General features: G+C 63.6%; 84 protein-coding genes, 1 tRNA gene and 2 pseudogenes. 39 read left to right on the forward strand and 48 right to left on the reverse strand.

The genetic code is table 11. From position 1 onward, the window contains the following. Window positions 1–48 precede the first annotated feature (48 nt). From IE126_RS18685 to IE126_RS18755, 15 genes are all read right to left on the reverse strand, one after another. Window positions 49–1,086, reverse strand: coding sequence for a DUF7146 domain-containing protein (locus tag IE126_RS18685; RefSeq protein ID WP_030540754.1), 1,038 nt, complete (start codon window positions 1,084–1,086; stop codon window positions 49–51). Continuing rightward, window positions 1,086–5,408 (reverse strand): strawberry notch family protein, encoded by a 4,323-nt coding sequence (locus tag IE126_RS18690; protein ID WP_030540755.1) that lies wholly within the window; start codon window positions 5,406–5,408, stop codon window positions 1,086–1,088. The genes IE126_RS18685 and IE126_RS18690 overlap by 1 nt, the downstream gene beginning before the upstream one ends. Before the next feature lie 150 nt (window positions 5,409–5,558). Further along, on the reverse strand, window positions 5,559–6,203 hold the full coding sequence (locus tag IE126_RS18695; RefSeq protein ID WP_103023845.1) for an antitoxin of toxin-antitoxin stability system: 645 nt from the start codon (window positions 6,201–6,203) through the stop codon (window positions 5,559–5,561). Next, complete coding sequence (locus IE126_RS18700; protein WP_030540757.1) at window positions 6,196–6,612, reverse strand: hypothetical protein; 417 nt, start codon at window positions 6,610–6,612, stop codon at window positions 6,196–6,198. The genes IE126_RS18695 and IE126_RS18700 overlap by 8 nt, the downstream gene beginning before the upstream one ends. A gap of 64 nt (window positions 6,613–6,676) precedes the next feature. Beyond that, window positions 6,677–7,096 (reverse strand): DUF6915 family protein, encoded by a 420-nt coding sequence (locus IE126_RS18705; RefSeq protein WP_030540758.1) that lies wholly within the window; start codon window positions 7,094–7,096, stop codon window positions 6,677–6,679. A gap of 11 nt (window positions 7,097–7,107) precedes the next feature. After that, on the reverse strand, window positions 7,108–7,587 hold the full coding sequence (locus IE126_RS18710; RefSeq protein WP_030540759.1) for a DUF6878 family protein: 480 nt from the start codon (window positions 7,585–7,587) through the stop codon (window positions 7,108–7,110). Window positions 7,588–7,654: 67 nt separating this feature from the next. Continuing rightward, window positions 7,655–8,203: a hypothetical protein gene (locus IE126_RS18715; protein WP_030540760.1), complete on the reverse strand. Its 549-nt coding sequence runs from the start codon at window positions 8,201–8,203 to the stop codon at window positions 7,655–7,657. A gap of 201 nt (window positions 8,204–8,404) precedes the next feature. After that, the gene (locus IE126_RS18720; RefSeq protein ID WP_173830039.1) at window positions 8,405–8,569 is read right to left on the reverse strand and encodes a hypothetical protein; all 165 of its coding nucleotides are present in this window, start codon (window positions 8,567–8,569) and stop codon (window positions 8,405–8,407) included. 392 nt (window positions 8,570–8,961) lie between these two features. Further along, a complete protein-coding gene (locus tag IE126_RS18725) occupies window positions 8,962–9,267 on the reverse strand; it encodes a hypothetical protein (protein WP_030540761.1) in 306 nt (101 codons plus the stop codon). Window positions 9,268–9,364: 97 nt separating this feature from the next. Continuing rightward, window positions 9,365–11,476, reverse strand: a complete 2,112-nt coding sequence (locus tag IE126_RS18730) for a ParB/RepB/Spo0J family partition protein (protein WP_189381844.1) — start codon at window positions 11,474–11,476, stop codon at window positions 9,365–9,367. A gap of 126 nt (window positions 11,477–11,602) precedes the next feature. Continuing rightward, window positions 11,603–11,998, reverse strand: coding sequence for a DUF2958 domain-containing protein (locus IE126_RS18735; RefSeq protein ID WP_030540763.1), 396 nt, complete (start codon window positions 11,996–11,998; stop codon window positions 11,603–11,605). After that, complete coding sequence (locus IE126_RS18740; protein ID WP_103023847.1) at window positions 11,995–12,957, reverse strand: ArdC family protein; 963 nt, start codon at window positions 12,955–12,957, stop codon at window positions 11,995–11,997. The genes IE126_RS18735 and IE126_RS18740 overlap by 4 nt, the downstream gene beginning before the upstream one ends. A gap of 205 nt (window positions 12,958–13,162) precedes the next feature. Further along, window positions 13,163–13,762 carry a PIN domain-containing protein gene (locus tag IE126_RS18745; RefSeq protein WP_308429995.1) on the reverse strand — a complete coding sequence of 200 codons (600 nt, stop codon included), beginning with the start codon at window positions 13,760–13,762 and terminating at the stop codon, window positions 13,163–13,165. After that, window positions 13,728–14,174 carry a MerR family transcriptional regulator gene (locus IE126_RS18750; RefSeq protein ID WP_030540684.1) on the reverse strand — a complete coding sequence of 149 codons (447 nt, stop codon included), beginning with the start codon at window positions 14,172–14,174 and terminating at the stop codon, window positions 13,728–13,730. Before IE126_RS18750 ends, IE126_RS18745 begins: the two co-directional genes overlap by 35 nt. Before the next feature lie 67 nt (window positions 14,175–14,241). Next, complete coding sequence (locus tag IE126_RS18755; protein ID WP_030540685.1) at window positions 14,242–15,594, reverse strand: tyrosine-type recombinase/integrase; 1,353 nt, start codon at window positions 15,592–15,594, stop codon at window positions 14,242–14,244. An 828-nt stretch (window positions 15,595–16,422) separates the two neighbouring features. Here IE126_RS18755 and dcm point away from each other — a divergent pair. The 3 genes from dcm to IE126_RS18770 are packed head-to-tail and all read left to right on the forward strand — an operon-like array spanning window position 16,423 to window position 19,563. After that, window positions 16,423–17,727, forward strand: a complete 1,305-nt coding sequence (gene dcm, locus IE126_RS18760; protein ID WP_229825659.1) for a DNA (cytosine-5-)-methyltransferase — start codon at window positions 16,423–16,425, stop codon at window positions 17,725–17,727. Window positions 17,728–17,758: 31 nt separating this feature from the next. After that, on the forward strand, window positions 17,759–18,196 hold the full coding sequence (locus IE126_RS18765) for a very short patch repair endonuclease (RefSeq protein WP_277878234.1): 438 nt from the start codon (window positions 17,759–17,761) through the stop codon (window positions 18,194–18,196). Between the two features lie 2 nt (window positions 18,197–18,198). Then, complete coding sequence (locus tag IE126_RS18770) at window positions 18,199–19,563, forward strand: type II restriction endonuclease (RefSeq protein WP_229825665.1); 1,365 nt, start codon at window positions 18,199–18,201, stop codon at window positions 19,561–19,563. 298 nt (window positions 19,564–19,861) lie between these two features. Here IE126_RS18770 and IE126_RS18775 read toward each other — a convergent pair whose 3' ends face one another. The 3 genes and pseudogenes from IE126_RS18775 to bioB all read right to left on the reverse strand — a co-directional run. After that, complete coding sequence (locus IE126_RS18775) at window positions 19,862–20,479, reverse strand: plasmid pRiA4b ORF-3 family protein (RefSeq protein WP_189381846.1); 618 nt, start codon at window positions 20,477–20,479, stop codon at window positions 19,862–19,864. A gap of 14 nt (window positions 20,480–20,493) precedes the next feature. Continuing rightward, entirely contained in the window at window positions 20,494–20,859 is a 366-nt protein-coding gene (locus IE126_RS18780; RefSeq protein ID WP_229825660.1) for an H-NS histone family protein, read from the reverse strand. A 137-nt stretch (window positions 20,860–20,996) separates the two neighbouring features. Continuing rightward, window positions 20,997–21,545, reverse strand: a pseudogene (gene bioB / locus IE126_RS18785) (biotin synthase BioB); the annotation flags it as partial. Between bioB and IE126_RS18790 the strand changes: the two are divergent. From IE126_RS18790 to IE126_RS18800, 3 genes and pseudogenes are all read left to right on the forward strand, one after another. After that, window positions 21,452–21,805, forward strand: a pseudogene (locus IE126_RS18790) (strawberry notch C-terminal domain-containing protein); the annotation flags it as partial. The pseudogenes bioB and IE126_RS18790 overlap by 94 nt on opposite strands. An 89-nt stretch (window positions 21,806–21,894) precedes the next feature. Further along, on the forward strand, window positions 21,895–22,275 hold the full coding sequence (locus IE126_RS26555) for a replication initiation protein (RefSeq protein ID WP_456071385.1): 381 nt from the start codon (window positions 21,895–21,897) through the stop codon (window positions 22,273–22,275). Next, on the forward strand, window positions 22,194–22,388 hold the full coding sequence (locus IE126_RS18800) for a hypothetical protein (protein ID WP_229825661.1): 195 nt from the start codon (window positions 22,194–22,196) through the stop codon (window positions 22,386–22,388). The genes IE126_RS26555 and IE126_RS18800 overlap by 82 nt, the downstream gene beginning before the upstream one ends. 24 nt (window positions 22,389–22,412) lie before the next feature. Here IE126_RS18800 and IE126_RS18805 read toward each other — a convergent pair whose 3' ends face one another. Beyond that, window positions 22,413–23,108 carry a type 1 glutamine amidotransferase gene (locus IE126_RS18805; RefSeq protein WP_189381848.1) on the reverse strand — a complete coding sequence of 232 codons (696 nt, stop codon included), beginning with the start codon at window positions 23,106–23,108 and terminating at the stop codon, window positions 22,413–22,415. Window positions 23,109–23,429: 321 nt separating this feature from the next. Here IE126_RS18805 and guaB point away from each other — a divergent pair, with 321 nt between their 5' ends. The 4 genes from guaB to IE126_RS18825 all read left to right on the forward strand — a co-directional run bounded on the left by guaB (window position 23,430) and on the right by IE126_RS18825 (window position 29,226). Further along, window positions 23,430–24,878: an IMP dehydrogenase gene (gene guaB / locus IE126_RS18810; protein WP_189381849.1), complete on the forward strand. Its 1,449-nt coding sequence runs from the start codon at window positions 23,430–23,432 to the stop codon at window positions 24,876–24,878. After that, window positions 24,878–25,663, forward strand: a complete 786-nt coding sequence (locus IE126_RS18815) for an MBL fold metallo-hydrolase (protein WP_189381850.1) — start codon at window positions 24,878–24,880, stop codon at window positions 25,661–25,663. Before guaB ends, IE126_RS18815 begins: the two co-directional genes overlap by 1 nt. Next, window positions 25,660–26,808 carry an RsmB/NOP family class I SAM-dependent RNA methyltransferase gene (locus IE126_RS18820; RefSeq protein WP_189381851.1) on the forward strand — a complete coding sequence of 383 codons (1,149 nt, stop codon included), beginning with the start codon at window positions 25,660–25,662 and terminating at the stop codon, window positions 26,806–26,808. Before IE126_RS18815 ends, IE126_RS18820 begins: the two co-directional genes overlap by 4 nt. Before the next feature lie 96 nt (window positions 26,809–26,904). Then, window positions 26,905–29,226, forward strand: coding sequence for an ATP-binding protein (locus IE126_RS18825; protein WP_054303641.1), 2,322 nt, complete (start codon window positions 26,905–26,907; stop codon window positions 29,224–29,226). A 12-nt stretch (window positions 29,227–29,238) separates the two neighbouring features. On the opposite strand, the gene IE126_RS18830 is transcribed toward IE126_RS18825, so the two are convergent. Next, window positions 29,239–29,838 carry a hypothetical protein gene (locus IE126_RS18830; protein WP_189381852.1) on the reverse strand — a complete coding sequence of 200 codons (600 nt, stop codon included), beginning with the start codon at window positions 29,836–29,838 and terminating at the stop codon, window positions 29,239–29,241. A 204-nt stretch (window positions 29,839–30,042) separates the two neighbouring features. On the opposite strand from IE126_RS18830, the gene recA reads away from it, so the two are divergent. The 3 genes from recA to IE126_RS18845 all read left to right on the forward strand — a co-directional run bounded on the left by recA (window position 30,043) and on the right by IE126_RS18845 (window position 34,236). After that, entirely contained in the window at window positions 30,043–31,113 is a 1,071-nt protein-coding gene (gene recA, locus IE126_RS18835; protein ID WP_054303639.1) for a recombinase RecA, read from the forward strand. A gap of 173 nt (window positions 31,114–31,286) precedes the next feature. After that, on the forward strand, window positions 31,287–33,941 hold the full coding sequence (gene alaS / locus IE126_RS18840; protein ID WP_189381853.1) for an alanine--tRNA ligase: 2,655 nt from the start codon (window positions 31,287–31,289) through the stop codon (window positions 33,939–33,941). Window positions 33,942–33,945: 4 nt separating this feature from the next. Beyond that, window positions 33,946–34,236 carry a DUF1330 domain-containing protein gene (locus IE126_RS18845; protein WP_054303637.1) on the forward strand — a complete coding sequence of 97 codons (291 nt, stop codon included), beginning with the start codon at window positions 33,946–33,948 and terminating at the stop codon, window positions 34,234–34,236. A 19-nt stretch (window positions 34,237–34,255) separates the two neighbouring features. Here the strand turns inward: IE126_RS18845 and IE126_RS18850 are convergent, their stop codons facing one another. Continuing rightward, window positions 34,256–34,714: an Lrp/AsnC family transcriptional regulator gene (locus IE126_RS18850; RefSeq protein WP_054303723.1), complete on the reverse strand. Its 459-nt coding sequence runs from the start codon at window positions 34,712–34,714 to the stop codon at window positions 34,256–34,258. Between the two features lie 151 nt (window positions 34,715–34,865). On the opposite strand from IE126_RS18850, the gene IE126_RS18855 reads away from it, so the two are divergent. Then, a complete protein-coding gene (locus IE126_RS18855) occupies window positions 34,866–35,660 on the forward strand; it encodes a class II glutamine amidotransferase (protein ID WP_189381854.1) in 795 nt (264 codons plus the stop codon). A 127-nt stretch (window positions 35,661–35,787) separates the two neighbouring features. Here IE126_RS18855 and typA read toward each other — a convergent pair whose 3' ends face one another. From typA to IE126_RS18870, 3 genes are all read right to left on the reverse strand, one after another. After that, window positions 35,788–37,605: a translational GTPase TypA gene (typA, locus tag IE126_RS18860; RefSeq protein ID WP_108129513.1), complete on the reverse strand. Its 1,818-nt coding sequence runs from the start codon at window positions 37,603–37,605 to the stop codon at window positions 35,788–35,790. 88 nt (window positions 37,606–37,693) lie between these two features. After that, a complete protein-coding gene (locus IE126_RS18865) occupies window positions 37,694–38,308 on the reverse strand; it encodes a YitT family protein (protein WP_189381855.1) in 615 nt (204 codons plus the stop codon). An 88-nt stretch (window positions 38,309–38,396) separates the two neighbouring features. Beyond that, a complete protein-coding gene (locus IE126_RS18870; protein WP_189381856.1) occupies window positions 38,397–38,999 on the reverse strand; it encodes a YitT family protein in 603 nt (200 codons plus the stop codon). 394 nt (window positions 39,000–39,393) lie between these two features. Between IE126_RS18870 and IE126_RS18875 the strand changes: the two genes are divergently transcribed. Continuing rightward, entirely contained in the window at window positions 39,394–39,618 is a 225-nt protein-coding gene (locus tag IE126_RS18875; RefSeq protein WP_054303632.1) for a hypothetical protein, read from the forward strand. 39 nt (window positions 39,619–39,657) lie between these two features. On the opposite strand, the gene IE126_RS18880 is transcribed toward IE126_RS18875, so the two are convergent. Beyond that, window positions 39,658–40,872 carry an NADP-dependent isocitrate dehydrogenase gene (locus IE126_RS18880; protein ID WP_108129517.1) on the reverse strand — a complete coding sequence of 405 codons (1,215 nt, stop codon included), beginning with the start codon at window positions 40,870–40,872 and terminating at the stop codon, window positions 39,658–39,660. Between the two features lie 130 nt (window positions 40,873–41,002). Here IE126_RS18880 and IE126_RS18885 point away from each other — a divergent pair, with 130 nt between their 5' ends. After that, entirely contained in the window at window positions 41,003–41,668 is a 666-nt protein-coding gene (locus IE126_RS18885) for a hypothetical protein (protein ID WP_189381857.1), read from the forward strand. Here IE126_RS18885 and IE126_RS18890 read toward each other — a convergent pair whose 3' ends face one another. The 3 genes from IE126_RS18890 to IE126_RS18900 are packed head-to-tail and all read right to left on the reverse strand — an operon-like array spanning window position 41,669 to window position 43,708. Beyond that, window positions 41,669–42,820, reverse strand: coding sequence for an HD domain-containing protein (locus tag IE126_RS18890; RefSeq protein ID WP_189381858.1), 1,152 nt, complete (start codon window positions 42,818–42,820; stop codon window positions 41,669–41,671). Then, complete coding sequence (locus IE126_RS18895; protein ID WP_054303628.1) at window positions 42,817–43,047, reverse strand: hypothetical protein; 231 nt, start codon at window positions 43,045–43,047, stop codon at window positions 42,817–42,819. Before IE126_RS18895 ends, IE126_RS18890 begins: the two co-directional genes overlap by 4 nt. Before the next feature lies 1 nt (window position 43,048). Then, entirely contained in the window at window positions 43,049–43,708 is a 660-nt protein-coding gene (locus tag IE126_RS18900) for an alpha/beta hydrolase (RefSeq protein WP_054303627.1), read from the reverse strand. 142 nt (window positions 43,709–43,850) lie between these two features. Here IE126_RS18900 and iscR point away from each other — a divergent pair, with 142 nt between their 5' ends. The 3 genes from iscR to IE126_RS18915 are packed head-to-tail and all read left to right on the forward strand — an operon-like array spanning window position 43,851 to window position 46,699. Then, window positions 43,851–44,312 carry a Fe-S cluster assembly transcriptional regulator IscR gene (gene iscR, locus IE126_RS18905; protein WP_054303626.1) on the forward strand — a complete coding sequence of 154 codons (462 nt, stop codon included), beginning with the start codon at window positions 43,851–43,853 and terminating at the stop codon, window positions 44,310–44,312. Beyond that, window positions 44,313–45,950, forward strand: coding sequence for a citramalate synthase (gene cimA / locus IE126_RS18910; RefSeq protein WP_229825662.1), 1,638 nt, complete (start codon window positions 44,313–44,315; stop codon window positions 45,948–45,950). Then, window positions 45,947–46,699, forward strand: coding sequence for a phytoene/squalene synthase family protein (locus tag IE126_RS18915; RefSeq protein WP_189381859.1), 753 nt, complete (start codon window positions 45,947–45,949; stop codon window positions 46,697–46,699). Before cimA ends, IE126_RS18915 begins: the two co-directional genes overlap by 4 nt. A 103-nt stretch (window positions 46,700–46,802) precedes the next feature. Here IE126_RS18915 and IE126_RS18920 read toward each other — a convergent pair whose 3' ends face one another. Together IE126_RS18920 and IE126_RS18925 are read right to left on the reverse strand one after the other, a co-directional pair. Next, window positions 46,803–47,459 carry an alpha/beta hydrolase gene (locus tag IE126_RS18920; protein ID WP_108129521.1) on the reverse strand — a complete coding sequence of 219 codons (657 nt, stop codon included), beginning with the start codon at window positions 47,457–47,459 and terminating at the stop codon, window positions 46,803–46,805. Next, complete coding sequence (locus IE126_RS18925; protein ID WP_054303623.1) at window positions 47,456–48,085, reverse strand: DNA-3-methyladenine glycosylase family protein; 630 nt, start codon at window positions 48,083–48,085, stop codon at window positions 47,456–47,458. The genes IE126_RS18920 and IE126_RS18925 overlap by 4 nt, the downstream gene beginning before the upstream one ends. Window positions 48,086–48,161: 76 nt before the next feature. Here IE126_RS18925 and IE126_RS18930 point away from each other — a divergent pair, with 76 nt between their 5' ends. The 5 genes from IE126_RS18930 (at window position 48,162) to pgi (ending at window position 54,031) form a co-directional block, all read left to right on the forward strand. Further along, window positions 48,162–49,379 (forward strand): MFS transporter, encoded by a 1,218-nt coding sequence (locus IE126_RS18930; RefSeq protein ID WP_189381860.1) that lies wholly within the window; start codon window positions 48,162–48,164, stop codon window positions 49,377–49,379. A gap of 170 nt (window positions 49,380–49,549) precedes the next feature. Continuing rightward, window positions 49,550–50,134 (forward strand): HNH endonuclease, encoded by a 585-nt coding sequence (locus tag IE126_RS18935; protein WP_054303621.1) that lies wholly within the window; start codon window positions 49,550–49,552, stop codon window positions 50,132–50,134. Between the two features lie 142 nt (window positions 50,135–50,276). Beyond that, window positions 50,277–51,731 carry a glucose-6-phosphate dehydrogenase gene (gene zwf / locus IE126_RS18940; RefSeq protein ID WP_108129524.1) on the forward strand — a complete coding sequence of 485 codons (1,455 nt, stop codon included), beginning with the start codon at window positions 50,277–50,279 and terminating at the stop codon, window positions 51,729–51,731. Then, complete coding sequence (pgl, locus tag IE126_RS18945) at window positions 51,728–52,399, forward strand: 6-phosphogluconolactonase (RefSeq protein WP_189381861.1); 672 nt, start codon at window positions 51,728–51,730, stop codon at window positions 52,397–52,399. Before zwf ends, pgl begins: the two co-directional genes overlap by 4 nt. 30 nt (window positions 52,400–52,429) lie before the next feature. Next, window positions 52,430–54,031 (forward strand): glucose-6-phosphate isomerase, encoded by a 1,602-nt coding sequence (gene pgi / locus IE126_RS18950; protein ID WP_189381862.1) that lies wholly within the window; start codon window positions 52,430–52,432, stop codon window positions 54,029–54,031. A 34-nt stretch (window positions 54,032–54,065) separates the two neighbouring features. Here pgi and IE126_RS18955 read toward each other — a convergent pair whose 3' ends face one another. Further along, a complete protein-coding gene (locus IE126_RS18955) occupies window positions 54,066–54,419 on the reverse strand; it encodes a RidA family protein (RefSeq protein WP_054303617.1) in 354 nt (117 codons plus the stop codon). 205 nt (window positions 54,420–54,624) lie between these two features. Here IE126_RS18955 and IE126_RS18960 point away from each other — a divergent pair, with 205 nt between their 5' ends. Beyond that, window positions 54,625–55,227, forward strand: coding sequence for a CHAP domain-containing protein (locus IE126_RS18960; protein ID WP_108129527.1), 603 nt, complete (start codon window positions 54,625–54,627; stop codon window positions 55,225–55,227). Window positions 55,228–55,493: 266 nt separating this feature from the next. Here the strand turns inward: IE126_RS18960 and IE126_RS18965 are convergent. The 10 genes from IE126_RS18965 to IE126_RS19010 form a co-directional block, all read right to left on the reverse strand. Further along, window positions 55,494–55,567 (reverse strand) — tRNA-Gly (locus IE126_RS18965). Window positions 55,568–55,712: 145 nt separating this feature from the next. Next, window positions 55,713–56,258 (reverse strand): fasciclin domain-containing protein, encoded by a 546-nt coding sequence (locus IE126_RS18970; protein WP_054303615.1) that lies wholly within the window; start codon window positions 56,256–56,258, stop codon window positions 55,713–55,715. A 95-nt stretch (window positions 56,259–56,353) separates the two neighbouring features. Then, window positions 56,354–56,983 carry an anti-sigma factor gene (locus IE126_RS18975; RefSeq protein WP_189381863.1) on the reverse strand — a complete coding sequence of 210 codons (630 nt, stop codon included), beginning with the start codon at window positions 56,981–56,983 and terminating at the stop codon, window positions 56,354–56,356. Then, window positions 56,980–57,522 (reverse strand): sigma-70 family RNA polymerase sigma factor, encoded by a 543-nt coding sequence (locus IE126_RS18980; RefSeq protein ID WP_189381864.1) that lies wholly within the window; start codon window positions 57,520–57,522, stop codon window positions 56,980–56,982. Before IE126_RS18980 ends, IE126_RS18975 begins: the two co-directional genes overlap by 4 nt. A 45-nt stretch (window positions 57,523–57,567) precedes the next feature. Continuing rightward, a complete protein-coding gene (locus IE126_RS18985) occupies window positions 57,568–59,598 on the reverse strand; it encodes an ASKHA domain-containing protein (protein ID WP_189381865.1) in 2,031 nt (676 codons plus the stop codon). A 15-nt stretch (window positions 59,599–59,613) separates the two neighbouring features. Next, window positions 59,614–60,039, reverse strand: coding sequence for a cupin domain-containing protein (locus IE126_RS18990; protein WP_054303611.1), 426 nt, complete (start codon window positions 60,037–60,039; stop codon window positions 59,614–59,616). A 96-nt stretch (window positions 60,040–60,135) separates the two neighbouring features. Next, window positions 60,136–62,583 carry a calcium-binding protein gene (locus tag IE126_RS18995; protein ID WP_189381866.1) on the reverse strand — a complete coding sequence of 816 codons (2,448 nt, stop codon included), beginning with the start codon at window positions 62,581–62,583 and terminating at the stop codon, window positions 60,136–60,138. Window positions 62,584–62,725: 142 nt separating this feature from the next. Further along, window positions 62,726–63,706, reverse strand: a complete 981-nt coding sequence (locus IE126_RS19000) for a methyltetrahydrofolate cobalamin methyltransferase (protein ID WP_054303609.1) — start codon at window positions 63,704–63,706, stop codon at window positions 62,726–62,728. Between the two features lie 9 nt (window positions 63,707–63,715). Next, window positions 63,716–64,639: a methylenetetrahydrofolate reductase gene (locus IE126_RS19005; protein ID WP_054303608.1), complete on the reverse strand. Its 924-nt coding sequence runs from the start codon at window positions 64,637–64,639 to the stop codon at window positions 63,716–63,718. Window positions 64,640–64,670: 31 nt separating this feature from the next. Then, window positions 64,671–64,967 carry a virulence factor gene (locus IE126_RS19010; protein ID WP_054303607.1) on the reverse strand — a complete coding sequence of 99 codons (297 nt, stop codon included), beginning with the start codon at window positions 64,965–64,967 and terminating at the stop codon, window positions 64,671–64,673. A gap of 227 nt (window positions 64,968–65,194) precedes the next feature. Here IE126_RS19010 and IE126_RS19015 point away from each other — a divergent pair, with 227 nt between their 5' ends. Beyond that, window positions 65,195–66,334: a Ppx/GppA phosphatase family protein gene (locus IE126_RS19015; protein ID WP_054303606.1), complete on the forward strand. Its 1,140-nt coding sequence runs from the start codon at window positions 65,195–65,197 to the stop codon at window positions 66,332–66,334. Continuing rightward, complete coding sequence (locus IE126_RS19020; RefSeq protein ID WP_189381867.1) at window positions 66,331–67,077, forward strand: RlmE family RNA methyltransferase; 747 nt, start codon at window positions 66,331–66,333, stop codon at window positions 67,075–67,077. Before IE126_RS19015 ends, IE126_RS19020 begins: the two co-directional genes overlap by 4 nt. A gap of 49 nt (window positions 67,078–67,126) precedes the next feature. Here the strand turns inward: IE126_RS19020 and IE126_RS19025 are convergent, their stop codons facing one another. Next, window positions 67,127–67,696: a YcbK family protein gene (locus IE126_RS19025; protein ID WP_054303604.1), complete on the reverse strand. Its 570-nt coding sequence runs from the start codon at window positions 67,694–67,696 to the stop codon at window positions 67,127–67,129. A gap of 325 nt (window positions 67,697–68,021) precedes the next feature. Between IE126_RS19025 and IE126_RS19030 the strand changes: the two genes are divergently transcribed. The 4 genes from IE126_RS19030 to IE126_RS19045 are packed head-to-tail and all read left to right on the forward strand — an operon-like array spanning window position 68,022 to window position 72,250. Continuing rightward, on the forward strand, window positions 68,022–69,617 hold the full coding sequence (locus tag IE126_RS19030) for a L,D-transpeptidase family protein (RefSeq protein ID WP_189381868.1): 1,596 nt from the start codon (window positions 68,022–68,024) through the stop codon (window positions 69,615–69,617). 41 nt (window positions 69,618–69,658) lie between these two features. Further along, window positions 69,659–70,738 carry a UDP-3-O-(3-hydroxymyristoyl)glucosamine N-acyltransferase gene (locus IE126_RS19035; protein WP_189381869.1) on the forward strand — a complete coding sequence of 360 codons (1,080 nt, stop codon included), beginning with the start codon at window positions 69,659–69,661 and terminating at the stop codon, window positions 70,736–70,738. 37 nt (window positions 70,739–70,775) lie between these two features. Next, window positions 70,776–71,042: an acyl carrier protein gene (locus tag IE126_RS19040; protein ID WP_054303602.1), complete on the forward strand. Its 267-nt coding sequence runs from the start codon at window positions 70,776–70,778 to the stop codon at window positions 71,040–71,042. After that, the gene (locus IE126_RS19045) at window positions 71,039–72,250 is read left to right on the forward strand and encodes a beta-ketoacyl-[acyl-carrier-protein] synthase family protein (protein ID WP_189381870.1); all 1,212 of its coding nucleotides are present in this window, start codon (window positions 71,039–71,041) and stop codon (window positions 72,248–72,250) included. The genes IE126_RS19040 and IE126_RS19045 overlap by 4 nt, the downstream gene beginning before the upstream one ends. 47 nt (window positions 72,251–72,297) lie before the next feature. Here the strand turns inward: IE126_RS19045 and IE126_RS19050 are convergent, their stop codons facing one another. Further along, entirely contained in the window at window positions 72,298–72,963 is a 666-nt protein-coding gene (locus IE126_RS19050; RefSeq protein WP_108130769.1) for an invasion associated locus B family protein, read from the reverse strand. A 506-nt stretch (window positions 72,964–73,469) separates the two neighbouring features. Between IE126_RS19050 and IE126_RS19055 the strand changes: the two genes are divergently transcribed. Together IE126_RS19055 and IE126_RS19060 are read left to right on the forward strand one after the other, a co-directional pair. Beyond that, window positions 73,470–75,044, forward strand: coding sequence for a helicase HerA-like domain-containing protein (locus IE126_RS19055; protein WP_054303599.1), 1,575 nt, complete (start codon window positions 73,470–73,472; stop codon window positions 75,042–75,044). 94 nt (window positions 75,045–75,138) lie between these two features. Continuing rightward, entirely contained in the window at window positions 75,139–76,521 is a 1,383-nt protein-coding gene (locus IE126_RS19060; RefSeq protein WP_189381871.1) for a CAP domain-containing protein, read from the forward strand. A gap of 33 nt (window positions 76,522–76,554) precedes the next feature. Here IE126_RS19060 and IE126_RS19065 read toward each other — a convergent pair whose 3' ends face one another. Genes IE126_RS19065 through IE126_RS26285 form a run of 4 tightly spaced genes read right to left on the reverse strand, consistent with a single transcriptional unit; the run spans window position 76,555 to window position 80,552 of the window. Then, window positions 76,555–77,880 carry an HlyC/CorC family transporter gene (locus IE126_RS19065; protein WP_108130772.1) on the reverse strand — a complete coding sequence of 442 codons (1,326 nt, stop codon included), beginning with the start codon at window positions 77,878–77,880 and terminating at the stop codon, window positions 76,555–76,557. Continuing rightward, entirely contained in the window at window positions 77,877–78,827 is a 951-nt protein-coding gene (locus IE126_RS19070) for a site-specific tyrosine recombinase XerD (RefSeq protein WP_054303596.1), read from the reverse strand. Before IE126_RS19070 ends, IE126_RS19065 begins: the two co-directional genes overlap by 4 nt. Beyond that, window positions 78,824–80,428, reverse strand: a complete 1,605-nt coding sequence (locus IE126_RS19075; protein ID WP_108130774.1) for a hypothetical protein — start codon at window positions 80,426–80,428, stop codon at window positions 78,824–78,826. Before IE126_RS19075 ends, IE126_RS19070 begins: the two co-directional genes overlap by 4 nt. Then, entirely contained in the window at window positions 80,418–80,552 is a 135-nt protein-coding gene (locus tag IE126_RS26285) for a hypothetical protein (RefSeq protein WP_255349802.1), read from the reverse strand. The genes IE126_RS19075 and IE126_RS26285 overlap by 11 nt, the downstream gene beginning before the upstream one ends. Window positions 80,553–80,700: 148 nt before the next feature. Here IE126_RS26285 and IE126_RS19080 point away from each other — a divergent pair, with 148 nt between their 5' ends. Then, on the forward strand, window positions 80,701–81,273 hold the full coding sequence (locus IE126_RS19080; RefSeq protein WP_082401024.1) for a shikimate kinase: 573 nt from the start codon (window positions 80,701–80,703) through the stop codon (window positions 81,271–81,273). Further along, window positions 81,270–82,391 (forward strand): 3-dehydroquinate synthase, encoded by a 1,122-nt coding sequence (gene aroB, locus IE126_RS19085; RefSeq protein WP_054303594.1) that lies wholly within the window; start codon window positions 81,270–81,272, stop codon window positions 82,389–82,391. Before IE126_RS19080 ends, aroB begins: the two co-directional genes overlap by 4 nt. Before the next feature lie 665 nt (window positions 82,392–83,056). Here the strand turns inward: aroB and IE126_RS19090 are convergent. Then, window positions 83,057–83,671 carry a hypothetical protein gene (locus IE126_RS19090; protein ID WP_145693508.1) on the reverse strand — a complete coding sequence of 205 codons (615 nt, stop codon included), beginning with the start codon at window positions 83,669–83,671 and terminating at the stop codon, window positions 83,057–83,059. Window positions 83,672–83,820: 149 nt separating this feature from the next. On the opposite strand from IE126_RS19090, the gene IE126_RS19095 reads away from it, so the two are divergent. The 4 genes from IE126_RS19095 to IE126_RS19110 all read left to right on the forward strand — a co-directional run bounded on the left by IE126_RS19095 (window position 83,821) and on the right by IE126_RS19110 (window position 87,469). Beyond that, window positions 83,821–83,988, forward strand: a complete 168-nt coding sequence (locus IE126_RS19095; protein WP_158640432.1) for a hypothetical protein — start codon at window positions 83,821–83,823, stop codon at window positions 83,986–83,988. After that, on the forward strand, window positions 83,975–84,181 hold the full coding sequence (locus IE126_RS19100; protein ID WP_229825663.1) for a hypothetical protein: 207 nt from the start codon (window positions 83,975–83,977) through the stop codon (window positions 84,179–84,181). Before IE126_RS19095 ends, IE126_RS19100 begins: the two co-directional genes overlap by 14 nt. A gap of 69 nt (window positions 84,182–84,250) precedes the next feature. Further along, window positions 84,251–85,051: a DUF6538 domain-containing protein gene (locus tag IE126_RS19105; RefSeq protein WP_108126725.1), complete on the forward strand. Its 801-nt coding sequence runs from the start codon at window positions 84,251–84,253 to the stop codon at window positions 85,049–85,051. Between the two features lie 69 nt (window positions 85,052–85,120). After that, window positions 85,121–87,469 (forward strand): hypothetical protein, encoded by a 2,349-nt coding sequence (locus tag IE126_RS19110; RefSeq protein ID WP_189381872.1) that lies wholly within the window; start codon window positions 85,121–85,123, stop codon window positions 87,467–87,469. The last annotated feature ends 275 nt before the right edge of the window (window positions 87,470–87,744 follow it).

Below are 87,744 nucleotides of genomic sequence, written 5' to 3' on the forward strand. Positions count from 1 at the left end.
AATGCGCATGAAAGGATCGGAACGCCCCGATCACGGCCCCCGTACCGGCTATGCTATCGAGGCCATGAAGCGGCTGACGTCCTCGGGAGCGATTTGCACCCGGATCTTTGCCCGAACGGCATCCAGCCCATGAGTTGCGAGATCTTCGTTGAAGTCCCCCATCATGGGCGAGAGCGTGATGGCCTCGATCCCGACCTCGTGCGCCCGGCCCACCAGGCTATCGCAGGCGCTGTCACCTGCCGGATCGTTATCGCGGACGATATAGAGCCTGCGCAGTTGTGGCGGGAACAGGATGGCAGCGAGGTGTCCGGCAGAGAGTGCGGAAACCATCGGCATGGTGGGCAGAGTCTGACGCAGCGACAGGATGGTTTCGATGCCTTCCCCCGCTGCCATGACATCCTGCGCATCACCGAAACGAACCGCATGCCCGAGCAGGTCGCCCATTGCCTTCCTCGGCGGATCGACAGGTGCCTTGCCGGAACCGTCCGGGGCCAACCATGTGCGGTGTGCGCCGGTAATCCTGCCATCGAGGCCGGTGACGGCGGCGATCATGGCGGGCCATGTCTCGGTCGGGCCATCGTCCTCAGGCCGCCAGTAGCAGTTGGGATGGAAGCGCAGATTTGCGGTTTGGCGTAAATCCGTAATGCCGCGTCCGCGTAAATACGCCTCTGCGGTACTGCCGATGAGCGGTTGCGTCATGCGCCAGAGGCGACGTGCCGCTTCGGACGATCCCGATGGTGCTGGCGTTCGAGACTGGCGGGATGACGGATCAGGGTCAGCATGCGGCAGGCTGAGGAAGCGCCGGGCCTCTTCGGCAACATCTGCGAAGTCGATCAGGCCGAGCGAGTCCCGGATCACGTCGAGCAGATCGCCATGTTCACCCGTGGCCGAGTCCTGCCATTTTCCGGCAATGCCTTTCACGCTGTCGTGCAACCGGACGAACATGGAGCGTCCAGCCGTGTTTCGGACATTGCCAACCTGCCAGTAATTGCCCTGTTTACGACCATTCGACAGATAGTGGCGGCACACCGCCTCGGCCTGTCGGCCGAGACGCTGGGCCAGTTCGGAAGCGTTGAGACGCGCCATTATGCGGCCTCCCGCTCACCGATGCGCTCAACCGGGAAGCGGTCAAGCAGTTTGCCGGTGATCTCCGGTCCCGTTGCATCGACGGGCACGAAGAAACGCAGCTTCCACGAGATGATCTCGCTGAAGAGGCCATAGGCCCGCAGCCGGTCGCGCATCGCGTCAGTAAAGCCGGTCAGTTCGATCCGGTTGGCGCCCATGACCCGGACGCGGCGCAGTTGCAGCCCCTCGGCGAGATCAAGGATCGTGCGACCTTCGATCAGCGCGGCATAGGCGGCATCCGGTGTCAGGCTGCTGGTGACGCCACTGGTCGAGGCATTGGCGGCCCATGCCGGCGAGACCCGGCGACCAATGATGCGTTCGCCCTCGTCGGTCTGGAGGCGATAGACGCGGGAGGATTCCTGCGGCAGGCGTTTCCAGATCGGCAGAAGCAGCCCTGTCACCATATGCAGGATGCTGTCGGTGAACTCCGGCACCTCGGCCAGTTCCGCAGTCCAGGCTGCGCTGAAGGCGACACGATCGGCCTCGATCCAGTGGGTTTCGCCCATCGCCCGCACCGGAATATTTATCGCCTCCATCGGCCGGATCAGCCGCACGCGCCGTTCGATCTCGCCATCATCCAGCATAACGCTGGTGGTCGGAATCTGCACGGCGGCACGTCCCGACCGCTCGTTGATGAGCAATCTTGCGCGGGGATCATCCAGTTCAGCCAGCGTGGCATCGAGCGTGACCGGCTGATTGCGTTTGCGCTCGGTGAGCGTCAGGAGCCGGGTTTCCGCCCCTGTGCCCGGATGGATGTGGATCACCTGCCGGTCGGTGACGATGAAGCTTTCCGCCTTCAGCGTTTCCAGCCCCATGTCATAGGTGCCGGATGCAATGGCCCCGTCGATCCGGGCCTGCAGAAGCTGCTCGAAGGCCGAGAACAGAATACCCTGCAATTCGATGGTCAGCGCCAGCAGACGGTTGAGGAAGGTGGTGATCGGCGGCAGGTCGTCCTTCACACCATTGCTGTCCATCAGCTTCAGGCCGGTGGCGGATTCAAACCGTTCGAGCGAGCATCCCTCGACCTTGCCGCGCACGATCAGCAGATAGAGCTGGCGAAGCGCGTCGCGGGCATAGCCGGATTCCAGATTGTCCTCGGGGCGGAACAGCCCTTGTCCGCCGGTCTGGCGCTGGCCGCGTGTGATCGCGCCCAGCGTGTCGAGGCGGCGGGCGATGGTCGAGAGGAAGCGCTTCTCGGCTTTGACATCCGTGGCAATCGGCCGGAACAGAGGCGGCTGCGCCTGATTGGTCCGGTTGGTGCGCCCCAGCCCCTGAATGGCGGCATCGGCCTTCCAGCCCGGTTCCAGCAGATAATGGACTCGCAGCCGCTGGTTTCGTGCCGAGAGTTCTGCGTGATAGCTGCGCCCGGTGCCACCGGCATCCGAGAAGACCAGAATGCGCTTGTGGTCATCCATGAAGGCCGAAGTCTCGGCAAGGTTGGCGGACGGCGCACGGTTCTCGACCGCAAGGCGTGCCGATGCTCCGTCGCTCTTGCGCACGATCCGGCGCGAGCGGCCCGTGACCTCGGCCACCACATCCGTGCCGAAACGCTGGACGATCTGGTCAAGCGCACCGGGTACAGGTGGAAGCGAACCCAGCTGCTCCAGCATCTCGTCGCGCCGCGCCACGGCTTCGCGGCATTCCACCGGCTGACCGTCGCGGAAGACGGGGCGTGACGACAGGTTGCCCTCGCCATCGCTGAAGGGTTCATAGAGCTGTACCGGGAAGGAATGCTGCAAATACGAGCCGACATACTCCCTCGGCGTGATATCGACGGAAATATCGTTCCATTCCTCGGTCGGGATCTCGGCCAGTCGCCGTTCCATCAGGGCTTCGCCGGTCGAGACAATCTGAATGACGGCGGCATGGCCTGCTTCAAGATCTGCCTCGATGGACCGGATCAGGGTCGGGGTTTTCATGGAGGTCAGCAGATGGCCGAAGAAGCGCTGCTTGGTGCTCTCGAAGGCGGAACGCGCGGCGGATTTGGCCTGCCGGTTTAGAGTGCCCTCGCTGCCGGTGATATTGGCCGCTTCCATCGCCGCGTCCAGGTTTCCATGGATCACGGCAAATGCGGCCGCGTAAGCATCGTAGATGCGGCGTTGCTCGCCGGTCAGCGGGTGCTCGACCAGTTCATATTCAACGCCATCATAGGAGAGCGACCGCGCGGTATAGAGACCAAGAGAGCGGAGATCGCGGGCCAGAACCTCCATCGCCGCTACGCCGCCGGCCTCGATCGCCTCGACGAATTCGGCGCGGGTCTGAAACGGGAAATCCTCGCCGCCCCAGAGGCCGAGCCGCTGCGCATAGGCGAGATTGTGGACGGTGGTGGCGCCCGTCGCCGACACATAGACCACGCGGGCATCCGGCAGAGCGTGCTGGAGCCGCAGGCCCGCGCGTCCTTGCTGCGAGGCGGCGACATCGCCGCGTTCTCCCTTACCGCCACCGGCATTCTGCATGGCATGGCTCTCGTCGAATATGATGACTCCATCGAAATCGGAGCCCAACCAATCGACGATCTGACGCACGCGCGAAACCTTTTCGCCCCGGTCATCGGAGCGCAGCGTGGCATAGGTGGTAAACAGGATGCCTTCCGTCAGCGTGATCGGCTTGCCCTGCGGGAAGCGCGACAGAGGTGTGACTAGCAGTCGCTCCATGCCGAGCGCCGACCAGTCGCGCTGAGCGTCCTCGATCAGCTTGTCGGATTTCGAAATCCAAACCGCCTTGCGCCGTCCGCGCAGCCAATTGTCGAGGATGATCCCGGCCGATTGGCGACCCTTGCCCGCGCCGGTCCCGTCGCCCAGCATGAAGCCTCGGCGAAAGCGGACAGCGCCGGCTGCATCCTCGAGTGCGGCGCTCACATTGTCGAAATGCTCATCCACCATCCAGGCGCCAGCGAGATGATCAGCATGGGCTTCTCCTGCATAGATCAGGGTCTCCAACTGCGCATCCGACAGGCGGGTACGGATGTCGGCGGGAAGCATGGGCCGGTAAGAAGGCTTGGGCGGCGCGATCGAGGCCATGGCGGCCGATTGCACCAGCTTGGTCGGATGTGGCTCGGCGAGGGGGATGCGCAGCGATTGCAGCGCATATTCCTCATAGATCGCGTCCGACAGCCGCGCGCCTTCCGGCGGCGCCCAGTCCACTGGCTCATAGGCGAGTTCCATGCCCTCGGGATCGTTGGCCGGAGCAGCAACGGGGCGGGAGGATGCGGCGCGGGCAAGATAACCGCGCACCGTCTTCGGAGCCTCGGCGGGCAATGCGATAGCGGCTTTCGGCAAGGAGACCGGCAGGCGTGGCGGAACCTGGCTCTCGATCCAGCCGATCAGCGTGGCGACGTCGGGCGCAATCCCAGGTGAGACCGGGAAGATGGCAGGGTCGTCGGCGGGCGCCTTGTCGATCACCGTCAACCGTGTGTCGATGCTGGTGCCGTGCTTGGCATAGACCGCCCCGCCGATGGCGGCGGTGAACACCACGCGGCCACGTGCCTGCAAGCGGATGAAGGCATCGCGCCAGGCCGGGGCCTCGGGATTGAAATTCGCGCCGGTAATCGTGACTAGCCGCCCGCCGGGGGCCAGCCGGGCGAGCGCGGAAGCGACATGCCGACATGCGGCATCCGCTACGCGTCCGGTGACGTTCGCCATGACCGAGAATGGCGGGTTCATCATCACGACGGACGGCACGGCATCCGGGGCCAGATGATCGTCGATCTGGGCGGCATCCAACCGGGTGACGGGAAAGGCCGGAAAGAGAGAAGAGAGAAGATCGGCGCGGATTTCGGCCAGTTCGTTGAGGATCAGCGAACCACCGAGGGTTTGTGCCAGGATGGCCACAAGACCAGTGCCCGTCGAGGGTTCGAGCACTATATCGTCCGGGGTGATCGATGCCGCGGTCAGCGCGGCGAGGCCGAGCGGCAAAGGCGTGCTGAATTGCTGGAAGCTCTGGCTTTCTTCGGAACGGCGGGTTTGCGTCGGCAGCAGGCCGGCGATCTTCGCCAGCGGATCGAGCCGGGAAAGCGGAGACGCGGCTTTACGGAAAAGCGCCTTTCCGTATTTTCGCAGGAACAGAACCGTGGCGACCTCGCAGGCTTCATACGCCAGTTTCCAGTCCCAGGCGCCGCTGGCGTCGGACGCACCGAAGGCGGTTTCCATCGCGCCGCGCAGGATCGCGACATCGACGCGCTGGCCGCGTTCGAGATAGGGAAGGATGAGATTGGCGGCGGCCAGGATGGAAGGCGCAGCCGCCAGCGGCGCGACCGGCTCGGCCGCGGGAGACGAAATGTTCATTACGGAAAACCTCAGGAGAGCGGGAACGGGAAAGCCCGGAGGGCGCTCTCTCTCGACCACCCGGACTCAACCCGTCCCGGCACCTCTCTGCCTCTTGAGATGATGACAGTGGAAAAGCGCCCCGCCGTGACGGCGGGGCGCTTATCAGGATCAGCCGAAGCGGCGTCCCGTGTCGGTGAAGGTGTAGTCATTGGCGATGATGGTCTCATCAACTGCTTCGTCTGAGGACAGATAGTCGTATTCGCGCTCAAGCTGGCGATAGAGCCAGCGGGCGAGGTCACGCAGCGCCTCAATGACGGTTTCCTCGGCGTCGTCCGTCATGTCCTGCCAGGCCGGGCTATCGCGCTCGACGGAGATCGCCATGCAATACTCATGATAGTAATGACCGCGATGGGTGGCTTCGGCGCGAAGCTGATAGAAGTTTCGGCGCTGGATCGTGTGAAAGGCATCGGCGATGCGGTGCAGTTCGGTGTCCTGCGGGGCATATTCCCTGATACGGCGCGGCGCGGCCTTTCGATAGGAATACCGCGTTTCAAAGCAAGCCCCGTCGCCCTGCGACCAGAATCCCCGAAACCAGATGCGGGGCTCCTGCCGTGTGCTGCCGCCCATGAGCCGGACGGGCCGTGTCTTGAGGTCCAGGCCCAAGATTTCCGCGATGCGCTGGAAATCTTCATAGACGGCATCGTACCATTCGTAGTCGAATCCGCCCTCGCGATACCAGGCGCGAGCCTTGTCCTTGGCCGCATCGGACAGCTCGTCGAGCCTGTAGACCGTGGTTTCGATGATCTCAGGCATGAGGGTCGCCTCCCTCCAGCACGATGGACAGCCAGCCATCGGTATAGATCCAGTCCACAGTCTCGCCGGTGGCGAGATCGAGGACATGGGCGCCGCCGCCGAACCCATCGACGCGGGGTTTGGAACAGGTGTTGGCGTATTGCATGCCCCATAATCCGGTCAGGCCGAACTCGGCCGCGCAGCGTTTGACGAACTGGATGACATGCTCGGGATCGCCCGTGCCGTCATCGCGCATCCAGAGATGCGAGCCCCCATGTTCGGGCTGGATCGAGAGCAGAAATCCGTCCGAAGGCGGATCTTCCGCGGCGTTATCATCCGAGAGCGCATTATAGAGGTCGAGCGCGCGGGCAGCGTTTTCGGGGGTGCCCACTTCAAGCAGGCAGGAGAAATGGGTGAAATAGTCGGCCATGTCAGGCTCCTGAAACGAAAGCGCCCGGCGCGAGGCCGGGCGGAATTGGGAGGAAAGGCGGCGGTCAGCGTGCCGATGGATCGGGAACCGGATGCGGCGAGCCGCCGGTGTTCGGTTCGGTCTCCGCGGTCGCGGCGAAGGGATCGACCAGCTTGTGTATCGGCTGGGCGCGGCCCATCCATGGCTGGGGACGGATCGCGCGCACCCAATCGGCGAAGCTAGGTATGAAGCCGAAATCCTCCAGCACATGCTGTTCGCCGATCAACCGCACGGGCACGACGCGGCCGGTCGAGATGGTGATGGTGGCGCCGAACGTCCGCTCCAGTTCGAATATGCCCTGGGCATGATGGCGGAGCGCCCTATGCCGGAAATCCGCGATGATCTCCTTGGACTCGTCGAACCATTGGTGCAGCGGCAGATAGTCTTCCGCCGCGCCACCCCATTTGCGCGCCGAGGACAGCGCGTGATGATAACAATGTCCCATCATCGCCTCCCTCAGAAACTGTGCATGTAGTTTTCGGAGGCGGTGTAACGCTCGTTGTAGTCGAGCGTGATCTCCCGCTTTGCGACGTCGAATATGACCTCACCATAGGCGCCGTCATTATTCTCCCAGCCGCCATGCGTTCGTTCGAGGACGTCATAGGCGAGATTCTCGACAGCCGTGGCGATGGTGACGGTCGAGCGCTCCGGCTCCGACTGGCCCCAGACGGTTTTGGCGAATGCGATCATGGCCCCCGGCATGGCGATGTTATCGTCGCCGGCCTTGACCTCGACGTCCTCGATCTGGCCGGAATCGCCATATCCGTCGAAGGTGACGATGATGGTGGTAACGCCGGTGAAGACCAGCGCATCGAACAATGTCGCCTTGTTGATGGCGAACAGATCGGCCTCGAGCCGGGATTGAAGGGCGGCCTGCGCTTCCCAGTCGGAGAACGGCGGGCGCGGTTCGGATGCGGTTTTGCTGTTGTCGGCCATATCAGGCTCCTGAAATGAAAAACCCGGCGGATGGCCGGGCGAAGTGGATGGGAAGGTTGGCGTGAGGTCAGGCCGCCTGAGGCAGGCGGAGCAGCTCGGTGGTGGTCTCGCGCCAGAACGGATCGACCAGCCGGGCTTCCAGCGTGGCGGCGCGGTAGCGATACTCGCGAGCCTCGTCGGGATCGGGCGACCGGAAGGCCATGCCGCGCAACCGGCTGGCCTCGGAGACGATCCGGCGCGCCTCGGGGTCCGAGGCAACGGGCTGCTGCCAGAGAATGACACCGGCACGGATTTCACCGGCGAGGACCAGGCGATGCTCGCAATCCTCGATGACCATGATCCGTGGGCGGAAGTGTGGGAAGCTGTCGGGGCCGGTGCAGATATTGCTCTGGGACAGGCGCAGGCAGGCAAAGCGCATGGCCTCTTCGGGTGATTGGCATTCCCCAAGCGGAATGGTGCGGTCGAACCGGTCGGCCTTGTCATTACCGTCATCGCTGGCGATGCCGAGGCACGAGATGCGCAGCGGCAGCCTCCGGGCGCGAAAGAGCGCGGGCATCACCTCGGTTGCGAGAATCTGGCCGATGGGCCGGAAAGTATCGGATCGGAAATGGGTCATCGGGATCACTCCATGACGGGCGCCGGCGAGCCTCTCTCTCCGGCAACCAACCCGTCACGGCCGAACGGCCCGCACTCTTCCTCTCTGGCCGGGGCGCGTCCCCGGTTGCGCTGCCGGCGATAGGCGGTCATCGCAGGACCGGACGCCCGGTCGCGGGATAAGCCGCGATCCGGGCGGAGGGAATGAGGCGCGTGTCGCGCCTCAGGCCCATGGGTCCAGTTCCAGCTTCACCATGTCGTTGTCGCCGTCGAATTCGGCGGCGGGGCAAGCACCGTGGGTTCCGTCCCCGGCCTGGAACACGACGATCTCGACCATCAGCGTGTCGGCGAGGCTGGCGGCGAAGGCGGTGGCATCTGCGTAGGACATCGGGATCGGCTCCTGTCTCTGGAGGCGGGGGACCATCCCCCGCGCGACAGGCGCCCGAAGTGTCTGACTGGATCTGCAATCACTCTCGTGCGTTCGGGCATGTGTCCCGAATCCGCGAGAGCGGCACGCGCGCGTAGGCCGACCCCTTGCGGGTTGACTGCAAAGAGACGGATCAGACCAAGGTTTGCGAATGGAAGCGGGGGTGGTGTTTTGCCTCTGACAGGATGCCGAAGACCCGTCGCAGATGTTTCTCCGCGCCAGCCTTGCCCTCATGCGGCATCAGGATCGTGTTCCAGGCCGGGGATGGAACCCGTTGCCCAGACCGGATCATCGGAATCATGATGAAGCTGGTATCGGGACCATTGAGGCCGGTACCGGGTCCGTGACGACCTTCAATCCCAAAGTCCGTCAGCGATCTCGCGCGCGATCATGGCTTGCGCCTTCATCATCACGTCATCGCCGCAAGTGTCGATGTGATCGTAGAACCGGGCATCATTGCCCTGCGCGGTCCAATCCGCGTAGCGGCAATATTGGCGCATATCGAGACGAAAGGCGCGCATGTCGTCGGCCCAATGGGGCTTTGGCTCCACTACGACGGTAATGCCATCGCGGGTTTCCTCCCACGGCAGCGAGCGTTCCGAAGGAGGGGTGGCGCTGTCCTCGCGAAAGATCTGGTCAATGTCGATATTTGCGGGCATCGGATATCTCCAAAGAAAAAGCCCGGTCACGAGGACCGGGCGAAGTGTGGAAACGGAACGGAGGAGACGGAGCAGCGGAAGCCGCCCCGCCTGAGGATCATTCGGCAGCGACCATCGACTGCGCGTCCTCCTCCTCGGTGGCTTCTTCATCCTCGCCATCGTCGACAAGGAACTCGGGCAGATCGTCCGCGTCCGTATCGACCTTGGCATCACGGTCCACCATGCGCAGCGGCTCCGGCAGCCAGCCGGTTTCGGCCAGCAGGCGCTCGGCTTCTTTCGCCATGTCGCCTTTCTTCAGATGATCGATGAGCTGCGCCGCCCAGTCGCCGGCGCCCTCGCGCACCGCCTCGATGATCCGCGGTTTGGTCACGCGGCCGAGATAGTTCCCGACCGTGGGCCGCCAGCCCACCGCCACCATGTCGAGTCCGGTCGCCCGAGCGAGCCGGTCTGCCTGCGACAGGCGCACGTCGAGACCATGCTGGCTGACGCCCATGCCGCTATAGGGGTTGGGTTTCTCGTGCAGGGCGTTGACGCCGAAGCTAACGCAATGGGCGAGCAACTCCATCCGGGTGTCGTCGTCCTGATCGGCCAGCCAGTCCCAGAGCGCGGCATCGTTGGCCGGGATGTGATCGCCCCAGCGTTCATGCCGATCCTGGATGGACTTTGCCGAGGCGCTTTCGCCCAGATCCTCTGCCTGCGCCGGGAAGTGAACCTCCCGGACCTGGGCCTCGAGGCAGCCCCTGGCGGAATGAGGCAGGAAGCAATCCGTGACCAACCGGTGCAGCAACGCCGTCATCGCCACATGCGGGTTGGTCGCCACGGCATCCCGAAGCGCCAAGGTGCGATGCGCAGTCAACTCGCTGACGAGGCGATCGGGCAGCGGCCGGATGGTCTCGACCTCTTCGTCCTCCTCGGTTTCCGGCGCTGCACCGCCCACGGTGATGACGGCGCGCTGGACACTGCCGGGCTCGCCGCCTTCAACAGATGCATCTTGGGCGCCATCGCCCTCCTGGCCTTCCACCACCTCGTCTTCGGAGCGGACATAACCGCGCTCGACGGCGAGCTGACCGTCGTGACGGATGCTGACGAAAACACCGGCACGGGCCATCTGGTCGGCGGCATAGATCATCGGCCGGGATTCGAGGGCATCCAGCGCTTCCTCGATCTCGCCGAGCCGCGCATCCACCTCGTCGGGCAATTCGTCGGCCTCGGCATATTCCGCCTCCAGCGCGTCGAACTCGTCGCGGAGCTTCTCGCGTTCGGCACGCTCCTCGTCAGTCAAGTCGATGGTGGCGCCGGCCAGACGGCGCATCCCGCTGGTGTGGCCATAGGGGAAGTCCACCGCGATCTCGATCCATTTCCAGCCTTCCTCAGCGATGGTTTCCGCGTCGGCCTTCAGCTTTTCCCCGACAAGCCTGTCGAGCAGCACCGGGTCCTGGAGCCAGCCGCCATCGTCCTGCTGGAAGAGATCGCGCAGCACGCAGCCGCCGGCGTCCTCGTATGCGCCAACCCCGACGAAGAGCGCCCGCTTGTCGGAAGCGCGCACGGTGGTTTCGGTGAGAAGGCGGCGGATATAATAAGGTTCCTTCTGCCAGCCGTCCCGGATCGCTTCCCAAACCTTTTCCTGGCGGGCGTGATCCTCGGAAACGCTGAAGGCCATGAGCTGTTCGAGCGTCATGCCGTCCTCGGCATAGACATCGAGCAGCGAAGGCGAGACCGAAACGAGGCGAAGGCGCTGCTTTACCACCTTGGCGTCGACGAAGAACGCGGCGGCGATTTCCTCCTCGCTCATGCCCTTCTCACGCAGGGTCTGGAAGGCGCGGAACTGATCCAGCGGATGCAGCGGCGCGCGCTCGATGTTCTCGGCCAGCGACACCTCGTCGATCAGGATGTCGTCACTGGCCTCCGAGACGATGCAAGGCACCGGCGCGGTCTTGTTGAGGCGCTTCTGCTTGACCAGATGCTCCAGTGCCCGGTAGCGCCGTCCGCCGGCGGGCACCTCGAAGAGGCCGGTCTCCTTGCCCTCCGCATCCAGCTCTGGCCGGACATGCAGGGACTGGATCAGGCCCCGGCGGGCGATGGACGCGGCCAGTTCCTCGACCGAGACGCCAGCCTTCACGCGCCGGACATTGGACTGGCTGAGCACCAGCTTGTTGAAGGGGATGTCGCGCGAGGACGACAGGGTGATTTTCTGAACGGCAGTGGCCATGTCAGTGACTCCATGACGGACGCCGGGGAGCCTCTCTCTCCGGCAACCAGCCCGTCACGAAGCGAAGCGCCGCCCTCTTCCTCTGAAGAGAGCGACGCCGAACCCGCAGAGCCTGGAACCCGGAATTCAGGGAAACCGGCTTTCCGTATCGGAGGATTTCCGGCTCAAGGATTGAGCCGCGCGGTAAAGCACGCGCTCGGCATCACGGATGCTGCCGGTCTCACGCGCCGCCTCGGCCCAGACCGAGATCGGGAAATCTCCGATGAAAAGCAGATCCCGTTCGATGCCCATGCCAAACGGCAACTGGAGGGATCGCAGTTCCTCGAAGCGCCATGAGCCCAGTTCGGGACAGCCGATATCGGCCAGTCCGAACATGGTGTCGCCATCCTCGTCCAATTCGGTCGCAAGCCAGACACCCGCGCCGAAGGGGTTGAAGAATTTGACGACCGGGATGTGATCGGCGTCCGGTTGGCGGCCATTGGCGAGAAGCTGCGCGCGCTGTTCATCTGTCAGGAGGATCATGCCGCGGCCCTCCGCTCGGTGGCCGCCATATCGGCTTCTGCGGCGTCGCCCTCCGGCAGATGCGAGAGAATCCAGTCGGCCGCCTTGCTCGCCTGCGAGGCGGCGCGCACGATGGCGCGGGAATCCTCGCGCATCACCTCCAGCCACGAACCAACATAGTCGGCATGGCGCACCGTCGGCACGATCCCGAGCGAGGCGCAGCAAAAAGCGCTCGAAATCTCGGCTATCATCTCCTCGAAGGCGTATTTCTTCGTACCGAAGCTACCCGAGAAATCCCGCCCGAGCCGGGTCTCATGCCCTGTGGCGTGACCTATCTCGTGGAGGGCGGTCCGGTGCCAATTGATCGGCTCGAAATAGGCTTGCGGCGGCGGCACCTGCACATAGTCCTGAGCGGGGGCATAATAGGCGCGGTTCCCGCCGATCCGGAAATCGATGCCGGTCGCCGCGATCAGCGCCTCGACCTGCGGCTCGATCATGCCGGGCGGTGGAGGTGGGGCCTCGACGGCGATGTTGTCGGGCAGGCCTTCGCATTGCGCGGCGTTGAATACGGTGAACCGCTTGAGGAACGGAATGCTGCCGGCTTCCTCCCCGGTCTCACGGGCGCGGCGCTTTTCGTCCTCCGGCGTGAAACGATCGGCATAGACGACGGTGGTGCCGTGCTCGCCCTTCCTGACATTGCCGCCAAGCGACAGCGCCTGGCGGAAAGTGAGCCAATGCTGGGTGGGATAGCCATGCTGGATCACGGCCCCCCAGAGGATCAGGACATTGATGCCGGAATATTGCCGGGCGGTCGCCGCGTTCCTCGGCATGGCGAGCGGCGCTTTCGCCGCCGCCGTGCCCCAAGGTTGGACCCAGGGAAAGCGCCCTTCCTCCAGGTCGGCGATGATCTTGTCGGTGATGTCGTCGTAAAGATTCGTGCGCGTGCCGCCCTTGCGAGCCGCGCGTTGCTCTCTGGCCATCGGGATGATCTCCGCGACGGGCGCCGGAAGCCTCTCCTCCGGCCCTCAACCCGTCACGGAAAACCCGTCCGCACTCTCACTCTGAAGGGGGCGTTGCGGGGTCTCCCCGCAGAAGGGGGTGCGCCGGCGACCGAGGCGCCGGCCAGGGGGAAGACTTTCCCCCGCAATCCGTAAATCAGGGCTTCGGCAGGCATGGACGTCCGGTTCAGAGATCGTCGATATGCTTCTCGATCTGCGCTGCCAGCCTGGTGAGTTTCTGACCTCGCAGGATGTCGAGGAAGTCGGACGCGGACACACGCGACCGCCTGAGATTGCGCCGAGCATTCGCCAGCGACCCGGTGGTCTGCTCCGGAAGCTGTTCATGGAGATCGGCCAGGAAGGCGTCTGGTGTCTGACGCACCAGATTGTGTTTTCTCAACGCGCCAACCGGGAAATCGCGCAGGTTCCAAGTGATGATCGTCGATGCGCCTGCCGCGATGGCGGCTGCGGCGACATGACGGTCATCGGGGTCGGGGAGACTGATGGCAGGGATATGCTGTTCGTATCCGGCAATACGCGCCTCGGGCAATGCAAGGTCCATGAGACGCTTCGTGCCCATCAGGCGATCGGGCGGAAGGCCCGGCGTATTGGCGATGAGGTTCTGCATCCATTCGTCATGGATCGCATCGGTCCAGCGCGCGTGGAACAGGCGGTCGACTGCCGCCTGCACGATGACGTTCCTCAGATGAAACGGATACAGGACACAGGCATCGCAGACCGCGACAACGGGATTAAATGCCATAGCGGAGGTTGAGATCCTCGGCATCGGCCGCCAGGCCTTCCATCGCCTTGCGCTGGCCGTCGATCTGCGCCTTCAGCGCCAGAACGTCCTTGAGCGATGCGCGGCGATGCTTTCCCACATAGCGGAACGGCAGATCGCCGATGTCCATGCGATGGACGACGAGCGGCCGCGAGATGCCGAGGATTTCGGAGGCATCGGCGGGGCTTAGTTCCTGATCCTCGGCCAGCACGGCGACGCGCTCGCCGCTGCGCAGATGGTCCAGCAGGGCCTCGACCACATCGGCCGCGGCAGGCGGCAGTACGACGGTCTGCTCCTCTCCGTCCCGGCGGCGGACACGCAACTCGAAGCGGTCGCCCGCCCCGAGACTGGGAAGGGCGAGCACCTTCTTGCGGTCCCGGTCCGAAAGACCGGCGAATTTGACAACCTGGCTGGCCATGGCGGTTTCTCCTTCCTGACCAATATAGGCGCTCTGAACGCTAACTGCAATAACTGAAAATCTGGTATCAGGCTGCAAGGCGCTCATCCTCCTCGGTTTCTGGCTCACCGATCGCCTGAAGCAGGAAGCGCGACAGTGCAGCCTTGCGGGAATCGCGATCCAGCGCATAGGCGGTCTGCTTGAATTCGATCCCGTCGAGCAATCCCTGAATGTAGCCGGAGATCGTGTCGGCGGCCATGATCAGGGCCGTGTCGAGCGAATGGATATACTTGCTCGTGACCGACCCCTTGGCGTGCCCGACCAGCGCGGCGATCGTGACCTCGGTGAAACCGAGATCGTTGGCGATGCTGGCGAAGCTGTGCCGCAAGACATGCGGCGTCACGTCGGCCAGCGGGCTGTCCCTGAACATCTGTCTCCAGTGGTTGGGAAAGCCGCCGAAGGCGTTGTCCTCGCCTTGGCCGGGGAACACATAGGTGCCCGTCGCCGTCTTGCGACGTTCTTCCAGATATTCGATCACCGGCAGGCCAACGGGCCGAATGGAGGCGCCTTCCTTGCTTTCCTTGAGGCGTATGCAACTCGCGTCGATATCCGCCTCGGCCCATTTGAGGCCGATCATCTCGCTGCGGCGACAGCCGGTGAGCGCGATCTGCCGGATGATCTCGACCGTCATCTCATATTTCGGATTCTCGGCTGCCGCCCGCAACATCTCGCCGAGGATGCGGTATTCGGCTTCGGTGAGACGACGATCGCGCACATTGTCCTTGGGCTTGCGGATACCATGCGCGGGATTGGAGGTGATGATTCCGGCCTCCATGGCGTATGTGAGAATGCCACCGAGGAGCCCGACGGTCCGCGTAGCCGTGCCGGCGCCGCCGCGCACGATGGCTTTGCCGCGCAGCTTCTTGGTTTTGACCGATACCGCCGTCTTGCCGGCCATGACGTCCTTCAACACCTTGGCGACATCGGCCTTGACCAGATCTTTGACCTTGCGGTTGCCGATCAGCGGAATGATGTGCCGGCGAATTCGGCCCACATCGCTGACGATGGTGCCTGCCTTTTTTGGGCGTCCGCCTTTGCCGAGGATGAGACCAGCGTCGAGATCCTTGAGATACATCGCGCACAACTCCTTGACGGTGAGCGCCTGATGATCGAGCTGGCGTTCTTCGGAAGGGTTGTCACCTTGGGCCACCCGGCCGAGCTGTATCTTCGCTTCCTGCCGGGCGGTTTCTGCCGTCCAGATGCCATGGAGGCCGATAGTGTAACGACGGGTTCGACCTGCGGCGCGATATTGGATAAGGTAGCTGCGTTTTCCGGACGCGAAGACACGAAGGCCGAAGCCGGGCAGCTCGTCGTCCCAGATGAAATAGTCCTTTTCACGGACGGCAGCGGCGTCCACCACACGTTTTGTCAGCTTTGACATTAGCCATTCCTCCCGCTGAGGAAGGGTTGCTTCCGCGGAAGCACCACGGAAGCACCCGGATGGAATTCGGAGCGAAGTTCTGGATATGGATTTCGGCGGGAAAAGCAGAATTGTCCATATGTTTCAAATCGTTGTCGTATCATAGCGTGCCCTGGCGTGTATTTAGGATAGCCAGGACAAAATGCTCCGAAGGCAAAGGTCGCACGTTCGAATCGTGCTGGGTGCGCCATTATCCTATAAATTCCAAGACGTTATGCTGGTCGGTTTTTCAGGGCTGGCGCTTGTAAGCCAGCTTTGGGTCAGGCATGCCATTCAGCCACACCAGCGCATATTGGCTGCAAGGCTCAGTTGCCTCGTTCGGAAGACCTGCGAACTCTGCGAGCAATGCCAGACGAAACGGAAGAGGGGTCCTGTTCGCAAATCGGATCGAGGGCAGGAGCAAGAGCTTACTGCGCTCGTCGCTGAAACTCTCCGAGGTTCTCCCTGAAAACCGGACAGTGACGGAAGCCGCGATCTGATCTCTGCTGGTCGCCAGGAGGGATGAGGGAGAACATATCAAAACGCCGGAAGCATGAAGCGGTCTCAGCCACTATCATCTGTTGATATCCTGAGAATCGTGCGATCCTTAGCGTGTCCTTCATGCAGATTTTCTGGCTGCCGCAGCAGATTTCACGCCGCCTTCCGTCACACCCTTAACGTGGCGAGGAACGGTCGGACGGCAGTCAATAGGCCCAGCGGCCGGACGTAGAGCCAAGGGTCCGCCGCATGTCAGCCGGACAGCGTCCTGAGCGAAAAAGCTAGCTTACCGGATAGGCGAAAAAAGCCATCATGTTTCGTCGTTCGTTCTTGATTAAGGTGACTTATATAGACATTGTGTCAGAAAAATTCCCAGAGGTGCATCGGCACATGCAGGCTGACTTTTCCACACTTCTGGCACAAGCCGGATACTCTGTGCCCGAGGCCGCGCGCGTGCTTGGCTATTCAGAAGGCCACATCTATCGCTGGAAACGCGGTGAGGAGATCCCCCGCGACAGCGTGATCCGTCTTCTGAACATGGAGATCGAGCGGCGGCGCGATGCAGGCGATGCGGAAAAGACCTTTACGTTCATCGACCTGTTCGCGGGGATAGGCGGCCTGCGGCGGGCAATGGAGAGCGCGGGTGGGCGCTGCATCTTCACCTCTGAATGGGACAAATACGCCCAGCAGACCTATATGGCGAACTTTCCTGACAACCGGCTTCCGGTGGGCGACATCCGGGAGGTAGACGCCGAAGACATCCCCGCGCATGACGTGTTGGTTGCGGGCTTTCCCTGCCAGCCCTTCTCGATCGCCGGGGTGTCCAAGAAGAACGCACTCGGCCGCGCGCATGGCTTTGACGATGAGACCCAGGGAACGCTGTTCTTCGATGTGCTGCGCATCCTCATGCACCACCGTCCTGCGGCCTTCATGCTGGAGAACGTCAAGAATCTGAAAAGCCACGATAAGGGCCGCACCTTCGAGGTGATCCGCCGCAAGCTGACCGAGGAACTCGGTTACACACTGGAGACCCGGATCATTGATGCCGGGCATTTCGTGCCGCAACATCGCGAACGGATTGTGATGGTCGGCTTCCGTGAAGCGACCGGGTTCAGCTTCGATGACGTGCATCTTCCGACTTACGGGACCAGGCGGATGCGCCATGTTCTGCACCCTGAAAATGGCACGGAGCAGCCCGAGGGGCATTTCACCGTTGGGCCGGATGCTGTGGTCAGCGATAAATACACCCTGACCGACAAACTTTGGGCCTATCTGCAAGGCTATGCTGCAAAGCATAAGGCCAAGGGGAATGGGTTCGGCTTTGGCATGGTCGATGGTGACAGTATCTCGCGCACGTTGTCGGCCCGCTATTACAAAGACGGTTCCGAGATTCTGATCAGTCGGGGCGAAGGCAATAATCCGCGACGCCTCACGCCTCGTGAATGTGCGCGGCTGATGGGCTACCCCGATGACTTCCGGATTCCGGTGTCTGACACTCAGGCCTACAAGCAATTCGGCAACTCGGTGGCCGTGCCTGTATTTGCCGAGGTGGCAAAAGTTATGGCACCACATATCCTCGCACTGACGAGAGCTGAACCGCTTAAGAAAGTTGGCTGACGTTCACGACAGCAGGACCCGCAGCCGAAACATGGCGGCAATCAAGGGGGCTGATACCAAACCGGAAATGCTGATCCGGCGCGGGCTTCATGCGCTTGGTTACCGCTACCGTCTCTACGACCGGAAACTGCCGGGTAGACCAGACATCGTGCTGCCAAAGCATGATGCGGTGATCTTTGTGAACGGCTGCTTCTGGCATGGGCACGCTTGCCCACTTTTTCGATGGCCTGCAACACGGCAGGATTTCTGGCGCGCCAAGATCACCGGCAACATCGAGCGGGACGCCCGGAATATCGACATGCTGATCGTTGCCGGCTGGCGTGTTGCGACGGTCTGGGAATGTGCGCTGAAGGGGCGCGGCAGGTTGCCGTCGGAGGCGGTGATTGACTCCCTTGCCCTATGGATATGTTCTGGCGACCAACGGCTGGATATCGAAGGTCAGCATACAGAAACAGGCGGCCAGATTTGAGCGTGCAGGGTATTTTCGATTTTGACGAGGACGGCGGCGGTCAGGCCGGGCTTCTGACGGACCTGCTCAGCCGGGCTGAGCGGGTATTGCTCAAGAAGCTCTCGAACAATGACCGTGACTGGGCGCGTTATGCCAATAAGCACCAGGCCGGGGTTTATATTCCGGCGGAACAGCGCGAGGGCGGGTTTTTTCCACCGCTGGAGGCCAAACCGCGCAAAGACCCGGATGCGGCCCCGATCCGGGAGGCCTGGTTCGATACGCTCTGGCCACAGGCTTCAGGCGATGAGCGCAATAAACATACCCGGATCGTACACTACACGAGTAAGGGCCCTGAGACGCATATGACACGCCTGCCGAAAGAGTGCTTTGAGCATCTCTCGCCGGCTTCTTTCCTGATGATGGGGCGGTATCGGCAGGGCGTGGATACTGTCTACGAATGCCTGACCATTGATTCCGCCAGCGAGGAAGCGGATCTGCTTCTCCTGCAGCTCGACATCACACCGGATTTCCTGATTGGTGAGTTTGAACCCGCTGAGGTCAGGGCAAAGGAACAGGACCGGGTTCTTGATTTCGCGGAAGAACTGATCGTGGCCTGGAAGGCTGGTACGATCGTCGAGTTCGGCCTTGTCCGTGCTGCCATGCCGAAAACCGAAGAACTGGCCGGGCTGGCGCGCGACCGTTACCTCGAGATCTACGGACTGAACAGCCTCGATCCCTTCGCCATCGAACGCCCGGGTGATGCGCTCCGCGAGATCAGCCGCAGTATCGAATGGGATATGTTCCGAGACTTTCAGCGCCGCGAGCGGGCCGTCGAGCTGGTACGCATCGTCCTTGGCGACGCACCGCGCGACATGACCATCGCAGAGATCATCCGGCAGCTGATCAATGAACTGCCCCGGATCGACGCGCTGATGCTGTCGGCCAGCCAGCAGAGGAAATCCAGGGCGGGCTATTCCTACGAACACCATATTGAAGCGATGCTGAGCGGGGGAAAAATCCCGTTCGAAAAACAGGTCGTAATCGAGGCGAAGAAGCGCCCCGACTTCATTCTTCCCTCACTGGCCTTCATCAGCAGCGGCGAAGTCATCGCCGCAACCGGTCTGATCCTGAGTGCGAAGACCACCCTGCGCGAACGCTGGAAGCAGGTTGAGCGGGAGAAAGGCGAGCGCAGGCTCTACCTGACCACGGTCGATGAAAACATTGCGGGCAATGCCATTCAGGATATGGCAGGCATCGGCGTGCAACTGGTGATCCCCGAAAGCCTGATGGACGCCAAAGAGACCGAATACGCCGGACACGCGAACGTGCTGACCTTCCGGCGGTTCTGCGATGAAGTCATTCTGCCGAACCTGAAAGTATGGGTTTAGCAACGAGATCGGTTTTCTGGGATAGGGTCTGCAAGGGGCAGCCCATTGCGCAGCGGAGAAATCGCTGCGCAGCGTCGTATGTATGCCTCAGTCGCGAGCGGCTTGATCTGTGATGCCGTGTCTGCTTTCAGGGTGGTAGCTGCTGAATGTGGGTACGGCGTAGCCTTGGTTAGTTGAGCACTGTTACATCTCCACCTGATGGCAAGGTATGCCCGGAGGCGCCGCCACACTGATGATGCCGGCAGGAGGAGGGTCATCCAGGCCCGCGGCAGCGCCTTGAGGGCCGAACCCTCTGCGCTTACCGACCAGAAGACTTTGGCTTGGGCTGATGCAGGCGTCGGCTGGTGTTCTTGCGGAAGGTGTTGCGGAGATCCTTGTTGATCAGCTCGATGTCGAACCAGTCCGGATTGAAATGCCCGCCGGCCCAGCGAAGGTTGGAGCTGTGGTCCTCGTGGTTCGGATCGCGGATGGTCTCGAGGAAATCGGCATAGGACCGGGGGCCGCCGACATCTTCGGGTGGCCGGGCTCGGGCCCCTTCGGTGCATTCTGCATGGCGCGGCAGGGGATCGAGGGATAGCCACTCCTCGATCCGGATCACATGGGTCCAGTCATCGCCAAAGTCGTAGAGGTAAGTGAAGGTCAGATCCTGGCCGGAGAAATCCGCCAGCCTGCCCCCGGTGTAGTCGAAGGTCTGCGGCCCGCCGAAGCCATCCTCAAGCTGATCGGGGTCGCCATAGCGCAGCCCGCCGATCCGGAACTCATGCAGATGGCTGTCGGTCCAGCTGAACGCGGCCTGCAGCACCAGATGCAGCCTGTCGAGCGTCCAGTCCGACGGCACGACAAGTCGCCGCCAGATCGGCGGGTCAATCTCCGCCAGAGAGACATGCAGGCGGACGGCATTCGCGGGCTGGTACAAGGCAGGTCCCCCGGTCAGATCGCAAAATCGTCCAGCGATTTTCCCGAAGCCAGCGCCTCGGCGATCCATGCCGGTTTGCGCCCACGGCCGGACCAGGTGATTTCGGCGTTTTCCGGATGGCGGTACTTGGGCGCAGACGCCGCGCGTTTCCGGGTGGGAGCGGCTTCCGCAAGCTCGTCTAAACTGAAACCGAGTTCGCGGGCCAAGTCGTCAACCTTGGCGCGGGCCTCGGCCTTGCGACGGTCCTCGAAACTGGCGATGGCCTTCGCAACATTCTTTTGCAACTGCTTCAGCTCGGGAAGCGACAAGGCGTTAAGATCGATATCCGTCGTTTGGTCCTCATTTGTTGCCCGGTGGATTTGAGCCCGAGCCTTGGGCAAGAAAGGCGTCTGGCGCTGGAAAGCAGGCACCGCGATTGCGTGTCAGATAAGCGCAGATATCCTGGGGATTACAACACGTCGGGGATTGGGGCTCGCGAGTGTTGGCTTTTGCCTTTTTCACGCTTGGCTCGGCTGAATGCGAGGATCGTTTCTTCGGCCTCGCCCATGCCCAAGATGCCGCCGCAGCAGACCTTGACACCACCCTTGCGGACCTCTTCAACCGTGTCGAGGCGGTCCGCCATCGTCCGGGTGGTGGCGATCTGCGCGTAATACTCGGGCGAGGTGTCGATGTTGTGGTTGTAGAAATCTAGGCCCGCCGCCTTTAGCCGCGCGACTTGTTCGGGCGAGAGCATCCCCAGCGTCATGCAGGTTTCCAGCCCCAGCTCGGACACGCCCCGCACCATGTCGCAGAGCTTGTCCATGTCGCGGTCCTTGGGGCTGCGCCAGGCGGCCCCCATGCAGAACCTTTGCGCGCCGGAGGCCTTGGCACGCTGCGCGGCGGCCAGAACCTCCTCGGTTTCCATCAGCTTGGTGGCCTTCACCCCGGTCTCGTGATGGGCGGATTGCGAGCAATAGCCGCAATCCTCGGGGCACCCGCGGCCAGCGCCAGACCGGCGGTCAGGGACTGTTCCGGCCCGAGGACAACTTGGAATCCGCCTATGCCCGCGATGCGTTGCGCCAGCTCTACCTGTTGATCGTGCGCGGCAAGGTCGAGGGCTGCTCGCTTGAACGGTTTGAGGCCGCCACCGGCCTGAAGCTGATGGACGCGAATGGCATCAAGGACGACCTGCCGCCGATCACCACCTTCCTCAATCGCCTGTTGGCTCTAACCATTGAGTTGCAGGGCATCCTGTTCTCGGCCTTCGAGCAGCTTCTGCAGGCCCGGATCGACGGAGCGATTGCATCCGGCACCTATGACATGGGGCTGGAGGCGCTTCGGGCGCAGATCCGGGTGCAGATCGCCCTCGAGGACGTCAGCCGCTTCATGGCGCTTGCGTCATAGCCAGAGAGGGCCGTGATCGGAGATACCAGGCCGTGCTCGACAATGCGCTCATCCTCACCATCGACCGGGCGTACTTCGACCTGACCGGCGGGCTAGACCGTTGGCTCTATGGCCTCGTGCGCAAGCACGGTGGCCGACAACGGGATGACTGGCGTTTCGACTTCCATCATCTTCACCAGAAGTCCGGGGCACTGTCGCCCTTCAAGCGGTTTGCCTTCGAGCTTCGCGACATCATCCGGCGGCAGCCGCTGCCGGGCCGAGCGCTGGACGCAGCTCGATCGTCAGTTGCTGCGGGATGCGGGGCGTTCGCGCATCCTCGACATGGCGCCGGATGCGGATCGGCACCATCGCCGATTTCCGCAATGGCGCGGACCGGATTGATCTGGGGGATGGTCTGCGGTTCCGCGATGTGAACGAGACCTCGATCCCCGGCGGGGTCCGGCTGACTTTCGACGGGGCGCCGGGGCTGTCGCTCACCGTCATGGGGATCACGACCGCGCAGCTTGGGGCCGAGGATTTCCTCTGACAGGCAACCGTTGCCGGGCGCGGTTCAGATCCGCGCCACGAAGGCCCGGGCCAGCATCAGGCCATTGCGGTCAGCCTCAACCCCGACCCGCGCGGCCTCTTGCGGGTGCCGGTCCAGCCAGCCGGGAGACATGCCTTCCATCACCGCCGGAAATCCGCGCGCCCAGTCAGCCACCACGCCGCGATGCGCCTCGAAATGGAACTGCGTGGCATAGGTGGCCCGGCCCAGACGAAAGGCCTGCTGCGTGGCACCGGCCGAGCGCGCCAGATGAAGCGCCCCTTCGGGCAGGGTGAAGGTGTCGGAATGCCACTGGAAACTGATGAAGCGTTCGGGCAGGCAGCCCAGAACCGGATCGGCGGCTCCCTCCGGGGTCAGTTCGACGCTGCACCAGCCAAATTCCGGTGCCGTTCCGATCCGGTTCTCCGCCCCGAAACCGCGCGCAAGAAGCTGGCTGCCAAGGCAGATGCCCAGAACGGCGCGATCCGCCCCGGAAAAAGCCCGCATCCGGCGGGCGAGTTCGGGCAGGTAGGGGTGGCTGTCATCGGCCCGCGCGTGCTGTTCGCCGCCGAAGACGACCAGCGCATCGTAATCGGCGGGATCAGGCAACTGGCCATCGGCCCAGGGCTTGTAGAGCCCGATCCGCGCCGCGGCCTCGTGCAGGGCGACGCCGACCTGACCGTGATGGGTGACCTTCGTATTCTCGACAATGGCGACGCGCATCCTGCCCTCCGTTCCGCCGCGCCATCCTGCACGTCCGGGCGGGACACTCAAGCCCCGCTGGAAAGGGGGCTTTCCGCCCCCTCTTGCCTTCGGCAATTCACCCCCGAGGATATTTGGACCAGGGTAAACGGACCTGCTTTTATCTTGGCAACAATATCCCCGGGGGTGAGCCCCGGAGGGCCGAGGGGGCCGAGGGGGCCGACAGCCGCCTTGCGGCCCCTCCGCCCGCAGCGCGCATGATTTCCCCTTGCGCTTCCTTGCGCCCCGTGAAATGGGGAAGCGCCAAACGATCCCATCCATAGACCCGTTCAGGAGGCTCCCATGGAGATTCGCGAGGCGCTCACCTTTGACGATGTGCTTCTGGTTCCGGCGGCGAGCAATGTGCTGCCGTCCGATGCCGATACGTCCACCTTCGTGACGAAGCAGATCCGCATGAATATCCCGCTGCTTTCCTCGGCGATGGATACGGTGACCGAGGCACGCATGGCGATTGCCATGGCGCAGGCGGGTGGTCTGGGGGTGATCCACCGCAATCTCGACATCGAGGCACAGGCGCGCGAGGTGCGGCGGGTGAAGCGGTTCGAAAGCGGCATCGTCTATTCCCCGATCACGCTGACGCCCGATCAGACGCTGGCCGATGCCAAGGCGCTTCAGGATCGTTACAACGTCACCGGCTTCCCGGTCGTCGATGCCGAGGGGCGCGTGGTTGGCATCGTGACCAACCGCGACATGCGCTTCGCTTCGGATGACCGCACCCCGGTCAGTGTGATGATGAGTGCCGACAATCTCGCTGTGCTGCGCGAGCCGGTGGACCGCGATCAGGCGATCAGCCTGATGAAGGCGCGGCGGATCGAGAAGCTTCTGGTCACCGATGGCAAGGGCAAGTTGACCGGCCTCCTGACCCTGAAGGATACCGAGCAAAGCGTGCTGAACCCGCAGGCCTGCAAGGACGAGCTTGGCCGCCTGCGCGTCGCTGCCGCCTCGACCGTGGGGGATGCCGGGTTCGAGCGCAGCCAGGCGCTGATCGACGCGGGCGTGGACATGGTGGTGATCGACACCGCGCATGGCCATTCAGAGGGTGTCGCCCGCGCGGTGGAGCGTATCAAGGCGCTGTCGAACACCGTTCAGGTGGTGGCGGGCAATGTCGCCACCGCCGAGGCAACCCGCGCGCTGATCGGCGCCGGCGCCGATGCGGTAAAGGTCGGCATCGGGCCAGGCTCGATCTGCACCACCCGTATCGTTGCGGGCGTGGGCGTGCCGCAACTGACCGCGATCATGGACAGCGCGGGCGCTGCAGGGGATATCCCGGTCATCGCTGACGGCGGCATCAAATATTCGGGCGATTTTGCCAAGGCCATCGCGGGCGGCGCCTCCTGCGCCATGGTCGGCTCGGCCATCGCGGGCACCGATGAAAGCCCGGGCGAGGTGATCCTGTGGAACGGCCGTTCGTTCAAGAGCTATCGCGGCATGGGCAGCCTTGGCGCCATGGCGCGCGGCTCGGCCGACCGCTACTTCCAGAAGGATGCCGCCAGCGACAAGCTGGTGCCGGAAGGGATTGAGGGGCAGGTGCCCTACAAAGGGTCCGCCGCCGCAGTGATCCACCAGCTTGTCGGCGGTCTGCGCGCCGCCATGGGCTATACCGGCAACCGCACGGTGGCCGAGATGCGGCAGGCTTGCAATTTCGTGCGCATCACCGGGGCGGGGCTGAAGGAAAGCCATGTCCATGACGTGCAGATCACCCGCGAAAGCCCGAACTACCGGATCGGCTGATGCAGGCGACGGGCGACATCCTGCGCTGGGACGGGGCGGAGCTGATCCGGCTTTATGACGGCGCCGTGCGCTTCGGGCAGGATTTCTTTCCCGATCCGCGCGGCACTGCCTTGCCGGACGAAGTTGTCCTGCCGGTGCAGGCCTATCTGCTGCGTCGTCCGGGTGACGCGCCGCTGCTGATCGATACCGGCTCGGGCGCGCTATATGGCGACAAAGGCGGGCGTGTTGTCAGGGCGCTGGCCGCGCTGGGGCTGGCACCGGATGATATCGGCGATCTGGTCCTCACTCATCTGCATGGCGATCATTGCGGCGGGCTGCTGAGCGATGGATATGCCGCTTCCCGGCTGCATGTAGGAGCGGTGGAGGCCGATTACTGGGCCGCACAGGATCATGCAGCCTCGGCTCGTGTGCTGGCGGAAAACGCCAGCCGCATTCGCCGCGCGCAGGACGGCGAGGAAATTGCGCCCGGTGTCCGGGTCTGGGGCTTGCCCGGCCATACGCCCGGTCAGATCGGGCTGGTGATCGATGATCGCGTGGGGGTGGTGGGCGACATGCTGCACCGCGCCGATATCCAGCTTGCCGATCCGCGGATCGCCACCAAATTCGACGTCGACCCGGCGCAGGCGGTGGCGACCCGTCTCGCCGCGCTGGAGCGGATCGCTGCGGAAGGCTGGGTTTTCTGCGCCGGTCACGCGCGTCTGCCGGGGCAGGAGGAGGGCGCAACGGGCCAGCCCTTCCTGCGGCTGCAACGTGCCGGAACAGGCTGGCAGGCGGTGGCGGCATGACGCCTGCCGCCCGCCTCTCTGCTGCCATCGGCATTCTGGATCGTATTCTGGCGGGCTCACCCGCCGAACAGACGCTGACAAACTGGGGCCGAGCCTCGCGTTTTGCCGGATCTGGCGACCGGAATGCGGTGCGTGATCTGGTGTTCGACGCGCTGCGCTGTCGGCGCAGTTTCGCCGCGCTCGGTGGCGGCGAGACTGGGCGCGGGCTGATCCTCGGCGGCTTGCGTTCGGCAGGGCAAGACCCCGAGAGTTTTTTCACCGGCGAGGGCCATGCGCCCGCGCCGCTGACATTGGCGGATGCGGGCCAGACGCCCGAAGGTTATGCCGCACACGATCTGCCCGACTGGCTTGGCCCCCGTATGGAACAGGATCTGGGCGCGGATTTCCGGGCACTTGCCGAAGCCCTGCGTCACCGCGCGCCCGTGTTCCTGCGGGTGAATACCGCACGCTGTGCGCTCTCTGACGCGCAGGCTGCGCTGGCGGCTGAGGGGATCGAAACCGTCCCGCATCCGCTGTCGCCCACCGCACTGCAAGTGACGGGCGGCGCCCGCAAGGTGGCCGGATCGGCCGCCTATGCCGATGGGATTGTGGAGTTGCAGGATGCCGCTTCGCAGGCGGTGGTGGATGCGCTGCCGCTGGCGGATGGCCAGCGCGTGCTTGACTATTGCGCGGGTGGCGGCGGCAAGACTCTGGCCATGGCGGCGCGGGCGCGGCTGAAGCTGTTTGCCCATGACGCCGATCCGCGCCGGATGCGCGACCTGCCCGCGCGGGCGAAACGTGCCGGAGCGCGCGTGACGCTGACCGAGGCGCCGCAGGGTCCTTTTGATCTTGTCCTCGCCGATGCGCCCTGTTCCGGTTCCGGCAGCTGGCGCCGCGCGCCCGAGGGCAAGTGGCTGCTGACGCCCGATCGGCTTGCTGGAGTGATCGCGGTGCAGGAGCAGATTCTTGACCGTATCGCCACACTGGTCGCGCCCGGTGGTGTGCTGGCCTATGCCACCTGTTCGCTGCTGCGGGCCGAAAACGAGGCCCAGATCGCTGCGTTTCAGGCCAGATCACCGGGTTGGAGCCTCGCGAGCCAGCGCCGCCTGACCCCGCTGGATGGTGGCGATGGCTTCTTCGTCGCCGTGCTGCGGCGCGATCAGTAAAGCTCGAAACAAAGAGCTGTGGGAGGCCGACGTCGGTTAAGCGGCGGTTAACCTTTTCCCTGCCGAATGGTGCCAGACGATTCCCGGAGAGGGCGGATGGTGGACAGGAACCTTGTGGGCGCAGGCATCTCGCGGCGTCCACTGGCCGAAACGGTGACGGCCTTCGCGCAAAGGCTGGGCCAGGGGGCCTGGCTTCTGCTGGCCGCGGCACTGGGCTGCGCGGTGACGGTCGCTCTGGCGCCGCCGGGGCAGAACCGGCTGATTGCCGCCAGTGTCGGCATGACGCTCTGCCTGCTGGTCCTTGGCCTGCGCGGCATAACCCTGGCGCAGGCGCTGCGCCTGCGTCGGCTGGAACGCGATCTGGGCCTGCTGATGGGGCAGGATGCGACCCCATGTTTTTCCACGGACGGCGTGGGTGTGATCCGTTTTCAGAATGCCGCCGCGCGGGCCAGATTTGGACCCCGCGACGGGACCACGCTGATGGCCTCGCTTCAGGATCACTTCGTCAGCCCGGCTTCGGTGCTTTATCGGCTGCAAAGCCGCGCCATGAACGGCGGCGCCGCGCGCGAGGATGTGGTGACCCGCAATGCCCATACCCGGCTCAGTTGTCACCGGATCGGTCCCACAATGTTCCTGTGGCGGCTGGAGGAATTTCTGGATCGCACGGGCGTCGGTCGTGGTGCTGAAACGCTCAGCCTTCCCATGCTGGTGGCAAACAAGGCCGGGGTAATCCTGTTCAGCAACGAGGCGATGCGGCGGCTCGCGGGCGGGCGCCCCCGGCATCTGGACCGGATTTTTACCACCACGCGCCTGCGCAGCGGCGAGGAGATCGAGGTTGACGGGGCGGACGGCAAGATCCGGGCCATTCTGGCCGAGATCGAGGGGCCGGGCGAACGGCGTGAGATCTATCTTCTGCCGATGCCGGGACAGGCCGAACTGACATCAACCGATTTCGAAACGGTCCCCGTGGCCCTTCTGAAATTCGCGGCGGACGGGGCCCTCATGTCCGCCAATCGCGCGGCGCGCGAGGCGATCGGGCTGGCACCCGATCAGGATATCAGTATTGCCGACCTGTTCGAGGGGCTGGGACGTCCGGTCACCGACTGGCTGGCCGACGTCATGGCAGAGCGTGTGCCATCGGGGGCCGAGGTGTTGCGGCTTGGCACGGCAGAGACAGACCGTTTTTTCCAGATCACATTGCGTCGCATCGTCGAAGGCGGCAGACCACTGGCATTGGCTGTCCTGACCGATGCAACCGCGCTCAAAACCTTGGAAGCCCAGTTTGTCCAGAGCCAGAAAATGCAGGCCATCGGACAACTCGCCGGGGGGATTGCCCATGATTTCAACAATCTGCTGACCGCGATATCCGGGCATTGCGATCTTCTGCTGTTGCGGCATGACTGCGCCGATCCCGAATATGCCGATCTGGTGCAGATCCATCAGAACGCGAACCGTGCGGCGAGTCTGGTCGGTCAGTTACTGGCCTTCTCGCGTAAACAGACCCTGAAGCCAGAGCGGCTGGACCTGCAGGAACTGCTTTCTGACCTGACGCATTTGCTCAACCGGCTGGTTGGTGAACGGATCAGTCTGAGCCTGGCCCATGCACCGGACCTCGGCCCGATCCGGGCCGACAAGCGCCAGTTGGAGCAGGTACTGATGAATCTTGTCGTCAATGCGCGGGATGCCATGCCGGACGGTGGAACGATCCGTATCGAGACCGAGGCGTTGACCCTGAAAGAAGAGCTTCGGCGCGACCGCGCCGTGGTTCCGCCTGGCGACTATGCCGTGATCCGTGTGCTCGATACCGGCTGCGGCATATCGCCAGAGAGGTTGCAGAAAGTTTTTGAGCCCTTCTACACAACCAAGCGGGTCGGCGAGGGGACGGGGCTTGGCCTCTCTACGGCCTATGGAATCGTCAAACAGTCCGGTGGCTTCATCTTCGTGGACAGTGAAGTCGGCCACGGCACCGTGTTCCATCTCTATTTCCCGATCAATTCCGCCGGGAGCACGGTACAGAAAACAGCACCTTCTCGTCGTAATCCGGCCCGGTTGGGGGAAGGGGTGGTCCTGCTGGTCGAGGACGAGGCCCCGGTGCGTGCTTTTGCGAGCCGCGCGCTTCGCCTGCGCGGCTATACGGTGCTTGAGGCCGACAGCGCCGAAGCTGCCCTCAAAACGCTGGAAGACCCGGCGGTGAATGTCGATATCTTCGTGACCGACGTGGTGATGCCCGGGATGGACGGGCCAAGCTGGGTCCGGCAGGCACTGGAAACGCGGCCGAATGTGCGGGTGGTCTTTGTGTCCGGCTATGCCGAAGATTGCCTGTCACAGTCGCAGGCGCGCATCCCAAATTCGGTATTCCTTCCGAAACCCTTCTCGCTCAGCGATCTGACCGATACGGTGCAGCAGCAGTTGCACTGAAATATCGGGTGCTTAGCCCTGGCTGGCGACAGTGTCGTATAGCTCGAACTCCCTGGCGGCGACCTTGCGCAGCAGCTTTTCGGTTGCAGGGTCCAGCCCGAGTTCCATGACGGGCGAGACATTCAGCCTGGGCAGAAGGATCTCACAGTTCAGCCGGTCCTCCAGAAACTGGATCAGATCCTCGATCCTCTCATAGCGGAACAGTCGGGTCAGACCCTTTTCATTCTTCGGCGCCAGAAACTGCGACTGCGCGCCGACGGCGGCATAGGCGGGTGGGGCATCGGAGCAATAGTCGCGAACAAACTGATCAAAACTGATCCCGGCGGTGCTTTTCGCCGCGTCGCCAATATCCTCGCGCTGACGATAGCGATACCAGCTTCCAAGCCAGTCCAGAGGCTCCCGGATCGTCGCGATCACGTCGAACGGCGCCCCCGCGGCGCTTTCCAGCCAGGGTCCGATAAAGCGGTGATATTTGCGGAGGTTCGCATGTTTCAATTGCGGGGGCCGCTGAATCGCCAGATGAGCAAGCGATTCGAGCGCGGCCTCGATAGCGGTGGTCCCTGTCTTGGGCGTCGCCAGCATGGTCAGTCGCTGGTGCCAGAAAACGAGCATTCCTGCCTCTTTTTTACATCGGGATGCCTCTGACCCCGCCCTTGTAAACTATCTCTTAACCCGAATGGGAAAAAGCTGATTTTACGGAAGAGACAGAAGATTTGTTCTTGTTTTGATCTGGAAAATCTGGAACAAGAGGGGAACTAGCTGCAAAGCGCCCGCACATTGCCCAGACCGTGCGGCTATGGGATAAGGACCGAAGAAATGGCAACGGCAACCCTGCTCGATCTGAACGGAAAGCGCGATATGGACAAGCAGAAGGCGCTCGAAAGTGCGCTGGCACAAATTGAACGGCAGTTCGGCAAGGGCTCGATCATGAAGCTCGGTGCCGAGAACCCGGCGATGGAGATCGAGGCGACCTCGACCGGCTCGCTGGGGCTGGATATCGCGCTGGGGATCGGCGGGCTGCCGAAAGGCCGCATTGTCGAAATCTATGGGCCTGAAAGCTCCGGCAAGACCACGCTGACCCTGCATGTGGTGGCGGAAGAGCAGAAGAAGGGTGGGGTTTGTGCCTTTGTCGATGCCGAGCATGCACTGGACCCAAGCTACGCGCGTAAGCTGGGTGTTAATCTTGATGAACTTCTGATCAGCCAGCCCGACACCGGCGAACAGGCGCTGGAGATCGTGGATACGCTGGTGCGTTCCGGCGCCGTCAGTCTCGTGGTGGTCGACTCGGTCGCGGCGCTGACCCCGAAGGCCGAGATTGAGGGCGACATGGGTGACGCCACAGTTGGCGCGCAGGCCCGCCTGATGAGCCAGGCGATGCGCAAGCTGACCGCCTCGATTGGCCGCTCGAACTGCATGGTAATTTTCATTAACCAGATCCGTATGAAAATCGGCGTGATGTTCGGCAATCCCGAAACCACCACCGGCGGTCATGCGCTGAAGTTCTACGCCAGCGTTCGTCTGGATATCCGCCGCATCGGTGCGATCAAGGAGCGCGACGAGGTGGTGGGCAACTCAACTCGTGTGAAGGTGGTGAAGAACAAGGTGGCCCCGCCGTTCAAGCAGGTTGAATTCGACATCATGTATGGTGAGGGGATCTCGAAAACCGGCGAGCTGATCGACATCGGCGTCAAGGCCGGCGTGGTCGAGAAATCGGGTTCGTGGTATTCCTATGGGGATGAGCGCATCGGCCAGGGGCGTGAGAATGCCAAGAATTTTCTGAAGGCCAATCCCACCGTCGCCATGGAAATCGAAGACAAGATCCGTGCCGCCAACGGGCTCGATTTCCACATGTCAGAGCCCGGCTCGGAAGACGTTGTGGATATGTGATCAAATTCAGTCCGCAAGCGACGACACTCAAGGGGCGGTCTGGTGACGGACCGCCTTTTTGCATGTGCCCGTGCCCTGTGACCCTTGCAATGGTGGACAGCCCCGCGCCACGCCGCTAAACGGATCGCAACAGCATTCCCGCCCTAGGGGCGCAGCCGCGGAGCCTCGACATCATGCCGTCGTTGAACGACATCCGGTCCACCTATCTCGATTACTTCCGCCGTAACGGTCACACGGTCGTGGACTCGAGCCCGCTCGTACCCCGCAATGACCCGACGCTGATGTTCACCAACTCGGGCATGGTGCAGTTCAAGAACTGCTTCACCGGCGTGGAAAAACGCGACTATGTGCGCGCCACGACGGCGCAGAAATGCGTGCGGGCGGGCGGCAAGCACAACGATCTGGACAATGTCGGCTATACGGCGCGGCACCACACCTTCTTCGAAATGCTCGGCAACTTCTCGTTCGGCGATTACTTCAAATCCGAGGCGATCCCTTTCGCATGGGAACTGCTGACCAAGGATTTCGATATCCCGAAGGAACGGCTGCTGGTCACCGTCTATCACACCGATGACGAGGCGGCGAATATCTGGAAGAAGGTCGCGGGCCTGTCGGATGACCGGATCATCCGCATCCCGACCAATGACAATTTCTGGATGATGGGGCCGACCGGGCCCTGTGGCCCCTGCACCGAGATTTTCTTCGATCACGGCGACAAGATCTGGGGTGGCCCGCCTGGCAGCGCCGAGGAGGATGGCGACCGTTTCATCGAGATCTGGAACCTCGTGTTCATGCAATATGAACAGTTCGAGGATGGCTCGAAGCGCGAGCTGGACATGCAGTCGATCGACACAGGCATGGGGCTGGAACGGATCGGCGCGCTGCTTCAGGGCAAGCACGACAATTATGACACCGATCTGATGCGCGCGCTGATCGAGGCTTCGGCCAATGTCACCAACGGCGACCCGGACGGCCCCGGCAAGGTGCATCACCGCGTCATCGCCGATCACCTGCGTTCAACCTCCTTCCTGATCGCAGATGGCGTGATGCCCTCGAACGAGGGGCGCGGCTATGTGCTGCGCCGCATCATGCGCCGCGCGATGCGGCATGCGCATATGCTGGGTGCCCAGGACCCGGTGATGTACCGGCTGGTCCCGGCGCTGGTGCGGCAGATGGGCGGGCATTACCCGGAACTGACCCGCGCGCAGGCCCTGATCGAAGAGACGCTGAAGCTGGAGGAAACCCGGTTCCGCACCACGCTGGATCGTGGCCTTCGGCTGCTGGATGACGAACTCGCGCGGCTGCCGGAAGGCGGCGATCTGCCGGGGGCGGCGGCCTTCAAGCTTTACGATACCTACGGCTTCCCGCTGGATCTGACGCAGGATGCGCTGCGCGAGAAAGGCCGGGCGGTGGATGTCGCCGGTTTCGACGTGGCAATGGAGGAACAGCGCGCCAAGGCGCGTGCGTCCTGGGCGGGCTCGGGCGAGGCCAGGGATGCCGCGATCTGGTTCGAACTGGCCGAGGCGCATGGTACGACCGAATTCCTTGGCTATGACACCGAAACTGCTGAGGGGCAGATCCTGGCGCTGGTGAAGGATGGTGCGGCGATTGGCGATGCGGCGCAAGGCGCTGCCGTGCAGATCGTGGTGAACCAGACGCCCTTCTATGCCGAAAGCGGCGGTCAGGTCGGCGACAGCGGGCTGATCCGCACCGATACCGGCCTTGCGCGTGTGACCGACACCAAGAAGGCTGCCGGTGTGTTCATCCATATGACCGAGGTGGTCGAAGGGTCGATCCTGCGCGGCCAGCCCGCCAAGCTGGAGGTCGAGCACAAGCGTCGCGGCGCGATCCGCGCAAATCACTCTGCCACACACCTGCTGAACGAGGCGCTGCGCCGGATTCTGGGTGATCACGTCGCGCAGCGTGGCTCGTTGAACGCGGCGGACCGGCTGCGCTTTGACTTCGCCCATGCCAAGGCGCTGTCGCCCGAGGAACTGGCGCAGGTCGAGGCGGAGGTGAATGCTTTCATCCGCCAGAACGGTGCCGTGGAAACCCGGGTGATGACCCCGGATGATGCGCGTGGCCTGGGCGCACAGGCGCTGTTTGGCGAGAAATACGGTGACGAGGTGCGCGTCGTTTCGATGGGCACGCTGCCGGGTTCAGGCAAGGGCACCGATGGGCATACCTATAGCCTTGAACTTTGTGGCGGCACCCATGTCGCCCGTCTGGGCGAGATCGGCGCCTTCCTTCTGCTCAGCGATAGTGCTTCGTCGGCCGGTGTGCGGCGGATCGAGGCGCTGACGGGCGAGGGGGCTCTGGCCTATGTCGCGGAACAGCAGAAGCTGCTGGCAGATGTGGCCGCGGTCCTGAAGGCGCCCGCAACCGAACTGGCCGACCGCGCACGCGCGCTGCTGGACGAACGCCGCAAGCTGGAGAACGAGGTTGCCACCCTGCGCCGCGAACTGGCGATGGGTGGTAAATCCGGCGGACCGGAAGCCAGGGAAATCAACGGTGTGAAGCTGATTGCTCAGGTCATACAGGGGGTTTCCGGCAAGGATCTGCCCGGCCTCATCGACGAGATGAAGGCCCGTATCGGCTCGGGTGCGGTGCTGCTGATCGCTGATACCGGCGCGAAACCGGCCGTGGCGGCCGGTGTGACAGCGGATCTGACCGATCGCCTGTCGGCGGTGACACTGGTCAAGGCTGCGGCTGAGGCTCTGGGTGGCAAGGGCGGTGGGGGCCGGCCCGACATGGCGCAGGCGGGCGGTGCCGACATCACGCTGGCCGATCAGGCCATTGCCGCCGTTGAAACCGTGATTGGAGGCTGACCCGATGCCGACTGCCCTGTGGATTGCTCATGTGACCGTCACCGACGCCGAGGCTTACGGCAAATACGCCAAGGAGGCCGGCCCGGCCATCGCCGCGCATGGTGGGGCCTTCCTCGCCCGCGGCGGCCGTTATGTGCAGCTGGAAGGCAATGACCGCGCGCGCAACGTGGTTGCCCGCTTCCCCTCGCTGGAGGCTGCCGTTGCCTGCTACAACAGCGACGCCTATCAGGCGGCGCTGGCCCATGCAAAAGGCGCCAGCATTCGAGATCTGTGTGTCGTCGAAGAAGCCGAATGATCTTTGGCGCCGCGCTGCCTCACACCGGCAGCGCGGTGGTCTCCTTGGTCTCCTCCATCACAAAGCTGGAGGAGACATCGTGCAGTTCGACCCGCGCGATCAGATCCTTGTAAAGCCGGTCGAACGCCTTCACATCCGCCACCCGCGCGCGGATCAGGTAATCCAGATCGCCGGTCATCCGGTAGGCACCCAGAATTTCCGGCATGTCGCGCGTGGCGCGGGTGAATTTCTCCAGCCAGTCGGGGGTATGACGCTCGGCCCGGATCATCATGAAGACGGTCAGGCCCAGCCCGAGCTTTTCCGGGTCCAGCAGCGCGACACGGGCACGTATCACGCCGCTTTCCTCCAGCGCCCTGACCCGGCGCCAGACCGCATTGCGGGACAGGCCGATCCTTTCGCCCAGATCCTCCAGCGAAAGACTGGCGTCCCGTTGCAGGATGGCGAGGATGCGGCGGTCGATATGGTCAAGTTTCTCCATATTTCGTAGGATCGCGGGAATTGTTCCCGTTTTCAAGCGCGGACAAGGCGTCATGCCATCTTCATTTTTCTGCCACATGCTGTAGGATGCGAGTGCAGAAACCCCGCAATACAGGCGACGACCGGATCAACCGGCCGCAGGAGTGATGTGAATGTGCCGTTGGGCCGCCTATATTGGCGCACCGATCTTTCTGGAAGATATCGTCAGCCGCCCCGGCCATTCCCTGATCCACCAAAGCCAGTGCGCCACCGAATGCCGCACCGCGATCAATGCCGACGGGTTTGGCATCGCCTGGTATGGCGACCGGCCTGAGCCGGGGCTTTACCGCGATGTCATGCCGGCCTGGAGTGACCCAAATCTGCGCAGCCTTGTGGCGACGGTGAAATCCGGCCTTTTCCTCGCCCATGTCCGCGCGTCAACCGGCACCGCAACCAGCCGCAACAATTGCCACCCTTTCACCTGGGGGCGATGGAGCTTCATGCACAACGGGCAGGTCGGCGGCTATGACAATTTCCGTCGCCATGCCGAAATGCTGATCCCCGATACGCTTTACGCGGCACGCAAAGGTGCGACCGACAGCGAGGCCTTGTTCCTCGCGGCCGTGGCGGAGGGACTGGAAGAAGATCCGCGTGGTGCGATGGAACGCGCGGCGGCAGCTTTTATCCGGCTGGCCCGTGAAAAGGGCGATGCCCCGCATTTGCGCCTGACCGTCGCAATGTCCGATGGCCAGCGGCTCTATGCCATGCGCTATGCCACTGACGAACAGGCGCCCAGCCTCTATCACCGCTGGTCCCCGACACGGGGGGGCCGTGCCGTGGTGTCCGAGCCGCTGGAACGCGGCGAACAGGACTGGCTCGAAATCCCGGAGGCCAGCTTCTGTACCTTTGAAGGCGATGGCCTCACGGTCGAACCGTTCCTCCCCTGCCGACTGGCCGCAGCCGCATGAAAAAAGGGGGGCATTGCCCCCCTCGGCTTCGCCTCACCCCCCAGAGTATTTGGACAAGGAGCAAGATGATTTGCTTCTTGCCTGAAATACTCCGGGGGAGCGCCGCATGCGCGGGGGCAGAGCCCCCTTATTCGGCGCGGGCCTGGCGCTTGCGCTCGTGCGGGTCCAGTTCGCGTTTGCGAAGGCGCACGATCTTCGGCGTGACCTCGACCAGTTCGTCATCGTCGATATAGGCAATAGCTTCTTCCAGCGACATGCGGACCGGCGGTGTCAGGCGCACGGCTTCGTCGGTGCCGGAGGCGCGGACGTTGGTCAGCTTCTTGCCTTTCAGCGGGTTCACTTCCAGATCGTTGTCGCGCGAATGTTCACCGATCAGCATGCCGACATAGACGGCTTCCTGCGCGCCAATGAACATCTTGCCGCGTTCCTCGAGGTTCCACAGTGCATAGGCGACCGAGGTGCCGTTCTCCATCGAGATCAGCACACCCTGACGGCGGCCCTGGATCGGGCCCTTGTGCGGCGCCCAGTCGTGGAAGATGCGGTTCAGCACGCCGGTGCCGCGTGTATCGGTCAGGAACTGGCCGTGATAGCCGATCAGACCGCGCGAGGGGACGTGGGCCACGATCCGGGTCTTGCCGACGCCTGCCGGCTTCATCTCGACCAGATCGCCCTTGCGCTCGCCCGTCAGCTTGTCGATCACGGCGCCGGAATATTCGTCATCCACATCGACGATGACCTCCTCGATCGGTTCGAGGCGCTGGCCGCCTTCCTCGCGGAAGATCACGCGCGGGCGTGAGATCGACAGTTCGAACCCTTCGCGGCGCATATTCTCGATCAGCACACCCATCTGAAGTTCGCCGCGGCCCGAGACGATGAAGGCCTCGCCGCCGGGGGTGTCTTCGATGCGGATCGCGACGTTGGTTTCGGCCTCTTTCATCAGCCGTTCGCGGATGACGCGCGACTGCACCTTGTTACCGTCGCGGCCTGCCAGTGGGCTGTCATTGATGCCGAACGTCACCGAGATGGTGGGCGGGTCGATAGGCTGGGCGGGCAGGGCGGTATCGACCGACAGATCGCAGAGCGTATCGGCCACGGTTGCCTTGGTCATGCCAGCGATGGTGACGATGTCACCTGCCACCGCCTCGTCGATGGGTTGCTGGCCGAGGCCGCGGAAAGCGAGGATCTTGGTGACGCGGAACTGTTCGATCCGCTCGCCCGTGCGGGTCAGCGCTTTCAGCGAGGCGCCGACTTTCAGCGTGCCTGCCTCGACCCGGCCGGTCAGGATACGGCCGATGAACGGGTCGGCCGACAGGGTGGTGGCGAGCATCTGGAACGGCTCACCCGCCTTGGCGAGCTGTTTCGGCGCCGGAACGTGGCGCACGACCAGTTCGAACAGCGCGGTCAGATCCTTGCGCGGGCCGTCAAGGCTGTCATCGGCCCAGCCAGCGCGGCCCGAGGCATAGAGATGCGGAAAGTCGAGCTGTTCGTCGCTGGCGCCGAGGTTGGCAAAGAGGTCGAACACTTCGTTCAGGGCGCGGTCCGGTTCGGCATCCGGCTTGTCGACCTTGTTCAGCACCACGATGGGGCGCAGGCCGAGGGCGAGTGCCTTGGATGTCACGAATTTGGTCTGCGGCATCGGGCCTTCGGCGGCATCGACCAGCAGCACCACACCATCCACCATGTTCAGGATGCGTTCGACTTCGCCGCCGAAATCGGCGTGACCGGGGGTGTCGACGATGTTGATGCGGTTGCCATTCCATTCGACCGAGGTGGCCTTGGCCAGAATGGTGATCCCGCGCTCACGCTCGATATCGTTGCTGTCCATGGCGCGTTCGCTGACGGCCTGATTTTCGCGGAAAGCGCCGGACTGTTTCAGCAATTCGTCCACGAGGGTCGTCTTGCCATGGTCAACGTGCGCGATGATCGCGATGTTGCGAAGCTCCATCGGAGGGGTCTCTTTCACAGAATGGGTTTGGGGGCGCCTTACAGGAGGTCAGGCGGAAACGCCAGTGAAACCTGTGCAAAAGGCCGGTTCAGGTGACGATATACCAGTCGCGGCGATGGTTCATGGCCACGATGAAATTCAGAATGGCCGCGCCGAGCGCCGACCACAGCACCCTGTCGAGGGGCAGGACAGTGAGAGCAATGAGGAACAGGGTGAGGTCGAACCCCAGCTGGACCCAGCCCGCGCGAAGGCCCAGCCGGTCTTGCAGGATCAGCGCCACGATGGACACGCCGCCAAGGCTGGAGGCGTGCCGGAACAGGCCCAGCAGGCCGACACCCGCGACCACGCCAAACAGGATCGCGGCGACGGCAGGATGAATGCCGGGAAGCGGCAGCCATGTTACAAGCGCGCTGGCCAGAAGCGAGACGGCGGTGACGGTCACGAAGCTCTTCAGGGCAAAGACTGCGCCGCGCCGCATCCAGGCGAAGGCATAGAAGGGCAGGTTGACGGCGAAGAAGGTCAGACCGAAGTTCCACCCTGTCGCATAAGACAGCAACAGCGCGACCCCGGCGGTGCCGCCTGTGATCAAGCCGGCCGCACGCAGCAGGTGGATACCCAGCGCCGCCTGTATGGCGGCGGCGGTCAGGCCCTGGGCATCTTCCAGCAGCGAGTGGCGTGGGGTGAATTGAAGGTCAGTATTCATGACCTAAATATGCCGCATCGCAGCGAAATGAGCGGCGCGCATTCTGCAAGGCTGCTCTGTGTGCCGTGCAGGGCCCGGCCTGCGGGAGTCAGGCGACGATATAGCGGTCGCGGCGGTGATTGATCGCGATGACCAGATTGACCACCACCGCACCCATGAAACTGAGCGCGACCGTCGGCACATCCCGCAGGCAGAGGGCGATAGCAAACAACAGCGCATCAAAACCCAGCTGCACCCAGCCCGCGCGGACCCCCCAGCGATCCTGGATCATCAGGCCAAGAATTCCGATTCCGCCAAGGCTCGCGCCATGGCGGAACAGTGCCAGCAAGGCGGAGCCGGAGGCGAGGCCGAACAGCACCGCCCCGAAAGCCGGGTTCAGACGGTCAAAGCCGATCCAGCCGGGCATGACCATGCTCAGCCCCGAGAGGGCGGCGACAGCGACGAAGGTTTTGACCGTGAAGGCCGGGCCCATGCGTAGCCAGCCCAGCAGATAGAAGGGCAGGTTGATCACAAAGAACACCGGGCCGAAGCCCCAGCCCGTCGCGTAGGAAATCAGGACCGCAAGCCCCGCCGTCTGTCCGGTGACAAGGCCCAGATGCGTCAGGATGACGATGCCGAAAGATGCCATGACGGTGCCATAAGCAATGCCTTGGGCATCTTCGATCAGGGAATGGCGACCCGTAGCAGTCATCTGGTTCCTTCCTCGGGCCTGTTGCCCTTCAGCCACGTCGCGCGGCAGAACGGCCACGGGCGGCATTTTCCTTTGCCCCGACTCGGCCGCATGTGCAAGCAGGGTCGCATCCGGCAATTCAGACAGGGAGGGCGGATCATGGCTTACAACGCATACGCCCTTTCGACCGGCGTGAACTCGGCAGCAGCCATTGCCCGAGCTTCGCAGCGAACCCGCGTCCTGGCCCGAGCCTGACCGCAGTTCACCGGCCCCATGTGGCCAACCGTCTGAACCCCTGACCGGACTTCTTTCACAAAGCGCGCGTGACGGGCCATTGGCCGTGATGTCGCACCTCTGTCCGGTCATTTTCAACCTAACAGCAGAGGCCGGTTGCGTGATCCGCATCGGAAATCCCATGACCAAAGATGAAAGCCTTCCGGCAATCCATGCCCTGATCCACAGCCTTGGTGCGCGCCGCGTGTTCATCGCCGCCGCGCTGGCGCTGCTGCGCCCCGCACCCCGGCGGCCACTGGCGGCGCAGTTCCAGGATCTTGATGACCGCATGCGCCGTGACATCGGCCTGCCGCCAAAAGCGGCCTCGCCCCCGATGCCGCCAGGGATGCAGCATACGCTGTGGTGAAACGAGAAGGGGCGGCCCGAAGGCCGCCCCGCTCCGGCGTCAGCCCGCCAGAGCCTTGTTGAGGTATTCGTCCACCTTTTCGAGGTAGCCCATGGTGGTGAGCCACTTCTGGTCGGGGCCGACCAGCAGCGCCAGATCCTTGGTCATCCAGCCGTCTTCGACGGTCTGCACGCAGACCTTTTCCAGCGTGGTGGCGAAGTTGGCCAGCGCCTCATTGCCGTCCAGTTTCGCGCGGTGCTTCAGGCCGCCGGTCCAGGCGAAGATCGACGCGATGGAGTTGGTCGAGGTTTCCTTGCCCGCCTGATGCTGACGGTAGTGACGGGTCACGGTGCCGTGCGCGGCTTCCGCCTCGACCGTCTTGCCATCGGGCGTCATCAGCACCGAGGTCATCAGGCCCAGCGAACCGAAACCCTGCGCCACGGTATCCGACTGCACGTCGCCGTCATAGTTCTTGCAGGCCCAGATATAGCCACCCGACCATTTCAGCGCCGAAGCCACCATGTCGTCGATCAGGCGGTGTTCGTAATGGATGCCAGCGGCCTTGAACTTGTCTTCAAACTCTTCGGCATAGACCTTGGCGAACAGATCCTTGAAGCGGCCGTCATAGGCCTTGAGGATGGTGTTCTTGGTCGACAGATAGACCGGCCAGCCCTTCATGAGGCCATAGTTCATCGAGGACCGGGCGAAGTCGATGATCGACTGGTCGAGGTTGTACATCCCCATGGCCACACCGGCGGCGGGGGCGTCGAACACATCACGTTCGATCACGGTGCCGTCTTCGCCCACGAATTTCATCGTGAGCTTGCCCTTGCCCGGGAACAGGAAGTCGGTGGCGCGATACTGGTCACCAAAGGCGTGACGGCCGACGACGATCGGCTGGGTCCAGCCCGGAACCAGACGCGGCACGTTCTTGCAGATGATCGGCTCGCGGAAGATCACACCGCCGAGGATGTTGCGGATGGTGCCGTTCGGCGACTTCCACATCTGTTTCAGGCCGAATTCCTCGACCCGCTGTTCATCGGGGGTGATGGTGGCGCATTTCACCGCCACGCCGACTTCCTTGGTCTTCAGCGCGGAATCGATGGTGATCTGGTCATTGGTGCGGTCACGTTCTTCGATGCCGAGATCGTAATAGAGCAGGTCGACATCCAGATAGGGCAGGATCAGCTTCTTCTTGATGAAATCCCAGATGATCCGGGTCATTTCATCGCCGTCCATCTCGACGATGGGGTTCGCCACCTTGATCTTGGTCATGCGCCTGGCCTTTTCAGGTTGAGGATTCGGATGGAGGCTGCATAAAGGAAAAACTGCGGCAAGGGAAGCCCGGTATGCAATTGCATACCAAAATGCGCCGATGGGTCGGTACCGCAACGGGGAGTGGGCAGTGAAACGGTTCTGGCTGGCGGGTGTCGTGGCAGCAATCCTGTTCGGACTGCCTGTGCAGGCGGGTCTGTTGCCCAACCGAGAGGGTATGACCGAGGTTGCGCCCGGTCTCTGGATCGACCGCGCCGCGAAACCGGCGGCGATTGCCCGAATCCGGCGGGATATTGCCGCGGCCGAAAAGGTGGTCGGCAAGGCGCTGGGGGGGGTGGCGCGCCCGGAATGGCTGGTGTGCACCACGCGGGCCTGTGACCGGCGGAACAATTATACCACGCGGGGTATGACCTATGGCTACAGCCTCATCACCGTGAATTCGAAGGGTGCGAAGTCGGCAGGGGTGTTCAGCCACGAGCTGACCCATGCCTCGCTGCACAGCGCCATTCCGCCCTTGGGCCTGTTGACCGGCGCCTTGCCGATCTGGTTCGACGAGGGCGCGGCGGTGCTGATTTCGGGCGAGCCCGCGCAGGCAGCCGATGCGGCGGCCTGTGCGGGGCGGCAGGTGCCGCTGCCGCGAAATCACCGCGAGTTTTCCCGGCGATCCGGGGTGAAGGGCGAAGGGGCGCTGGCGCTTTATGTAGCGTCCACCTGCGCAGTGCGCGGCTGGCTGGCGCAGGGGAACACCCTGCGCGACATGCTGCCGCAGATGCAACAGAAGGGGCGGCTGCCCTGATCAGGTGCCAAAGAACGGCGCTGCCTGCGCCCGCACCCAAGGCCAGAGAGCGGGCGCCCCGCGCGCGACTTTCACACCCACGCGGGATTCAAGCTGCGTGGCGGTGACCTGATAGGTGATCCACGTCCCGCCGCCCGACATCAGGTTCGCCATCACCGGCTGCACCCGGTCAAGGCTTTTGGCGAAAACGGCATCGGGGCTCTCAGCCGCCTCAAACTCTTCCCACAGGGCGCGCAGATGGGTGCCGGTGGCGACGGGCAGCAGGCCGAACAGCCGGTCCGCAGCGGCGGCTTCGGCGGCCTGTGTCTGGGTCGAGCCATGCGCCTTGCCATCCGCCGAATGAATCGGCACATCGCCCACGTCGATTTCCACCAGATCGTGCAGGATCAGCATGCGCATCACCCGCGCAATATCGACTGCGGGCGCCGCCTGATCGGCCAGCACCAGCGCATAAAGCGCCAGATGCCAGCTGTGTTCGCCCGAAGTTTCGCAGCGCGAGCCATCCACCAGCGTGGTGGCGCGGGTCACCGATTTCAGCCGGTCCGCCTCGGCCAGAAAGGCCAGCCGTGCGCGCAGGTCGGGGCCTGCGGTGCCCGGACCACCCGCCAGAAGGTCAACCGCATGGGTGTAGAACTCCGGCCATTCCTGCCGGAACCGTGCGGCGCGGCCGGTGGCAAGATTGTCGCGCACGACATCCAGATGATCGGCGGGCGGGCAGGGCGACATCAGCACCTGCAGCAGCGGCTGCGCATGATCCAGCCGCTTGGCCAGGCGCGCGGCGGGTGTCGTGCCCGCCTCGAATTCATTCCAAAGGGCGCGCAATGGTGCGGCCAGATCGGGCGGCGCATGGCCGAAAATCCGGTCTGCCGCCGCTGCCTCGGCTTGTGCGACCTTATCGGGGTTGTCGATCAGATGAATGGGATGGTCGCCGCAATAGACCTCGGGCAGATCATGCAGCACCAGCATGGCCAGCGCCCGGTCAAGCTCGGGCAGACCATGGCCCAGCACCAGCGCCCAAAGCGCCAGATGCCAGCTATGTTCGGCGCTGTTCTCCGCCCGGCTGCCATCCATCAGCACATTGGCGCGGTCCACCGATTTCAGGCCATCGGCGGCATTCAGAAAGGCGAACTGCGCGGTCAGCCGGTCGGTCACCCGGCGGCTCCCTTGCGATGGGCGCCAAGGCGGCGGTTGAGGTAGTCGCGCGCCCGGCGTTCGGCCAGACGCACGCGCACAGCGGTCATGAACGCCTCTTCCATCGAAGGCGAGACGGTGGCGAGCATCTTGGCGACATCGAGATAGAAACGCTCCTGCTCCATCTCGTCCTGTGCGGCCAGAACGTCGCGGGCAAGGGCGTCGGCCAGATCCTCGGTCACGCCCATGTCAGCGGCTGCCTTCCCCCAGACGGCGGGTCACATAGCTGGACACCGTGTCGATCATGGGCTTCATATGCGCCTCTTCATTGCTGAAGAAGTGATCCGCGCCCTCGATCTGTTCGTGGGTGATGGTGATGCCCTTCTGCTCGTGCAGCTTGTTCACGAGGCTCACGGTATCCTTCGGCGGTGCCACGCGGTCGGCGGTGCCATTGATGATGAGACCCGAGGACGGGCAGGGCGCGAGGAAGCTGAAATCATACATGTTCGCCGGCGGCGCCACGCTGATGAAGCCGGTGATCTCTGGCCGCCGCATCAGAAGCTGCATGCCGATCCAGGCGCCGAAGCTGAAGCCGGCGACCCAGCAATGCTTGGCGTTCTGGTTCATGCTTTGCAGGTAATCCAGCGCCGAGGCGGCGTCCGACAGCTCGCCAATGCCCTGATCATACTCGCCCTGGCTGCGCCCCACGCCGCGGAAGTTGAACCGCAGCACGGTGAAGCCCATGTTGTAGAAGGCGTAATGAAGGTTGTAGACTACCTTGTTGTTCATCGTGCCGCCGAATTGCGGGTGCGGATGCAGGACGATGGCAATCGGGGCGTCGCGTTCCTTTTGCGGGTGGTAACGGCCTTCAAGACGGCCTTCCGGGCCGGCAAAGATCACTTCGGGCATTTCGTCGCCTTTACTGTCGTCCGCCCTTCGGAGATTGCGCAATCCGGGCGGTTCCATTAAGTCCCGTCGGGCAAGGCCCCGGGGGTTCAGGTGAGTTAAGCGCCCCTGCCGGTGGCGTCAATGGATTTGGGGGAAGCGGGCGATGAAACTGTCGACGAAAGGCCGCTATGCCATGGTGGCTCTGGCCGATCTGGCGCTGGCGAAACCCGAGGATCTGGTGTCGCTGGCCGAGATTTCGAAGCGTCAGGATATTTCGCTGCCCTATCTGGAACAGCTTTTCGTCAAGCTGCGCCGTGCCGGTCTGGTGGAGGCGGTGCGCGGCCCCGGCGGCGGCTACCGCCTGTCGCGAAGCCCCTCGGACATCCGCGTGTCCGAGGTGATGGAGGCGGTCGAGGAAACCGTGAACGCCATGCACACCGGGGCCGGGGCCTCGGGCGGTGTGTCGGGGTCGCGGGCGCAATCGCTGACCAACCGGCTGTGGGAGGGTCTTTCGGCGCATGTCTATGTGTTCCTGCACCAGACCCGCCTGTCGGATGTGATCCGCAACGAGATGCGCCCGTGCCCTGCCGTGCCCGCGATCTTCCGCGTGGTCGATGAAGACTGAATGACCGAAAGCCAGCCTGTCATGCGCGAGCATCTTTACCTGTTCGACACCACCCTGCGCGATGGCCAGCAGACGCAGGGCGTGCAATTCTCGCTGTCGGAAAAACAGCAGATCGCCCGCGCGCTGGATGCGCTGGGGGTGGATTACATCGAGGGCGGCTGGCCTGGCGCCAACCCGACCGACAGTGATTTCTTCCGCGACCGTCCGCAAACCCGCGCCACCTTCACCGCCTTCGGCATGACGAAACGCGCAGGTCGCTCGGCCGAGAATGACGATGTGCTGGCGGCGGTACTGGATGCGGAAACCCCTGCGGTCTGTCTGGTCGGCAAAACCCATGACTTCCATGTCACCACCGCGCTCGGCATCACCCTGTCCGAGAATGTGGAGAATATCCGCGCCTCCGTGGCCCATGTGGTCACGAAGGGGCGGGAGGCGCTGTTTGATGCCGAACATTTCTTCGACGGCTACAAGGCCAACCCGGATTATGCGCTGGACTGTCTGAAAGCCGCGTTCGGGGCGGGGGCGCGCTGGATCGTGCTTTGCGATACCAACGGCGGCACACTGCCCGAAGAAGTGGGCACCATCACCCGCGCCGTGATCGCGGCTGGCATTCCGGGCGACCGGCTGGGCATCCATTGCCATGACGATACCGGCAATGCGGTGGCCAATTCGCTGGCTGCCGTGCTGGCGGGCGCGCGGCAGGTGCAGGGCACGCTGAACGGCCTGGGCGAGCGCTGCGGCAATGCCAACCTCACCACGCTGATCCCGACGCTGATGCTGAAGGCGCCGTTCCGTGACAGGCTGGACACCGGCGTCAGCGACGCGGCACTTGCGGGGCTGGTCAAGACCTCGCGCATGCTCGACGATATCCTGAACCGGGTGCCCCTGCGCAGCGCCCCCTATGTCGGCGCTTCGGCCTTCGCGCATAAGGCGGGGCTGCATGCCAGCGCCATCGTGAAAGACCCCACGACCTACGAACACATCGACCCTGCGCTGGTAGGGAACGAGCGGCTGATCCCGATGTCCAATCAGGCCGGGCAATCGAACCTGCGCGCCCGGCTGGCGGCGGCGGGGATCGAGGTTGCGCCGAACGACCCGCGCCTTGCCCTGATCCTCGACAAGATCAAGACCCGCGAGGACGAGGGATACGCCTATGACGGCGCGCAGGCGAGTTTCGAGCTGCTGGCGCGGCGCGAGCTGGGCCTCTGCCCTGAATTCTTCGAGGTGAAACGCTACCGTGTCACTGTCGAGCGGCGGAAGAACAAATACGACCGCATGGTTTCCCTGTCGGAAGCGGTGGTGGTGGTGAAGATCGACGGTCACAAGATGCTGTCCGTCTCGGAAAGCATGGATGAGGCTGGCACCGACCGCGGCCCGGTCAACGCGCTTTACAAGGCGCTGGCCAAGGATCTGGGACCGTATCAGGCCTGTATCGACGACATGAAGCTGGTGGACTTCAAGGTCCGCATCACCCAGGGCGGCACCGAGGCAGTCACGCGTGTCATCATCGACAGCGAGGATGGTCAGGGTCGGCGCTGGTCTACCGTGGGTGTCAGCCCGAATATCGTGGACGCAAGCTTCGAGGCGCTGCTCGACGCGATCCAGTGGAAGCTGATCCGCGATCAGGGCGCCGCATGAGCGAGGCCTGCGCCGAGATCGTGCAGCGCGCCGACCCGGAGCGTTTCGCCGCATTGATGGCTGCGCCGGTGGCGGATCGCCCGGCGCTGGCGGTGCTCTACGCCTTCAATGCCGAGGTTGCGCGTGCGCCTTGGGCGAGCAAAGAGCCGATGATCGCCGAAATGCGCCTGCAATGGTGGCGCGATGCGGTCGAGGCCGCAGCGGCAGGTGGCGGGCAGCCGCATGAGGTCATGACCCCGCTGGGAAATATGATCCGTGACAAAGGCTTGCCGGTCGAAGCTCTGGACGGGATGGTCGCCGCACGTCAATGGGATGTCTGGCGCGAACCACATGCCGATGCCGCCGCGCTGTGGCGGTATCTAGAGGAAACCGGGGGGGTTTTGCTGTGGCTCGCGGCGAAAGCTCTGGGCGCGCCGGACCGGGCGGAGCCCGCAGCGCGCAGTCTGGGCGCTGCGCAGGCCCTGGCCAATTACCTGCGCGCGGTGCCCCAGCTTGAAACGCTGGGACGCATTCCGCTGGTTGACGGGACGCCTGCTGGCGTCGCAGCGCTGGCCCGCGAAGGGCTTGCGCGCCTCGATACAGTGCGCGGCCCTATCCCACGCGGTGCGGCACTGGCCGCCTTCCTGACGCGGCCAGTTCTTGCGTTTGCCGCACAGGAACCCGCACGGGTGGCGGATGGCTCCCTGGAGCTGTCCGAGTTCACGCGCCGCAAACGTCTTCTTTGGCAAAGCCTTACCGGGCGTTTCTAACTTCCGGCGGCAAGCTTGCGGCGCTGTCGGATGCCTCCGGCGGGAGTATTTTTTCAAGAAGCAAGACCGGGTGTGCCTTGCTTCTTGCCCAAATACTCAAATCTCAGCCGGGCAGCTTGTCATGCAGGAAGGACAGGGCGACTTGCAGCCCGTCGGGGGCAATGCCGTGACCAGTGCCTTTCATCACATGGCCATAAACTTCGAACCCGGCCGAGACCAGAGCGTCGCCGGCGCGGCCCATATCCTCGAACGGCACGACCTCGTCGGCATCGCCGTGGATCAGCAGGATTGGCGGCTTCACCTGCGCTTCAGCGCCGAGCAGTTCCGGCACCAGCAGGCGGCCCGAGAATCCGACGACGCCGGCCATGGCGCTGTCGCGGCGCGGAGCCAGATGCAGGCTCATCATCGTGCCTTGCGAAAATCCAACCAGGGCAAGGGCTTCGATGCCGATCTTCTCTTCCGCCAGCTTCGCGTCGATGAAAGAATTCAGCTTTTCAAGCGAGACGGCCATGGAGGCCTGCGCCGCTTCTTCCGAAGAACCGTCCAGCCACGGGATCGGGAACCACTGATAGCCGAAAGGGTTGCCGACGCAGGGTTCGGGAGCGTTGGGGCTGTAGAACACCGTATCGGGCAGATGCGGCGCCAGCGGGTCGGCGAGACCCAGCAGGTCATCGCCGTCGGCGCCATAGCCATGGACGAAGATCACCATGGATTTTGCCTTGCCCGATTGCGGCGCCTTGCGTTTCGATTGCAGCATCATCTGATCCCTTCGCGGTCCTTTGCCACACGGTAGTAGGCCCAGAGCAGCCGCGCTGCAACCGCCCGCCACGGTGACCATTCGGCGGCGATCACGCGCATCTCACGTTCATTGGGGCGCTTTTCGAGATTGAAAAGCAGCCGCGCCGCCTCCTGCAAGGCGAGGTCGTTATGAGCGAAGACATCGGCGCGGCCGAGGCTGAACATAGCGTAGATTTCAGCGGTCCACCGGCCAATCCCTGGCAGTTCAACAAGTTGCGTGATGATCCTGTCATCCGGCATCGCCCGCAGCGCCGGGAAATCCAGCCCCGAATCCGCAAGCGCCCGCGCATAGCGCAGTTTCGGGCGGGAGAGACCGCAACCGCGCAGGTCTTCGTCGCAGGCCGTCTGCACTGCTTCGGGGGTGGTGAAGCCCGCCGCCTCCATCCGGCCCCAGATGGCGCGGGCGGAGGCGACCGAAACCTGCTGGCTGACGATGGCGGACAGGAGTTCGGCAAAGCCTTCGGGGCGTCGGCGCAGCGGCAGATCGCCGGTCAGAGCATGTGCCTCGGCGAATCTGCGGTCATGGCGGCTCAGCCAGTCCATGCCCTCGGCAATATCTGCCGGTCCCTCGATGATACGTCCGACCATGGTTCCCCCGATTTGCCGCAGGTTAGGGGCGCGCTTGCCCCTTGCGCAAGGGCGCACGGGCGGATTAGCTGCCGCCATGAGCGTGACATCCCTTCCGAATGACAGCATCGCCCGCCGCAACATGTGGGTTCTCGTGGCCGCGCAGGCGGTTCTGGGCGCCCAGATGCCGGTGATCTTTACAATCGGCGGGCTGGCGGGCAGCCAGCTGGCGGGTAACCCGTGCTGGGCCACATTGCCGATCTCGCTGACCGTCATCGGGTCCATGCTCTGGGCACAGCCGCTGTCGGCTGTGATGCAGCGCTGGGGGCGGCGCGTCGGTTTCGTGGTGGGCGCGCTGGCCGGGGCGGCCGGGGCGGCGGTGGCTGCCTACGGGCTGTATATCGGATCATTCGCTGTGTTTTCGGCGGCGAGCCTGCTGACCGGCGGCTATATGTCGGCGCAGGGTTTCTACCGTTTCGCGGCGGCCGATGCGGCGTCAGAGGCGTTCCGGCCCAAGGCGATTTCCGGGGTGATGGCGGGGGGGTTAGCCTCGGCCATCTTCGGGCCGCAGCTGGTGAAGCTGACCTCGCAGGCCATGGTCGTGCCGTTCCTTGGCAGCTATCTGACGGTGATCGCACTGAACCTCGCAGGGCTGTTCCTGTTCGGGGCGCTGAAAAGCACCCGTCCGGCGGTGCGCGGGACCGGGGCAGCAGCGGGACGCACACGGCGCGAGCTGCTGCGCGATCCGGCAATTATCGTCGCCATGGTCTGCGCCACCGTCAGCTATGCGCTGATGAACCTGGTGATGACCTCTTCGCCGCTGGCGGTGGTGGGCTGCGGCTTCGAAACCTCGGATGCGGCGAATATCGTGTCTGCCCATGTGCTTGCCATGTATGCGCCGTCTTTTGTGACCGGGCATATCATTGCGCGCCTCGGGGTAGAGAAGGTGATTGCGCTTGGTCTGCTGATCCTTGCCGGATCGGGGGCGGTGGCCATGTCCGGGGTGAACCTTGAGAACTTCTATATCGCGCTGATCCTTCTGGGGATTGGCTGGAACTTCGGCTTCATCGGCGCCACCAGCATGCTGGCGGGGCATCACACCGCGGCAGAGCGCGGCACCATGCAGGGGCTGAACGATTTCGTGGTTTTCGGTGGTGTGTCGATGGCCTCGTTCGCCTCGGGCGGGTTGATGAACTGCTCGGGCGGATCGGTGCAGGCGGGCTGGTCGGCGGTGAACATGGCGATGCTGCCCTTCCTCGTTCTGGCCGGTGGTGCGTTGATCTGGTTCGCGCTGCGCCCGAAAGAGACGCGCTGACCCGGACATCTGCCGCTTTCGTCATCACGACGTTACAGGGCCCTGCCAGAACCATGCCCGACACTATGGGGCTTGCCTGTCGCCGGACGCGATATATAGTTTCCCCTGTCGGGGCGGACTCCCCGCCCTGACTGCCGGGACGGCAGGCGGGACGATGGCGGAGTCGATGAATGGACGGTGATTTCAGAACCAGTTTCGTGCGGGAACCCGCGGCGTTGCGGCATTACCCTGCGCTTGTGCTGAATGCCGATTATCGCCCCTTGTCCTATTATCCGCTCAGCCTCTGGCCCTGGCAGGAAACCATCAAGGCGGTTTGTCTGGACCGGGTGCAGATCCTCGCCGAATATGATGCGGTGGTGCACAGTCAGAGGGCCGAGTTCCGCATCCCCTCGGTCGTCGTGCTGAAAGAATTCGTCAAACCCCAGAAGCGCGTGGCTTTCACGCGCTTCAATCTTTTTCTGAGGGACGAATTCAAATGCCAGTACTGCGGATCGAAGGGCGATCTGACGTTTGACCATGTGCTGCCACGGTCCAAGGGGGGCATTACGAGCTGGGAAAATGTGGTTGCCGCCTGCTCGCCCTGCAATCTGAAGAAGGGCAACAAGACGCTGAAACAGGTCGGCATGCGCCTGATGCGTAAACCCGTGCCGCCGAGCGCGGAAGAGATGCAGGCCCATGGCCGGCGCTTCCCGCCGAACCATCTGCATGAAAGCTGGATGGATTATCTGTACTGGGATGCCGAGCTGGAGGCCTGAGCAGCTTCTTGCGATGAAAGCGCCACGCCATTCCGCTTTCCCGCAGCGAGTGCTAGACTTGCAGATGCGAAGCGGCTAAAAGGCGGATCGTTAGCGCTAACATACTTGCGGCGCAGCGCCGCAAAGCTGCGAGGAGAGGCCCATGGTTTCACGCGTCATCCCGGTCGAAACGTTCGACCTCGTGATTTTCGGAGCCACCGGCGATCTGGCGCGCCGCAAGATCCTTCCCGGCCTCTATCGCCGCTATCTGGCAGGACAGGTGCCCGCAGACAGCCGGATCATCGGCGCCGCGCGGTCCGCGATGGACAGGGCCGGGTTTCAGGCGCTGGTGCGTGAGGCGATCGAGGAGTTTGTGGCCGGTGACAAGCTGGACCCGGCTGCCATTGCAGAGTTTCTGAGCCGTCTGGACTATGTGGCCATTGATGCCAAAGGGGAAGACGGCTGGCCCGCGCTGGCCGCGCTGATGCGGCAGGGTGCGGTGCGCGCCTTCTATTTCTCGGTCGCGCCCGCGCTGTTCGGCGATCTGGCGGAGCGTCTGCATCTGCATGGCATCGCCGATGCCGACAGCCGCATCGTGGTGGAAAAACCCTTCGGCCGCGATCTTGCCACCGCCCGCGCGCTGAACGAGACACTGGCCACGCATTTTGCAGAGCATCAGATTTACCGCATCGACCATTATCTTGGCAAAGAAACGGTGCAGAATCTGATGGCAGTGCGGTTTGCCAATATCCTGTTCGAGCCGCTGTGGAACAGCCAGTTCGTTGATCATGTGCAGATCACCGTGGCCGAGACCGTGGGTGTTGAAGGCCGCGGCGCCTATTACGACAAGTCCGGCGCCATGCGCGATATGGTGCAAAACCATATGATGCAACTGCTTTGCCTGATTGCGATGGAGCCGCCGTTCCACTTTGACCCTGATACTGTTCGGGATGAAAAGCTGAAGGTTATCCGTGCTTTGCAGCCCGTTCCTGCCGAGGATATCGTGCGTGGGCAATATCTGGCCACAGGCGGCGCACCCGGCTATCTGGACGATGCGGAAAACCCGGACAGTCTGACGGAAAGCTATATCGCGCTGAAAGTTCAGGTGGCGAACTGGCGCTGGAAGGGCACGCCATTCTATCTCCGTACCGGCAAGAAGCTGCGTGCGCGGGCCTCTGAAATCGCGATCACCTTCAAGGAGCCCCCGCATTCGATTTTTGACGATGCCTCGGGCTGGCGCGAGAATGTGCTGGTGATCCGGCTGCAACCGAATGAGGGCATGAACCTCAAGGTGATGATTAAAGAGCCCGGCCCGGGCGGCATGCGTCTGACGCAGGTGCCGCTGGACATGAGCTTTACCGAGGCTTTCGGGGAAGAGGGCACTGACATGCCCGACGCCTATGAACGGCTGATCATGGATGTGATCCGCGGCAATCAGACCCTGTTCATGCGCGGCGACGAAGTGGAGGCCGCCTGGGCCTGGACCGATCCGATCATCCAGGGTTGGGAAGCACGCGGCGACCGGCCAAAGGGCTATGACGCGGGAGCCTCGGGGCCGGAAGATGCGTTGATGCTGATGCACCGCGACGGGCGGCGCTGGCGGGAGATCAAGGCATGAACTTCGTTGAATACCCTGACCGTGAACTGATGATGCTGGCGCTGGCCGACAAGCTGGCGGGTGAACTGGCGGATTTTCTGCGCCGCGAGGACCGCGCCTCGTTCTGTGTGCCGGGTGGCACCACGCCGGGGCCGATTTTCGACACTCTGTCAGGGGTCGATCTGGACTGGGACAAGGTGTCGGTCTTTCTGAACGACGAACGCTGGGTGCCGGAAGACAGCCCACGCTCCAACACCCGGCTGTTGCGGGAAAGGCTGTTGCGCGGCAAGGCTTTGCGAGCCAATCTTGTGCCGCTTTATCAACCTGCGCCGCAGCCCGAGGATGTTCTTGCGGATCTGGAGGCGCAGCTTGCGCCGCATCTGCCCATCTCGGTCCTTCTTCTGGGCATGGGGGCGGATATGCACACTGCCAGCCTGTTTCCGGGCGCCGATCGTCTGGCCGAGGCGCTGGCCTCGGATGCGCCGGTACTGCTGCCGATGCGTGCCGAAGCGGCAGGTGAGCCGCGGATCACCCTCACGGCGCCGGTTCTGGCAGGGGCCATGCATATCCATATCCTGATCACCGGCGCGGAAAAGCGCGCAGCGGTGGAGCGTGCGGCGGGCATGGACCCCCTTGAGGCTCCGGTCGCGGCGGTGTTGAAGAATGCGACGGTCCATTGGGCCGAGTGACCCGGCGGATTCAGCCAAGAGGATCTTTTGATGACTACGAAATTTGACGCGCTTCTGGCCCATCGCAGTCGGACCGCTGCGACCACGATCAGCAACCTCATGTCGTCGAAGGATAGGGCACAGGCATTTTCGGCGCGGCGCGGCGAAATGCTGCTTGATTTCTCCAAGACACAGATCGACGCGGAAGCCTTTGATCTTCTGGTGAAACTTGCCGAAGGGGCAGGGGTTTCCGACCGGCGCGAGGCCATGTTCTCGGGGGCGAAGATCAACGAGACCGAGGGGCGTGCCGTGCTGCATACCGCGCTGCGCAACCTCTCTGGCAGCGTCCTTGTCGACGGGCTGGATGTCATGCCCGAAGTCCGCGCGATCCATGCCCGCTGCGAGGCATTCGCCCGCGATGTGCGCGAAGGCCGCTTCACCGGCCAGGGCGGGCGCATCACAGATGTCGTCAATATCGGAATTGGCGGTTCGGACCTTGGCCCGGCCATGGCCTGTCTGGCGCTGTCCCCCTATGCCGACGGGCCGCGGTGCCATTTCGTGTCAAACGTCGATGGCGCGCATATTGCAGATACGCTGAAGCACCTGAACCCCGAAACCACGCTGGTCATCGTGGCCTCCAAGACCTTCACCACGATTGAAACCATGACCAACGCCAATACGGCAAAGGCATGGATGGCGGAAAAGGTCACAAATCCTGCCGCGCAGTTCGTCGCCGTGTCGACGGCCGGTGACAAGACTGCCGCATATGGCATTGATCCTGCGCGTGTTTTCGGTTTCGAAGACTGGGTAGGCGGCCGCTATTCCATGTGGGGGCCAATCGGTCTGTCGCTGATGATCGCCATTGGTCCCGAGGATTTCACTGAATTTCTGCGCGGCGGTGCCGATATGGACACGCATTACCGCGAGGCGCCCTTTGCCGAGAACCTGCCGGTTCTGCTGGCTCTGGTCGGGATCTGGCACAACCAGATCTGCGGTCATGCCACCCGCGCCGTGCTGCCCTACGACCAGCGTCTTGGCCGTCTGCCCGCCTATCTGCAACAGCTGGAAATGGAATCGAACGGCAAGAGGGTCAGCATGGATGGCATTGATCTGCCTTACGAATCCGGCCCGGTGGTCTGGGGAGAGCCGGGGACCAACGGCCAGCACGCCTTCTACCAGCTGATCCATCAGGGCACCCGTGTCGTGCCTTGTGAATTCATCGTGGCGCGAGAGGGTCACGAACCTGCTCTGGCGCATCAGCATCTGTTGCTGGTTGCAAATTGCCTTGCGCAATCCGAGGCGCTGATGCGAGGCCGCAGTCTGGAAGAAGCCCGTGCCATCATGGCGAAGAAGGGTCTGACCGGGGCGGAACTGGAGCGTCAGGCGCGGCACCGCGTCTTTCCGGGCAACCGGCCATCCACTACGCTGGCGATCCCGAAGCTTACGCCCTTCACCCTGGGTCAGATCATCGCGCTTTACGAACACCGCGTGTTTGTCGAGGGCGTGATTCTGGGCATCAACAGCTATGACCAATGGGGGGTCGAACTGGGCAAGGAACTGGCGCTGGCGCTGCAACCGATCCTTGAGGGGCGCGAAAGCGCCGAGGGCAAGGACAGTTCGACCCGGCAACTGGTCGCCTATCTGCGCAGCTAGGAAAAAGGGGGCCGCTCTGGCCCCCCTTCACATCTCACTTCAGTGCGGCGGTCACGATGACCTCGACCCGGTATTCCGGCGCGGCCAGCTTGGCCTCGCCAGTGGCGCGGGCGGGCGTATGGCCCTGTGGCACCCAGGAATCCCAGACCGCGTTCATTTCGGCAAAATCCGCCATGTCGGCCAGCCAGATCTGGGTCGACAGGATGCGGGTCTTGTCGGTGCCCGCTTCGGCGAGGATACGGTCGACCTCGGCGAGACAGGTGCGGGTCTGATCTGCCACGCTATCACCGGGGTTGCCAACCTGTCCGGCCAGCCAGACGATGCCATTGTAGCAGACGCCTTCGCTCATCCGGGCGCCGGTGCCGATGCGTTTGATATCGGTATTCATGCGAGCCTCCTGTGTAACTACAGGCGTCGTGCTAGCCGTTGAACCGGGGAAAGGAAAGCCCGTTCCCGACAGGCTCTGCACCGGGCAGGACACGGGCCGGGACGGGGACAGTGGCGGATATCTGCTCAGCGGAAATTCTCGCAGTTGCGGCATTGGCGGCCGCTGTGCCAAACGGAAGCCGCACCGAAACAATAGACCGTTGACCATGATCCGCCCCCTCAGCGCCGCGCTTCTGGCCCTCAGCCTGATCGTTCCCCCGACCGCCAGTTTTGCCGAACGGCATGAGCCAGCCATCAAGGCCAGCAATGCCCGCGTCAGCACCTCAAACGGTCCGAAGAAGCAAAGCCGCACGGCGCTGCACAAGGCCGCGAAAGAAACCGACCAGCGACGGGCCGAACTGAAGTCTGCCGTCGCGGCGGCGAAGGCGTCGCTGAAGCCCGTGCGTGGCCGTATCTGGTGCGTGCCCTTCGCCCGCGCTGTCACCGGGATCGAGATTCGTGGCAATGCCCGTACCTGGTGGAATCAGGCCGCTGGCAAGTATCAGCGCGGCTCGGAGCCGAAAATCGGTGCGGTGATGAATTTCAGCGGCAGCCGGAAAATGCCGATGGGGCATGTGGCGGTGGTCTCGAATGTCGTCGACAGTCGCCGCGTTCTGGTGGATCAGGCGAACTGGGAACGAAACCGCATCACCCAGGACACGCTGGTGGTCGATGTCTCCGCCCGCAACGACTGGTCGCAGGTGCGCGTCGCCAATCCCAACGGCACCCTCGGCCGCGTCAATCCGGTCTACGGTTTCATCTACCGCTGATCGCTGAATGCCTGTCAGGCCGCAGGGCCTGTGCAGGGGTCACATCGCCAGAGCCAGCCACCCGCTAAGAAGCCCCAGCATCGCGCCGATCATCAGGAACGGCAGGGGTTGGGGTGTTGCTTTGGCCATGACTTTCGCTTGCCGCGACATATCCATTCTCCCACTTCTTTCGCAAGATCAACGCACCGGACGCATTCGGGTTCCGACGCATTGCAAAATGCAGCGCATTTGGGCCGTGCCAGGGGTGGAGCGCGAAACAGGAAGATTGGAGCGGGTGAAGGGAATCGAACCCTCGTCATCAGCTTGGGAAGCTGCGGCTCTACCATTGAGCTACACCCGCATTGGCGGATCAGATAGCCGAATGGCCAGGGCAGTGCAAGGGTAAACGGGGCGACCCGGCAGGCAGAACGGCTTGTTCTGACAGGAAACCCCGCCTGCCGGGGGCAGACGGGGCGAAGGCTGTCATGCAGCGTGTGGCCGCGCGATCAGCTGGCCGGAAGCAGCACGGTGTCGATCACATGGATCACGCCGTTCGACTGTTTCACATCGGCGATGGTGACGGTCGCGACATTGCCCTGACCATCTTTGATCTGGACTTTGTCGCCATCCATCATCGCGGTGAATTCACAGCCGCCGACGGTTTTGACCGGATGCATGCCCTTGTCATCGGCGATCATCTTCACGATGGCATCCGACATGGCATTGGCCGCGACGACATGGCAGGTCAGGATCTTGGTCAGTTGATCCTTGTTTTCGGGCTTCAGCAGGGTTTCGACCGTGCCCGCAGGCAGCTTGTCGAAAGCGGCATTGGTCGGGGCGAAGACGGTGAAAGGACCGGCGCCCGACAGGGTTTCCACCAGACCAGCCGCCTTCACCGCAGCAACCAGCGTGGTGTGATCGGCCGAATTCACGGCATTCTCGACGATGTTCTTCGTCTCATACATCGGCGCGCCGCCGACTTCGGGGTTCTCGGCAAGCGCCGGGGCGGTGCCCAGGGCAAGGATGGCGGCGGCAATACGAATGGATTTCATCTGTCGTCTCCTGTGATCCGAAGCGGGTCTGTCCCGCCCGATGCCAGAAGTTACGGAGCCATTCGCGCGGGAGTTTCAGCCTCACGCGCCTGTGATCAAAGCGTGATCTGACCCGCAGCGACGATGGGTCCGGTGGGGACGCCCTGCGGTGCGCCACCTGCCGGTTCCAGCGTGACCGCGAGCGTCCAGCCTGCTGGTGGCGCCGGATAGGCCACGCGCAGCGGATCGGTGCCGATCAGGCCAAGCGAGACCGGCGCCGCGTCCGGTGCGATGATCCAGAGCTCGTGCGACTGGCTGGCGATTGGCGCGGCCCCAGCGACGCGGCGAAGGATCAGATCACGCCCGTCGTAATGCGCCTCGAACCGCAGGCCCGCATCGGGCGCACCGAGTTCGGCGATGACGGGCGGGGCGGAGGGCGCCAGCAGCGGCGGCAATACCACCGCACCCAGCAGCACGGCCGCTGCCGTGACAAGCCCGCCGAGCCAGCCTTGCCAGCGCGATCGCGCAGGCCGGGGGAACAGCCGCGCCTCGATGGCGGGGAACAGGTCGGGCGCCGGGCTTTCGGCATATTCCGTATTCAGCCCGGAGAGGCGATCCTCCCATTCCGCGACCAGTTCCTGCAAGGTGGGATCGGATTTCAGCCGGGCGGCAAAGGCCAGACGCTCGGCATGGGGCAGGGTGCCCAGCACATATTCGCCCGCGATGTCCCGGTCTTCGACGCTCATGCCCGGACACCTTCCATGCAATCGCGGAGCGCGGCAAGCCCGCGCCGCAGCCAGGTGCGCATGGTGTTCAGCGGCACGTCATGCCTGCCTGCCAGATCGGCATAACTCAGCCCGTCCAGATAGGCGCCGCGCAGCGCCGCGGCGCGAGCCGGTTCCAGGGTGTCAAAGCACTGGACGATCTGCCGGGCCTCGCCCAGCGCGATCAGGCGGCTTTCGGCCCGTGGTGCGCTGTCGGCGATCTGGTCGTATTCAGCTTCCTCGGTCTCTGTCGGGCGGGCGCGCAGCCGGTCGATGGCCAGATGCCGGGCGACGGCAATGACCCATGTCATGCCGCGTCCCCGTGCGGGGTCAAAACGCTGCGCGCGCAGCCAGATCCGGGTATAAACCTCTTGCAAGGCTTCCTCCGCTTCCTGCCGGTCTTTCAACATACGCAGGAGCACGCCCATAAGTTTCGCGCTGGTGGCGGAGTATAAATCCCGAAACGCCGCGCGGTCCTGCGCGGCGCATCGGGTCAGCAGATCGGCTATCGGATCATCCATGCCCGAGAAGCTAGCGCAGCGGCGCCAAAGTCAACCCCGCGAGGGTCATCCTCTGCGACGGCGACGGCCTTCAGAGCCTGCGGTATTGTAGCTGACTTCCGGCAGGGGCGCGATGGCGGCCAGATGCGGGAAGGGATCGACCGCGTTGGGGATGGCGCTTGCATTCACGAAATGCTCCTGAAAGCGCGGCTCGATGGCAGTCTCGACCTTGTGGATCTCGTGCGCCGTCGCCTCGATCGCATCGCGGGCGGCGCGGTTACAGAGCGCGATCCGCGCGCCGGTGCCGGCCGCATTGCCCGCGCTGGCCACCTTGTCCAGCGGCGCATCAGGGATCATGCCAAGGATCATCGCGTGTTTCGGGCTGATATGGGCACCGAAGGCCCCGGCCAGCACGACACGATCCACATGGTCGATGTTCATTTCATCCATCAACAACCGTGCGCCCGCATAAAGCGCCGATTTCGCCAGCTGGATGGCGCGGATGTCGCCCTGTGTGACCGTGATGACCGGCCCGCCCGTCGCGCTGCCATCGAACATGAGATACGAGTTGGTGCGCCCCTCGGGGCGGCAGCGGTCGGTGCCGACCTGTTCGGCCGATCCGATCAGGCCCGAGCCATCCAGAATCCCCGCCAGACGCATCTCGGCCACCGCTTCGATGATGCCGGAACCGCAGATGCCGGTGATACCGCTGTTCGCCGTCGCCTCGGCAAAGCCCGGATCATCCGACCAGAGGTCGCTGCCGATCACGCGGAAACGCGGCTCCTTAGTGGCCACGTTGATCTCTACCCGCTCAATGGCGCCTGGGGCGGCGCGCTGGCCACTGGAGATCTGCGCGCCCTCAAACGCCGGGCCGGTGGGGGAGGAACAGGCCAGCACCCGCTCCTTGTTGCCCAGCAGGATTTCCGCATTGGTGCCGACATCCACGATCAGCACCATATCCTCGGATTTGTCGGGCGCCTCGGCCAGCGCCACCGCCGCCGCATCGGCGCCGACATGGCCCGCGATGCAAGGCAGCACATAGACCTGCGCCGCGCTGTTCACCGCCGTCAATTCCATCTCGCGGGCGGGCAGGGCAAGGCTGCCCGAGGTCGCCAGCGCGAAGGGCGCCTGACCCAGCTCCACCGGGTCGATGCCCAGAAGCAGGTGGTGCATCACCGGGTTGCAGACAAAGACCACCTCGTAGACAGAGGCCGGGTCCACGCCCGCCTCGGTGGCGATGGCCTGCACCAGCCCGTTGATCGAGGTGCGCACCGCCGCCGTCATCTCCTGATCGCCGCCTGGGTTCATCATGGCATAAGAAACACGGCTCATCAGATCCTCGCCGAAGCGGATCTGCGGGTTCATCACGCCGGACGAGGCCAGCACATGCCCGTCGCGCAGGTCGCACAGATGCGCCGCGATGGTGGTCGATCCGAGGTCGATGGCAAGCCCGTAAAGACCGCCGTCATGGTAGCCCGGCCAGAGGTCCAGAATGCGATGCGCGGTATCGCGATTGCCGCGATGCAGGGCGACGGTGATCTTCCATTCCCCCTTGCGCAGCACGGGTTGCAACCGGCGCAGCACCGCCAGATCGGCGACCACGGCATCGACCTGCCACTGTTCGGCCAGCGCACGCTGCACACGTTCGAAATCGCCGGTGGGTTCATGCATGTCAGGCTCTGCCACCTCGATGAACAGGAGGCGGGTCGCCGGGTCCATCGTGATCTCGCGCGCCGTGGCGGATTTGCGGATGACCTGCTTGTGCACCTGGCTTTCCGGGGGCACGTCGATCACCACATCGCCCATGACCTTGGCCTGACAGCCCAGCCGCCGCCCGTCGATCATGCCGCGCTTGGATTTGTAGCGTTCCTCGACGCTGTTCCACTCGCTCAGCGCTTCATCATCGACATGGATGCCGAACTTGGGAAATTCGCCATATCCCGGCGTGATCTGGCATTTGGAACAGATGCCGCGGCCGCCGCAGACGCTGTCGAGGTCCACGCCCAGCGACCGTGCCGCCTGAAGGACCGGCGTGCCCAGCGGGAAACGCCCCCGCTTGCCCGAGGGGGTAAAGATAACCAGCGCGTCGTCACTCATCTTGGCCTCTTGCAGTCAGGCCGCCCGTTCGGGCGGTATCGGGGGTTCTGGCTCTGCCGGGACGGGCAGAAAGCTGTAGGCGATCTGGTCGAAGGAATCGCGCGCGAAGGTGTAGAACCATTTCAGCGGCGCCGAAACCACGGGCACGCCATGCACGGCGCCGCCGGGGATGAAGAGCATGATGCCGGGGGCGAGCCGGTGCGGCACGCCGTCGATCACCACTTCGCCTTCGCCCTCCAGCCCGAAATAGACTTCGGCCTCGGGGTGGGAATGAAACGCAAAGAACTCACCCGGCGCCATCAGCGCGATGCCGCAGACAAGGCTGTCGCTGGCAGTCATGCCCTGCGACAACAGGGTCTTCCAGCGAATCGTTCCCTTCGCCGGGTCATCCCAGGTTGCCTCCGGGCAGTTGCCCGCATCCACCGAAATCGCGGCGCGCATGTTTCCCTCATACCCTGTCGCTGGCCCTTTCTAGGCCGGGGCGGCACGCTTGCCATGGCTGTTCGCGGCAGGTTTCGGTCAGGTTGCGGCGTGGCGTCAGAAGAACAGGTCTTGCAGGAACACCTGATGGCCTGGCGCAAGATGCAGTGTGCTGCCCGCATCGGTTTCCACCAGCCGCATGCCATCGGGCAGATGCGCCAGATCCACGGCGCGATTGCCGAAAACAAGCCGATCCTCGCCGGGGGTGAAATCGGTGATGACCGACCGGCTGGCGGTCTTGCCGGCGTCATGGAAAATGAAACGATCCGCGCCGCTGCCGCCGGTCAGCACATGGCCGCCACCAGACAGATCGGCAAAAAGCGTGTCGCGCCCGGCACCGCCATCCAGATGCGAGCGGCCCGTGCCACTGTGCAGAACGTCATTGCCTGCGCCGCCCGCCAGCGTGTCGCGCCCGTTGTCACCGAACAGGGTGTCACCACTACCGCCGCCGGAGAGGGAATCGTTGCCCGCGCCACCGGCCAGCACATCCTGACCGGCACCGCCCTCCAGCACATCATGGCCCGCACCACCGCTCAGCATATCGTTGCCGGTTTCGCCGAGCAGCCGGTCATTCCCCGCCATGCCCAGCAGTTCGTCATTGCCGCCACTGCCGCGCAACAGATCCTGCCCGCTTCCGCCGTCGATGTGATCTGCGCGGGCCGTGCCCAGAACCGTATCGGCCCCGGTGCCCGCCGTCACGCGGCGCAGGGCGCCGAAGCTTTGCCCTTCGATATCCTGCCAGCCTTCGCGGATCAGATCGTTACCGGCGGTCCCCTCGACCGATGTCTTGTCGCCCGCCAGCAACAGCGCCGCCGCGCCAATCTTGCCGCGGGCGTTCAGCAGGATCGTCTCGGTCCCGTCGGAATGTGTGATCACCACATCATCCACTGCCTTGCCGTCAAGGGCGCGAAAGGTCATCCGTGCCTTCACGTCGGTCCAATCCGTATAATCCCGGCCCAGATACAGCCGGTCTCCTGCATCCTGACGGAAATCCGTTACCAAATCGGAACCGGCAGAGGCATCGAAACGGTCAGCGCCCGCGCCACCCTCCAGCGTGTCATGGCCTGCTCCGCCGCGCAGCAGATCGTCACCGCGCCCGCCGAACAGCAGGTCATTGCCGGATTGCCCGAGGAGCGTGTCCGCATCGTCCTGACCGAACAGAAAATCCTCATTCCCTGCGCCACGCAGCAGATCGCTGCCCTTGCCGCCATACAGAAAGTTGTTGGCCTCCGCCGCCCCGGTCAGCGTATCGGCACCGCCATAGCCAAAGGCGAAACCGGCGCCCGCGACAGGATCCATGGACAGCTTGCCGTCATAGTCCTCGTTGCGCAGACGCGCAGTGACGACGTCTGCCTCCAAAGCCTCGTCCCCGTTATGGCCGCGCGGGGCATCGTCAAGCGAGAAGGCATTCAGCGCGAAGGCGAGGCTGTGCTGGTGCAGGTAGCGCAGCTTCGCCCCGCTGTCGACGGCGACAAGGCTGGAGGCGCCCGCCTCGGCACCGGAAAACCATGTCGTGCCGATGCCGCGATCCGCGAACCATTCCTGCATGCGCGACATGCTGCGCGTCACATTCGGCGCGAGGCTGAAATCGTTGATCAGCGCGCCGCTGAAGCTGGTTTCCGTCAGCAGGATGTCGTCATCGCCCAGCGGAGCCAGCGCCGTCGTGTAGATTTGCGCAAGCTCTTTGGGATCGGTCACTTCGGTGCCACTGTGCCAGCCGGGATAAAGATGCCCGGCCCAGACCAGCGCATCGCCGATCTTGGCACGCAGGAAATCCAGCGCGCTTTTGTTGCCTACTGAATTTTCTGCCAGATCGGTGAATCGCGCCGAATAGGCCCAGCCGCCGACCAGCACCCGCGCATCCGGGTCAGCCGCCTGCACCCTGGCCGCAAGCTCGGCCATATGGCGGGCGTAAAGCCCGACAAACTGCGCTTCGGCGGCGAGTTTGGTGCCACGCTCTGCCAGTGTAACACCACGCTCGTAGGCGGCGGCCTCGTTCGCAAGTTCGTAGCCCCAGACCGCCTTCTGCGCACCCGGATGCCGGTCGAGCCACGCCAGCATCTTGTCCCAGGCGGCGATCGCGCCATCCTGCACAGTTCCGTCCAGTGCTTTGGCAAGCTGCGCGCTGGTCATCGCGCCATCGTCGCCGGTGGTCTGCTGTGCACCATCTGTCAGGGTGAAGATCAGCTTGAAACCCTGTTTCACCGCTGCGGCAATGAATGCCTCGTATTGTGGATGCAGGCCCCCCCTGGTGTCGAAAGCATACTGGTTGAAGGAGAGGCGTAGGGTGTTGACGCCGGGCAGGGCAGTGCGCAACCCCTCGGCAAAGCCTTGTGGGTCGTCATCCATTCCGAAGGGCAGGATCTGCTGCTGGCCCTGCCAGTTGTAATAACGCCGGTCCTCGGCCAGATGTGCGTCATAGCTGCCGGTCGCGCGGTCCTGTTCAGCCGTCTTTTCGGCGAGAAACAGGATATGGATGGCATTGATATGGCCGAGGTCGCTCATCTGGTCCGGGTCAGGCTGGGGGCTTGATCCGGTTTCTGGCGGGCGGCGATGGTCAGATTAGGCCCGGCCTGCGGCAAAACTGTGCCGCTCATGCAAAACGCCCGCCGGCAAGGGCGGGCGTCTGCATCGGAGAGAAACCGGATCAGCCGCGGCCGCGACGGCCACCCCGGCGCCCGCCCGCAGCCTGGCTGGCAGCGGCGGAGGCTTCGGCGAAGGACGCACCGCCCTCGACCGCCTCGATCACCTTGGCGAAGCGAATCCATTCGCCGCCATTGGCATCGTGGTTCATCAGGAAGTTGGCGGCGCGGATCGCCTCCATCTCCACCTGACGGACCGGGTTCATGATCGCGCTCGTCATGCCCGCACCGATGGCCATGGGCAGGAAGGCAGCGTTGATGCCGTGGCGATGCGGCAGGCCGAACGAGATGTTCGAGGCGCCGCAGGTGGTGTTCACGCCCAGTTCCTCGCGCAGGCGGCGGACCAGCGCGAAGACCTGCTGACCGGCGGTCGCCATGGCGCCCACCGGCATCACCAGCGGGTCCACCACGATGTCATGCGCCGGAATGCCGAAATCGGCGGCGCGTTCGACGATTTTCTTGGCCACGGCAAAGCGGACATCCGGATCGGGCGAGATGCCGGTGTCGTCGTTGGAAATAGCCACGACCGGGACGTTGTATTTCTTCACCAGCGGCAGCACCAGTTCCAGCCGCTCTTCCTCACCCGTGACCGAGTTCAGCAGCGGACGGCCCTCACAGGCCTGAAGCCCGGCTTCCAGCGCGCCCGGCACCGACGAGTCGATGCACAGCGGCACGTCCACGGTCTGCTGAATGATCTCGATCAGCGCCTTCATCAGCGGCGGTTCGACAAAGTTGTTGTCGGCATAACGCGGGTCTTCGGCCATCTTGTTGGTGAAGACGGCGCCCGAGTTCACATCCAGCACGGTCGCGCCACAGGCCACCTGCTCCAGCGCGTCCTTGATGACGGTGTCGTAATTGCCCATCTCCAGTTCGGCCGCCAGCTTCTTGCGCCCCGTGGGGTTGATACGCTCGCCGATGACGCAGAAGGGCTCGTCAAAGCCGATGACAACGGTTTTGGTTTTGGATTCGAGAACGGTCCGGGTCATGGCTTTTCCTTACGCTTGATTGGCCGGGACGCCCGAGGCGCCGCCGTGTTCGGTGGCCCAGGTGGCATTGGTCTTGATGCCGCCAAGGGGGAAGAAATGCACGGATTCGATGCCGAAATCCGGGTTTTGCGCCTTGTGGACCGCCAGTTCGGTGATGAACTCGTTGGGTTCATAGGGCAGCAGCAGCTTGGTCACGTCCATCGCCCGCTTTTGCAGCACGCGCAAGGAGGGGCCGACGCCGCAGGCGATGGCAAATTTGATCATGGTCTGAAGTTTGGCCGGGCCTGCCACACCGATATGCACCGGGATCGAGACACCTGCCGCATTGATCCGGTTCACCCAGTCGATGACCGGGCCAGCCTCAAAGCAGAACTGGGTGGCGATCGCCATTTTCGCATCGGTGCGATTGGCGAAATCCTGTTTCCACTTCAGCGCCTGCATGACGATGGCATCGCCGCCGTCCTTGTCGATGTCCTTGTTGCCCTCCGGGTGGCCTGCCACATGCAGCCGCTCGAACCCGTCGAACAGGCCCGTCTCGATCAGCTGTATCGAGCTGTCGAACTCGCCCGCCGGGGTGTTGACGCCACCGCCCAGCAGCAGCGCCTGTTTCACTCCGGCCTCGCCCTGATAGCGGGCAATCCAGTCGGCCAGAGTGGCGCGGTCCTTGATGATGCGGGCCGGGAAATGCGGCATGACGGGGAAGCCTTCGGCGCTGATGCGCTTCGCCGTCGCCACCATGTCCTCGATGGGCGTGCCCTCGATATGGGCGATATAGACGCGGGTGCCTTTCGGCAGGATCGCGCGGAAATCCTCGACCTTCTCGGCAGTGCGGGGCATCACCTCCATCGAGAAGCCTTTCAGGAAGGTCTCGACCTCGGGGGTGACGCCGGTCGCGGCCGGGGCATTGTCACGACGGAAACTGAACAGCGCCATGGGGCAGCTCCTCACATGGGGCGCGGGGCGCTCAGGCCCGGCCCTCGGCCTCGATCAGCGCCTTGAGGCGCGCGGTGTCATATTCGGCATCCAGACGGTCGGCGGTGTCGCGGGCGATCTGGTCCGGTTCACCCTCCACCTCGTAGGGGGCGGCCTTGCGCCATTCAGCCAGATAGGCGTCGGCGTCCTTCGCCCCCACCTTCATGGCGCAACGGTCGATCGCCTGCTCAAAGCGTTCGGGCAGTTGCACTTTCGATCCCCGACGGCCCTTGCCGACGATGACCTGGGCCGGAATGTCCCGCCAGTAAACGATCGTGACCTCGGGCATCGCTGATTCCCCTCTGTTGCGTGTTTCCCGTTCTATGCGTCGGCCAGCGACCGGCAGTGTCGGATTTCGACATCCGGCGCGCAGTCCGCGACAGCGACAAATCTACCTTGTCGCAGGCCGGGAAGCGAGCGCCCGCGCATCGGCGCACAGACCGTTCCGCGTATCCGCGCTTGCGCGGGGGGGACAACGGGTCTACGTTTACGGTAACCGAAAATGGAGGGCGGATTATGGCGCCCGAGCGTCCCCGGGGGGAGGACGCGATCCCGCAGCCCGATGCCCTGATGGGGGCGGGTGCGGTCGAACCGTCGACCCCTCATGACACCCGGTCGGGGCCGCAGCTGTATGCTGCGCTCGATCTGGGGACCAACAGTTGCCGAATGCTGATCGCCCAGCCGAAGGGCAGTCAGTTTCAGGTCGTGGACAGCTTTTCCAAGACTGTCCAGCTAGGCGTGGGGCTGGAGGCCTCGGGCCGGTTGTCGCGTGCCTCAATGGGGCGCACAGTGCAGGCCCTGCGCATCTGTCAGAAGAAGATCGAAAAGCATGGCGTCAGCCGGATGCGGCTTGTCGCCACCGAGGCCTGTCGCCGGGCGCGGAATGCGCGCGATCTGATGCGCCAGATCCGTCGTGAAACCGGCCTGTCGCTGGAAATCATCCCACCCGAGGAAGAGGCGCGGCTGGCGGTCATTTCCTGCGCGCCTCTGGTCTCGCGCCGGACCGAACAGTTGCTGGTGGTGGATATCGGGGGTGGTTCGACTGAACTGGTCTGGATCGACCTTTCCGAAGTGGCCCCCGAGGACCGGCAGCGCGCCATCATGCAACTGCATTCGGGCTTCAATCAGCCGGGCGCGGCCACGGCCGCGCGGGTGGTGGACTGGATCTCGGTGCCGCTGGGGGTGGCGACGCTGAAAGATCAGTTTCAGGATGTCGAGGACGATGCCGCCCGCTTTGCGCTGATGAGCTGGTTCTTTGAGGAAAACCTTGCCAGCTTTTCCCCCTACAACGCCGAAAACCCGCGCGAGGGGTTTCAGATCATCGGCACCTCCGGCACCGTGACCACGGTCGCCGCCAGCTTTCTGGGCTTGCGCCGCTATGACCGCACCAAGGTGGACGGGCTGCGCATGACCTCGTCCCAGATCGACACGGTGATCCGCGACTATCTTTCGCTTGGCCCCGAGGGCCGCCGCACCGATCCCCGCATCGGCCGTGACCGGCATTCGCTGATCATGTCCGGCGCGGCCATCCTTCAGGCGCTGATGCGAATCTGGCCGACCGACCGATTGTCGGTGGCGGATCGCGGATTGCGCGAAGGGCTTCTTTACGCACAGATGAGCGCCGACGGCGTTCTGGAAGACGGACCATATACATGACGACACCGCCCAAGAACACTTCCGGCCGGGGCCAGCGCGACCTGCGGGTCCGGGTCAAGACCGCCAAGGGGCGCAAGCTGTCCTCGACGCTCTGGCTCGAACGGCAGCTGAACGATCCCTACGTCCAGCGCGCGAAACGCGAAGGCTATCGCGGCCGCGCAGCCTTCAAGATTCTGGAACTCGATGACAAATACGGCTTCCTGAAACCCGGTGCGCGGGTGGTGGACCTTGGCTGCGCGCCCGGAGGCTGGTGCCAGGTCGCGGTGGAGCGGGTGAATGCGCTGGGGCAGAACCCGAAAAAACCGCTGGGAACCGTGCTGGGCGTCGATTTGCAGGAGGTGGAGCCGATTGCGGGGGCCGATATTCACCAGCTCGACTTTCTGGCGGATGATGCCGATGACAAGGTGAAGGGCTGGCTTGGGGGCCGCGCGGATGTGGTGATGTCGGACATGGCCGCCGCTGCCTCGGGGCACAAGGGCACCGATCACCTGCGCATTATCGCGCTGGTCGAGGCCGCGCTGGCCTTTGCCTTTGACGTGCTGGAGGATGGCGGCACCTTTGTCGCCAAGGTTCTGGCCGGCGGCGCCGAGATCGATATGCAGACCATGCTGAAGAAGAACTTCACCAAGGTCGCCAATGTAAAGCCGCCCGCCAGCCGCTCCGACAGTTCGGAAAAGTTCGTGGTCGCCATGGGCTTCCGCGGGCGTCAGGCCGAAAGCGGCGCGGGCGAGGCGGAGGACTGATTGAAAAGGGCGCCCGAAGGCGCCCTTTTTCGTTCCTCCCGGCCGGGGCTCAGCCGCCCCAGTGCCGGACCGGGCCGCAATCCATATGAACGAAGTTGGACCCGGAATACCGGCCCACACCACCCGAGGCACAGGATTCCGCCGCGCGGGCCATCTGACCCACCGAGCGCGATTTCAGCCGCAGATCGGCTGCCTGACCCTTCATATGCAGCGAGTTTTTCGCCACGCCGCCCGATTTCGACCGCAGCATCGCGTTTGTCTTCGGGCTGCGATAGCCCGACAGCAGCATGAACGGCTCGGACACATCCAGAAGACGGTGCGAGGCTGCCATGATGTCGACCGTGCGCGCATCCATGGATACGGCCTGATCGGTGCGCCAATCGCGCATGAAATGGTTAATTTCCTTCAGGACTTCGGGGATGTACTTCCCTTCAATCCAGTAGATCGTATCAAGGCTTTCGCCCGTCCGACCCGAATACATCCGGATACGCCGGATATCGCCTGCGCCCCGCAACAGCCCGAAAGCGTTGGAGTAGGTGGGTGCTGCCACAACCGCGGTTGCCGCGAACACACCAAGAAGGCCCCGCCGCGTGAACCCGGTTTTTTCTGCCATGCTCATGTGAAAGCCTGTCCTTCGGTCTTCTTATGCCGCTTTTCGTACGGCTCTGCCACTTTTGCCCAAGTGCACGAATTGTATGACACAAGTCGAATCGCAACAGAAGGGGCCAGATCGTCCGCAGGGGTCATTGAACGCCCGATCGGCAAATATTTGCTGAATCCGGCTCAGCGCAGGGAACCGATCGGCATTTCGCGGCTGAGTTGCCGAAATGTGACAAATTCACCCCTTGATTCAGGTATTCGCGCAACGGTCTGAACCGGATGTGAGTGGACTCGGGGCGCCAAATCTCCGAAATTTGCACGAAGTTGAATTGTTCGAGGTCAAGATGCCGCGTTTTCTTCGTCCGCGCCGCAAGGCGATGCCCTGTGCGCTGGCCCTGATGCTGGCCGCCGCGCCGCTGTCGGCGCAGCCGCAGATCAGCCCCTTCGCGCAGACCGTGGCGATTGCCGCCGCGAAGGATGACGCGCTTTCGGCCTTTTATGCAAAACGAAACTACCAGCCGATCTGGACAGCCGCCGATTCTGCCGAACGGCGCGCCATCCTGCTGGGGGCGCTGTCGCGGGCGGCCGATCACGGCCTGCCGGTGCAACGCTATGATGCCCGTGCTCTGTCCGAAGCCCTGCGCGCCGCCCGGACCGAAGGCGACCGCGCCCGCATCGAGGTTCGGATGACGCGGGCGCTCCTGGATTACGCGCACGACCTTCATTCCGGTGTGCTGGAGCCGAAGAAGATCGACTCGACCATCGTGCGCACCCTGCCGCGTCTTGAGGATGCGCAGGTTCTGACGGTCGCAGAAGCCGGGGATCTGGCCGGTTTTCTGGGGTCGCTGGCGCCCACCGCGCCGGCTTATGCGCAGCTGATCAAGGCCAAAATCGGAATCGAGCGTCAGATTGCCCGGGGCGGCTGGGGGGCTGAACTGACGAGCCGCCCCAAACCCGGCAGCAGCGGTGACGCGGTGGTGGCCCTGCGTGACCGTCTGGTCGCCATGGGATATCTCTCGCTCTCTGCCAGCCGCGATTATGACGCCGAGATCCAGCGCGCCGTTCAGCGCTTTCAGCTTGCGCACGGGCTGAACGCCGACGGCATCGTGGACGAAAGCACCCTGACCGAGTTGAACGTGCCGCCCGAACAGCGGCTGAAATCCGTTCTCGTGGCGCTGGAGCGCGAGCGCTGGATGAATATCGAGCGCGGGCGGCGGCATATCTGGGTCAACCAGACCGATTTCACGGCTCGTATCATCGACGATGGCAAGGAAACCTTCGTTACCCGCGCGGTCATCGGCAAGAATGTCCCCGATCAGCGCACGCCCGAATTTTCGGACGAGATGGAATATATGGTGGTGAACCCGAGCTGGTCGGTGCCGCGCTCGATCACCACCAAGGAATATCTGCCGCTTCTGAAGAAGAACCCGAATGCGGCGGGTCATCTGAAGATCGTCGACAGCCGGGGCCGGGTGGTGGATCGCGGCTCGATCAATTTCGGCAAGTATACGGCGGCGAATTTCCCCTTTGCCATGCGCCAGCCGCCTTCGGATGGCAATGCGCTGGGGCTGGTGAAGTTCATGTTCCCGAACCAGTGGAACATCTATCTGCATGATACGCCTTCGAAATCTTTGTTTCAGCGCGAGGTCCGCGCCTTCAGCCACGGCTGTGTCCGGCTGGGCGATCCCTTCGACTTTGCCTATGCGCTTCTGGGGGCGCAAAGCGATGATCCGGTCGGGCTGTTCCAGGGTGTGCTGAAATCCGGACGCGAGCAGGCGATCAAGCTTGAACAGCATGTGCCGGTGCATCTGGTCTATTTCACCGCCTTCCCGGGACCGAAGGGTGAGATGAATTACCGGCGCGACATCTACGGCCGTGACGCGGCCATCTATCAGGCACTGATTGCGGCCGGGGTGGCGCCGGGCGGTCAACAGGGCTAAATCTGGACCGGGGCGCCGGTTGCCCCGGACAAGAGGATGCCATGGCCCATACGATCCGCGACATTGCTACCGCCCTTGGTGCCGAGGCGGCCGGAAACCTTGACCTGACAGTCTCTTGCGCGGCGGAGCCTCATTCGGCAGGGCCTGAGGCGCTTGCTCTGGCGCTGGACCCGAAATATGCGGGGGGGCTTGCCAAAGGGCAGGCGCGGGCGGCAATGCTCTGGCCCGGTGCGGACTGGCAGGAACTGGGGCTGGAGGCGGCCATCTTCGCGCCGCGCGGCCGGCTCGCCATGGCGGGCCTCAGCCGGATGCTGGACGCAGGCCCGGCTATCGCCCCCGGCGTACATGCGATGAGCGTCATCGACCCCACAGCAGAAATCGGCGCCGGTGCGGCCATCGGGCCTTTCGTGACCATCGGCGCGGGCGTACGGATCGGGCCGAATGCCCGCATCGCGGGCCATGTCAGCATTGCGGAAGGCGCGACCATCGGGGCGGATGCGCTGATCCTGCAAGGCGCGCGCATCGGGGCGCGGGTCACCATCGGCGACCGCTTCATCTGCCAGCCCGGCGCGGTGATCGGGGCCGATGGGTTCAGTTTCGTCACACCGGAGCGCAGCGGAGTTGAAGAAATCCGCTCAACCCTTGGACAACGTGACGAAATCCGCGAACAAAGCTGGACGCGCATTCACTCTCTGGGGGCCGTCACCATCGGCGACGATGTGGAAATCGGCGCCAACGCCTGCATCGACCGCGGCACCATCCGCGATACCGCCATCGGATCAGGCACCAAGCTCGATAATCTGGTGCATATCGGGCATAATGTGCAGGTGGGCCGCGATTGCCTTCTCTGCGGACAGGTCGGCATTGCCGGATCGTCCAGAATCGGCGACCGTGTGGTGCTGGCCGGGCAATGTGGTGTGAATGACAATATCTTTGTCGGCGACGATGTGATCGCTGGCGGGGCGACCAAGATCTTCACCAATGCGCCTGCGGGTCGGGTGCTGCTGGGGTATCCGGCGGTGAAGATGGAAACCCAGATCGAGATCAACAAGGCCTTGCGCCGCTTGCCGCGTCTGGCGGCGGCGGTTGCGGAACTTCAGAAAGTTGTTGCAAAGTCTTGATAATCCGACGGGCAATCTCGGGCATCAGGAGTGTGGCATGGGTGAGAGCGTCAAGGAACGGGTGATCGCCATTCTGGCGGAGCAGGCGGTGATGGACACCGCCGACATCCGCATGGAGGACAGCCTGGAGGATCTGGGGCTCGACAGCCTCGGTCTGGTGGAAAGCATCTTCGCCATCGAGGAAGCTTTCGACATTTCGGTTCCGTTCAACGCCAATGAACCGGGCAAGTCGCAGTTCGACATTTCCTCGGTCGCGGCGGTGATCGCGGCGGTCGAGGGGCTGGTGGCGCGGAAGGCTGCATGAAGCGTGTGGTCATTACCGGCGCGGGCACGATCAACGCGCTGGCCCAGGATGTGCAGGGAACCTTCGCCGCGATGCGCGAGGGCCGGGGTGGAATCGGGCCGCTGGACATCCGCGACGTCGACAGGCTGAACGTGAAGATCGGGGCGCAGGTCAAGGGCTGGCACCCGGAGGAACATTTCAGCCGCCAGCAGATCCTGCTGTACGACCGCTATACGCAGTTCACCCTGCACGCGGCGCGGCAGGCCGTGGCGCAGGCCGGGCTAGATTTCGACGGGCATCTCGGCTACGAGACCGGCGTGGTTCTGGGCACCGCCGGGGGCGGGCTGACCACGCAGGACGAGAATTATCGCGCCGTCTATGAGGAGGGGAAGAACCGGGTTCACCCCTTCGTCGTGCCGAAACTGATGAACAACGCCGCTGCCAGCCACCTGTCGATGGAATTCAACATCAAGGGGCCGAGCTTCACGGTGGCCACTGCCTGCGCCAGTTCCAATCATGCGATGGGGCTGGCGTTCCAGATGATCCGGTCGGGCGCCTGCCGCGCCATGCTGACCGGCGGGGCCGAGGCGATGCTGTGTTTCGGCGGCATCAAGGCCTGGGAGGGCTTGCGCGTCATGTCCACCGACGCCTGCCGTCCGTTCAGCCTCAACCGTTCCGGTATGGTGCAGGGCGAAGGTGCCGCGATCTATTTCTTCGAGGAATACGAACAGGCGCGCCGTCGCGGGGCCGAGATCCTGGCCGAGGTGATCGGCTTCGCCATGACGTCAGATGCCTCGGACATCGTGATGCCCTCGAAACAGGGGGCGGCGCGGGCCATTTCCGGGGCGCTGCGCGACGCGGGCCTGAACCCGGAGGATGTGGGCTATATCAATGCGCATGGCACCGGCACCTCGGCCAATGACAAGACAGAATGTGCCGCGATTGCAGATGTCTTCGGGCCGCATGCAGACCGGCTGATGATTTCCTCGACCAAGGCGATGCACGGGCATGCCATCGGCGGCACCGGCGCCATCGAGATGCTGGCCTGTCTGCTGGCCCTGCGTGAGGATATCATCGCGCCGACAATCAGTTATGAGGAGCCGGACCCCGAATGCGCGCTGGATGTTGTGCCGAATGTGGCGCGGCAGGCGCGGGTGCCGGTGGTTCTGTCGAATGCCTTTGCCTTTGGCGGCATGAATGCGGTGCTGGCCCTGCGCCGCGCGCCATAGCAAAAGGCCGCGCCTGAGGCGCGGCCTTCCTTTCATCCGTCAGGCGATCAGTTCGCCGCAGCCGGAGCGGGCAGCGCGTCAAAGCCCTTGGTGAAGCCCTTCAGCGATATGTTCAGAACGACCTTCTGATCAGGCGCGGCCACCGGAACGATGGTCATGGTCGCCTTGTTGCCCTTCTTCATCGTCGCCACTTCCTCGGCGGTGAAGCCGATGCGGGCAACGCAGCTGGCGCGGTCACACCACGAGAAGGGATAGACCTTCGGTTTGCCACCATCGATGGCGATGACGATGTTTTCGGTCAGCAGGGTTTCCAGCGGCGCGGTGATCGAGGCACCGGCCTGCGCCTTTTCCCCCTTGGGCAGCGGGAACATGCCGATCTCGGCGACCGGATTACCCTGCTCGTCTTTCAGAAGCTGGTAAAGCTGGCAAAGGTCCGGCTGGCCTTCGGCACCGCGCATGCAGCGTTCGGCCCAGTCGTCATAGGTTTCCTTGACATAGATCGAACCGGGGCCATCGGCCGGCTGTGCCGCCGGAGCGGGCTGTGCCGGGGCCGGAGCGGGTTCCGCCGGAGCGGTGGTTTCCGGTTGCGCCTGCGTCGTGGTGGTGTCGGCGGGCTGGGTCTCGGTCGGCGCGGTTTCCTGCGCCAGCGCTGCACCTGCCAGACCGAAGGACAGCGTGACAGCCAGAGCCTTGGTCATATCAATCATCGGCATAGCGATTGTTCCTCAAATCATGATGGCCGCCCGTTTAGCATGCGCCGGGCAGGGTGTCAGGCCGGAAAACGGGGCCATGAACGCGAATGTGAGGCTTGGGCGGCGAATTGCCGCGCGGCCGGATCACGAAACGCGACAGGCGGCCCGCAAAATGAAAAAGGGCCGGTAACCCGGCCCTTTTCCTCAACGGATATTGCTCCCTGTCGGACTGGCCGACTTCATTGAGGCTGACGCTACGGCCTGTGCGGCCACAGGTCAACATCTATTTTTGACGCTTTCGTGAAGAAAAACGACGTTTCCGGCAGTCAGCTTTTACGGAAAAAAGCCGCGCCCGGACAGGCGCGGCCAGTCGACAGCGAGGAAGTCACCGCCCCGGCGCGCTGCGGAAAACCGCAAGGGCGCCTGAGACCAGATCAGACTGGCACAAAGCTCTTAACACTGTATTTTCAAGGCGCGCGCAGGCGTGGACCGGAAGGAAAGGGCGGATTGTGAGTGCTGAGCAGGGGATGATCTTCGTGGGCGGTGGTGGCGAGGGCTATGGCACGCCGCAGCAGCTCTTGCTGAAATACGGCAACCGTCACGGGCTGATCGCCGGGGCGACGGGCACGGGCAAGACGATCACGCTGCAAATCCTGGCGGAAGGGTTCTCCGCCGCCGGTGTGCCGGTCTTCCTGTCGGATGTGAAGGGCGATCTGGGTGGGCTGGCGGTGCCCGGTTCACCCGAGGGCAAGCTGCATGACGCCTTTATGAAGCGCGCCGCGACCATCGGGCTGGATCTGGTTTATGGCGCGCCGCCTGTCACCTTCTGGGATCTTTATGGCGAGCAGGGCCACCCCGTCCGCACTACCGTCTCCGAGATGGGCCCCTTGCTGCTGTCGCGGCTGATGGAACTGACCGAACCGCAGGAAGGCGTGATCAACGTGGCCTTCCGGCTGGCGGATGACGAACAGCTTCCGCTGCTGGATCTGAAAGACCTGCAAGCCATGCTGACCTTCATCGCCGAGAATGCGAAGGCGATCTCGGCCCGTTATGGTCTTGTTTCGGCGGAATCGGCGGCAGCGATCCAGCGGCGGCTTCTGGTGCTGGAAAATCAGGGCGGGGCAAAGATGTTCGGCGAACCGGCGCTGGCGCTGGCCGATCTGATGCAGACCGATGCGCAGGGCAGGGGCCGCGTCAATATCCTTGCCGCCGACAAGCTGATGCAGGCGCCGCGTTTGTACGCGACCTTCCTGCTGTGGCTGCTGTCGGAACTGTTCGAGGAGTTGCCCGAGGTGGGCGACCCCGACAAGCCGAAGCTGGTGTTCTTCTTCGATGAAGCGCATCTGCTGTTTGACGGGGCACCCAAAGGCCTGGTCGACAAGGTCGAGCAGGTGGCGCGGCTGATCCGCTCGAAAGGGGTGGGGGTCTATTTCATTACCCAGAACCCGGCCGATGTGCCCGACAAGATCCTCGGCCAGTTGGGCAACCGGGTGCAGCATGCGCTGCGCGCGTTCACCGGTCGCGATCAGGTGGAACTGACACGCGCGGCCGAAACATATCGCCCCAATCCGCGCTTCGATACGAAAGATGCGATCCGCGAAGTCGGTACCGGCGAAGCCGTAACTTCCTTTCTGGAGGCAAAGGGCGTGCCCGGCATGGTGGAACGTACGCTGATCCGGCCCCCTGCCTCACAGATCGGCCCGATCCCGGCTGAGACGCGGGCGGCGATCCTTGCCGCCTCGCCGGTGAAAGGCAAATACGAGACGCTGATCGACCGCGATTCCGCCTATGAGCGGCTGCGGGCGCGATCAGAGGCCGCCGCGCGCGAGGCGGCGGCGCAGGATGAGGCAAAGGCACAGGAAAAGGCGGGCAGCGACTGGAAGATCGACCGCAAGGAAATCGAGGAGTTCCGCAATGCCCGCCGCTACGACCCGAAAGGCGGCAGCAGCGCCGAACGGCCGCGCACTACCAGCCGCAGCAGCAGTTCACGCAGCGACAGCGTGGCCGAGGCCTTTGCCAAAAGCTTTGCCCGGCAACTGGGCACCAAATCCGGGCAGGCGGTTATCCGTGGTGTTCTGGGCACACTTTTCGGCAAGAAATGACCCGAGGAATGGCACGGGAGCGTCACATGCGTGCCGTTATTTGACCCAATATACCAGACTGGCGCATAATGCGCGTGTGATGGGGAGCAAGTGAATGCCGCTGACGAATGCCGAGCAATATGCGCTTGAACTGATCAACCGTGCCCGGCTCGATCCGCTGGCTGAGATGAAGCGTCTTGGCCTGTCGTCCCTGAACGACGGGCTGGCCTCCGGAACCATCAAGGCCACAGCCAAGGAGGCTCTGGCCCCGCAGGAACATCTGGAAAGCTCGGCCCAGGCCTATGCGGTGTGGATCGGCTCCCCGTCCAAGAACGGGCTGAGCTGGCTGGACCTCCAACAGAACTATCTTCCCTATCACTATGGCCCCGGCAAGAATTCGTATGCCGACCGCATTTATGATGCGGACTACAACGGGGGCAGCGGTGCCAACTGGGTCGGGGAAAACCTGACGCTGCGGGATTACAACGGCACCACCTTCGAAAAAAGCGTCGTGGCGCATCATGCGGACTGGATGAACAGCCCGGGTCACCGCCTGAACATCCTGCGCGATGAATTCCGCGAGATCGGTTACGCGCAGGAGCGCGGCACTGTCTCCGGTGTGCCGGTCTCGGTCGCGGTGACCGATTTCGGCAAGGTCGCAAGCCGGGCCTGGGTCACCGGGGTCGCCTATTCCGACCGGGATGGCGACGGATTCTATTCAATGGGCGAGGGCCGGTCGGGTCTGAAAATCTCTGTCGTCAAGGGGGACCGCGACACCACCGCGGGCGCGGGCGGCTATGCCGTGTCGGCCAAGATGGGCAGCGACGTGACGGTAAAGATCGGCAAGGCCATCACGATCGGCGTCGATCTGGCCGAAGGCAACGTGAAGGTCGATCTGGTCAACGGATCTGTGCTGAAGGTCTCCGGCGATGTCACGCTGATCAGCGGCATCGCACGGGCCGAACTCCTCGGGGTTGTCGAGGCCGGGCTGACCGGCAATGACAAGGGCAATATCCTGACCGGCAACAGCGCGCGCAACACGCTGTCGGGTGAGGGCGGCAATGACGTCCTGCGTGGCGGCGGCGGCAATGACGCGCTGTCCGGGGGCAAGGGCCGGGATCGGCTGTATGGTGATTTCGGCAATGACACGCTGACCGGCGGGCAGCAGGGCGACAAGCTTTACGGCGGTGCCGGCAAGGACCGGCTCGCCGGGGAGGCGGGATCGGACATGCTGTATGGCGGGGCCGGGGCCGACACCTTCGTTCTGGGCAAGGGCCATGGCGCGGACCGGGTGATGGATTTCAGCATGGCCGAGCGTGACCGGCTGGCCTTTGACGACAATCTCTGGACCGGCAAGCTGAACGCGCGCCAGGTGGTCGAGAAATTCGCCTCGGTTACCGAGGCAGGGGTGGTGTTCGATTTCGGCCGCGGCAACATGCTGGTGCTGGAAGACCTCACCACGACCGACGGTCTGTCGGCGCGGATCGGGATCTTCTGATCCGCGATCCGCAGCCGCAGGGGATATAGCCCCTTACAGCGGACGAACTTTCAGCCGAGTCAGCCGGTTTTCGCGTTTGGCTGCGACTTCAAAGCGGAAGCCGTGGAAGCTGAAAGCCTGCCCTTCGGCGGGGATCATCTGCGCCTCGTGGATCACCAGACCGGCAATCGTGTTGGCTTCGTCATCGGGCAGGTGCCAGTCCATCGCGCGGTTCAGGTCCCGGATCGTCATGGCGCCGTCGACGACGTAATCGCCGTTTTCGTCGCGGCTCAGCGCCTCTTCCTTCTGCACCACATCGAATTCGTCGGTAATGTCGCCGACGATTTCCTCGATGATGTCCTCCAGCGTGATCAGGCCCTGAATAGCGCCATATTCATCGACGACGATGGCGAAATGCGTGCGCCGCTTGAGGAACTCGCGCATCTGTTCATCCAGCGTCGTGGTCTCGGGCACGAAATAGGGCTTCATCGCCACTTTCATCACGTCGAGTTCGGACAGCGCGTCGGATTTGCCCGAATTCTGGCGCAGCACGCGTTCGACCTCGCGCAGCAGATCCTTCGCATGGATCACGCCGACGATGTTCTCGCTGTCACCACGATAAAGCGGCAGGCGGGTATGCGGCGACGACAGAACCTGCGTCAGGATCGCCTCGGGCGGCAGATCGGCATCGACCATCTCGATATGGCGGCGGTGGCGCATCACCTCTTCCACCGCGCGGTCCCCGAGATGCAGGGCACCCAGCAGGCGGTCACGGTCTTCCTTTTCCACCGCGCCTTCCGAATGGCCCAGCGCAATGGCGCCCACGATTTCCTCGCGCATCGCGAGCATCCGGCCCTCGGGGTCAGGCTTCAGACCCATCAGCCGCAGCAGCCCGCGCACCAGAATGCGCACCAGCAAAACGACCGGCGAGAAAATCACCATCAGAATGCGGATGATCGGCGCGACGCGGGCCGCGACCTGTTCGGGATAGGTGATCGACAGGGTTTTCGGCAGCACCTCGCCAAAGACCAGAACCAGCGCTGTCATCACAAAGGTTGCCAGCGCCACGCCATTCGCGCCGACCAGCCGGGTCAGCAGTGCGGTCGCCAGCGAGGCCGACAGGATATTGACGATATTGTTGCCCAGCAGCAGCGCGCCGATCATGCGCTCGCTGTCTTCCGTCACCCGCATGGCGGCGGCGGCGCCGGTCGATCCCTTGTCTGCCTGCGCTTTGAGCTTACCGCGCGAGGCAGCGGTCAGCGCGGTTTCCGAGCCGGAAAAGAAGGCCGACAGCAACAGAAGGCAGACGATGGCCCCCGCCATGATCCAGTCGGCCGTTTCCAGCAACGGCGCGGCAGCTTCGGCAGTCTCGGGGGTCATTCGTCTTCGGTCCTTCGGGCCAGAGGGTGATGGGTCAGAACAAGGGATTTCAGATGGTCGTCGAGAACGTGGGTATAGATCTCGGTCGTTGCAACATCTGCGTGGCCCAGAAGGGTCTGGATCACGCGCAGATCGGCACCCCCGGCCAGCAGATGCGTTGCGAAGGCATGGCGCAACGTATGGGGTGTGACCTTTCCGGGGGAGACCCCGGCCAGAACCGCAATCTGCTTGATCAGGATGTAGAAATGGTTGCGTGTCAGATGCCCGGCCGCGCCGCGCCCCGGAAACAGGTATTTCGACGGGGCGGCGCCTTCCTTGCGCGCAGCCTCTTCGGCCCGGTCGCGCCGGGCGAGCCAGTCGGCCACCGCCTCGCGCGCCGGGGGGGAGAGCGGCACCATGCGCTCTTTCCCGCCCTTGCCGCGCACGAGGATCATCTGCGGATCACCCCGCACCGCCGCAACCGGTAGTTCGACCAGTTCCGAAACCCGCATCCCGGTGGCATACAGCAATTCCACCAGCGCGCGATTGCGGATCTGGTCGTCCAGCGAGCGGCCCTTGTCGCGCGCAGCCTCCAGCAGGCGGTCAACCTCGTCATGGCTCAGAACCTGGGGCAGTTTCTTTTCGCGCCCCGGCGCAGACAGACGCAGCGCCGGATTGTCGGCCCGCCAATCCTCCTCATGCGCAAAGCGGAACAACTGCCGGATGGCGGACAGCCGCCGTGCGCGGGTGGCGGGCGACAGGCCCCCGGCCTCGCAGGAGATTAGGTAATGCTCCACCCCCTCGCGGTCGACCGAGGTGAAATCCTGTTTGCGATGCCTGAGCCAGCCTGCGAAATCCAGCAGGTCGCGCCCGTAGGCCAGCCGCGTATTGCGCGCAGCCGAACGCTCGGCCGCCTGAGCGTCGAGAAAGGTCGAGATCCAGCGCTCCATACCGGCGGGTGCGGTCATCCGCGCCGCTCCAGCAGCAGAAGCTCCAGCGCGGTGCGGCGGGCGGCATCCTCCAGTCCCATGCGCCGCAGCAGAGACAGGCCCTCGGCCACGCCGCGCGGATCGCCATGCACGCCGCGGCCGACCCGCGCAATCGCCCACAGCAGCGCCTCGCCAAAGCGCCGTTCGTCCAGCAGGCGCTGCGGCTCGGCGGTGATTTCCGGCGCAAGGAAAGCCGGGGCAATGGCGCGCGACATGCTGTCAGGCGGCGTCAGCCCGTTGATTTTTCCGCGCGCAAGCCCGATGAGGAACGCCTCCTGCACATCCGGCTGCGATACCGCTCCGGCACGGTCCTTCGCGGCCCGTTCATAGGCGGGCGACAGCAGTGCGATGTGAAAGGCCAGCGTAGCGGCATCGCCGGTCAGGCCCACCTGCATCAGCCGGTCACCATAAAGGGCGGCAAAGGTCGATTCCAGCTCCGCCCCGACCATCGCCTGCCAGACATCAGGCAGGATGCGCGCAATCCGCGTGCGGTCGCCACCGGACAGCGCGGCATCGAAGCGCTGGAACAGATCGACCCGGTCCCATACCCCGCCAGAGGCGGCAGGCGCCCGCGCGGTATACATGCCCAGCAGAAGATTTGGGGTGATGGCCCCCACGCGTGACAGCCGTTCTGCCGCTTCAACCTGCGCCTTCCAGCCCGCCTGCGGCCGCAATTCGGCATGGGCAAAGGCGATGGGCAGACCGAGCGTTGGCAGGGGCTCGCCGATCGCCTCGTAGATGCGCCAGACCAGCGGTGTCGGCTGGGGAGGCGGAGGAAGCGAGGGGATGCTGTCAGCCAGTTCGGCATCGAGAAACCGCACCAGCAAAACCTCGTCTTCCGGCTCCACCTGGCCAAGCGCGCGGGCAGTGTTCAGCGTCAGGGCGGCGGCGTTCCAGTCGCCCGCCCGTGCCAGGCAGAACACCCGCGCCGTCAGTGTCGGCGCCAGATGCGGTGAGGATTGCATCTCGATGCAGGCACTGTCTTCCTGCCCGGTGAGCAGCGCAATGTCGAACCGGCGGCGGAACAGCTCAGGCGTGCGCGCGCGCACCAGCTGGATCAACCCCGAGGCCTGATCCAGTGCCCCCATCGCCAGCAGCTTGTCGATCCGCGCCAGCAAAAGCCGTCCCTCCGGCCCGCTGTCGACCGGCGGATTGGCCTCGGCCAGCAGAAGCGTGCTGAACAATCCCTGGAGGGTGGGCAGGACCGGCTCTTCCGCTTCGGTGATGGTGCGGGCAAGGTCGCTCGCACGGGTCAGCCCCCACAGATCACGCGGCAGGCCGGTGCGTTCGGCAGGCAACAGCCCCACACTGTCGGGGGTGGGGGCGCCCAGCACCGTCACCGTCACCTCTGCCGGACGCGCATCCTTGGTGACCGCCGGTTCATTGGCGGGCCGTTCGGGCAGTGGCACCGAACTGGGGATCTTGCCACCCTGCGGTGGTGTGGCGCGATGCGATCCGGGCGCTGCAACGGATTTCGACAGCCAGTCGATGGCCGACATCGGATTGTCGGCCCGCGCCGGCATCGCTCCGCCCAGGGTCAGGCAGAGAATCGCCGCGAGTCGCCGCGTCTCAATTCGCATCAAGTGTCACCGGCACCGAAATTTCGCGCGGCTCAGGGTCGGGCAGGCCGAAATAGGCATAGCCCGCAAGCCCCACGAAGCCCAGCATGGCCAGCAGCAGAAGAAGTTTGATGATGCGCCCCATATGCCCGGCCCTCTGACGTGATGTTTATTCCCCGTCACCGCGACCGGCGGGGGTTTGCCGACGATTATATATGGCATTTTGCGCAAGTTCACGCCATTCAGGGCAAAACTTTCTGCGACCGGCAGTCGATTGCCGGACGGGCCGCAGAATGAAGGAAAAAAGGGCGAAGGGGATGGACCGACTGAAGAAGACCGTGGCGCTTGTCGGGATGATGGGTGCGGGCAAGACGGCGGTGGGTACCGCCGTGGCGCGGCTTCTGGGGGTTCCGTTCCGTGATTCCGACGAAGAAATCGTGCAGGCCGCGCAGCGCAGCATCGCCGAAATCTTTGAACGCGACGGCGAGCCGTTCTTCCGCGCCCGCGAGACCGAGGTACTGGGCCGCCTGCTGCGTGGAACGCCCTGTATCCTGTCGACCGGCGGTGGTGCCTTTCTGGCCGAACAGAATCGCGCACTGATCGGCGGGGCAGGGGTTTCGGTCTGGCTTCGGGCCGATCTGGATCTGCTCTGGCAACGCGTGCGGCACAAGACGACCCGGCCGCTGCTGCGCACCGCCAACCCGCGCGAGACGCTGCGCAACCTCTATGAGGCGCGGGTGCCGCTCTATGCGATGGCGGATCTGGTGGTGGATGCGGCGCCCGAACTTTCAATCGACGATATGGCACAGCGCGTGGTTGCCGCCCTTGCGACGCGACCCGATGTGCTGGAAAGGACTGACGCATGACTGGCATCGAAACCGTTCATGTCGCGCTGGGGGCGCGGGCCTATGATGTGCGTATCGGCACCGGGCTGATCGGCGCCGCCGGGCAGGAAATCGCACCGCTGCTGCGGCGCAAGCGCGTGGCTATCGTCAGCGATGCCCATGTCGCCGCCGTGCATCTGGCGCCACTGCAAGCCGCGCTGGCGGCGGAGGGCATCGTCTCCGAGGCGCTGATCCTTCCGCCCGGTGAGGCGACGAAGGGCTGGCCCGAGTTTTCCCGCACCGTCGAATGGCTGCTGGAACAGAAAGTTGAACGCCGGGACATCGTGATTGCACTGGGCGGCGGGGTGATCGGCGATCTGGTCGGCTTCGCCTCCGCCGTGCTGCGACGGGGCGTGCGCTTCGTGCAGATCCCGACCTCGCTTCTGGCCCAGGTCGACAGTTCGGTCGGCGGCAAGACCGGCATCAATACAGCACAGGGCAAGAACCTTGTCGGGGCCTTCCACCAGCCCAGTCTGGTTCTGGCGGATATTGACGTGCTGCAAAGCCTGCCCGCGCGCGATTTCCTGTCGGGCTATGGCGAGGTGGTGAAATACGGCCTTCTGGGCGATTCCGCTTTCTTCGACTGGCTGGAAACCAACGGCCCCGCTCTGGCCGCCGGTGATGCCGACGCCCGGCAATATGCCGTCCGCCGTTCCGTCGAGATGAAGGCCCGGATCGTGGAGCGCGACGAGACGGAGGAGGGCGACCGCGCCCTGCTGAACCTCGGTCACACCTTCTGTCATGCGCTGGAAAAGGCCACCGGCTACAGCGACCGTCTGCTGCACGGCGAAGGTGTCGCCATCGGCTGCGCGCTGGCTTTCGAGCTCAGTCAGCGCCTTGGCCTTTGCTCGCAAGAGGCTCCCAGCCGCGTTCGCGCCCATCTGCGCTCCATGGGGATGAAGGTCGATATGGCGGATATTCCAGGCGATCTGCCGGACGCCACTGCGCTTCTGGCGCTGATGGGGCAGGACAAGAAGGTCATTGATGGCCGCCTGCGCTTCATCCTCGCCCGCGGTATCGGCGGCGCCTTCGTGGCCGAAGACGTACCGGGCGATGCCGTCCACACCCTGCTGACCGAAGCCCTGGCCCGGAAGGGCTGAGGGCAATCGCAATGGCTTCGAAGGCCCGCATCAGGCGGCTGATCTTCGGTCGACCGCACATGTCTGTAAGATTGGCTGGGGTGCCAGGATTCGATGAACGATGGAGACCGCCACAGGGTTTCTGCCGGTCTTGTTGGCTCTGGGGCAACGGGTGGGGCCGAGTGGGACACTATTCGGCCAAGCTATCCGATTTGCTGAGCAGCCTAGAACGCAGTTTCGGTGAGGAACACATCCCCCTGTACACCGTATCCATAGCGAAGACTCAGTGTTTGCCCACTTGTAATAGTAATAGATTCCTCAACTAACGCTCCGGCGCAAATACCGGATGGTTCAGCACTCACGATCACCTTCCCGGCGGGCACATAGAGTGTGACCTTCTCACCAGGCCTGATATTGGCGGCATGTAAGGCGTTAATGTAAACTTTGGTAGCACATGCTCCGCCATAAATTCCTTCGTCACGCTTTACGATTAGGATACCCTTGTCAGGGCCAGGATCTGAGAAAGACTTCGAGAAAACCCTACTAATCGCCACCTCTTTTGCTGAATCATTAGGTAAGGTTTTGGATGAGCATGCAGCAAGAATTGATGCGCAAGTTGTTAAAAATATTATGCCTTTAATCATGCCTAATGACTTTCATCAATGAGCCGCGTATCGAGCTAGGCCTCAAGTGGGAGAAAATAACATATTACCGTCTGTGATCCGGTCTTTGGTCAGGAGATAGTAAGCGTATCCACCAACGATCACGATGGCGACAAAGCCTGTCGCTATGGCCACATTGACCGCCATAGGAACACCTGCAACAAGAATGACTTCATTTGCTGCGATTGCATTCGAGAGGGCAATGGATTTGATGATGGGGAAACCCGCCACGGCTCCAGCAGTTGATTGCCCAATCAACGCGCCTGCTGTGGCTGACGCAGCGAATAGTTTTGCACTAACTGCACTTGTTACTGTTGCGGAGGCAAGCAAGACGCTGGTGGGGCCAAGGGCTAGGATTGAAACCGTTGCTGTAGCAGTGCCAAAAGTAGCCGCTATGAACGCGCCAGCGGTGGCTCCGGCTATAGCGGTAACTTTCGTAGCAATCGCCGTCGCCCCAGAAGCGACGATTGCGGTGCCCGCAGACGCAGACAGAAAGGCTGTCGCACCCGTGCCTACTACAGCGGCCCCTGCGATTTTAGCAGCAACAAAAGCATCCCGATGATCAATTACACCATCCCCATTGACATCAAGGGTCGCCATCATCTTGTTTTTCGCTGCGATGAGCTTCTTGGCTGGCATGCCTAGTCACTTCAATGGGTTGCGTCCACCTCAATAATTAGAAACTTTACTCGTTTTTTGCCCCTTCACAATAGGCTTTTGCCTGACGCGTACAAGAAAAGAGAGATTCCTCCTGTATATGAATTAGGAAGTAGAAACAGGAGCTTACCATGAAGGCGTTCAATATTTTTGGCTTAGCCGGAGGTTTTCTTTTCGCAACGCGTGGCTGGATCAGCCTTATGTTGGTGGTGTGGGTGGCAGGCCGGGTCAGTCATGGGCTGGCCATGGCCTTGTTCAAGGAGTGCCTGAAGGCAGGGTGGTTCGGTGGAACCCGGTGATGTGGTGGTGATCCGGGACTTTGACGAGGTGCCCGAGCATCTGTTCCGCGTCGCACAGGTGCTGGTGGGCGGCATTACGGGGGTGGCTCTGACAGGGCCGCTGGCGGGCGAATACGGGGAGCCGGAACGCTCGATGATACTCAGGGTTCTGGACCCCGAAGAGGCAGGGCAGGGAACCTCGTTATCCCTGTAAGCCAAGGCGAAGCATCAGAAAAATCAGGATCAACTCGAAACTGGGGCCTTTGCCCCAAAAGGAGGACGCATGTCCGTTCGTATTCAGTATGCCTATCTCAAGCAACAGACGTGGCTTTACCGCCGCAACTACCCCAAGGAACTGCAAGCCGTTCTCGGGCAGGCCTACAAGCAGTCGCTCAAGACCGGGGATGCCCGGATTGCAAAGGCACGGGCTGCCGAGGTCAATGCAAAGTATGAGGAGATCATTGCAAAGGCCAAGGCGGGGCAGAAGGTGGAGAAGCCCGAACCTGTCAAGGTTCAGCCTGCGGTCTTTACCCCGGTCGTGGTGGTGGGCAAAAAGACCGTGGCCGAACTGGCGCGGGACTACCTGAACCGCCGTTCGGGAGAGTTGCAGCAAGGCGGATTCAAGTCGGTGCGGTTCTCGGTGGGGCTGTTCGTCTCGGCCTTCGGGGCAAAACCGATCGGGGCAATACGCAGGGAAGATGCCCTGTCCTTCCAGCGGCGGGTTGCCCTTCTCGGCCCGAATGTCGGCAAGTCCGGCAAGACCAAGGGTTTCGGGCTGGACCGGTTGGTGGACCTGAGCACGGGGGACAGGATCAGCGCCAGAACCCAGAAGCGTACCGTGGGGCAGGTGGGGCACTTCATGGACTGGGCGGTCTATGAAGGTCAGCTTTCAGAGAACCCCTTTACGATGGTTCGGGTGGAGGTGAAGGGGAAACCCCGAAGCTATGCCGCCTTGACCGATGACGAGGTGCGCAGGTTGACCGCAGTGGAGGACGGGAGGATTGGCGCTGTCCTGACCACCTGCCTGTTGACCGGGATGCGGGCGGGAGAAGCTGTGGGACTGGTCAGGGAGGATCTGGTCTGAAAGGACAATCTGGGCTGGTTCGCCTGATCCCGAGGTTCTCGGGCTGACAGTGTTCTAGGAGTAAAGAGTATGACCGCCGAACTGACCGGCCTGATTATCAAGCTGGAAGCGCAAACCCGCCAGCTTCAACGCGACTTCTCCCGCGCCAATGCGATACAGGCCAAGGCGTCGCGCCAGATGGAACAGAAGGCCAAGCAAAGCGCCGACAAGATCGCCGCAACCTATGAAGGCATGGGTGGGCGGATCGGCGCGGCCTTCAAAAGCCTCGCCATGCCGAAGATCGCGGGCCTTGCGGGGACGGTGGCCGGTATCGGTGTGGCCGGGGCCGTGACCGCCTATCGCGGCGAGATTCGAAGTATCGCCGAACTGGGCGATGCCGCCAAACGCGCCGGGATGCAGGCCGAGGCGTTTCAGGAATGGCGTTTCGTCGCGGATCAGAACCGGATCAGCATTGACGCGCTGACAGACGGGTTCAAGGAACTGAACCTGCGGGCGGATGAGTTCATCGTTACCGGAACGGGGTCTGCCGCCGAAGCCTTCAAGCGCCTCGGGTTCGGGGCCGAGGAACTGAAAGCCAAGCTGAAAGACCCTTCGGCCCTGATGGTGGAACTTGTCCGGCGAATGGAAGGCTTGGACAAGGCCGCGCAAATCCGCATCGCGGACGAATTGTTCGGGGGCACCGGGGGCGAACAGTTCGTCCAGTTGCTCGACCGGGGCGCGGCGGCAATCTCGGGCCAGATCGGGCGGGCGCGCGACCTTGGTCTGGTGATGGATGCCGATATGATTGCCAAGGCCGCCGAACTGGACGCAAAGTTCGCCGAGGTCGAAACCCGGTTGCAATCCATGTGGCGCAATGGCGTGGTCGGGGCTGCCGAGTTCTTCGGCCTGATCGAACGCGAACGGGTCAAGCTGGACTTCGACCCCGACCTGTTCACGCGGCTGTTCGCCAAGGCCACCGCCGACGCCATGGGCGCCTTGCCCGAGGTTCCGCAAGCGGCGCTGGCAGAGGCCGAGGGGCTGCGGCTGGAATATGTCGCGCTGGCCGATGAAGCGCGGATGCTGGTGCCTGCGCTGTCGGAAGCGTCAACGATGATGCGCGGACTGGGGAACGAGGCCGGGGCTTCGGCGCTGACCGACCTTGCAACCCGTATCGGTGAGGCCGCGCGGGCCTTCGAGGCGGGCACGATCACGGGCGAAGAATACGCGGCCAAGCTGGGCGAGATCGTGACCGAAGCGCAGAACACGCTTGCCGCGATGAATGAGCTGGACCGCGCCAGCCTTGCCGGTGTCATGGGCCAGGTATCGGCCCTTCTGGACTGGATCGGCAAACTTCCGGCTGCCGCCCGTGCAGCCCGTGACGAAATTGCCAGCCTCGCCCTGATGGATACGGGCGTTGCGCTGACGCCCGGTGATGCGAACCTCTTGCCGCCCGCGCCAGTCAGCCCGTTGGCCCCGAAGACCAGCCCGCGCCCGAAGCCTGCGCCGAACGATCCTGACTTCGGTCTGCCCGATCCAAAGGCTTCGGGCGGCGGCAAGGCTGCCGGTGGCCGGGCGCAGGATGAGTTCGCCCGCGCGGTGGAAGGGCTGCAACGCGAACAGGCCGCGCTTGAAGCCGAGGCGGTGGCGCTTCTGGCCGCAGCCGCTGCGGGGCGTGACTATGCCGACGCGATTGCCTTCGCGCATGAGCGGGCGAAGCCGCTGACCGCCGCACAGCGCGAGGGCAGGGCCGTCACGCCCGAACTGTCTGCCGAGATTGACCGGCTGGCCGGGGCCTATGTGCAAGCCGGGAACAAGGCGAAGGAAGCCGCCGACAAGCTGCAACAGATCGAGGAACGCGGAAAGAAAGGGGCCGAGGCCCTGACCAATACTTTCGCGGCGGTGCTGGACGGCAGCAAGAGCGCGAAGGAAGCGCTGGCCGAACTGCTGTTGGAGATCGGCAAGGCGCAGTTGCAGAAGGGCCTTATGGGGCTGTTTGACGGAACCGGCATCGCGGGCTTTGTCGGTGGCCTGCTGGGTTATTCCGATGGTGGCTATACCGGCGACGGGCCGAAGCTGGAACCGGCGGGCGTGGTGCACCGGGGCGAGTTCGTCTTTTCAAAAGAGACGGTGCAGCGCCTCGGGGCGGACAACCTCGCCAGACTCCACCAGAGCGCCCGCAAGGGCTATGCCAGTGGCGGGCTTGTTGGTGATGGCGGGAAGGTCGCAAGGGCCGCTGGTGGCCGTCCTGTGGACTCTGCGCGGATGTCGGCGCCCGTGGTGACGATCAACGCCCCGGTGACGGTGAACGCAACAGGCGGAAGCCCCGAGGCGAACGCCGATCTGGCCGGGAAGATCGCGGCACAGACGGAACGCATGTTCCGGGGCCTGATCGTGGAGGAACTGGTGCGCCAGATGCGCCCCGGTGGGATGCTGCGCTAAGGGCAGGGCCGCAGACTCCATAGGAAGCCCGTAGAACGGCCTTGTGGTGTTCCGGGTGGTTCGGGCCACCGGAAGTGCTGACGAGTCCCTGCGGGGCTTCCTGTGGACTCTGGCGCCGCATGGCGGGTTCCGGGGCCGGGCAGGCGCTTCTTTGTATCACCGGGGAAGGGAAGATGGAATGGTTGCCGCCCTCCCCAAACGGCATCGCGATGTGCCAAGATTGTGGTGTTCAGAGCCACAAAACGGAGAGGACGGCATATAATGGATACTATGAT

The organism is Gemmobacter nanjingensis (assembly GCF_014652195.1).
Taxonomy (GTDB): domain Bacteria; phylum Pseudomonadota; class Alphaproteobacteria; order Rhodobacterales; family Rhodobacteraceae; genus Gemmobacter; species Gemmobacter caeni.

What these genes read in the sequence shown, in the direction of transcription:
- IE126_RS18685 (WP_030540754.1), bottom strand. Translation starts at nt 1,086, where the DNA reads ATGGCGCGTCTCAACGCTTCCGAACTGGCCCAGCGTCTCGGCCGACAG.
- IE126_RS18690 (WP_030540755.1), bottom strand. Translation starts at nt 5,408, where the DNA reads ATGAACATTTCGTCTCCCGCGGCCGAGCCGGTCGCGCCGCTGGCGGCT.
- IE126_RS18695 (WP_103023845.1), bottom strand. Translation starts at nt 6,203, where the DNA reads ATGCCTGAGATCATCGAAACCACGGTCTACAGGCTCGACGAGCTGTCC.
- IE126_RS18700 (WP_030540757.1), bottom strand. Translation starts at nt 6,612, where the DNA reads ATGGCCGACTATTTCACCCATTTCTCCTGCCTGCTTGAAGTGGGCACC.
- IE126_RS18705 (WP_030540758.1), bottom strand. Translation starts at nt 7,096, where the DNA reads ATGGGACATTGTTATCATCACGCGCTGTCCTCGGCGCGCAAATGGGGT.
- IE126_RS18710 (WP_030540759.1), bottom strand. Translation starts at nt 7,587, where the DNA reads ATGGCCGACAACAGCAAAACCGCATCCGAACCGCGCCCGCCGTTCTCC.
- IE126_RS18715 (WP_030540760.1), bottom strand. Translation starts at nt 8,203, where the DNA reads ATGACCCATTTCCGATCCGATACTTTCCGGCCCATCGGCCAGATTCTC.
- IE126_RS18720 (WP_173830039.1), bottom strand. Translation starts at nt 8,569, where the DNA reads ATGTCCTACGCAGATGCCACCGCCTTCGCCGCCAGCCTCGCCGACACG.
- IE126_RS18725 (WP_030540761.1), bottom strand. Translation starts at nt 9,267, where the DNA reads ATGCCCGCAAATATCGACATTGACCAGATCTTTCGCGAGGACAGCGCC.
- IE126_RS18730 (WP_189381844.1), bottom strand. Translation starts at nt 11,476, where the DNA reads ATGGCCACTGCCGTTCAGAAAATCACCCTGTCGTCCTCGCGCGACATC.
- IE126_RS18735 (WP_030540763.1), bottom strand. Translation starts at nt 11,998, where the DNA reads ATGATCCTCCTGACAGATGAACAGCGCGCGCAGCTTCTCGCCAATGGC.
- IE126_RS18740 (WP_103023847.1), bottom strand. Translation starts at nt 12,957, where the DNA reads ATGGCCAGAGAGCAACGCGCGGCTCGCAAGGGCGGCACGCGCACGAAT.
- IE126_RS18745 (WP_308429995.1), bottom strand. Translation starts at nt 13,762, where the DNA reads ATGCCGAGGATCTCAACCTCCGCTATGGCATTTAATCCCGTTGTCGCG.
- IE126_RS18750 (WP_030540684.1), bottom strand. Translation starts at nt 14,174, where the DNA reads ATGGCCAGCCAGGTTGTCAAATTCGCCGGTCTTTCGGACCGGGACCGC.
- IE126_RS18755 (WP_030540685.1), bottom strand. Translation starts at nt 15,594, where the DNA reads ATGTCAAAGCTGACAAAACGTGTGGTGGACGCCGCTGCCGTCCGTGAA.
- dcm (WP_229825659.1), top strand. Translation starts at nt 16,423, where the DNA reads ATGTTTCGTCGTTCGTTCTTGATTAAGGTGACTTATATAGACATTGTG.
- IE126_RS18765 (WP_277878234.1), top strand. Translation starts at nt 17,759, where the DNA reads ATGGCGGCAATCAAGGGGGCTGATACCAAACCGGAAATGCTGATCCGG.
- IE126_RS18800 (WP_229825661.1), top strand. Translation starts at nt 22,194, where the DNA reads ATGCGGATCGGCACCATCGCCGATTTCCGCAATGGCGCGGACCGGATT.
- IE126_RS18805 (WP_189381848.1), bottom strand. Translation starts at nt 23,108, where the DNA reads ATGCGCGTCGCCATTGTCGAGAATACGAAGGTCACCCATCACGGTCAG.
- guaB (WP_189381849.1), top strand. Translation starts at nt 23,430, where the DNA reads ATGGAGATTCGCGAGGCGCTCACCTTTGACGATGTGCTTCTGGTTCCG.
- IE126_RS18815 (WP_189381850.1), top strand. Translation starts at nt 24,878, where the DNA reads ATGCAGGCGACGGGCGACATCCTGCGCTGGGACGGGGCGGAGCTGATC.
- IE126_RS18820 (WP_189381851.1), top strand. Translation starts at nt 25,660, where the DNA reads ATGACGCCTGCCGCCCGCCTCTCTGCTGCCATCGGCATTCTGGATCGT.
- IE126_RS18825 (WP_054303641.1), top strand. Translation starts at nt 26,905, where the DNA reads ATGGTGGACAGGAACCTTGTGGGCGCAGGCATCTCGCGGCGTCCACTG.
- IE126_RS18830 (WP_189381852.1), bottom strand. Translation starts at nt 29,838, where the DNA reads ATGCTCGTTTTCTGGCACCAGCGACTGACCATGCTGGCGACGCCCAAG.
- recA (WP_054303639.1), top strand. Translation starts at nt 30,043, where the DNA reads ATGGCAACGGCAACCCTGCTCGATCTGAACGGAAAGCGCGATATGGAC.
- alaS (WP_189381853.1), top strand. Translation starts at nt 31,287, where the DNA reads ATGCCGTCGTTGAACGACATCCGGTCCACCTATCTCGATTACTTCCGC.
- IE126_RS18845 (WP_054303637.1), top strand. Translation starts at nt 33,946, where the DNA reads ATGCCGACTGCCCTGTGGATTGCTCATGTGACCGTCACCGACGCCGAG.
- IE126_RS18850 (WP_054303723.1), bottom strand. Translation starts at nt 34,714, where the DNA reads ATGGAGAAACTTGACCATATCGACCGCCGCATCCTCGCCATCCTGCAA.
- IE126_RS18855 (WP_189381854.1), top strand. Translation starts at nt 34,866, where the DNA reads ATGTGCCGTTGGGCCGCCTATATTGGCGCACCGATCTTTCTGGAAGAT.
- typA (WP_108129513.1), bottom strand. Translation starts at nt 37,605, where the DNA reads ATGGAGCTTCGCAACATCGCGATCATCGCGCACGTTGACCATGGCAAG.
- IE126_RS18865 (WP_189381855.1), bottom strand. Translation starts at nt 38,308, where the DNA reads ATGAATACTGACCTTCAATTCACCCCACGCCACTCGCTGCTGGAAGAT.
- IE126_RS18870 (WP_189381856.1), bottom strand. Translation starts at nt 38,999, where the DNA reads ATGACTGCTACGGGTCGCCATTCCCTGATCGAAGATGCCCAAGGCATT.
- IE126_RS18875 (WP_054303632.1), top strand. Translation starts at nt 39,394, where the DNA reads ATGACCAAAGATGAAAGCCTTCCGGCAATCCATGCCCTGATCCACAGC.
- IE126_RS18880 (WP_108129517.1), bottom strand. Translation starts at nt 40,872, where the DNA reads ATGACCAAGATCAAGGTGGCGAACCCCATCGTCGAGATGGACGGCGAT.
- IE126_RS18895 (WP_054303628.1), bottom strand. Translation starts at nt 43,047, where the DNA reads ATGGGCGTGACCGAGGATCTGGCCGACGCCCTTGCCCGCGACGTTCTG.
- IE126_RS18900 (WP_054303627.1), bottom strand. Translation starts at nt 43,708, where the DNA reads ATGCCCGAAGTGATCTTTGCCGGCCCGGAAGGCCGTCTTGAAGGCCGT.
- iscR (WP_054303626.1), top strand. Translation starts at nt 43,851, where the DNA reads ATGAAACTGTCGACGAAAGGCCGCTATGCCATGGTGGCTCTGGCCGAT.
- cimA (WP_229825662.1), top strand. Translation starts at nt 44,313, where the DNA reads ATGACCGAAAGCCAGCCTGTCATGCGCGAGCATCTTTACCTGTTCGAC.
- IE126_RS18915 (WP_189381859.1), top strand. Translation starts at nt 45,947, where the DNA reads ATGAGCGAGGCCTGCGCCGAGATCGTGCAGCGCGCCGACCCGGAGCGT.
- IE126_RS18920 (WP_108129521.1), bottom strand. Translation starts at nt 47,459, where the DNA reads ATGATGCTGCAATCGAAACGCAAGGCGCCGCAATCGGGCAAGGCAAAA.
- IE126_RS18925 (WP_054303623.1), bottom strand. Translation starts at nt 48,085, where the DNA reads ATGGTCGGACGTATCATCGAGGGACCGGCAGATATTGCCGAGGGCATG.
- IE126_RS18930 (WP_189381860.1), top strand. Translation starts at nt 48,162, where the DNA reads ATGAGCGTGACATCCCTTCCGAATGACAGCATCGCCCGCCGCAACATG.
- IE126_RS18935 (WP_054303621.1), top strand. Translation starts at nt 49,550, where the DNA reads ATGGACGGTGATTTCAGAACCAGTTTCGTGCGGGAACCCGCGGCGTTG.
- zwf (WP_108129524.1), top strand. Translation starts at nt 50,277, where the DNA reads ATGGTTTCACGCGTCATCCCGGTCGAAACGTTCGACCTCGTGATTTTC.
- pgl (WP_189381861.1), top strand. Translation starts at nt 51,728, where the DNA reads ATGAACTTCGTTGAATACCCTGACCGTGAACTGATGATGCTGGCGCTG.
- pgi (WP_189381862.1), top strand. Translation starts at nt 52,430, where the DNA reads ATGACTACGAAATTTGACGCGCTTCTGGCCCATCGCAGTCGGACCGCT.
- IE126_RS18955 (WP_054303617.1), bottom strand. Translation starts at nt 54,419, where the DNA reads ATGAATACCGATATCAAACGCATCGGCACCGGCGCCCGGATGAGCGAA.
- IE126_RS18960 (WP_108129527.1), top strand. Translation starts at nt 54,625, where the DNA reads ATGATCCGCCCCCTCAGCGCCGCGCTTCTGGCCCTCAGCCTGATCGTT.
- IE126_RS18970 (WP_054303615.1), bottom strand. Translation starts at nt 56,258, where the DNA reads ATGAAATCCATTCGTATTGCCGCCGCCATCCTTGCCCTGGGCACCGCC.
- IE126_RS18975 (WP_189381863.1), bottom strand. Translation starts at nt 56,983, where the DNA reads ATGAGCGTCGAAGACCGGGACATCGCGGGCGAATATGTGCTGGGCACC.
- IE126_RS18980 (WP_189381864.1), bottom strand. Translation starts at nt 57,522, where the DNA reads ATGGATGATCCGATAGCCGATCTGCTGACCCGATGCGCCGCGCAGGAC.
- IE126_RS18985 (WP_189381865.1), bottom strand. Translation starts at nt 59,598, where the DNA reads ATGAGTGACGACGCGCTGGTTATCTTTACCCCCTCGGGCAAGCGGGGG.
- IE126_RS18990 (WP_054303611.1), bottom strand. Translation starts at nt 60,039, where the DNA reads ATGCGCGCCGCGATTTCGGTGGATGCGGGCAACTGCCCGGAGGCAACC.
- IE126_RS18995 (WP_189381866.1), bottom strand. Translation starts at nt 62,583, where the DNA reads ATGAGCGACCTCGGCCATATCAATGCCATCCATATCCTGTTTCTCGCC.
- IE126_RS19000 (WP_054303609.1), bottom strand. Translation starts at nt 63,706, where the DNA reads ATGACCCGGACCGTTCTCGAATCCAAAACCAAAACCGTTGTCATCGGC.
- IE126_RS19005 (WP_054303608.1), bottom strand. Translation starts at nt 64,639, where the DNA reads ATGGCGCTGTTCAGTTTCCGTCGTGACAATGCCCCGGCCGCGACCGGC.
- IE126_RS19010 (WP_054303607.1), bottom strand. Translation starts at nt 64,967, where the DNA reads ATGCCCGAGGTCACGATCGTTTACTGGCGGGACATTCCGGCCCAGGTC.
- IE126_RS19015 (WP_054303606.1), top strand. Translation starts at nt 65,195, where the DNA reads ATGGCGCCCGAGCGTCCCCGGGGGGAGGACGCGATCCCGCAGCCCGAT.
- IE126_RS19020 (WP_189381867.1), top strand. Translation starts at nt 66,331, where the DNA reads ATGACGACACCGCCCAAGAACACTTCCGGCCGGGGCCAGCGCGACCTG.
- IE126_RS19025 (WP_054303604.1), bottom strand. Translation starts at nt 67,696, where the DNA reads ATGAGCATGGCAGAAAAAACCGGGTTCACGCGGCGGGGCCTTCTTGGT.
- IE126_RS19030 (WP_189381868.1), top strand. Translation starts at nt 68,022, where the DNA reads ATGCCGCGTTTTCTTCGTCCGCGCCGCAAGGCGATGCCCTGTGCGCTG.
- IE126_RS19035 (WP_189381869.1), top strand. Translation starts at nt 69,659, where the DNA reads ATGGCCCATACGATCCGCGACATTGCTACCGCCCTTGGTGCCGAGGCG.
- IE126_RS19040 (WP_054303602.1), top strand. Translation starts at nt 70,776, where the DNA reads ATGGGTGAGAGCGTCAAGGAACGGGTGATCGCCATTCTGGCGGAGCAG.
- IE126_RS19045 (WP_189381870.1), top strand. Translation starts at nt 71,039, where the DNA reads ATGAAGCGTGTGGTCATTACCGGCGCGGGCACGATCAACGCGCTGGCC.
- IE126_RS19050 (WP_108130769.1), bottom strand. Translation starts at nt 72,963, where the DNA reads ATGCCGATGATTGATATGACCAAGGCTCTGGCTGTCACGCTGTCCTTC.
- IE126_RS19055 (WP_054303599.1), top strand. Translation starts at nt 73,470, where the DNA reads ATGATCTTCGTGGGCGGTGGTGGCGAGGGCTATGGCACGCCGCAGCAG.
- IE126_RS19060 (WP_189381871.1), top strand. Translation starts at nt 75,139, where the DNA reads ATGCCGCTGACGAATGCCGAGCAATATGCGCTTGAACTGATCAACCGT.
- IE126_RS19065 (WP_108130772.1), bottom strand. Translation starts at nt 77,880, where the DNA reads ATGACCCCCGAGACTGCCGAAGCTGCCGCGCCGTTGCTGGAAACGGCC.
- IE126_RS19070 (WP_054303596.1), bottom strand. Translation starts at nt 78,827, where the DNA reads ATGACCGCACCCGCCGGTATGGAGCGCTGGATCTCGACCTTTCTCGAC.
- IE126_RS19075 (WP_108130774.1), bottom strand. Translation starts at nt 80,428, where the DNA reads ATGCGAATTGAGACGCGGCGACTCGCGGCGATTCTCTGCCTGACCCTG.
- IE126_RS26285 (WP_255349802.1), bottom strand. Translation starts at nt 80,552, where the DNA reads ATGGGGCGCATCATCAAACTTCTTCTGCTGCTGGCCATGCTGGGCTTC.
- IE126_RS19080 (WP_082401024.1), top strand. Translation starts at nt 80,701, where the DNA reads ATGAAGGAAAAAAGGGCGAAGGGGATGGACCGACTGAAGAAGACCGTG.
- aroB (WP_054303594.1), top strand. Translation starts at nt 81,270, where the DNA reads ATGACTGGCATCGAAACCGTTCATGTCGCGCTGGGGGCGCGGGCCTAT.
- IE126_RS19090 (WP_145693508.1), bottom strand. Translation starts at nt 83,671, where the DNA reads ATGCCAGCCAAGAAGCTCATCGCAGCGAAAAACAAGATGATGGCGACC.
- IE126_RS19095 (WP_158640432.1), top strand. Translation starts at nt 83,821, where the DNA reads ATGAAGGCGTTCAATATTTTTGGCTTAGCCGGAGGTTTTCTTTTCGCA.
- IE126_RS19105 (WP_108126725.1), top strand. Translation starts at nt 84,251, where the DNA reads ATGTCCGTTCGTATTCAGTATGCCTATCTCAAGCAACAGACGTGGCTT.
- IE126_RS19110 (WP_189381872.1), top strand. Translation starts at nt 85,121, where the DNA reads ATGACCGCCGAACTGACCGGCCTGATTATCAAGCTGGAAGCGCAAACC.